The sequence below is a fragment of the Blastococcus sp. Marseille-P5729 genome (genome assembly GCF_900292035.1).
Lineage (GTDB): Bacteria > Actinomycetota > Actinomycetes > Mycobacteriales > Antricoccaceae > Cumulibacter.
On sequence record NZ_OMPO01000002.1, the window covers coordinates 57010 to 171262 of the forward strand.

General features: G+C 68.6%; 108 protein-coding genes, 4 tRNA genes, 1 pseudogene and 1 riboswitch (2 of these 114 running past the window's edge). Of the genes and pseudogenes, 47 read left to right on the forward strand and 66 right to left on the reverse strand.

What is annotated here, in order from left to right; translation table 11 throughout:
* A protein-coding gene (locus DAA40_RS08810) for a TIGR02611 family protein (RefSeq protein ID WP_234356305.1) crosses the window boundary here: on the reverse strand, positions 1-89 show its 5' portion. The gene continues 325 nt to the left of window position 1, outside the view; only the first 89 of its 414 coding nucleotides appear in the window; its start codon is at positions 87-89; its stop codon lies beyond the left edge, outside the window.
* Between the two features lie 277 nt (positions 90-366).
* On the opposite strand from DAA40_RS08810, the gene DAA40_RS08815 reads away from it, so the two are divergent.
* From DAA40_RS08815 to DAA40_RS08825, 3 genes are all read left to right on the forward strand, one after another.
* Positions 367-439: transfer RNA gene (locus tag DAA40_RS08815), tRNA-Gly, on the forward strand.
* Positions 440-471: 32 nt separating this feature from the next.
* Positions 472-545 (forward strand) — tRNA-Cys (locus tag DAA40_RS08820).
* A 28-nt stretch (positions 546-573) separates the two neighbouring features.
* Positions 574-648: transfer RNA gene (locus tag DAA40_RS08825), tRNA-Val, on the forward strand.
* Between the two features lie 64 nt (positions 649-712).
* On the opposite strand, the gene DAA40_RS08830 is transcribed toward DAA40_RS08825, so the two are convergent.
* Positions 713-1336 carry a hypothetical protein gene (locus tag DAA40_RS08830; protein ID WP_106849394.1) on the reverse strand — a complete coding sequence of 208 codons (624 nt, stop codon included), beginning with the start codon at positions 1334-1336 and terminating at the stop codon, positions 713-715.
* 115 nt (positions 1337-1451) lie between these two features.
* Entirely contained in the window at positions 1452-2300 is an 849-nt protein-coding gene (coaE, locus tag DAA40_RS08835; protein ID WP_106849395.1) for a dephospho-CoA kinase, read from the reverse strand.
* Positions 2301-2444: 144 nt separating this feature from the next.
* Here coaE and DAA40_RS08840 point away from each other — a divergent pair, with 144 nt between their 5' ends.
* Positions 2445-2672 (forward strand): hypothetical protein, encoded by a 228-nt coding sequence (locus DAA40_RS08840; RefSeq protein WP_106849396.1) that lies wholly within the window; start codon positions 2445-2447, stop codon positions 2670-2672.
* 71 nt (positions 2673-2743) lie between these two features.
* On the opposite strand, the gene rpsA is transcribed toward DAA40_RS08840, so the two are convergent.
* Complete coding sequence (gene rpsA / locus DAA40_RS08845) at positions 2744-4207, reverse strand: 30S ribosomal protein S1 (protein WP_106849397.1); 1464 nt, start codon at positions 4205-4207, stop codon at positions 2744-2746.
* A gap of 266 nt (positions 4208-4473) precedes the next feature.
* Here rpsA and DAA40_RS08850 point away from each other — a divergent pair, with 266 nt between their 5' ends.
* Together DAA40_RS08850 and DAA40_RS08855 are read left to right on the forward strand one after the other, a co-directional pair.
* The gene (locus tag DAA40_RS08850) at positions 4474-6024 is read left to right on the forward strand and encodes an ATP-dependent DNA ligase (protein WP_106849398.1); all 1551 of its coding nucleotides are present in this window, start codon (positions 4474-4476) and stop codon (positions 6022-6024) included.
* 29 nt (positions 6025-6053) lie between these two features.
* The gene (locus DAA40_RS08855; protein WP_106849399.1) at positions 6054-6887 is read left to right on the forward strand and encodes a class I SAM-dependent methyltransferase; all 834 of its coding nucleotides are present in this window, start codon (positions 6054-6056) and stop codon (positions 6885-6887) included.
* Between the two features lie 51 nt (positions 6888-6938).
* Here DAA40_RS08855 and DAA40_RS08860 read toward each other — a convergent pair whose 3' ends face one another.
* Both DAA40_RS08860 and DAA40_RS08865 read right to left on the reverse strand, forming a co-directional pair.
* Positions 6939-7895, reverse strand: a complete 957-nt coding sequence (locus DAA40_RS08860; RefSeq protein WP_106849400.1) for an electron transfer flavoprotein subunit alpha/FixB family protein — start codon at positions 7893-7895, stop codon at positions 6939-6941.
* Between the two features lie 22 nt (positions 7896-7917).
* Positions 7918-8697: an electron transfer flavoprotein subunit beta/FixA family protein gene (locus tag DAA40_RS08865; protein ID WP_106849401.1), complete on the reverse strand. Its 780-nt coding sequence runs from the start codon at positions 8695-8697 to the stop codon at positions 7918-7920.
* Between the two features lie 198 nt (positions 8698-8895).
* Here DAA40_RS08865 and DAA40_RS08870 point away from each other — a divergent pair, with 198 nt between their 5' ends.
* Together DAA40_RS08870 and DAA40_RS08875 are read left to right on the forward strand one after the other, a co-directional pair.
* Entirely contained in the window at positions 8896-10491 is a 1596-nt protein-coding gene (locus DAA40_RS08870) for a bifunctional UDP-sugar hydrolase/5'-nucleotidase (RefSeq protein ID WP_158716337.1), read from the forward strand.
* Between the two features lie 46 nt (positions 10492-10537).
* Positions 10538-10837 (forward strand): hypothetical protein, encoded by a 300-nt coding sequence (locus tag DAA40_RS08875; protein ID WP_106849403.1) that lies wholly within the window; start codon positions 10538-10540, stop codon positions 10835-10837.
* On the opposite strand, the gene DAA40_RS08880 is transcribed toward DAA40_RS08875, so the two are convergent.
* The 3 genes from DAA40_RS08880 to DAA40_RS08890 all read right to left on the reverse strand — a co-directional run bounded on the left by DAA40_RS08880 (position 10834) and on the right by DAA40_RS08890 (position 13659).
* The gene (locus DAA40_RS08880) at positions 10834-12171 is read right to left on the reverse strand and encodes a class II 3-deoxy-7-phosphoheptulonate synthase (RefSeq protein WP_106850083.1); all 1338 of its coding nucleotides are present in this window, start codon (positions 12169-12171) and stop codon (positions 10834-10836) included. The genes DAA40_RS08875 and DAA40_RS08880 overlap by 4 nt on opposite strands.
* Positions 12172-12254: 83 nt before the next feature.
* Complete coding sequence (locus tag DAA40_RS08885; protein ID WP_158716338.1) at positions 12255-12758, reverse strand: polyadenylate-specific 3'-exoribonuclease AS; 504 nt, start codon at positions 12756-12758, stop codon at positions 12255-12257.
* 133 nt (positions 12759-12891) lie between these two features.
* Positions 12892-13659 (reverse strand): 1-acyl-sn-glycerol-3-phosphate acyltransferase, encoded by a 768-nt coding sequence (locus DAA40_RS08890; RefSeq protein ID WP_106849405.1) that lies wholly within the window; start codon positions 13657-13659, stop codon positions 12892-12894.
* A 125-nt stretch (positions 13660-13784) separates the two neighbouring features.
* Between DAA40_RS08890 and DAA40_RS08895 the strand changes: the two genes are divergently transcribed.
* Both DAA40_RS08895 and DAA40_RS08900 read left to right on the forward strand, forming a co-directional pair.
* Entirely contained in the window at positions 13785-14564 is a 780-nt protein-coding gene (locus DAA40_RS08895) for a carboxylesterase (protein WP_199849671.1), read from the forward strand.
* Between the two features lie 3 nt (positions 14565-14567).
* Positions 14568-15272 carry a hypothetical protein gene (locus tag DAA40_RS08900; RefSeq protein ID WP_106849407.1) on the forward strand — a complete coding sequence of 235 codons (705 nt, stop codon included), beginning with the start codon at positions 14568-14570 and terminating at the stop codon, positions 15270-15272.
* On the opposite strand, the gene DAA40_RS08905 is transcribed toward DAA40_RS08900, so the two are convergent.
* From DAA40_RS08905 to DAA40_RS08915, 3 genes are read right to left on the reverse strand one after another with little or no spacing between them, the layout of a single operon-like run.
* Positions 15269-15442: a hypothetical protein gene (locus DAA40_RS08905; protein WP_158716339.1), complete on the reverse strand. Its 174-nt coding sequence runs from the start codon at positions 15440-15442 to the stop codon at positions 15269-15271. The genes DAA40_RS08900 and DAA40_RS08905 overlap by 4 nt on opposite strands.
* Positions 15439-16251 carry a hypothetical protein gene (locus DAA40_RS08910; protein ID WP_106849409.1) on the reverse strand — a complete coding sequence of 271 codons (813 nt, stop codon included), beginning with the start codon at positions 16249-16251 and terminating at the stop codon, positions 15439-15441. Before DAA40_RS08910 ends, DAA40_RS08905 begins: the two co-directional genes overlap by 4 nt.
* Positions 16248-16694, reverse strand: a complete 447-nt coding sequence (locus tag DAA40_RS08915) for an SRPBCC family protein (RefSeq protein ID WP_106849410.1) — start codon at positions 16692-16694, stop codon at positions 16248-16250. The genes DAA40_RS08910 and DAA40_RS08915 overlap by 4 nt, the downstream gene beginning before the upstream one ends.
* A 189-nt stretch (positions 16695-16883) precedes the next feature.
* Here DAA40_RS08915 and DAA40_RS08920 point away from each other — a divergent pair, with 189 nt between their 5' ends.
* Positions 16884-18689 (forward strand): long-chain fatty acid--CoA ligase, encoded by a 1806-nt coding sequence (locus DAA40_RS08920; RefSeq protein ID WP_106850084.1) that lies wholly within the window; start codon positions 16884-16886, stop codon positions 18687-18689.
* Between the two features lie 5 nt (positions 18690-18694).
* Here the strand turns inward: DAA40_RS08920 and DAA40_RS08925 are convergent.
* From DAA40_RS08925 to DAA40_RS08935, 3 genes and pseudogenes are all read right to left on the reverse strand, one after another.
* Positions 18695-19795: pseudogene (locus DAA40_RS08925) on the reverse strand (glycosyltransferase family 4 protein); the annotation flags it as partial.
* 19 nt (positions 19796-19814) lie between these two features.
* Positions 19815-20933, reverse strand: a complete 1119-nt coding sequence (locus tag DAA40_RS08930; RefSeq protein WP_234356308.1) for an NlpC/P60 family protein — start codon at positions 20931-20933, stop codon at positions 19815-19817.
* A 12-nt stretch (positions 20934-20945) separates the two neighbouring features.
* Positions 20946-21088: riboswitch (cyclic di-AMP (ydaO/yuaA leader) on the reverse strand.
* 91 nt (positions 21089-21179) lie between these two features.
* Positions 21180-21398 carry a hypothetical protein gene (locus DAA40_RS08935; RefSeq protein WP_106849412.1) on the reverse strand — a complete coding sequence of 73 codons (219 nt, stop codon included), beginning with the start codon at positions 21396-21398 and terminating at the stop codon, positions 21180-21182.
* 88 nt (positions 21399-21486) lie between these two features.
* Here DAA40_RS08935 and DAA40_RS08940 point away from each other — a divergent pair, with 88 nt between their 5' ends.
* Together DAA40_RS08940 and DAA40_RS08945 are read left to right on the forward strand one after the other, a co-directional pair.
* On the forward strand, positions 21487-23256 hold the full coding sequence (locus tag DAA40_RS08940; protein ID WP_234356309.1) for a DEDD exonuclease domain-containing protein: 1770 nt from the start codon (positions 21487-21489) through the stop codon (positions 23254-23256).
* Complete coding sequence (locus DAA40_RS08945) at positions 23253-23528, forward strand: Lrp/AsnC family transcriptional regulator (protein ID WP_106849414.1); 276 nt, start codon at positions 23253-23255, stop codon at positions 23526-23528. The genes DAA40_RS08940 and DAA40_RS08945 overlap by 4 nt, the downstream gene beginning before the upstream one ends.
* A 14-nt stretch (positions 23529-23542) precedes the next feature.
* On the opposite strand, the gene trpD is transcribed toward DAA40_RS08945, so the two are convergent.
* The 3 genes from trpD to DAA40_RS08960 are packed head-to-tail and all read right to left on the reverse strand — an operon-like array spanning position 23543 to position 26011.
* Complete coding sequence (trpD, locus tag DAA40_RS08950) at positions 23543-24595, reverse strand: anthranilate phosphoribosyltransferase (RefSeq protein ID WP_106849415.1); 1053 nt, start codon at positions 24593-24595, stop codon at positions 23543-23545.
* Entirely contained in the window at positions 24592-25029 is a 438-nt protein-coding gene (locus tag DAA40_RS08955; RefSeq protein WP_106849416.1) for a hypothetical protein, read from the reverse strand. The genes trpD and DAA40_RS08955 overlap by 4 nt, the downstream gene beginning before the upstream one ends.
* Before the next feature lie 37 nt (positions 25030-25066).
* Complete coding sequence (locus DAA40_RS08960) at positions 25067-26011, reverse strand: cytochrome c oxidase assembly protein (protein ID WP_106849417.1); 945 nt, start codon at positions 26009-26011, stop codon at positions 25067-25069.
* Between the two features lie 88 nt (positions 26012-26099).
* Between DAA40_RS08960 and DAA40_RS08965 the strand changes: the two genes are divergently transcribed.
* From DAA40_RS08965 to DAA40_RS08985, 5 genes are read left to right on the forward strand one after another with little or no spacing between them, the layout of a single operon-like run.
* A complete protein-coding gene (locus DAA40_RS08965; RefSeq protein WP_255413473.1) occupies positions 26100-26717 on the forward strand; it encodes a heme-copper oxidase subunit III in 618 nt (205 codons plus the stop codon).
* Between the two features lie 60 nt (positions 26718-26777).
* Positions 26778-27599 carry a c-type cytochrome gene (locus DAA40_RS08970; protein WP_106849418.1) on the forward strand — a complete coding sequence of 274 codons (822 nt, stop codon included), beginning with the start codon at positions 26778-26780 and terminating at the stop codon, positions 27597-27599.
* The gene (locus tag DAA40_RS08975) at positions 27596-28783 is read left to right on the forward strand and encodes a ubiquinol-cytochrome c reductase iron-sulfur subunit (RefSeq protein WP_106849419.1); all 1188 of its coding nucleotides are present in this window, start codon (positions 27596-27598) and stop codon (positions 28781-28783) included. Before DAA40_RS08970 ends, DAA40_RS08975 begins: the two co-directional genes overlap by 4 nt.
* Positions 28773-30392, forward strand: a complete 1620-nt coding sequence (locus DAA40_RS08980; protein WP_106849420.1) for a cytochrome bc complex cytochrome b subunit — start codon at positions 28773-28775, stop codon at positions 30390-30392. Before DAA40_RS08975 ends, DAA40_RS08980 begins: the two co-directional genes overlap by 11 nt.
* 43 nt (positions 30393-30435) lie before the next feature.
* Positions 30436-31284, forward strand: a complete 849-nt coding sequence (locus DAA40_RS08985) for a DsbA family protein (protein WP_158716340.1) — start codon at positions 30436-30438, stop codon at positions 31282-31284.
* Positions 31285-31294: 10 nt separating this feature from the next.
* Here the strand turns inward: DAA40_RS08985 and DAA40_RS08990 are convergent, their stop codons facing one another.
* Both DAA40_RS08990 and DAA40_RS08995 read right to left on the reverse strand, forming a co-directional pair.
* A complete protein-coding gene (locus tag DAA40_RS08990; RefSeq protein WP_106849422.1) occupies positions 31295-32074 on the reverse strand; it encodes an enoyl-CoA hydratase/isomerase family protein in 780 nt (259 codons plus the stop codon).
* A 75-nt stretch (positions 32075-32149) separates the two neighbouring features.
* Positions 32150-32971, reverse strand: coding sequence for an ABC transporter ATP-binding protein (locus DAA40_RS08995; RefSeq protein ID WP_234356310.1), 822 nt, complete (start codon positions 32969-32971; stop codon positions 32150-32152).
* A 45-nt stretch (positions 32972-33016) separates the two neighbouring features.
* On the opposite strand from DAA40_RS08995, the gene glgX reads away from it, so the two are divergent.
* The 7 genes from glgX to DAA40_RS09030 all read left to right on the forward strand — a co-directional run bounded on the left by glgX (position 33017) and on the right by DAA40_RS09030 (position 44305).
* On the forward strand, positions 33017-35086 hold the full coding sequence (gene glgX, locus DAA40_RS09000) for a glycogen debranching protein GlgX (RefSeq protein WP_106849423.1): 2070 nt from the start codon (positions 33017-33019) through the stop codon (positions 35084-35086).
* A gap of 25 nt (positions 35087-35111) precedes the next feature.
* Positions 35112-35951 carry a protein kinase gene (locus tag DAA40_RS09005; RefSeq protein WP_106849424.1) on the forward strand — a complete coding sequence of 280 codons (840 nt, stop codon included), beginning with the start codon at positions 35112-35114 and terminating at the stop codon, positions 35949-35951.
* A 1-nt stretch (position 35952) separates the two neighbouring features.
* Positions 35953-37272, forward strand: a complete 1320-nt coding sequence (locus tag DAA40_RS09010) for an FHA domain-containing protein (RefSeq protein ID WP_158716341.1) — start codon at positions 35953-35955, stop codon at positions 37270-37272.
* A gap of 60 nt (positions 37273-37332) precedes the next feature.
* Positions 37333-39327, forward strand: a complete 1995-nt coding sequence (locus DAA40_RS09015; protein ID WP_106849426.1) for an alpha-1,4-glucan--maltose-1-phosphate maltosyltransferase — start codon at positions 37333-37335, stop codon at positions 39325-39327.
* Complete coding sequence (locus tag DAA40_RS09020; protein WP_106849427.1) at positions 39327-40592, forward strand: phosphotransferase; 1266 nt, start codon at positions 39327-39329, stop codon at positions 40590-40592. Before DAA40_RS09015 ends, DAA40_RS09020 begins: the two co-directional genes overlap by 1 nt.
* Positions 40593-40628: 36 nt before the next feature.
* Positions 40629-42809 (forward strand): 1,4-alpha-glucan branching protein GlgB, encoded by a 2181-nt coding sequence (glgB, locus tag DAA40_RS09025; protein WP_106849428.1) that lies wholly within the window; start codon positions 40629-40631, stop codon positions 42807-42809.
* Positions 42810-42910: 101 nt separating this feature from the next.
* The gene (locus DAA40_RS09030) at positions 42911-44305 is read left to right on the forward strand and encodes a neutral zinc metallopeptidase (RefSeq protein WP_158716342.1); all 1395 of its coding nucleotides are present in this window, start codon (positions 42911-42913) and stop codon (positions 44303-44305) included.
* A gap of 70 nt (positions 44306-44375) precedes the next feature.
* Here the strand turns inward: DAA40_RS09030 and DAA40_RS09035 are convergent, their stop codons facing one another.
* From DAA40_RS09035 to DAA40_RS09050, 4 genes are all read right to left on the reverse strand, one after another.
* Positions 44376-45407 (reverse strand): co-chaperone YbbN, encoded by a 1032-nt coding sequence (locus DAA40_RS09035; RefSeq protein ID WP_106849430.1) that lies wholly within the window; start codon positions 45405-45407, stop codon positions 44376-44378.
* Between the two features lie 38 nt (positions 45408-45445).
* A complete protein-coding gene (locus tag DAA40_RS09040) occupies positions 45446-46207 on the reverse strand; it encodes a maleylpyruvate isomerase family mycothiol-dependent enzyme (protein WP_106849431.1) in 762 nt (253 codons plus the stop codon).
* Positions 46208-46358: 151 nt separating this feature from the next.
* Positions 46359-48062: a methylmalonyl-CoA mutase gene (locus DAA40_RS09045; protein ID WP_106850088.1), complete on the reverse strand. Its 1704-nt coding sequence runs from the start codon at positions 48060-48062 to the stop codon at positions 46359-46361.
* A gap of 106 nt (positions 48063-48168) precedes the next feature.
* The gene (locus tag DAA40_RS09050; RefSeq protein WP_234356311.1) at positions 48169-48678 is read right to left on the reverse strand and encodes a MarR family winged helix-turn-helix transcriptional regulator; all 510 of its coding nucleotides are present in this window, start codon (positions 48676-48678) and stop codon (positions 48169-48171) included.
* Positions 48679-48889: 211 nt separating this feature from the next.
* Between DAA40_RS09050 and DAA40_RS09055 the strand changes: the two genes are divergently transcribed.
* A complete protein-coding gene (locus DAA40_RS09055; protein ID WP_106849432.1) occupies positions 48890-49354 on the forward strand; it encodes a hypothetical protein in 465 nt (154 codons plus the stop codon).
* On the opposite strand, the gene DAA40_RS09060 is transcribed toward DAA40_RS09055, so the two are convergent.
* Genes DAA40_RS09060 through DAA40_RS09070 form a run of 3 tightly spaced genes read right to left on the reverse strand, consistent with a single transcriptional unit; the run spans position 49351 to position 52547 of the window.
* Positions 49351-50319 carry a PfkB family carbohydrate kinase gene (locus DAA40_RS09060; protein ID WP_106849433.1) on the reverse strand — a complete coding sequence of 323 codons (969 nt, stop codon included), beginning with the start codon at positions 50317-50319 and terminating at the stop codon, positions 49351-49353. The two genes, DAA40_RS09055 and DAA40_RS09060, sit on opposite strands and share 4 nt — an antisense overlap.
* A 21-nt stretch (positions 50320-50340) precedes the next feature.
* Positions 50341-51336 (reverse strand): methylmalonyl Co-A mutase-associated GTPase MeaB, encoded by a 996-nt coding sequence (meaB, locus tag DAA40_RS09065; protein WP_106849434.1) that lies wholly within the window; start codon positions 51334-51336, stop codon positions 50341-50343.
* Positions 51336-52547: an acetyl-CoA C-acetyltransferase gene (locus tag DAA40_RS09070; protein WP_106849435.1), complete on the reverse strand. Its 1212-nt coding sequence runs from the start codon at positions 52545-52547 to the stop codon at positions 51336-51338. Before DAA40_RS09070 ends, meaB begins: the two co-directional genes overlap by 1 nt.
* Before the next feature lie 209 nt (positions 52548-52756).
* Here DAA40_RS09070 and mce point away from each other — a divergent pair, with 209 nt between their 5' ends.
* From mce to DAA40_RS09085, 3 genes are all read left to right on the forward strand, one after another.
* Positions 52757-53179 (forward strand): methylmalonyl-CoA epimerase, encoded by a 423-nt coding sequence (mce, locus tag DAA40_RS09075; protein WP_199849673.1) that lies wholly within the window; start codon positions 52757-52759, stop codon positions 53177-53179.
* 121 nt (positions 53180-53300) lie between these two features.
* Positions 53301-54638: a crotonyl-CoA carboxylase/reductase gene (gene ccrA / locus DAA40_RS09080; protein WP_106849437.1), complete on the forward strand. Its 1338-nt coding sequence runs from the start codon at positions 53301-53303 to the stop codon at positions 54636-54638.
* Positions 54639-54775: 137 nt separating this feature from the next.
* Entirely contained in the window at positions 54776-56191 is a 1416-nt protein-coding gene (locus DAA40_RS09085; RefSeq protein ID WP_106849438.1) for a hypothetical protein, read from the forward strand.
* Here DAA40_RS09085 and DAA40_RS09090 read toward each other — a convergent pair.
* Genes DAA40_RS09090 through DAA40_RS09110 form a run of 5 tightly spaced genes read right to left on the reverse strand, consistent with a single transcriptional unit; the run spans position 56188 to position 62256 of the window.
* Positions 56188-56964 carry an endonuclease/exonuclease/phosphatase family protein gene (locus tag DAA40_RS09090; protein WP_106849439.1) on the reverse strand — a complete coding sequence of 259 codons (777 nt, stop codon included), beginning with the start codon at positions 56962-56964 and terminating at the stop codon, positions 56188-56190. The two genes, DAA40_RS09085 and DAA40_RS09090, sit on opposite strands and share 4 nt — an antisense overlap.
* Positions 56965-56973: 9 nt before the next feature.
* Positions 56974-57294 carry a hypothetical protein gene (locus DAA40_RS09095; RefSeq protein WP_106849440.1) on the reverse strand — a complete coding sequence of 107 codons (321 nt, stop codon included), beginning with the start codon at positions 57292-57294 and terminating at the stop codon, positions 56974-56976.
* Entirely contained in the window at positions 57281-58954 is a 1674-nt protein-coding gene (locus DAA40_RS09100; protein ID WP_106849441.1) for a long-chain-fatty-acid--CoA ligase, read from the reverse strand. The genes DAA40_RS09095 and DAA40_RS09100 overlap by 14 nt, the downstream gene beginning before the upstream one ends.
* Before the next feature lie 3 nt (positions 58955-58957).
* The gene (locus tag DAA40_RS09105) at positions 58958-60742 is read right to left on the reverse strand and encodes a 3-hydroxyacyl-CoA dehydrogenase family protein (RefSeq protein ID WP_106849442.1); all 1785 of its coding nucleotides are present in this window, start codon (positions 60740-60742) and stop codon (positions 58958-58960) included.
* A 41-nt stretch (positions 60743-60783) separates the two neighbouring features.
* On the reverse strand, positions 60784-62256 hold the full coding sequence (locus tag DAA40_RS09110) for an aldehyde dehydrogenase family protein (protein ID WP_106849443.1): 1473 nt from the start codon (positions 62254-62256) through the stop codon (positions 60784-60786).
* Between the two features lie 99 nt (positions 62257-62355).
* Here DAA40_RS09110 and nucS point away from each other — a divergent pair, with 99 nt between their 5' ends.
* Complete coding sequence (gene nucS / locus DAA40_RS09115) at positions 62356-63012, forward strand: endonuclease NucS (RefSeq protein WP_106849444.1); 657 nt, start codon at positions 62356-62358, stop codon at positions 63010-63012.
* Positions 63013-63062: 50 nt separating this feature from the next.
* On the opposite strand, the gene DAA40_RS09120 is transcribed toward nucS, so the two are convergent.
* From DAA40_RS09120 to DAA40_RS09130, 3 genes are all read right to left on the reverse strand, one after another.
* Positions 63063-63881, reverse strand: a complete 819-nt coding sequence (locus tag DAA40_RS09120; RefSeq protein WP_199849674.1) for an enoyl-CoA hydratase-related protein — start codon at positions 63879-63881, stop codon at positions 63063-63065.
* 179 nt (positions 63882-64060) lie between these two features.
* A complete protein-coding gene (locus tag DAA40_RS09125; RefSeq protein ID WP_106849445.1) occupies positions 64061-65839 on the reverse strand; it encodes an ABC-F family ATP-binding cassette domain-containing protein in 1779 nt (592 codons plus the stop codon).
* On the reverse strand, positions 65839-67845 hold the full coding sequence (locus DAA40_RS09130; protein ID WP_106849446.1) for a protein meaA: 2007 nt from the start codon (positions 67843-67845) through the stop codon (positions 65839-65841). Before DAA40_RS09130 ends, DAA40_RS09125 begins: the two co-directional genes overlap by 1 nt.
* Positions 67846-67977: 132 nt before the next feature.
* Here DAA40_RS09130 and DAA40_RS09135 point away from each other — a divergent pair, with 132 nt between their 5' ends.
* Positions 67978-68439 carry a MaoC family dehydratase gene (locus DAA40_RS09135; RefSeq protein WP_106849447.1) on the forward strand — a complete coding sequence of 154 codons (462 nt, stop codon included), beginning with the start codon at positions 67978-67980 and terminating at the stop codon, positions 68437-68439.
* Between the two features lie 333 nt (positions 68440-68772).
* Here the strand turns inward: DAA40_RS09135 and DAA40_RS09140 are convergent, their stop codons facing one another.
* Positions 68773-69765: a malate dehydrogenase gene (locus DAA40_RS09140; protein WP_106849448.1), complete on the reverse strand. Its 993-nt coding sequence runs from the start codon at positions 69763-69765 to the stop codon at positions 68773-68775.
* Between the two features lie 41 nt (positions 69766-69806).
* Positions 69807-71081: a UDP-N-acetylglucosamine 1-carboxyvinyltransferase gene (gene murA / locus DAA40_RS09145; protein ID WP_106849449.1), complete on the reverse strand. Its 1275-nt coding sequence runs from the start codon at positions 71079-71081 to the stop codon at positions 69807-69809.
* A gap of 36 nt (positions 71082-71117) precedes the next feature.
* On the opposite strand from murA, the gene DAA40_RS09150 reads away from it, so the two are divergent.
* Positions 71118-71702, forward strand: a complete 585-nt coding sequence (locus DAA40_RS09150) for a cob(I)yrinic acid a,c-diamide adenosyltransferase (protein WP_106849450.1) — start codon at positions 71118-71120, stop codon at positions 71700-71702.
* 21 nt (positions 71703-71723) lie between these two features.
* On the opposite strand, the gene DAA40_RS09155 is transcribed toward DAA40_RS09150, so the two are convergent.
* The 13 genes from DAA40_RS09155 to DAA40_RS09215 all read right to left on the reverse strand — a co-directional run bounded on the left by DAA40_RS09155 (position 71724) and on the right by DAA40_RS09215 (position 82282).
* The gene (locus DAA40_RS09155; RefSeq protein ID WP_106849451.1) at positions 71724-72149 is read right to left on the reverse strand and encodes a DUF2550 domain-containing protein; all 426 of its coding nucleotides are present in this window, start codon (positions 72147-72149) and stop codon (positions 71724-71726) included.
* A gap of 81 nt (positions 72150-72230) precedes the next feature.
* Complete coding sequence (locus DAA40_RS09160; protein ID WP_234356312.1) at positions 72231-72623, reverse strand: F0F1 ATP synthase subunit epsilon; 393 nt, start codon at positions 72621-72623, stop codon at positions 72231-72233.
* A gap of 33 nt (positions 72624-72656) precedes the next feature.
* A complete protein-coding gene (atpD, locus tag DAA40_RS09165; protein WP_106849453.1) occupies positions 72657-74105 on the reverse strand; it encodes a F0F1 ATP synthase subunit beta in 1449 nt (482 codons plus the stop codon).
* A 1-nt stretch (position 74106) separates the two neighbouring features.
* Positions 74107-75060, reverse strand: coding sequence for a F0F1 ATP synthase subunit gamma (locus DAA40_RS09170; RefSeq protein ID WP_106849454.1), 954 nt, complete (start codon positions 75058-75060; stop codon positions 74107-74109).
* Positions 75061-75071: 11 nt separating this feature from the next.
* Complete coding sequence (gene atpA, locus DAA40_RS09175; protein ID WP_106849455.1) at positions 75072-76709, reverse strand: F0F1 ATP synthase subunit alpha; 1638 nt, start codon at positions 76707-76709, stop codon at positions 75072-75074.
* A 38-nt stretch (positions 76710-76747) separates the two neighbouring features.
* Positions 76748-77581, reverse strand: coding sequence for a F0F1 ATP synthase subunit delta (locus DAA40_RS09180; RefSeq protein WP_106849456.1), 834 nt, complete (start codon positions 77579-77581; stop codon positions 76748-76750).
* Complete coding sequence (locus DAA40_RS09185; protein WP_234356313.1) at positions 77581-78183, reverse strand: F0F1 ATP synthase subunit B; 603 nt, start codon at positions 78181-78183, stop codon at positions 77581-77583. Before DAA40_RS09185 ends, DAA40_RS09180 begins: the two co-directional genes overlap by 1 nt.
* 73 nt (positions 78184-78256) lie before the next feature.
* Positions 78257-78484, reverse strand: a complete 228-nt coding sequence (gene atpE / locus DAA40_RS09190) for an ATP synthase F0 subunit C (RefSeq protein ID WP_106849458.1) — start codon at positions 78482-78484, stop codon at positions 78257-78259.
* Positions 78485-78582: 98 nt separating this feature from the next.
* Entirely contained in the window at positions 78583-79389 is an 807-nt protein-coding gene (gene atpB / locus DAA40_RS09195) for a F0F1 ATP synthase subunit A (protein WP_106849459.1), read from the reverse strand.
* Positions 79390-79514: 125 nt separating this feature from the next.
* Positions 79515-79898 (reverse strand): AtpZ/AtpI family protein, encoded by a 384-nt coding sequence (locus tag DAA40_RS09200; protein ID WP_106849460.1) that lies wholly within the window; start codon positions 79896-79898, stop codon positions 79515-79517.
* A gap of 15 nt (positions 79899-79913) precedes the next feature.
* Positions 79914-80399, reverse strand: a complete 486-nt coding sequence (locus DAA40_RS09205; RefSeq protein WP_234356314.1) for an ATP synthase subunit I — start codon at positions 80397-80399, stop codon at positions 79914-79916.
* Entirely contained in the window at positions 80396-81562 is a 1167-nt protein-coding gene (locus tag DAA40_RS09210) for a glycosyltransferase family 4 protein (protein ID WP_106849461.1), read from the reverse strand. The genes DAA40_RS09205 and DAA40_RS09210 overlap by 4 nt, the downstream gene beginning before the upstream one ends.
* A gap of 69 nt (positions 81563-81631) precedes the next feature.
* Positions 81632-82282, reverse strand: coding sequence for an L-threonylcarbamoyladenylate synthase (locus DAA40_RS09215; protein ID WP_234356315.1), 651 nt, complete (start codon positions 82280-82282; stop codon positions 81632-81634).
* Positions 82283-82318: 36 nt separating this feature from the next.
* Between DAA40_RS09215 and DAA40_RS09220 the strand changes: the two genes are divergently transcribed.
* Entirely contained in the window at positions 82319-83044 is a 726-nt protein-coding gene (locus DAA40_RS09220) for a hypothetical protein (protein WP_158716343.1), read from the forward strand.
* A gap of 75 nt (positions 83045-83119) precedes the next feature.
* Here DAA40_RS09220 and prmC read toward each other — a convergent pair whose 3' ends face one another.
* From prmC to argS, 9 genes are all read right to left on the reverse strand, one after another.
* On the reverse strand, positions 83120-83980 hold the full coding sequence (prmC, locus tag DAA40_RS09225) for a peptide chain release factor N(5)-glutamine methyltransferase (protein WP_199849675.1): 861 nt from the start codon (positions 83978-83980) through the stop codon (positions 83120-83122).
* Positions 83977-85059, reverse strand: a complete 1083-nt coding sequence (gene prfA / locus DAA40_RS09230) for a peptide chain release factor 1 (protein WP_106849463.1) — start codon at positions 85057-85059, stop codon at positions 83977-83979. The genes prmC and prfA overlap by 4 nt, the downstream gene beginning before the upstream one ends.
* Before the next feature lie 89 nt (positions 85060-85148).
* Positions 85149-85379 carry a 50S ribosomal protein L31 gene (gene rpmE, locus DAA40_RS09235; RefSeq protein WP_106849464.1) on the reverse strand — a complete coding sequence of 77 codons (231 nt, stop codon included), beginning with the start codon at positions 85377-85379 and terminating at the stop codon, positions 85149-85151.
* A gap of 143 nt (positions 85380-85522) precedes the next feature.
* The gene (rho, locus tag DAA40_RS09240; RefSeq protein WP_106849465.1) at positions 85523-87559 is read right to left on the reverse strand and encodes a transcription termination factor Rho; all 2037 of its coding nucleotides are present in this window, start codon (positions 87557-87559) and stop codon (positions 85523-85525) included.
* A gap of 246 nt (positions 87560-87805) precedes the next feature.
* Positions 87806-88720, reverse strand: coding sequence for a homoserine kinase (thrB, locus tag DAA40_RS09245; protein WP_234356365.1), 915 nt, complete (start codon positions 88718-88720; stop codon positions 87806-87808).
* On the reverse strand, positions 88720-89781 hold the full coding sequence (gene thrC / locus DAA40_RS09250) for a threonine synthase (RefSeq protein WP_106849467.1): 1062 nt from the start codon (positions 89779-89781) through the stop codon (positions 88720-88722). Before thrC ends, thrB begins: the two co-directional genes overlap by 1 nt.
* Positions 89781-91073: a homoserine dehydrogenase gene (locus DAA40_RS09255; RefSeq protein ID WP_106849468.1), complete on the reverse strand. Its 1293-nt coding sequence runs from the start codon at positions 91071-91073 to the stop codon at positions 89781-89783. Before DAA40_RS09255 ends, thrC begins: the two co-directional genes overlap by 1 nt.
* Positions 91070-92494 carry a diaminopimelate decarboxylase gene (gene lysA / locus DAA40_RS09260; protein ID WP_106849469.1) on the reverse strand — a complete coding sequence of 475 codons (1425 nt, stop codon included), beginning with the start codon at positions 92492-92494 and terminating at the stop codon, positions 91070-91072. The genes DAA40_RS09255 and lysA overlap by 4 nt, the downstream gene beginning before the upstream one ends.
* Positions 92495-92502: 8 nt before the next feature.
* Complete coding sequence (gene argS / locus DAA40_RS09265; RefSeq protein ID WP_106849470.1) at positions 92503-94158, reverse strand: arginine--tRNA ligase; 1656 nt, start codon at positions 94156-94158, stop codon at positions 92503-92505.
* Between the two features lie 49 nt (positions 94159-94207).
* Between argS and DAA40_RS09270 the strand changes: the two genes are divergently transcribed.
* The 8 genes from DAA40_RS09270 (at position 94208) to DAA40_RS09300 (ending at position 99361) form a co-directional block, all read left to right on the forward strand.
* A tRNA-Arg gene (locus tag DAA40_RS09270) sits at positions 94208-94279 on the forward strand.
* Positions 94280-94316: 37 nt separating this feature from the next.
* Complete coding sequence (locus tag DAA40_RS09275; RefSeq protein WP_106849471.1) at positions 94317-94580, forward strand: hypothetical protein; 264 nt, start codon at positions 94317-94319, stop codon at positions 94578-94580.
* Positions 94577-95800, forward strand: a complete 1224-nt coding sequence (locus DAA40_RS16185; RefSeq protein ID WP_158716344.1) for a replication initiator — start codon at positions 94577-94579, stop codon at positions 95798-95800. The genes DAA40_RS09275 and DAA40_RS16185 overlap by 4 nt, the downstream gene beginning before the upstream one ends.
* A gap of 109 nt (positions 95801-95909) precedes the next feature.
* A complete protein-coding gene (locus DAA40_RS09285; protein ID WP_158716345.1) occupies positions 95910-96560 on the forward strand; it encodes a hypothetical protein in 651 nt (216 codons plus the stop codon).
* On the forward strand, positions 96557-96898 hold the full coding sequence (locus DAA40_RS09290; RefSeq protein WP_158716346.1) for a hypothetical protein: 342 nt from the start codon (positions 96557-96559) through the stop codon (positions 96896-96898). The genes DAA40_RS09285 and DAA40_RS09290 overlap by 4 nt, the downstream gene beginning before the upstream one ends.
* The gene (locus DAA40_RS16190; RefSeq protein WP_158716347.1) at positions 96895-97161 is read left to right on the forward strand and encodes a hypothetical protein; all 267 of its coding nucleotides are present in this window, start codon (positions 96895-96897) and stop codon (positions 97159-97161) included. The genes DAA40_RS09290 and DAA40_RS16190 overlap by 4 nt, the downstream gene beginning before the upstream one ends.
* A gap of 140 nt (positions 97162-97301) precedes the next feature.
* Positions 97302-98432, forward strand: a complete 1131-nt coding sequence (locus DAA40_RS09295) for an FtsK/SpoIIIE domain-containing protein (RefSeq protein WP_158716348.1) — start codon at positions 97302-97304, stop codon at positions 98430-98432.
* Entirely contained in the window at positions 98429-99361 is a 933-nt protein-coding gene (locus tag DAA40_RS09300) for a tyrosine-type recombinase/integrase (protein WP_106849476.1), read from the forward strand. Before DAA40_RS09295 ends, DAA40_RS09300 begins: the two co-directional genes overlap by 4 nt.
* Positions 99362-99741: 380 nt before the next feature.
* Here DAA40_RS09300 and DAA40_RS09305 read toward each other — a convergent pair whose 3' ends face one another.
* From DAA40_RS09305 to DAA40_RS09330, 6 genes are all read right to left on the reverse strand, one after another.
* The gene (locus tag DAA40_RS09305; protein ID WP_158716349.1) at positions 99742-100302 is read right to left on the reverse strand and encodes an ATP-binding cassette domain-containing protein; all 561 of its coding nucleotides are present in this window, start codon (positions 100300-100302) and stop codon (positions 99742-99744) included.
* Positions 100295-100699 carry a hypothetical protein gene (locus DAA40_RS09310; protein ID WP_199849676.1) on the reverse strand — a complete coding sequence of 135 codons (405 nt, stop codon included), beginning with the start codon at positions 100697-100699 and terminating at the stop codon, positions 100295-100297. Before DAA40_RS09310 ends, DAA40_RS09305 begins: the two co-directional genes overlap by 8 nt.
* Before the next feature lie 35 nt (positions 100700-100734).
* A complete protein-coding gene (locus tag DAA40_RS09315; protein ID WP_106849479.1) occupies positions 100735-101091 on the reverse strand; it encodes a hypothetical protein in 357 nt (118 codons plus the stop codon).
* A gap of 178 nt (positions 101092-101269) precedes the next feature.
* A complete protein-coding gene (locus DAA40_RS09320; RefSeq protein ID WP_199849677.1) occupies positions 101270-102412 on the reverse strand; it encodes a zinc-binding dehydrogenase in 1143 nt (380 codons plus the stop codon).
* 92 nt (positions 102413-102504) lie between these two features.
* Entirely contained in the window at positions 102505-104280 is a 1776-nt protein-coding gene (locus tag DAA40_RS09325) for an oleate hydratase (RefSeq protein ID WP_234356316.1), read from the reverse strand.
* Positions 104281-104392: 112 nt separating this feature from the next.
* A complete protein-coding gene (locus DAA40_RS09330; RefSeq protein WP_158716350.1) occupies positions 104393-105478 on the reverse strand; it encodes a DUF3533 domain-containing protein in 1086 nt (361 codons plus the stop codon).
* Positions 105479-105668: 190 nt separating this feature from the next.
* On the opposite strand from DAA40_RS09330, the gene DAA40_RS09335 reads away from it, so the two are divergent.
* The 5 genes from DAA40_RS09335 to DAA40_RS16410 all read left to right on the forward strand — a co-directional run bounded on the left by DAA40_RS09335 (position 105669) and on the right by DAA40_RS16410 (position 112206).
* Positions 105669-106238 carry a TetR/AcrR family transcriptional regulator gene (locus DAA40_RS09335; RefSeq protein WP_158716351.1) on the forward strand — a complete coding sequence of 190 codons (570 nt, stop codon included), beginning with the start codon at positions 105669-105671 and terminating at the stop codon, positions 106236-106238.
* Between the two features lie 120 nt (positions 106239-106358).
* Positions 106359-107318, forward strand: coding sequence for an ABC transporter ATP-binding protein (locus DAA40_RS09340; protein ID WP_106849482.1), 960 nt, complete (start codon positions 106359-106361; stop codon positions 107316-107318).
* Positions 107315-108094: an ABC transporter permease gene (locus DAA40_RS09345; protein ID WP_106849483.1), complete on the forward strand. Its 780-nt coding sequence runs from the start codon at positions 107315-107317 to the stop codon at positions 108092-108094. Before DAA40_RS09340 ends, DAA40_RS09345 begins: the two co-directional genes overlap by 4 nt.
* Before the next feature lie 119 nt (positions 108095-108213).
* On the forward strand, positions 108214-112026 hold the full coding sequence (locus DAA40_RS09350; RefSeq protein ID WP_106849484.1) for a multifunctional oxoglutarate decarboxylase/oxoglutarate dehydrogenase thiamine pyrophosphate-binding subunit/dihydrolipoyllysine-residue succinyltransferase subunit: 3813 nt from the start codon (positions 108214-108216) through the stop codon (positions 112024-112026).
* 3 nt (positions 112027-112029) lie between these two features.
* Positions 112030-112206, forward strand: coding sequence for a DUF6104 family protein (locus DAA40_RS16410; protein ID WP_199849678.1), 177 nt, complete (start codon positions 112030-112032; stop codon positions 112204-112206).
* A 111-nt stretch (positions 112207-112317) separates the two neighbouring features.
* Here DAA40_RS16410 and DAA40_RS09355 read toward each other — a convergent pair whose 3' ends face one another.
* Positions 112318-113508, reverse strand: a complete 1191-nt coding sequence (locus DAA40_RS09355) for an NADP-dependent malic enzyme (RefSeq protein ID WP_106849485.1) — start codon at positions 113506-113508, stop codon at positions 112318-112320.
* A 156-nt stretch (positions 113509-113664) separates the two neighbouring features.
* Between DAA40_RS09355 and DAA40_RS09360 the strand changes: the two genes are divergently transcribed.
* A protein-coding gene (locus DAA40_RS09360) for a dTDP-4-dehydrorhamnose 3,5-epimerase family protein (RefSeq protein ID WP_106849486.1) crosses the window boundary here: on the forward strand, positions 113665-114253 show its 5' portion. Its footprint extends 29 nt past the window's final position; the window shows 589 of its 618 coding nt (coding positions 1-589); the start codon lies at positions 113665-113667; its stop codon lies beyond the right edge, outside the window.

Sequence of the window (114253 nt, forward strand, 5' to 3'; positions counted from 1 at the left end):
GTCTTCAGCGCGGGCTTGCGCTCGAGCCGGTGGCGGAACCCGAGCCGGTCGGCGACGTCGTCGAGTAGCCCCGGCTCGTTCGGGTACACCGGCGACGCGCCCCGGACGTCAGCAGCGTCCTCACGGCGGACTTCCTCATGGCCAGGGGAGTCTGAGAGCGTGCTGATGGCAGGTCTCCTCGATCCGGGATTGGGCATGGTCATTGTGCCAAAGACCCGCTGGCGCCTCGAACGGATCCGTCGTGAACGAAGAAACTCTGCATTCGCCTTGACCGGCGTGATCTGCACCCAAAAGCGCGACCCCCGCGTGCGGGCCTGCACGGAGTCGTGTAATGTTCTTTCTCGCTGCTTCGCACGATGCAGCGATGCGGACGTGGCTCAGTTGGTAGAGCATCACCTTGCCAAGGTGAGGGTCGCGGGTTCGAATCCCGTCGTCCGCTCGCAAGACGCCGACGAGCGCGGTGTCGCACGCGGTGGCGTGGCCGAGAGGCGAGGCAACGGCCTGCAAAGCCGTGTACACGGGTTCAAATCCCGTCGCCACCTCCAAGGCAGCACTGACAACTACACAAGACCCGGGCGATTGGCGCAGCGGTAGCGCACTTCGTTGACATCGAAGGGGTCACTGGTTCGAACCCAGTATCGCCCACCAGAACGCGACGAGGGGCTGACCATCATGGTCAGCCCCTCGTCGCGTTCTTGGGATGCCGCAGCGGCTAGTTGAGCGTCATCGAGAAGGTCGCGGTGTCGACCTCCACCGACGGCTGGGTCTCGAACGGGAAGGTGATGATGCAGGTCTTGCCCTGGTCTGTCTTCTTCAGGCCGATCGACATCGCGTAGTCGGCGGATTGACCGGCCGGCAGCTGCTCCGGCCCGCCCATCTCGATGCTGGGGAACACCCACGCGCTGCTTCCCTCGCAGTCGACTTCCGCGTACAGCTGGGTGCCGCTGAAGTCCAGCGTGTAGGTGGACTTGTTCTCGACGTGGAAGGGCAGCACCCGGCCGACCTCGTAGCTCAGCAGGCCCGGGATGTCGTTCTTCTCCTGTGCGGGGCCCAGCGTGACCGACGTGCCGTCGGTGTAGGAGTACGGCTGGTCAGGAGCGGCCGCTGTGCCACCGTCTCCACCCTCGGACGACGAGGCGGACGTCGACTTCCCCGAGGTCTTAGAAGTCTCAGACGGCTTCGAGGTCTCCGATGTCTCTGAAGGCTCCGTGGACTCGACCGGTGCGGCGGTCGCGGTCCCCTCGACCTCCTTGGTGCACGCCGCGCCCGCGAAGAGCACTGCGCACGCGCCGCCGACACTCACGATCTTCTTGGCCGTGCTGATCTTTCCTGCCACGAGAACTACCCTTCGACGTCGTTGCCCGGTCCCCCGCTGGCACGTGGGCGCTAAGCCTGTGTGACGCAAGAGTACCCGCCGCGGATTCAGTCACGTGGACGGCACCGCAGGAGGGTCAGCCGCCGAATGTCAGATCGAGAACCGCGCCGGGGTCGGCCGAGCGCAGGGGGCCCGCGCCGAACCACCCGGCACGCTCCACAGCGGGACGCGCGGAGTCGTCTACCGGCGTGACCACCGCGGTGCGGTCGGCCACCGCCACGCCGTGGCCGAGCGGCTCCAGGTGCCAGCGCAGCCGCGCCAGCTCCCGCTCGGGCGCGCCCGCACGCGCCGCGATCCGCTCGGTGGCGCCGATTCGTTCGGCCAGCGCCGCGGCGTACGGCACGAGACGCTGCTCCCAGAGCTGCTGCACCTGCTCCTGCAGGTCCGCCACCGTGCCACTGTTGTCGAGGACGACATCAGCGATCGCCAGCCGCTGCTCGTCGCTGGCCTGCGCTCGGATCCGGGCCTCCGCGTCGTCGCGGTCCATGCCGCGGGACTCGGTGAGCCGCTCCAGCCGGATCCGGTCGGGCGTCATGACGACGACCACGAGGTGGAACGACGGCGCCATGCTGCCCTCGGCGAGCAGCGGAATGTCGTTGACGATCACGGCGTCCGGCCCGGCCTGTTCGATGAGCTCGACGCTGCGCGCGCGCACCAGCGGGTGCACGATCTGGTTGAGCTGCTGGCGTGCCGTCTCGTCGGCGAACACCACCTGGGCCAGCGCCGGGCGGTCCAGTGCGCCGTCCTCGGCGAGGACGCCCTCACCGAAGGTCTCGACGATCCGGCGCAGCCCGTCGGTGCCCGGCTCGACCACCTCGCGAGAGATCTTGTCCGCATCGACCACGGTGGCGCCGAGCGCCGACAGCGCACTGCTCGCCGCGCTCTTGCCCGAGCCGATCCCACCCGTCAGTCCGAGGTTCAGCACGCTGAACTCCTGTCAGATTTGTCACGCGATAACAGTTCAGGAACGGCCGGCCGCGGTCGCGTGTTGCGCGCGTCCCCGGCACGGCCACGACCTACTCTAGGTGTCGATACTCGGATCTTTGCCAGCACATCGCGGAGGAATGTCATGTCGCGTCACGCCCTGCCCGCCCGGCGCGGTCGACACCGCTACGGACGCGCGGACCGGATCTACTGCCGCGAGCTTCCGGCCGCCCGGGAGTTCTATGCGATGTACGCCCGGCCGCGCCGATGGTGGCACATGTTCACCATGAGCCGGTCGCGACACTCGCTGGAGTGGATGCGCCAGACCGGGCAGCAGGCACGACCGGTGCTCGCGATCATCATGTCGCTCTAGCGCGTAGCGGACGAACGAGAAGACCCCCACCCGGGCCCGGGTGGGGGTCTTCTGGTCAATCACGGTGCGAACTACTCGCTTCCGCCGCCGGCGAGCTTCTCGCGCAGTGCGGCCAGCGCCTCGTCCGAGGCCAGCGTTCCCGACGAATCGCTGGTCGAGGAGAACGATCCACCGGTGCCCTGCTCGATCGCGGCCTCGGCGTCGGCCGCCTTGGCCTCCTCGATCTGCTTGATGTGCGCCTCGTAGCGGGCCTGGGCGGCGGCGTACTCGCGCTCCCAGTCCTCACGCTGCTTCTCGTAGCCGGGCAGCCACTCCTGGGTCTCGGCGTCGAAGCCCTCGGGGTAGATGTAGTTGCCCTGCTCGTCGTACTGGGCCTCCATGCCGTAGGCCTCGGGGTGGAACTCCGGCTTCTCGCCACCCTCGCCCTCGTTGGCCTGCTTCAGCGAGAGGCTGATCCGGCGCCGCTCCAGGTCGATGTCGATGACCTTGACCATGATCTCGTCGCCGACCTGGGCGATCTGCTCCGGGATCTCGACGTGGCGCTCGGCCAGCTCGGAGATGTGCACCAGGCCCTCGATGCCGTCCTCCACGCGCACGAACGCGCCGAAGGGGACCAGCTTGGTGACCTTGCCGGGTACGACGTGCCCGATCTGGTGGGTGCGGGCGAACTGGCGCCACGGGTCTTCCTGAGTCGCCTTCAGCGACAGCGAGACGCGCTCGCGGTCCAGGTCGACCTCCAGCACCTCGACGGTGACCTCGTTGCCGACCTCGACGACCTCGCTCGGGTGGTCGATGTGCTTCCACGACAGCTCGGAGACGTGCACCAGGCCATCGACCCCACCGAGATCGACGAAGGCGCCGAAGTTGACGATCGAGGAGACGACGCCCTTGCGGACCTGGCCCTTCTGCAGCTGGTGCAGGAACTCGCTGCGGACCTCCGACTGGGTCTGCTCGAGGAAGGCGCGACGCGACAGGACCACGTTGTTGCGGTTCTTGTCGAGCTCGATGATCTTTGCCTCGATCTCCTTGCCGACGTACGGCTGCAGGTCGCGCACGCGGCGCATCTCCACCAGCGACGCCGGGAGGAAGCCACGCAGGCCGATATCGAGGATGAGGCCGCCCTTGACGACCTCGATGACCGTTCCGGTGACCGGCTCATCGGCCTCCTTGAGCTCCTCGATCTTGCCCCACGCACGCTCGTACTGCGCGCGCTTCTTCGACAGGATCAGGCGGCCTTCCTTGTCCTCCTTCTGAAGGACCAGCGCCTCGACCTCGTCACCGACGTCGACGACCTCGTTGGGATCGACATCGTGCTTGATGGACAGCTCGCGTGAGGGGATGACGCCCTCGGTCTTGTAGCCGATGTCGAGCAGCACCTCGTCACGGTCGACCTTGACGATCGTGCCGGAGACGATGTCCCCGTCGTTGAAGTACTTGATGGTGGCATCGACGGCGGCGAGGACGTCCTCGGCCGATCCGATGTCGTTGATGGCGACCTGGGGGGTCGTGGTGGCGCTCTCGGTGGTAGCGGTCATGTAGCAGGTTGCTCCGGACAGGAATGTGGTTGCGGGTCGCGTCATAGGTCCGATGACGAACGGCGCTGTCATGAACACGAACCAACACCAACGACTGGAGGAGACTCGCGCGCCGCAACGACGTCCGACGGGCACGGCCTGCTCCATACCGAGGCAGCGCAGACCTATAGCGCACGACCCATCCTACGCACCTTGTCCATCCAAGGCCAGACGAGCCTGTTCGGCCACCCGGTGCCCTGGGTCACAGAAGTGGGCAGGATGGTGCCATGAGCACCGACTCCCCCGCGTCGCTTCGCCTCTCGCGCCTGGCGGCCGCGCTCGACGACGTCGCCGCCACCCGCGCCCGGTCGGCGAAGACCGCGAGCCTCGCCGCACTGCTGGCGGAGTGTCCTCCGGCCGATCTACCCGCGCTGATCGGGCTGCTGGTGGGCAGACCGCGCCAGGGCCGGATCGGGATCGGCTTTCGTGGGCTGCTGGCCGCTCGGGAGTCGGCGAGCGCGCAGGCGGAGTCCGCGTTGACCGTGGCGGACGTCGATGCGGCGCTGCAGCGCTACGCGGGGCTGTCCGGCCCGGGATCGGCCGGTGCCCGGCGGGTCGTGCTGAGCGAGCTGTTCTCGCGGGCGGACGCCGCCGAACAGGATCTGCTGGTGCGCAGCCTGGGCGGCGAGGTGCGCACCGGCGCGCTGGAGGGGGTCCTCACCGATGCTGCCGCTGCCGCCGCCGGCCTGCCCGCGGCAGCGGTGCGCCGCGCGGTGATGCTGAGCGGGTCGCTGGCCGGCACCGTCGTCCTGGCCATGCAGGACCCGGAGGCGATAGCCGCGGTCGGCCTACAGGTCGGCACCGCGATCCAGCCGATGCTCGCCTCACCCGGCGCGAGCGTGGACGACGCCGTGCACGCCTTGGGGCTGGCCTCCGTGGAGCACAAGCTGGACGGCGCCCGCATCCAGGTGCACCGCGACGGCGACCGCGTCTCGGTGTACACCCGGTCGCTGGCCGACGTGACCGCGCGAGTGCCGGAGATCGTCGATATCGCCCTGGGCCTGGACTGCCGCCAGGCCGTGCTGGACGGCGAGACCCTGATGCTGGACGAGGACGGCGCGCCGCGGCCGTTCCAGGAGACCATGAGCCGGTTCGGCGCCGACGCCGCCCGCGAGCAGGTGCTCGCCCCGCGGTTCTTCGACCTGCTGCACCTCGACGGGCGGGACCTGCTCGACGAGCCGCTGCGGGTGCGCCGCGAGCTGCTGCTGCGGCTGGCGTCCGACCACGTGATCGAGGGGACCGTCACCGACGACCCCGAGATCGCGCGCACCGTACTCGAGCAGGCCCTGGCGCTCGGGCACGAGGGGGTGCTGCTCAAGGCCATCGACAGCCCTTACGCAGCAGGGCGTCGCGGAAGATCGTGGCTGAAGGTCAAGCCCGTGCACACCTACGACCTCGTCGTCCTCGCCGCCGAGTGGGGCTCGGGCAGGCGGTCGGGGTGGCTGTCGAACCTGCACCTCGGAGCCCGCGACCCACGCGGTCAGTACGGTGAGCCCGGCGGGTTCGTGATGGTCGGCAAGACCTTCAAGGGGCTCACGGACGAGCTGCTGCGGTGGCAGACCGAGACCTTCCCGAAGTACGAGCAGCGCCGTACCCGCGGCGCTGTCTTCCTGCGCCCCGAGATCGTGGTCGAGATCGCGATCGACGGCGTGCAGGCATCGCCGCGCTATCCCGGCGGCGTCGCGCTGCGCTTCGCCCGCGTCAAGCGCTACCGGCCGGACAAGACGGCTGAGCAGGCCGACACGATCGATGCGCTGCAGCGCCTGCTGCGCGGTTGAGCTGTGACGCGCCGTCCTAGGCTGGTCGTATGACTCTCACTCCCCCGAGCGGTCTCGGGCCGCTCGCCGGGGTGGCCCAGCGGCTGGTCGATCAGACCGAGGCATCGCGGGCATCGCGGCACTGGTGGGACATCGACGCCGACAGCTATCTGCAGGCCCATGCCGAGGACCTGGGCGAGGTTGACCTCCTGTGGTGTCCCGAAGGCCTGCGGGAGCGCGATGCCGGATTGCTGGGCGAACGGTCGAAGCTGGCCGGCAGGCGGGTGCTGGAGGTCGGTTGCGGGTCGGCGCCCGCGGCCAGATGGCTGGCATCGGTCGGCGCCGACCCGGTGGCGTTCGACCTGTCCGGCGGCATGCTGCGCCACGCGGTCCGAGCAAACGCCCGCACCGGGATCGACGTCCCGCTGGTGCAGGCCGACGCCACCGCACTTCCGTTCGCGGACGAGTCCTTCGAGCTGGCCATCTCGGCCTTCGGTGCGATCGCGTTCGTCGCGGACCCGGCGCTCGTCATGCGCGAGGTCTTCCGGGTGCTGCGCCCCGGCGGGCGGTTCGTCTGGTCCACCAACCACCCGATTCGCTGGATCCTGCCCGATTCGCCTGATCCGGCCGACCTCACCGTCCGATCGTCGTACTTCGACCCGAGCGCCTACGTCGAGATCGACGATGCCGGCCGGGCGGCGTACGTCGAGACGCACCGCACGATGAGCCAGCGGGTGCGCGACATCCTCGGCGCGGGCTTCGTGCTGGAGGACCTGATCGAGCCGGAGTGGACGCCGGGGCGCCAGGTGGTGTGGGGCCAGTGGTCGCCTGAGCGGGGTGCGCTGGTGCCCGGGACCGTGATCTTCAACTGCCGAAAGCCGTGACGGCGGCCATCCGCATCGGGATGGCCGCCGTCAGGCGGTGGTGCTGCCGGGCTAGCGGCGCTTGTTGACTTCCTCGGTCGCCTGCGGGACGACATTGAAGAGGTCGCCCACGACGCCGAAGTCGGCGAGCTCGAAGATCGGCGCCTCGGGGTCCTTGTTCACGGCGACGATCGTCTTGGCCGTCTGCATGCCGGCGCGGTGCTGGATGGCGCCGGAGATGCCGCACGCCACGTACAACTGCGGCGAGACGGTCTTGCCGGTCTGCCCGACCTGGAACTGATGCGGGTAGAAGCCCGAGTCGACCGCTGCACGCGAGGCACCGACGGCACCCTTCATCGAGTCGGCGAAGGCCTCGATGACCTTGAAGTTCTCCTCCGAGGCGACACCACGACCGCCGGAGACGACGATGTTGGCCTCGGTGAGCTCCGGGCGCGAGCCGGTCGATTCCTCAATGCGGTCCAGGATCGCCGACTGGCGGGCGGCGTCCGACAGCTGCACCTGGACATCCTCACGAGCACCGGCGCCGGCCTGGGGCTGGGCGGAGATCGAGTTCGGGCGCACCGTGATGATCGCGACCGGGGTCTTGACCTTCGACTTCACGGTCATGGAGCCGGCGAAGATCGACTGGGTGGCGGTGCCGTCCCCGTCGATGTCGACCGCGTCGGTGAGCAGGCCGTTGCCGGTCTTCAGCGCGAGTCGGCCGGCGACCTCCTTGCCCTCCTGGCTCGAGGCCAGCAGGACCGCAGCCGGCGACTTCTCGTTCACCAGCTGGGCGAGCACCTCGGCCTTCGGTGCGACCGAGAAGCCGTCGACCTCCTCGCCCTCGGCGACGTAGATCTTCTCCGCGCCGGCCTCGCTCAGCGCGCCCGAGAGCGCGTCAGCGCTACCTGCTGCCCCGATGACGACGGCCGCGGGCTCGCCGATGGCGCGCGCCGCGGTGAGCATCTCGGCGGTGGTCTTCTTCAGCTCGCCGTCCGCTGCCTCGACAAGAACAAGTACTTCAGCCATGGTGGTCTCTTCCTTTCCTTGCCTAGACGAGCTTCTGGCTGGCGAGGTACTCGACGAGCTTCACGCCGCCGTCGCCCTCGTCGGTGATCTTCTCGCCGGCCTGGCGCGGCGGGCGCGGCGCGGCCTCGAGCACCTCGGAGGTGGCGTTCTCGAGCCCGACCTCGGATCCGTCGATGTCCAGGTCGCCCAGCGACCACTCGTCGATCGGCTTCTTCTTCGCCGCCATGATGCCCTTGAAGGACGGGTAGCGCGGCTCGTTGATCGTGTCCCACACCGAGATGATCGCGGGCATCTGCCCCTGGACGACCTCGAAGCCGCCGTCGATCTGCCGCTCGATCGTGACGACGTCGTCCTCGATGCCGATGCTGCGGGCACCGGTCAGCTGGGTGGCCCCGGTCAGCTCCGAGAGCATCGCCGGGATGACCGACACGCGGCCATCGGTGGACTCGGCGCCGGTGAGCACCAGATCCCACTCGAGCTTGCCGAGAGCGCTGGCCAGCACCTTCGCGGTGCCGACGGCACACGAGCCGGCGATCGCGTCATCGGTGACGAGCACGCCCTGGTCGGCGCCCATCTGCAGCGCCTTGCGCACCGTGTCGGTGGCGGAGGACGGCCCTACCGAGAGCACGGTGACCTCGCCGTCGAAAGCCTCCTTCATCTTGAGGGCTTCCTCGATGGCGTACTCATCCATCTCGTTGAGCACGAGGTCCGCGTTCTCACGGTCCACGGTCTTGTCACTATCAGTAAGCGTGCGGGGGTTGCCCGAGTCGGGCACCTGCTTCGCGAGTACGACGATCTTCATCGTCAGCCGAACCTCCTGTGGGCGGGAACCGCACCAGCGTACGCCGGGTGTGGGTGATGCACATGGCACTCAGGCCAGTCTTACGAAAATATCGCGACCTCTGCTTAGGCGCGATAGGCACCCCGCCCTCGGTCGTGTGACATTGGCGGGGTGCGTTCTCCACCAGGATACGTTGCCGACCCCTGGCACGATGGCGTTGTGGACGACTCCCTCACCCTTCTCGCCGTCACCGACGTCCATGGCGCGCTCACCGACTGGGACTACGTCCACGACCGGCCGACCGACGAGGGCGGTCTGGCCCGCGTCGCCACGGTGGTGCGCGAGATCCGCGCCGTCACGCCATCGACGGTGCTCCTCGACTGCGGCGACAGCATTCAGGGCAACCCGCTCACCGCTCTGTACGCGAGCGAACCGGACGGCGTGCACCCGGTCGCCGACGTGCTGAATCACCTCGGGGTCGACGCCGCCGCGCTTGGCAACCATGACCTGGACTACGGGCTGGAGCGACTCTCGGCATACGCCGCGGACTGCGACTTTCCCGTTCTCGCGGCGAACCTGTCCCCCATTCCCGGGGTCGCCTCTCGGGTCATCCTCGACCGGACGCTGCCCCGGCTAGGACCGCTGCGGCTTGGCGTCGTCGGGCTGAGCACGCCTGGTGTCATCCTCTGGAATGCCACGCACCTCGCCGGCCGGGTGAGCACGAGGGGCATCGTCGAGGTGGCTGCCGAGCAGGTCCGGCTGGTGCGCCAAGAGGGCGCCGACCTGGTCGTCGTGCTGTCGCACTCCGGAATGGGCCCAGGATCGTCGTACGGCGACTCGCTGCCGTGGCCGGAGAACGACACGCGGCGATTGATCCGCGAGGTGCCGGGGATCGACGCGGTCGTGCTGGGCCACGCGCACGAAGAGCTGTCTGGGCACGAAAGATGCGTGAGCACCGGCCAGCTCGTGCCGTACGTCGAGCCCTCGTGCATGGGGCTGCGTCTGGGCCGCATCGACCTTCGGCTGCGGCGGGCCGGCGACGGGATCACCGTCGTTGACAGCGTGGCGCGCACTCTGCCGACGCAGGGCACACCGGATTCGTCCGTGACCTCGCTCGTGTCCAAGGCGCACGGGCAGACTCGCGCCCGGCTGGCCAAGGAGATCGGTGTGGCCGCCGCCCCGGTACCTGCGAGTCCGGTGGCCGCCGGGCCGTCACCGATGGCCGACCTGCTCAACCACGTGCAGGCGGAGTGGGCCACCGACCGGCTGGCTGGTACGCCGTACGCCGAGCTTCCGGTCATCTCGGCCGCCGCCCTGCACAGCGACCGGGAAGGCCTCCGCACAGGGCCAGTCCGGGTACGCGATCTGCACCGCATCGCACCGTTCGAGAACCGGCTGCACGCCCTGGAGCTCACTGCCCGCGACGTGCTCGGCTACCTGGAGCACAACGCCCGCTACTTCGGTCCCGAGCGGATCGCGGATTTCAACCACGAGGCGCTGGGCGCAGCCACGGCGCGGGTCAGCTACTCGGTCGACCCGGGCGCGCCCGTGGGATCCCGCGTGAGCAACCTGCGCATCGACGGCCAGGCCCCCGCGCCCGAGCAACGCCTGGTCCTCGTGGTCAGCAGTTACCGGGCTTCCGGTGGCGGCGGATTTCCCGCTACCGCTGGGAACCAGCCCATCGTGAAGAGTGACGAGCAGCTGCGCGAGCTGCTCGCCGCGTGGATCGGTCGGCATACGCCGTTGTCGCCGGCGGCGATCAACCGGTCGGCATGGGAGATCCTCCCGCACCGCCGTCGGGCTCCCCGCCCGTGAGAGACTCGCCGCGATCGTCACTCGGCTCCCGCGGATGGAGAGACGCATGAGCCATACCCCCGCTCTCACGGGAAACTGGCGCGCCCTCGCGGCCGCACTTTCGCTGGCATGGCTGGGAAGCGTCATCGCGTTCCTCGTCATCACCGTCGGTGGGACTACGCATCGGCTGGCGGGGATCGGCTTCATCCTCGTGATGCTCGCCGGGCTGACCGTCCTGGCCCTGTTGCGCAACCTCGGAAAGGTCATCGCGCGGGAAGCGACTGCCCCCGGACCGTGGGAGGTTCGCCTCACGGCCGCCAGCCTCGCCCTCCTGCTCGCCGGCTGGGCGCTGTTGCTCTTCTCCTAGTCGCGCAGCATCTCGGCGACCAGGAACGCCAGCTCCAGACTCTGCGTGGTGTTCAGCCGCGGGTCGCACGCCGTCTCGTAGCGGCCGGCCAGGTCGTCGTCCGACAGCTCCTCGGCACCGCCCAGGCACTCGGTCACCGGTTCACCGGTCAGCTCGACGTGGATCCCCCCGGGATGCGTACCCAAACCCCGATGCACCTCGAAGAAGCCCATCACCTCGTCGAGGATGCGATCGAAGTGCCGCGTCTTGTAGCCGTTCGAGGCCGAATGGGTGTTCCCGTGCATCGGGTCGCACTGCCACACCACCTTGCGGCCCTCGGCAGTCACCTTCTCGACCAGCGGCGGAAGCGCGTCCCGAACCGTGCCGTTGCCCATCCGCGTGATGAACGTGAGGCGCCCCGGGACGTTGTCCGGGTTCAGCCGGTCGGCGAGCGCCAGAGCGTCGTCGGCCGTGGCCGTCGGGCCGAGCTTCACACCGATCGGGTTGGCGATCCGCGAGAAGTACTCGACGTGCGCGCCGTCGAGCTGGCGGGTGCGCTCACCGATCCAGATCATGTGGCCTGACAAGGCGTACGGCTTATCCTCCTCCAGCCGCGTCAGCGCCTGCTCGTACTCGAGGATCAGCGCCTCGTGGGATGAGTAGAGGTCGACTCGACGCAGCGCCTGGTCATCGACGCCGCAGGCGGCCATGAATCCCAGCGCCCGGTCGATCTCACGGGCGATCTGCTCGAAGCGCTCGCCGGCCGGGGACCGCCGCACGAAGTCGCGGTTCCAGTCGTGCACCTGGGCCAGATCGGCCATGCCGCCGTTGGCGAAGGCCCGGATCATGTTCATCGCCGCGGCCGCATTCGCATAGGCGCGCAGCAGGCGCGAGGCGTCGGCCTCGCGGGCTTCCTCGCTGGCCTCGATTGAGTTCACCATGTCGCCGCGGTAGCTCAGCAGGCCGAGCGAGTCACGATCTGACGATCGTGGCTTGGCGTACTGGCCGGCCATCCGACCGACCTTGACGACCGGCGTCCCGGCGCCGTAGGTCAGCACGACCGCCATCTGCAGCAGCGTGCGGGTCGTCTCGCGCAGGTGCGGTTCGGTGTTGTTGTCGAAGGTCTCGGCACAGTCGCCACCCTGCAGCAGGAACGCGCGGCCCTCGGCCACCTCGGCCAGGAGGCTGGTCAGCTCGTCCGCCTCCGCGGGCGCCACGATCGGCGGGACCGCCTCGAGAGTCTGCACCGTCGTGGCCAGCAGCGCCTCGTCCGGCCAGATCGGCTGCTGCACGATGGGCTTGGCGCGCCACGCCTCGTCGAGGTCGATGAGGGCAGCAGGCTTCTGGATGGGGATCGACACGGGATGCTCGGATCTCTCTCAGGTTCTCGGGGCCGTGACGACTGTACGGCCGCCGTCCAGAATAAGGGAAAGGCGTCTCACGAATCGGGCGACGTTGGCCACCGGCCGATCGCATGCATCAGCCTCCACCGCTCCAGGTTGACGCGGGCATCCACCAGCGCGTCGTGCGCCCCGGAAGGCGCCGCGGGCAACGTGGGCGAACCAAGATCGATCCACCGCTGCTTGAGCTCCCGAGTGAAGCGCGGGATTTCCCGCGGCAGATCGGTCATCGACCCCCAGAGCTGGCACAGCGCCACGTGGTCGTAGGCCGCCACCCACGCCCATAGCTCGATGGGCTCGCCGGGCTCCATCAGGAAGCCGAGCACCTCGTCGCGGATCTGCGACCGGCTGCGCCAGCGACGGTCGGACGGCGACGGCAGCTTGTCCAGGACATTCGCTCGCACCCACGGCCCGGCCTTCGACGGGTCGTGCTCGCTGTTGATGGCGTAGTACTCCCGACCCGTCTCGTCGACGAGACCGATGGATACCAGGTCGATGGTGATGCCGTCCTCGATGAACTCCGTGTCGTAGAAGTAGCGCACTACCCAGCCGTTCCCTTTCGTCGAGCGAGCCGGAGGTCCGGCCGGCGCCGCATCCCTGAGCGTACGGGGCGCCGACCGGCGCGGTGGCGCGAAGCGATCGACCGCGCCAGGGCGTGGGACCGACGACTGGCGGCTACGGCTTCTCGACGTCCTCCAGGCTGCGCTGCGGGGCCTTGGACGCGGCGCTGAGCTCGCGCACCACCTCATCCGCGCTCTTGCCCGTCTTGTCCATGCCGGTCTTGACCTTGGCCGCGTAGAGGTCGACGTACTCCTGCCCGGACAGTCGCTTGAGCGCGAGCATGATCTGGTCGGTGATCTGCCGCTCGACGGTGGTGTTGCCCGAGCTGCCCTCGAACCCCGAGAAGTCCAGCGGGGCGCCAAAATGCACCTCGACGCGACCCCGCCTCCACATCTTCGACCCGGGCGGGTTCACGACGTCCGTGCCGACCATCGCGACCGGGATGACCGGGACGCCGGACTCGATCGCCATTCGGGCCACACCGGTCTTGCCGCGGTACAACCGGCCGTCCGGCGAGCGAGTGCCCTCGGGATAGATGCCGACCAGGTGCCCCTCGGCCAGCAGCCGCTTGCAGGTCTCCAGCGCCGCGCGCGCCGCCGAGCCGCTGGAGCGGTCGATCGGGACCTGGCCCGCCGACGTGAAGAAGAACTTCATCGCCCGGCCCTTCAGCCCTGGGGTGGTGAAGTACTCCTGCTTCGCCGGAAAGGTGACGCGGCGCCTGATCATCAGCGGCATATAGAACGAGTCGGCGACGGCGAGGTGGTTGGAGGCGATCAGCGCGCCTCCGCGCCTGGGGATGTGCTCGGCGCCAGTCACCTTCGGCCGCCCAAACAGACGTAGCAGCGGGCCCATCACGACGAACTTCATCAGCCAGTAGAACACCGCTTGCCGCCTCCGGTTCTGCCACGCGCCACCAACGAGACGACTCTAGGGCATCATGGGCAAGACAGGCCCGCGCGACGGGCCGCGCACGTCCGCGAGATCCAATGTGGAGAACCATGCCCCTCATGCCCGGTGCCGAGCCGTTCGAGAAGCTCGTCGACTCCCCGGCCGGACGCCGCGTGGGCGTTCTGCTCTCGCACGGCTTCAGCGGCACCCCCGCCTCGATGCGTCCGTGGGCGGACGCGCTCGTCGAGGCCGGCCATTCAGTGCTCGTGCCGCGCCTCCCGGGCCACGGGACACGCTGGCAGGACATGAATCTCACCCGCTGGCAGGACTGGTACGCCGAGCTGGAGCGCGCCCTGCGACGGCTGCTCGACCACTGCGACCAGGTGGTCCTCGGCGGAATGTCCATGGGCGGCACGCTCGCCATCCGGCTCACCGAGCAGTACGGTCCGCACGGCCCCGCCCCGCTCGGCGACCGGCTGGTCGGCACGATGCTGATCAACCCGTCCCTGGCCACCGAGCGCAAGGACGCCGTTCTGCTTCCCCTCGCGCAGCGGTTCATCGGCTCGTTCCCGGGGATCGCCGGCGACATCGCCAAGCCCGGCATCGAGGAGATCGCCTACGACCGGCTGCCCCTGAAGGCCGCCTTCTCGCTCCGGGAGCTATGGGCTCTGGCGCGAAACGACCTCGGCCGGTTCACCAGCCCGCTGCTGCTGTTCCAATCGGCCACCGATCATGTCGTGGAAGCGGTGTCCTCCCGCATCCTGCTGGGCGGTGTCGGCAGTGACGACGTCAGCCATCACCTGCTGACCCGGTCCTTCCACGTCGCCACCCTGGACTACGACGCGCCCTACATATTCCAGACCTCGGTCCGCTGGATCGAGCAACGCACGCGCGGGTGAGCAATGAGCACCCCGTTCGCACCGGAGCCAGTACCTGAGCGTGACAACGGGCTCATCGCCGATGCCTATCGCCGGCTGCGCACGGTGGAGCGGCGCGAGTGCGACACCCTGCTCGAGGCGATGGCCCGGGCGGAGGTCGCCTGCTACACGGCGCTGCCGGAGAACGGCGACTACGCGAAGCGGGAGATATTCGTCGACGCCGGCAAGCAGGCGCTCGCGAGCGCGATCGCCGATGCCACCCACGCCCGTTTCGTCAGCCGACGAGTCCACCTCGATGCCGACGAGGTCGACAGCCGGTTCGCCGAGCTCGTCGGATCCCTCGACGCCACCCCGCCCGCGCCTCCGACGGACGCACCGACCCCGTCGGAGCCGCCTGCGGGTCGGCCGACCGGAGCGGGGCCCGACGAGACCGCGCACCCGTGGCGCGGCGCCGGCTCGGACTGGCTCGACGTCCACGATGCGGACGACGACGAGCACTACGAGCCCCCGCCGCCCAGCCCGCTCCCCCAGCCATCACGCAAGGTCATCGCCGGCATCCTGCTCATGATCGCCGGCGCCGTCGCGGTGTTCGCACCGTCGTCCATACCGATCCCCGGCACGGCCGCGCTCGTCGCGGGCGTGCTGCTGCTCGGAGCGGGCACCGTCGTGCTCGTGCTGCAGCTGCGCGACCAGCCCGACGACCCGTTCGACGACGGCGCGCGGGTCTAGGTGATCTCGATCTGCCGCACGAAGGGCTCGTCGTCGGCCGGGCGTTCCGTGCCCAGGTAATCCCTGATCGTCTGCAGCAAGCCGTCCGCGCCACCCGAGCGCTCGGCGAGCACGCCGGCCAACGCGTGAAGCTCCTCGGCCAGGGATCCCACCACGGGCTGCTCGCTCATCGCCACCTCTGCTCGTCGATCTGGAACCGGACCACCAGGGCCCCGGCGTCCGTGCTGGCGCCGGTCACCCTACAACGCTTCAGGGCAGCGGGAAGCTCGACGGGGATCGTCACCCCATCAGTGCTGACCAGGAGCCGGCCCTCGGCGCTGGCCAGCCGCAGCAGGTCCTTGCGCAATCCCTCGACGGGGATTCGCAGCTCGAAGCCGCCATCGATCTCGGCGAGCATCGGTGTGCGGGCGGCGGTCGGGATGCTCGTCGCTGCCGGCGGCACCAGCGTCATCCCCGCCAGCGAGAGCACCCTGGCGGCGGCCAGGCCGGCTTCTGAACGATCGGTCATCGCCAGCCACCTGCGGGGGTCGCGCAGCGCAGCCAGGAGCTCGCGCGCCAGGCTCAGGATGCTCGCCGTCTGGGTCAGGCCCGCTGCTCGCCCGGCCCCGGGCAGCAGACGCCCAAGCACGTCCAGCGGGACGCCGGCCACCCGGTCCTCGGCATAGGCGAGGCCGACCAGCAGGCTCGCCAGCCGCGCGGCGTTCCCCGGATCGGTGCTCAGGCTCAGCCGCTCACCGGCCGTCCCGAGCTCTATGACGACAGCCATCTCTGGAACCAGCGGCAGCGCGAGCGCCTCGTCGAGCCCGAGCCGGCGTACGCCGGTGGCAGCCGAGAGCGCATCGAGCATCGGGGTGAGCCGGCTCCAGTGGGCGGTGAGCAGCGCGGGTGTCTCGTGCGGCCACCGAAGCGTCCGGCCCGCGCCATGCTGATCGGCGAAGGCCTCGGGGTTGGCGCTGACCAGAAGCAGCGACGGGCTCATCGAGCCTGTGACTCGACGCGCCTCTTGAGCTCCTTCAAGGCCGTGTCCATGATGACCTTCTCGGCCTTGCGCTTCATCATTCCCATCATCGGGATGGCGAGGTCGACCGTGAGCGTGTAGGTGACCTTCGTGGTTCCGTCGCCGAGATCCTGCAGTGCGTAGGTGCCCTCCTGCGACTTCTGCATCGAGCCCTTCACCAGCTGCCAGCTCACCGCGCTCGGGTAGTCATCCCAGTCGTACTGCAGGGTGTACTCGTCCTTGATGACGCCTGCGTCGAGACGGAAATCGACCGTCTGCGCCCAGCCGTTCTCGTCTGCCGTGGCGACCTCCGCAGACTTGACGGATGCCGCCCACTGCGGGTACGCCGGAAAGTCACCGATCACCTCCATGATCTGCTCCGGTGCCGCGTCGATCACGATCGACTGGGTCGACTGCTCAGCCATGCGGTGTCTCCTCGGGAGGGTTCGGAACGGGCGCCGCAGCGCCGCTCCCTCCAGCCTACTGGGTTCGTCCGCGGCCGCCGTCGTGGCGGATTGGCCGGTCGTGACCAGCGCGTAGGGTTTACTGTGGTGCGCACCACCTTTGCCGGCCTGCGGAGGTAGCAGGCCCATGACCGTCCAGTGGAGTTCCACGTGCGTGAAGTCACCACCCCCGCCCTGTACGAGTGTCCCGAGCAGGCCAACGCGGCAGACGTCGTGTTCGAGCACGCTCAGGCGCATCCCCATGAGGCTGCCTTCGCGCGGCTGCGCGGCGTGGACACCTGGGAGGACATCTCGCACGAGCAGTTCGCCCGCGATGTCACGTCGTTGGCTCGGGGGCTGCTCGGCGCGGGCGTCCGGCCCGGCGACCGAGTCGCGCTGGTGTCGCGCACGCGGTACGAGTGGGGCGTCATCGACTTTGCCGTGCAGGCGATCCGGGCCGTTCTGGTTCCGGTGTACGAGACCTCCAGCGCCGAGCAGGTGGCGTGGATCGTCAGCGACTCCGGAGCCGGCAGGCTGTTCGTGGAGACGGCCGAGATGCGGACCGTGGTCGACGAGGTCCGCGGCGAGCTGGGCGGGCTCACCGACGTGTGGGTGATCGACCAGGGCGCCTTGCAGACCGTGGGGGATCTCGGTGCCGACATCCCGGAGGACGCCGTCCACGAGGCCCGCGCCGCGACCCGCTCCGACGAGGTCGCCACGATCGTCTACACCAGCGGCAGCACCGGCCGGCCCAAGGGCTGCCGTCTGACCCACGCCAACCTGATCTCCAACTCGCGCAACGCCCTGGCCTACGTCGGCGATTTCATCTACCCCGGGTCCGCGACCCTGCTGTTCCTGCCGCTGGCGCACGTGTTCGCCCGGATCATCCAGCTGGCCGCGTTCACCGGCCGGGCGAAGGTGGGTCATCAGGCGGACATCACCCAGCTGCTGCCCTCGCTCGCCTCCTTCCGGCCGCACTTCCTGCTGGCCGTCCCGCGGGTGTTCGAGAAGGTCTACAACTCCGCCGAGCAGAAGGCCCATCTCGGCGGCAAGGGCAAGATCTTCGACCTCGCCGCCCGCACCGCCATCTCGTGGTCCCGGGGCAAGTCAGCGGGCCGGATCCCGCTCGGAACGCGGGTCCTGCACAAGGTCACCGACAAGCTGGTGGGCTCGAAGCTGCGGGCCGCGCTCGGCGGCCGCTGCACGACCTGCATCTCCGGAGGTGCGCCCCTCGGCGAACGGCTGGGGCACTTCTTCCGGGGGGTCGGCGTCGAGGTGATCGAGGGTTACGGGCTGACCGAGACCTCACCGGTGAGCGCTCTGAACTCCGAGAAGGCGAACAAGATCGGGACCGTCGGCCGGCCGTTGCCGGGCACGACGATCAGGCTGGCCGAGGACGGCGAGATCTTCGTCAAGGGCCCGAACGTGTTCGACGGCTACTGGAACAACGACGCGGCGACCGCCGAGGCCGTCCAGGACGGGTGGCTGGCCACCGGCGACCTCGGCACGCTCGATGACGACGGCTTCCTGACGATCACCGGCCGCAAGAAGGAGCTCATCGTCACCGCGGGGGGCAAGAACGTCGCGCCGACGCTGCTGGAGGACCGGCTGCGCGCCCACCCCTTGGTCAGCCAGTGCATCGTGGTCGGCGACCAGCGACCGTTCATCGGCGCGCTGATCACCCTCGATCAGGAGATGCTCCCCGGCTGGCTGAAGGAGCACGGTCTCGATCCCGAGCTGCCGTTCTCGGACGTCCTGACCAACGACGAGGTGCGAGCGGGTCTGCAGCGCGCGGTCGACTCCGCCAATCGCGCCGTCTCCCAGGCCGAGTCGATCCGCAAGTTCACCATCCTCCCGTGCGACTTGACCGTCGAGGGCGGGCAGCTGACCCCGTCATTGAAGCTCAAGCGCCCGGTCGTGGCCAAGGAGTTCGCCTCGGAGATCGCCGCTCTCTACGACGGGCCGAAGCCGGGATAGCGCGCTCAGCCGTACAGCATCTCGACGAGGTGCTGGGCTTGACGCTGCCAGGTCCACTCGGCGCATACCCACTCCCGCCCAGCACGGCCCATCGCGGCGGCCTGGTCGGGGTCATCCAGCATTCGTGAGACGGCGCTCGCCACTGCGTCGGGTGAACCGGGGGCGCGCACCACCACGCCGGTCCGCCCATCGAGAACTGCCTCGGGGGCACCGCCGGAGGACCCCGCGATCACCGGCTTGGCGGTGGCCGCGGCCTCGAGATAGCCCATGCCCAGGCCCTCGACGTCCCAGCCGAGCCGGCGGGTCCGGGCCGGCATCGCGAACACATCGCAGGCTGCGTACGCCACCGGTAGGCCCTCGTGGCTGGTCGAGCCGGCGAGCACCACCTCCCGCTGCAGACCGAGACGGTCGATCCGTCGCGCGAGCGAGTCGGCGTACCGCCCTCCCCCGACGATCATCAGCCGGGCATCGGGATGCCGACGCAACACCTGGGGCATCGCCTCGATGAGCACGTCCTGGCCCTTGCGTGGCACCAGACGGGAGACGCAGCCGATCACCCGGGTGCCCTCCAGGCCGTGCTGCGCTCTGAACGCCGAGCCGTCAACCGCCGGATGGAAGCGATCGACGTCGACGCCCGGCGACAGCCGCCGCAGGGAGGTATGCGGCGCAAGCAGAGCGCGCAGCCGGTCGCCGGTGAACTCGGTTAGGTAGGTCATCACGTCGAGACCGCGGGAGATCCGGCGCAGCACCTGGCGGCTGCCCGGTGACATCGCCCAGCCCAGGTCGTGGCCGTGGGTGCAGCCCACCAGGCGCACCGCCCCGGCGCGCCGCAGAGCGGGGGCCATCAGGCCAAGCGGCGTCGCGGCCCCGAACCAGACGCGGTCGGCACCGAACCGGCGCATCGTGTCGATGACCGCACGGGTGACCGCCGGGGTGGGCAGCAGCATCCCGGTCGGGTGTCGCACCGTCTCGAACGGGGCGGCCGAGTCGTACTCGGCCGCCCCGTTCGAGGTCGACGCGAACACCGCGACATCCTGCGCGGGCAGCTGATCGATGAGCGCGCGCACGAACGTCTGGATTCCGCCCTCGCGTGGCGGGTAGTCGTTCGTGACGACGAGAACCTTGCTAGACGATTCGGACGCCCTTCTGCCACTTCATCGAGCCCAGCGACACGACCTTGACGACATCACCGGTGGTGGGCGCGTGCACGACCTGCCCATTGCCGATGTACATGCCGACGTGGCCGGGCATCCAGACGATGTCGCCGGGGGCCAGTGCCGACAGCGAGACCGTCGAGCCGGCGCTGGACTGCGCCGAGGACGAGTGCGGAAGCGAGACACCGACCTGCGCGTAGGCCCACATGGTCAGACCCGAGCAGTCGAAGGAGTTCGGGCCCGCGGCAGCCCAGACGTAGGGCGAGCCGAGCTTGCTCAGCGCCGCCTGGACCGCGCCCTGTGCGGTGGAGCTGCCGCCGCTGCCCGCGCTGACCTGCTGCGGCGCACTGGGCGCCGGGGCACTGGAGGAGCTGCTGGAGGACGAGCTACTCGATGCCGAGCTGTTCGATGACGAACTGGTGGACGACGACTCGCTGACGTCCTCGGCCGCGCCCTCGTCGGCGTGACCGCCGGCCTGATCCAGCACGGCCTGCCGCTCGGCCTCGGTCAGCGAGGCGAGCTGCTGCTCCAGCACAGGCAGCTTGGCCTCGATCTCGGCTTTCTTGGCCGAGAGCTGCTGCTCGGTGGCGGCAGCTGCCTCGGCAGCCTTGGCCGCCTCGGCCTCGGCTGCGGCAGCCTGGGCCTGACCGTCGGTGAGCGCCTGGATCGACTGGCCGTAGTGCTCGGAGATCACCGACAGCGTGCTGAGCTTGTCGATCGCGTCCTGCGGTCCGCCCGCGGACAGGAAGGTGGTGACGTCCACCATGGCCGGGCCCTTGTACAGGTTCGCACCGGCGTCGGCAACCTTCTGTTGCTCGTCGACGAGCGAGGCTCCGGCCTGGGTCGCGGCGGCGTGTGCCTCATCCTTGGCGGCGTTGAGCTCCTCGAGCTCGATCTTGGCATCGTTGTACTGCTCGGCGATGGTCGCGATGTCATGCTGGGCCTGCACGATCTGCGCCTGCACGCTCGCCTTGTCGGCGGCGGGATCGGCGTGCGCGGTGGTCGGGCTCAGCACTAGTCCCAGGATGCACGACGTAGCGATTCCGGCGACCCCGAGCGAGCGGCGACCGCGAGTGGTGTTGACAGCCACGAAGGCTTGGCTCCTCTTCCTCGTCTCCGCCTACCGAGTTAGCTGACGGATTCGGGCGGGGAAGGTCGCCCTACGGGACGCGTGGCCCCGATTCACCCCAGTGGAACTAACGTGGGTCCCCGGCACGCCTCGCGGCGTCTCGGCGGCGGCATTCGGTGGGGGCGATCGCTCCCTGGCTCTCCGAAGGCCACGGCTAGGCTACAGGCGTTATCTGTTCGAGACAATCAACCTGCGCAGTTGCGAGGATCACCCCACCCAGCGGGCGCGTCGCTGCTCACTTTCGGACGGATACAGGGGCACCATGCGCAGCGGCGGCACCAGCCCCTCGCCGGCGAGCGCGTCCAAGGCCAGCGCCTCGGCATCCTCCAGCTCGACCCCCATCGGGTCGGCCTCCAGCAGGACGGACATGACGCAGTCACCGCACGCCGACGGCTTGGCCTGGCACGAGTTGCAATCGATCAACATGACCTGAACGCTAACGGCGCGTTCCGACAGTTTTCGGGCCGCAGCGGTTCGGCGAGGAATGTCGGCGCTCACCTTTACGCTGCGCGTCATGCCCCACCCGTCACAGCAGCTCACGCTCGAGGACATCGGCCAGCCCCTTCACGAGACCACCTTCGTCGTCGTCGACCTGGAGACCACCGGCGGGGCCCCGGGTCGCGACGCGATCACCGAGATCGGTGCGGTCAAGGTGTGCGGCGGCGAGGTGCTGGGCGAGCTGGCGACGCTGGTCGACCCGCGGACCGCCATCGATCCGTATGTGCAGGTGCTGACCGGCATCACCGACTCGATGGTCCGTGGTGCGCCGACCATCGAGGCGGTCCTGCCGACGTTCCTGGAGTTCGCCGGCCTGGGGCCCGGCACGGTGCTCGTGGCCCACAACGCGCGCTTCGACGTCGGCTTCCTTCGCGCGGCCGCGACCTCGATGGGCCTCAGCTGGCCGCGGCACCCGGTCCTCGACACCGTTCAGCTGGCGCGCAAGACCCTCGCGCGCGGCGAGGTGCCCAACCTCAAGCTCGAGACGCTCGCGATGCACCTGGGCTCACGCACCCGGCCCGTGCACCGTGCGCTCGATGACGCTCGCGCCACCACCGACGTGATGCACCACCTCCTCGAGCGCGTGGGCTCGCTCGGCGTGCACACCACCGAGGAGCTGCTCGCGCTCACCCGCGAGAGCACGCCTGCGCAGCGCGGCAAGCGCCACCTCGCCGAGGATCTTCCCACCGGCCCGGGCGTCTACATCTTCCGCGACGCGCGCGGCGAAGCGCTGTACGTCGGGAAGAGTGGGCAGATCAGGCGCCGAGTCCGCAGCTATTTCACCAGCAGCGAGCCCCGGGCGCGGATGCGCGAGATGGTCGCGCTGACCGAACGCGTGGAGGCGGTCGAATGCGCGCACGACCTCGAGGCGCAGGTGCGTGAGCTGCGGCTGATTCATGCGCTCCGGCCCCGTTACAACCGACGCTCGAAGCACGGGCGCTCCGCGGTCTGGTTGAGAGTGACCGACGAGCGCTTCCCTCGCCTAAGCATCGTGAACCGGTGGCGCGCGGACGGCGGAGCGCACATCGGGCCGTTCAGCTCCCGTACGGCCGCAGGGCAGGCCGTCGACGCGATCCACGAGGTGCTGCCGATTCGGCGTTGCTCGGACCGGATCACCAGCCGCTCGGCGCCCAGCCCGTGCGCCCTGCTCGACCTTGGGCGGTGCGCGGCCCCGTGCACGGGCGGGATCGACGTCGACTCGTACTCGGCGCTGCTGGCGCCGATCACCGAGGCGGCGCTACGGGATCCACAGGGCCTGGTCACTCCGCTGCTGGCCCGCATCGACCAGCTCGCCGGATCGCGGCGTTACGAGGACGCCGCGGCAGCGCGCGACCGTACTCGGCACCTCGTGGCAGCGCTGATCCGTACCCAGCAGATCCACCGGCTGGCGCACATCGACCGGCTCGTGCTGGCCGCCCCGGCCGAGGGCGGATGCTGGCAGATCGCAGTGATCGCCCGCGGCCGACTGGTCGCCGCCGCGCTGGCCGATCGCGCCGCGAGCGTCCTGCCCATCGTGCGGGCGCTGCGCCCGGCCGAGCAGCACACCGACGATGATCCCGCCGAAGCCGTCGGGTTCGAGCACGAGGAAACCCAGCTGCTGTGGCGCTGGATGACCTCTGCCGGTGCCCGCATTGTGGAGCTCGATGGCGAGCTGTCGAGCCCGGCCGCCGGAGCGGCGCGGTGGCAACCGTGGCTACGGCGCGCCGCGCGGCAGGCTGGCAATACCGTGGCCCGACGCGGTTACGATCGTCCCAGTACACCGCTCGACAACGAGGAGACACCGTGATCACCGCGATCGTCATGATCACCGCCGCCACCGACCAGATCCCGGAGACCGCGGCCCGGCTGGCCGACATCGACGGTGTAAGCGAGGTCTACTCGGTGGCCGGCAGCGTCGACCTCATCGCGATCGTGCGGGTGCGCGAGTTCGATGACATCGCGCGGGTGATCTCCGGGCGGATCAACAAGGCGGACGGCGTCATCGAGACCGACACCCACATCGCCTTCCAGGCCTTTTCCCAGCACGACCTCGAGTCGACCTTCAGCCTCGGCCTCTAGACCGAGGCCCGCCGCTAGGCGTTGCTGACGGCGATCCAGCGATCGAGCGTCCCCGCGGCGGCGCCCGAATCGATCGATTCGGTGGCGCGCGCCAACGCCGACGCGATGGCCTCATCGAGCTCGGCCCCGGTTCGCGGCACGCCGTCGTGCGAGACGATCGCGCTCGCGGCGTTGAGCAGCACCGCCTGCCGGACCGGACCGGATTGCCCATTGAGCACATCGCGGACGACGGCGGCGTTGTGCGCCGGGTCGCCGCCACGCAGATCCTCCGGCCGGGCAGGGCGCAGCGCGAAGCGCGCCGGGTCGAGCCGGTACTCGCTGACCTCCGAGCCATCGGCCGGGACCAGCCACACTCTCGAGGTCGTCGTCGTGGTGAGCTCGTCGAGCCCGTCGTCCCCGCGGAACACGAGCGCCGAGACGCCCCGCATCCGCATGACATCGGCCAGGATCGGCGCCATCCGCTCGTCCGCGCAGCCGACCGCCATCGCGTCCGGTCGGGCCGGGTTCGACAGCGGCCCGAGGAAGTTGAAGACCGTCGGGATGCCGAGCTCCTTGCGGGCCGGCGCAGCGTAGCGCATGCCCGAATGGAAGTTGGGGGCGAAGAAGAACCCGATGCCGACCTCGTTGATGCACCGCGCGACCCCGTCCCCGTCGAGGTCAAGATTGATCCCCAGGGCTTCGATCACATCACCGGAGCCGCACTTCGAGCTGGCGGCTCGCGCGCCGTGCTTGGCCACCTTCACCCCGGCCGCGCTCGCGACGATGGCGGCCATGGTCGAGATGTTGACCGTGTGCGCCTGGTCGCCGCCGGTACCGACGATGTCGACACAGCCCGACGGGGCACTGGCGTGGGCGGCGTTCGCCAGCATCGTGTCCACGAGACCGGCGACCGCCTCCGCGTTCTCGCCCGCAGCGCGCAGCGCGACGGCGAAACCGGCGGTCTGGGCGTTCGTGGCTGCGCCGGACATGATCTCGCCCATCACCCACGACGCTGCCTCGCGGGACAGCGCCCGCTCGCGCAGCAGCGAGCTCAGGACCGCCGGCCAGGTGTGCTCGGCCGCGCTCATCGAAGCACGGGGACGCCGGCGTTGCGGTTGCGTAGCTGCTGGGCGACGACGTCGCCGGCGCTCAGCGGATCGACGGGATAGATCAAGGTGGCATCGGCCAGTGACCAGGTCGCGAGCCAGCGATCGGCCTCGCGCGCGACGACGACGAGCACGGCCGGGCAGTCATCGAGCTCATACTTCATCTGCCGGGACAGCCCCATGCCGCCGGTCGGCTGCGCCTCGCCGTCGAGGATCGCCAGGTCCACGCCGCCGCGGTCGACGTTCTCGATGACCTCGTCGTAGGTCGCGCACTCGATCCACTCGATGCGCCCGACGTCGGCGGCCGGACGCCGTCCGATCGCGGTGCGGACCGCCTGGCGCCACTCGACCTTGGGGCTGTACAGCACGACGGCGTGCACCTGGTCGCGGGCAGCGGAGTGGTCGGCGTGGGTCATGGCGCAGCTCTCTCCTAGATGAGGTGACCGGACCAGATTACTCGCCTGGCCCGGGCGAGGACGGGGCGGCATGCGCTGCCGCCCGGGCCCGCGCGGCCTCCTCGCGGTCCAGCCGCCGATCCTCCCGGGCGGCCTCGCGCTCGGAGGCCTTCATCCATTGGTAGAGCGCGGTGCCGAGCATCAGCAGCCCCACGAACTCGCCCGAGGCCCACAGCAGCCCCCCACCGAGGCGTTGATCGGCCACCGCATCCACCCACGACAGGTCGAGCTCGCCGTAGTAGCCGCCCGCCATCAGCGCGTTGTTCTGCATGATCGTCAGCCCGAGGAAGGCGTGAAAGGGCAGCGTGGCGGTAAGGATCAGCGCACGGAACGGGTAGCTGACCCGACCGGGTATGGGGTCCAGGCCCACCAGCGGCCAGAAGAATATGCAACCGGAGGCGAGGAAGTGGACGTGCATCAGCTGGTGGAGCCAGACATTGCGCACCGACCCCTCGTACCAGCCGGTGAAGTAGAGCAGCCACGGGCTGCCGACGAAGATGGCGAACCCTACGAGCGGATGCATGTAGAAGCGCGCGATCTTCCAGTGCAGCACTTTGTTCAGCCGTTGCCGCCCGGCGGCCGGCAACGCCCGCAGGGCCAGGGTGACCGGTGCACCGAGCGCCAGGAAGATCGGTGTGACCATCACGAGCACCATGTGCTGCACCATGTGCACCGAGAACAATGTCTCGTCGTACGCGCCGATGCCGGACATGGTCACGAAGGTCAGGGTGCCCAGCCCGCCGACGAGAAAGGACAGTGTACGGCCCAGCGGCCACCGGACACCGCCGTGACGCAGCCGCTGCACGCCCCACAGATACAGCGCAGCCGCGATCACGACACCGGTCAGCAGCAGCGGGTCCAGCGCCGTCTCGGTGAAGATCGAGGCGAACGTGAATGGTGGGACGGTGCTCGGATCGACACCGATGGCGAGGGGCTGGGGCACGCCATCGAGGGTAAGCCGAGATAACGAAGTTGCGAATCGCCGCACCCCGGTTTACATGGAGCGAACGCTAGGGGACATAATTACGCGCGTGACGACAGCAACCACTGCCTATAAGTCCGAGAAGGTCCATTCGCTCTCGCGACCGAACATGGTCAGCGTGGGCGTGATCGTGTGGCTTTCCAGCGAGCTGATGTTCTTCGCGGGTCTGTTCGCGATGTACTTCACCGCGAAGGCGATCCACGGGCAGGAGTCGTGGCCGCCGGAGGACGTGCACCTCAACCACTGGTACGCGCTGACCTTCACCCTGATCCTGGTCGCTTCCTCCGTGACCTGCCAGTTCGGGGTGTTCGCCGCAGAGCGTGGTGATGTCTTCGGGCTGCGGCGGTGGTACACCCTCACCTTCCTCATGGGCCTGATCTTCACCCTCGGGCAGGCATTCGAGTTCGTGGTCCTGGTGCAGGACGGCACGACGATCGGATCGAGCTCCTATGCCTCGGTCTTCTACATGACCACCGGCTTTCACGGGTTGCACGTCATCGGTGGCCTGATCGCGTTCGTCATCATCCTGATCAGGTCCACCCTGGGCAGGTTCACCCCCGCCCAGGCCACCTCGGCGATCGTCGTGTCCTACTACTGGCACTTCGTCGACATCGTGTGGATCGGCCTGTTCACGGTGATCTACATCATGACCTGGGGTGGGCACTAGCCTCATGCCCCGATCCAGCACCCGCCCCGTAGACCACGACCGAGACAAGGTGAACCGAACATGACTGCCACCCCGCAGCCGTCCCAGGCCGCCTCGAAGGCCGCGAAGAAGCGTTCGGAGCGCAAGGGCCTGATCCGGCGCGCCGGCGCCCTCGCCGGCGCGCTGGCCGTTGTCGGCACCATGTACTCCATGGCGACTCCCGGTGTCGCAGAGGAAAGCGCCGCCGGTGACGCCGACGCGATCGCCATGGGCCAGGACATCTACGAGAAGTCCTGCATCACCTGCCACGGCGCCAACCTCGAAGGCGTGCCCGACCGCGGCCCGTCGCTGATCGGTGTCGGAGAGGCGGCCGTCTACTTCCAGGTATCGACCGGCCGTATGCCGATGGCCCAGCAGAACGCCCAGGCCCCGACCAAGCCGCCGGAGTTCACCCACGACCAGACGATGGCGCTCTCGGCGTACATCGGGCAGTACGGCGGTCCGGAGATCCCCGAGGTCACCGATGAGGACCGCGCCGAGGCGAACCTGGCCGCGGGCGGCGAGATGTTCCGCCTCAACTGCTCCTCCTGCCACAGCTTCACCGGCCAGGGCGGCGCGCTGTCCTCGGGCAAGCACGCACCGAGCCTGATGGGCTCCACTCCCACCGAGATCTACTCGGCGATGCTCACCGGCCCGCAGAACATGCCGGTCTTCGGCCCGAACCAGCTGACCGATGAGGAGAAGAAGGACATCATCGCCTACGTCGAGATGCTCAAGGCCGGGAACAACCCCGGCGGTGCCCCGATCGGGCGCACTGGCCCGGTCCCCGAGAGCCTGGTCATCTGGCTCGGCGGGCTGAGCGTGCTTCTCATCGGAACGATCTGGATTGCGGGTAAGTCATGAGCGGGTTCAACCAGCCCCCGGCCGACGAGCCGGAGGAAGTCATCGCCGATCCGGTCGACGAGCGCCCGACCGATCGCTTGGCGCGTCAGCACGCCGCCGGTCAGCGCACCGTCAGCGTGACCGAAGAGGAGCTCTCCGAGCTCAGCGACGCGGAGCTGGTCGAGCTCGGCGGAAAGATGGACGGCGTCACGGTCCTGAGCCAGGAGTACCCCTACGCCGCCGGGTCGCGCGCCGAGAAGCGCGCCGAGCGCCGCGTGGCGCTGTGCTTCGGACTGGCCGCGCTGTTCGGGTTGCTGTTCGTGGCCGCGTTCCTGTTCTGGCCGTGGCGGGTCAACGACGCCGCTCCGACCGAGTGGAGCTGGGCTCAGCTGTACACGCCGATCCTGGGCCTGACCCTCGGGCTCGCGCTGACGTTGATGGGCGCCGGCCTGGTCATCTGGGCCAAGAAGCTGATGCCGCACGAGGTGTCGATCCAGGACCGCCACGAGGGGGCCTCGCCGGAGATCGAGCGTCGCGCGACCGCGGCCACCCTGACCTCGGGGGCCGAGGGTCTGGGCCTGAACCGCCGCAAGATGATCCGCGGCTCGCTGCTCGGTGCCGGCGGAATCCTCGGGCTGGCGACGATCATCCCGCTCGGCGGCCTGATCAACAATCCGTACCGCGACGACGCGCTGTTCCACACCGCGTGGAAGAAGGGCACTCGACTGCTGCGCGCCAACGGCACGCCGATCCGACCCGGTGACATGGCGCCCGGTTCGCTGGAGACGGTCTACCCGTACACCGAAGGCAAGGCGCACCAGGCCGACACGCCCACCATGCTGATTCGCATGCACCACGATCAGGCGCAGCAGTTCAAGGCTCGCCCGATGAACGAGCTTGAGGAATGGGGTGGCCCGGCTCGCTGGAACGAGTACGTCGCCTACTCCAAGATCTGCTCGCACCTCGGCTGCCCGGTCTCGCTGTACGAGCGGGAGACCGGCCGCATCCTGTGCCCGTGCCATCAGAGCCAGTTCCAGATCGTCGAGGACGCCAAGCCCGTCTTCGGCCCTGCAACCCGCTCGCTGCCGGCACTGCCGATCGAGGTGGATGACGAGGGCTACTTCGTCGCCAAGAGCGACTACCGTGAGCCGGTCGGACCGGCCTTCTGGGACCGTCAGAGAGGGGTGACCAAGAATGCCGAGTAGCACCACCGTGCAGGGCTCGGCCCGCCGTCCCGCCAGCAAGGCTGGCGCGGTCGCGAGCGAGGTCGACAACCGGTTCACCATGGCTGCGCCCACGCGCCGCATGCTGAACAAGGTCTTCCCCGACCACTGGTCGTTCATGCTTGGTGAGATCGCGATGTACGCGTTCATCATGCTGCTGCTGACCGGCACCTATCTCGCGCTGTTCTTTGACGCCTCCATGAAGGAGGTTGTCTACAACGGCTCCTACGTTCCGCTGCAGGGCGTGCCGATGTCGGCGGCCTATGAATCGACGCTCAACCTCAGCTTCGACGTCCGTGGCGGCCTGATCATCCGCCAGATGCACCACTGGGCGGCGCTGCTGTTCATGGCCGCGATGCTGGTGCACATGCTGCGGGTGTTCTTCACCGGTGCCTTCCGCAAGCCGCGTGAGACCAACTGGCTGATCGGCATCGTGTTGATCTTCCTGGGCATCGCCGAGGGTTTCATGGGCTACTCGCTGCCGGATGACCTGCTGTCGGGCACCGGCCTGCGCATCACCTCCGGCGTCATGCTGTCGATCCCCTTCCTGGGCACCTTCATCCACTACGCGCTGTTCGGTGGTGAGTTCCCAGGCACGCTGATCATCGGCCGGTTCTACATCCTGCACGTGCTGCTGATCCCGGGCATCATGCTCGCCCTCATCGGCGCGCACCTGCTGCTGGTGTTCAAGCAGAAGCACACGCAGTGGCCCGGCCCGCGGGCGACCGAAGACAACGTCGTCGGGCACCGCTTCTACCCGATCTTCGCGGCCAAGGGCGCGGCGCTGTCGATGCTCACCTTCGGCGTGATCACGTTGCTCGGTGGCCTGGTGCAGATCAACGCGGTCTGGCTGCTGGGTCCGTACGACCCGTCCCAGGTCTCCTCGGGCTCGCAGCCCGACTGGTACATGTTCTGGTCGGAGGGCATGGCGCGGCTGTTCCCACCCTGGGAGATACGCGTCTTCGGCATCACGATCCCCGAGATCTTCCTGGCGATCGCGGCACTTGGGCCGATCATCGTGGGATTTGCGCTCTATCCGATGATCGAGCGCAAGCTGACCGGGGACAACGCGCACCACAACCTGCTCCAGCGTCCCCGCGACGTCCCGGTGCGCACCGCGCTCGGCGCGATGGCGATCACCTTCTACCTGGTGCTGTCGGCCTCCGGCGCGAACGACATCATCGCGGAGAAGTTCGACATCTCGCTGAATGCGATGACGTGGGGCGGGCGCATTGCGCTGGTGATTCTGCCGCCGATCGCGTACTGGGTCACCTACCGCATCTGTCTGGGTCTGCAGCGGCATGACCGGGAGGTTCTTGATCACGGCATTGAGACCGGCATCCTGGTCCGCTCGCCCAACGGCGGCTACTTCGAGCGGCATCAGCCACTCGGGCCGGTCGACGAGCACGGCCACTCCCACCTCACCTACGGTGGTGCGCCGGTGCCGAAGAAGATGAACAAGGTCGGCGGCGCCGGCCGCGCGATCCGCGGGTTCTTCTTCCCGATCGAGACCCCGCCCACTCCGCCGACGCCCGAAGGCCTCGCAAAGCGCGGTATCGAGCAGCGCGATGAGGTCGGCGCCCAGCAGTAGCTGGATTGCACAGCACGACGCAGGCAGCGGTACCCTGGTCGGCGTGACGAGCACTGCCCAGAACCCCAGCACGACCAATCCGACGCGCGAGCATGCGCACGATGACACCGGCGGCTGTGGCTGCGGCGCCGGAGGCTGCGGAGGCGTCTGCGGCCCCTCCCCTGCCTCAGTCGATCAGCAGGTGGCGCCGTCGGAGCCGGTCGATGTCCACGTGTACGCCGACATCGTGTGCCCCTGGTGCTACATCGGCAAGCGCCGCCTCGATACGGCTGTGCGGGCCTTCGCGGAGCGTGGCGGGCAGGTCCGGGTCCGGTACATGCCCTTCCAACTCGATCCCGACGCCCCGCTCGAGGCGTGCGAGCTGATGCCGACGCTGGTGGAAAAGTTCGGCGGTGAGCAGCAGGCCACCCAGACCACCTCGCACATCGCCGAGATCGCCGCGACCGAGGGAATCGAGATCGACTTCGACGGCGCGCTCGCGGCGAACACCCTCGCGGCGCACCGCCTGCTGCGTCTCGCCGGCGACCATGACCTCCGTGTGCAGGCCGAGCTCATGGACCGGCTGATGGCCGCCCACTTCGTCGACGGGCTCGACGTCGGCGCTGACGAGGTGCTCCAGCGGCTGTGCGACGAGCTCGGCCTGAAGGTGGACGTCGAGGAGTATCTCTCCTCCGAAGACGGCATCGCCGCCGTCACTGAGCAGCAGGACGCCGCGCGCGCGGCCGGCATCACCTCGGTGCCTACCTACGTGTTCGCCGCCCGTTGGGGCATCTCGGGCGCCCAGGAGGTCTCCACGCTGCTCATGGTGCTGCAGCAGGTCGCCGCGCAGGCCGACGCCCAGCCCGGCGCTGGCGGCGGCGGGTGCTGCGGCGGCGGCTGCTGCGGCGGCTGATCACTCCCGGCTACTTGCCGGTGAACTGCGCCTTGCCGGGGCCGTTCTCGATGAACGACTTCATCCCGATCTTCTGGTCCTCGGTCGCGAACAGCGCGGCGAAGAGGTTGCTCTCCAGCTTCAGGCCGGTAGCCAGGTCCCCGTTGAGGCCGCCGTCCACGGCTGCCTTGACCGCACGCAGTGCGAGCGAGGCAGAGTTGCGGAACTGCCCGGCCCACTTCTGGGCGGCGGCGTACACCTCACCGGCGGGCACGACCTGGTCGACCATGCCGATCCGCAGCGCCTCGTCGGCGGCGACGAAACGACCCGTGTAGTTGATGTCCTTCGCCTTGGCCGGCCCTACCAGACGCGCGAGGCGCTGGGTGCCGCCGCCGCCGGGAATGATGCCCAGCAGGATCTCCGGCTGGCCGACGTTGGCATCGTCGGCGCAGATCCGGATGTCGCAGCACATCGCCAGCTCCATGCCGCCGCCGAGCGCGTACCCGGTGATGGCCGCGACGGTCGGCTTGGGGATCTCCGCCACCGCGGTGAAACAGGCCTGCAGCTCGTGCGCGCGGACCGCCATCTCCTGGTAGGTCATCGCCTCCATCTCCTTGATGTCGGCGCCCGCGGCGAACACCTTCTCACCGCCGTACACGATGACGGCCTTGACCTCGTCGTTGGCTGAGGCCTCGCGTGCGCAGTCGCGGATCTCCTCCTGCACCTGCTTGTTCAGCGCGTTCATCTTCGGACGGTCCAGGCGGATGGTCCCGACGCCGTCCTCGATCTCGAGCTTGACGAACTCACCCATGAGCATCTTCCTTTCGTGTACGGCGTACCTCGTATGCGATACGCCTGTTGCCGGTGGTGCGTGAGCTGACTGCGATCAGCCGATCGAGGCGAAATAGCGCCCCCGCCGCTGCGTGAGATAGACCCGGACGCCGAAGGTGTCCTCGATCGCCTGCTCGCTCATCTCCTGCTCCAACAAGCCCTGGCGGACCGCCTGGCCGTCACGCAGCATCAGCAGGTGAGTGAAGCCGCGGGGTATCTCCTCGACGTGGTGGGTGACCATGACCATCGCGGGTGCGTAGGGATCGGCAGCGAACTCGGTGAGTCGCGCGAGCAGGTCCTCGCGGCCGGCCAGGTCGAGGCCGGCGGCCGGCTCGTCCAGCAGCAGCAGCTCGGGGTCGGTCATCAGCGCGCGGCAGATCTGGGCGCGCTTGCGCTCACCCTCGCTGAGCGTGCCGAACTCGCGGTCGGCCAGACGGGCGATGCCCCACTGCTCCAGGAGCTCCATCGCGCGCTCAGTGTCCATGCCGTCGTACTGCTCGCGCCACCGGCCGATCACCGAGTAGCCGGCCGATTGCACGATGTCGACAACCTTCTCCGTCGGCGGGACCCGGCCGGTCAGCGCGGCCGAGGCGAGCCCGATCCGCGGGCGCAGCTCGAATACGTCGACGCGGCCGATCTGCTCGCCGAGGATCTGCACCCTGCCGTCAGTCGGGTGCATCTGGGCCGCAGCGAGCTGCAGGAGAGTGGTCTTGCCGGCGCCGTTCGGGCCGAGCACCACCCACCGCTCGTCGAGCTCAACCTGCCATGAGAGGTCCTCGAGCAGGGTCGTCCGACCGCGGCGCACCGTCACGTCGTGCATGTCGATGACGAGGTCGGGGTTCGGCTCGTAGTCGTCCAGGGGGCCTGGTGTATGCACGAGTCCATCAAACCCTAGAGCCGCGTACCCGGTACGGTCGGGTCCGTGTGTGCGACAACGCCCGACGCCGTCGGGGCGACCACCGACGGACGTGAGACCGTCTTCCGGGTCCACAGCCGCGCCGCCCGCCGGATCGAGCTCTGCCTGATCGAGGCGACTCCGGAGCGCACGAGTATCGACCAGCGGTGTGTCGAGATGCAGTGCGTCGGTGGCGGCATCTGGGAGGCCCGCGCGGCGGTCGGGCCGGGAACGACCTATGGGTATCGTGTGCACGGCGAGCACGATCCCGCTCGGGGCAGGTACGCCAACCCCGCCAAGCTCATGGCCGACCCGTACGCTCAAGCGCTGGTCGATGCGCCCGGGACCTCGGCTGAGGATCTCGAGCTGCTGCGGATGTGCACCCCGGACGGGGCGCCCGACCCCCGTGACTCCATCGCGGTCGCACCGTGGTCGGTGGTGTGCGCCGACCGCGCTCCGGTCCCCAGTACCCGCCCCCGGCTGCCGGCGGGCGGCCGCATCATCTATGAGGCGCACCTCGGGCAGCTGACTGCGACGCTGCCCGACGTACCCGAGCGCTACCGGGGCACCTTCGCGGCGCTGCGCTCGCGGATGCTGATCGAGCATTTGGCCAGCATGGGCGTGAGCACCCTGGAGCTGCTCCCGGTCGCGCACTGGGCCAGCGAGATCAAGGTGCGCCAGCGCGGCCAGCGCAACGTCTGGGGGTACAACCCCCTCGGCTTCTTCTCCCCCATGCCGCACTACTGCGTCGCCAGCGACATCGACGCGCGGTGGGACGAGATCGCCGGCGCCGTCGCCACCCTGCACGCCGCGGGCATCGAGGTCGTGCTCGACGTCGTCTTCAACCACACCTGCGAGGGTGCCGCGAACGACCCCGCCTACCACCTGCGCGGCATCGACAATCTGGCCTACTACCTCACCGACCCAGATGACCCAGGTCGGTATGTCGACGTCACCGGGTGCGGCAACAGCCTCAACGCGGCGAGCGAGCCGGTGCAGGACCTCGTCGTCGCGGCGCTGCGGCATTGGGTGCAACGTACCGACGTCGACGGATTCCGGTTCGACCTGGCGACCACCCTCGGCCGCGAGCCACACTTCTCGGCCCACCACCCGCTGCTGCGGCGGATCGGCGACGACGCGCTGCTGGGCGATCGCCTGCTGATCGCCGAACCGTGGGACGCCGGCCCGAATGGATACCAGCTCGGCGGTTTCACCACGCCGACCCGGGGTGAGCCGTGGGCGGAGTGGAACGACCGGTTCCGGTCCACGGTGCGCGACTTCTGGCGCCCGGGCCACGGCTCCCGCGCGGACCTGGCCACCGTGCTCGCCGGCAGTCACTCCGTGTGGGGTGCGCGGCGGGCAGGCAGCTCGATCGGTTACGTGACCGCCCACGACGGGTTCACGCTGCACGACCTGGTCAGCTACGACACCAAGCACAACCACAGCAACGGGGAGAGCAATCGGGACGGCAGCGCGGACAACCAGTCCTGGAACGGCGGCGTCGAGGGTGAGACCGACGACGCCCGGGTGCGGGAGCTGCGGCTGCGGCGGCAGGGCTCGATCCTCGGGTGCCTGATGCTGCAGATCGGGACACCGATGATCACCGCCGGCGACGAGCGGGACCGTACCCAGCGCGGCAACAACAACCCCTATTGCCTCGACCGGCCGCACCTTGCCGTCTCGTGGGAGCCCACTCCCGAGGCCGACCACCTCACCGCGCTCATGCAGGCCTTCGCGTCTACTCGCCGTGAGCACGCGCCGCTGTTCGACGGCAGGTGGCTGGTCGCTCCGGGGGAACGCGGCGGCCACGTCGTCGAGTGGTTGGACCGACAGGCCCTCGCGCTCACCGAGAAGCACTGGCACGACCACGACAAGGTCCTCCAGGTGCACTACCCTGCCTCGAGCGGACGCGGGCCGTTGCTGATCCTGCTCAACGGCAATCACGAGCGCGCCATGGTCCGGCTGCCCTCCGGCGGACAGGACGGCGGCTGGCGGATCGGCATCGACACCGCCGACCCGAGCCGGGTCGGCGTCAGCGTGCCCGACGATGAGCCGCTGCTGCTGAACTCCTTCAGCCTGATGGTGCTCGCCGACTAGAGTCGAGGCAACAGGAGGAGCCCACATGCATCCCGCCCCACTACCGGACACTGCCGGCCCGCCCGGGACGATCGCCGACTTCACGGTGCTGGGCCCGCTGGGCCGCAGCGGATCCTTCGTGCTGGCGACACCGCCTGCGCGCCTGGTGGACGCCGGCCCGCAGGTCGTGCTGAAGGTGTACCCGGCGGACGCCGCCACCGACGAGCACCACGCCTTCGACCGGGTGGCGGCCGCATTGCGGGCAATCGCCGCGGTGCGCTCCAGCTTCCTGGTCCGGCTGCTGGAGGTCGGTCGCAACGACGGGCTGATCTACTACGCCATGGAACATCTGCCCGGGGGTAGTCTGGCCGCACCCGCGAGCCAGTTGACCTTCGCCGAGGTGCTGCGCGCAGTGTCCTGCGCGGCGCGCGGTGCGCACGACCTGCACGAGCAGGGCATCGCGCACCGCAACATCCACCCGGCAGGGGTGATCCTGCACGCGGAGGGCGCCCGCCTGTCCGACCCCGGTCTGGCGACATACCTCAACCCGGGAATGACGCTGACCGGGCGGCTGGGTACGCCGCACGTTGCGTTCATGTCCCCCGAGCTGCTGCGCGGTCAGGAGCCGACCCGGGCCAGCGACCTGTACTCGCTCGGCGCGACTTTGCACTACGCGGCGTCCGGGCAGACCCTGCACCCGCACGTCGACGCCACCGATCCGAGCGCGGGGCTCTCCTCGATCATGTCGAGCGCACCTACGATAGACCCCGGCCTTCCGGCGCCGATCGCCCAGATCGTGCAGCAGTGCATCGATCCGGCGCATCAGGACCGCCCCAAGACCGCCGGCGATCTGGCTGATCGCCTCGATGCACTCTGGAAGCGATGAGATGACGCTGCGATACGAAGTGACGCCCGGCGAGGGAATGGTCGCCCGGTACGGCGACAGCATCGTGTGGGTGGGCGCCCCAGTGGCGTCCGAGGCGTGGGAGGCGCTCGGCGCGGTCCTCGAGCTCGGCCCGGGCGAGGATCCCGACGGCGCGGACACCGCGAGCCGGCTGGCGTCCCTGCAACGCGTCCTCGACGAGCATCCCCGCACCGTGTTCGCTGCACTCGTGGTGGACGGCGACCAGGCGCAGGGCATCCTCCGTGGCCCGGTCACCGTGCGGAATGCGACCGACATCGCCCCGGCGACCGGGCATGACCAGTTCGGGGTCACGGTGCCCTTCCCGATGTCCGAGGCGGTGTTCGTCGGCTTTCACCAACCCGGCAGCAACCCGCCCGCCAGCGCAGGGCTGCTCGACCTCGATGCGGGCGTCGTCCCGGGCGCGGGAGCCTGGGTGCACCCGGTCCCCTCGGGGCGCCGGCATGCCGACGGCGAGCACGCATCATCCGCAGCCCAGCCGCTGCCCCCCGCGACCGGAACCGACCAGCAGCCGCCGGAGCCACCCGAGTCGGCCGGCTCGTCCGGCTCGTCCGGCTCGCCCACCGGCTGGCCGGAGCCGGGTCTCGGCGCCGCACCGCCGCCTGGCGTCACCGTCTCGAGCCCAGGATTCGCCGACGCCGCGGTCGACGCTCCACCCACCGAGCAACGGCCGGCGCCGCCGGCTACCGGCGAGCACCAGGCGCAGCCCCAGGACCTCCCGCCGGTCGACTCCTCGGGCACCTGGGCGACACCCGCCGCCGGGGCGGCCGCGCCAACGGCGCCCGCACCCACCGCCGGCGGCGCCGCTGCGTTCACGCCGGCCGCCGACCACCAACGCACCGATCTGCGTGATGTCTCCGCTCCGGTGAAGGCCGACCCGCTTCCCCCGATCGGCGGACCGGACATCCCGGACCGGTCGTCGACGACCACGCCCAGCAGCGGAATCATCGTGTTCGACGACGGCAGCACCTTCTCCCTCGATCGTGACTACGTGATCGGTCGGCGTCCGGAGAAGGACGCCCGGGTGCAGTCCGGCGCCGCGGAGGCGCTCACCGTCGTCGATCCGGACTCGGTGCTGTCAAGCGCACACGCCCTGGTCTCACGCCGCGGGGAGCAGGTCCTGCTGCGTGATCTCGGATCGCTCAACGGAACACACGTCGCGCCTCCCGGAGCAGGCGACTGGACCAAGCTCGACCAGCATCAGGAGGTCGCGATCGTGCCCGGGACCCGTCTGCTGTTCGGCTGGACGATCGCCACCTTCGCCGGACCCGACGCCAACGACTGAACCCGTCGCCCGGTCGACCCTCGCCGGCTACCGGTGCCCCCGACTTGCAAGGATGAGCACATGGACGCTGCACGGATCGAGAAGGCGCTCTCCGCGGACCGGATCGGCATCACCGACATCTCCCCCGTCGTCGACGACGGCCGCTTCCCCGCCAGGTGCATCGACGGCCAGGTGGTGACCTTCTGGGCCACTGTCTTCCGCGAGGGACACGACGCCGTCGGCGCTACCGCGGTGCTGAGCAAGGACGGGCAGGACGTCGCCAGCGCCCGCATGCGGCCCGTCGGGATCGGCACCGACCGCTGGAGCACCGACCTGTCGATCGACGGCGAAGGTGAGTGGGAGTTCCGGATCGAGGCGTGGGGCGATCCGTGGGCCACGGTCCACCACGCGATCACCGCCAAGCGCGAGGCCGGCCAGGGTGCCGACGAGCTCGCCAACGACCTGGCGCTCTGCGCGACCATCCTCGAGCGCGCTGCTGCTGACCTCGAGGGCACGCAGGCCGCTGTGCTCCGGGACGCCGCGCTGCGGGTGGCCGATGCCTCGCTTCCGATCGACGACCGGCTGGCCGCTGTGCTCGGTGAGCGCGTCGGGACCCTGATGCACGAGAGCCCGCTGCGCGAGCTGGTCACCGCCAGCCCGCGCTACCGGATCTGGGCGGACCGCGCCCGGGCCGCGGTCGGTGCCTGGTACGAGCTGTTTCCGCGGTCCACCGGCGGCTGGGACGAGCACGGCCGGCCCGTCCACGGAACCTTCACCACCGCGGCGGCTGCCCTCGACCGCGTTGCTGCGATGGGCTTCGACGTGGTCTACCTGCCGCCGATCCATCCCGTGGGCGAGATCAACCGCAAGGGCCCGAACAACACCTTGACTCCCGGGCCGGACGACTGCGGCTCACCGTGGGCGGTGGGCTCGAAGGACGGCGGGCACGACGCCGTCCACCCCGATCTGGGCACCATCGACGACTTCGACGCCTTCGTGGACCGGGCCGGCGAGCTGGGCCTGGAGATAGCGCTCGATCTGGCGTTGCAGTGCGCCCCGGACCACCCATGGGTGGCCGAGCATCCCGAGTGGTTCACGACCCTGGCCGACGGCACGATCGCGTACGCCGAGAACCCGCCGAAGAAGTATCAGGACATCTACCCGCTGAACTTCGACAACGACCCTGTGGGGCTCTACAAGGAGGTCTACCGGGTCGTACGCTTCTGGGTCGAGCACGGCGTCCACGTCTTCCGAGTGGACAATCCGCATACCAAGCCGATCAACTTCTGGAACTGGCTGATCTGGGAGATCAAGCGCGACTACCCCGACGTCGTGTTTCTCGCCGAGGCCTTCACCCGCCCAGCGATGATGAAGGGCCTGGGAATGCGCGGGTTCTCGCAGTCCTATACCTACTTCACCTGGCGGACCGAGAAGTGGGAGCTGGAGGAGTTCGGCCGTGATCTGGTCGACTCCGCTGCCTACCTGAACCCGAACATGTTCGTAAATACTCCCGACATCCTGCACGCCACGCTGCAGTACGGCGGACCCGACATGTTCAAGATCCGGGCGGTGCTCGCCTCGATGATGTCGGGATCGTGGGGTGTCTACAGCGGATATGAGCTCTTCGAGCACGTGGCGGTGAAGGCCGGCAGCGAGGAGTACCTCGACAGCGAGAAGTACCAGCTCCGTCCTCGTGACTGGCAGCGAGCCCGCGACGAGGGGCGCAGCCTGGAGCCTTTCCTCACCCAGCTCAACGAGATCCGGCGAGCGCATCCGGCGGTGTCCTCCAGCATCGCGAACCTGCAGTTCCACCACAGCGACAACGACGCGATCATCGTCTTCTCGCGACGCGACGCACGCACCGGTGACACCGTGCTCGTCGCGTGCTCGCTCGACTCGCACCACACCCAGCAGACGACCGTCCGGCTGAACATGCCGGCGCTCGGGCTGGGCTGGAACGACCGGTTCACCGTCATCGACGAGCTGACCGGCGCCGAGTACGAGTGGGGCGAGGCGAACTTCGTCGAGCTCGGACCGGCGGGCGAGCCGGCGCACATCTTCCAGGTTCGCCAGTAGTGCGCACCCCGCCCGGCGATCACCTCGCGCGCTGGCTGCTTCGCCAGCGCTGGTACGCCGGGCGGGACAAGGCTGTCCCGCACACCGCGCTCTCGATGGTCGGCGCACCGTACGAGCACGACGGTCTCAGCGTCGCGCTGGCCGTCGTGACGGCCGGTGACGGGCCGGCCACCGAGCGCTACTTCGTGCCGATCGCCCATGCTGCTGGACACGGCCTGGCCTCGGATCCCATCTATACCGGGGATGCGGAATGGTTCGACGCTTTCGCCCATCCCGCGTCGGCACGGGTCGCGATCGAGCTCCTCGGACGCTCGACGTCCGCCGTGCAGGCGACCTGGCTCGATGAGGCGCCACTCGACCTGACCGGGTTGACGGCCGCCGCGGGTGAGCAGTCGAACTCTTCGTTGCTGACCGGGCAGCACGTCATCAAGGTGCTGCGGAGGATGCAACCCGGCCCGAATCCAGAGGTGGAGGTCGGCCAGGCGCTGCGCTCGTCGACCAGCGTGGCGACTCTCTGCGGGTTCTCACAACTGGCCGACGGGCCGACCGACGTACTCGTCGTGCACCGGCGCATCGCGGGAGCCGACGGTTTCACCCTCGCTGTCGCGGACGCCGACCGGCAGGCGGTCGGAGAGGTCGAGCAGCACTTTCCCGGGGCGGCGTACGAGCTGGGGATCACGCTGGGCGCGGTGCACTCCGACCTGGTGACCGCCTTCGGCGAGGAGAGCAGCGCATCCTACGGGCCGGAGCTCTCCAGGCGGCTGCTGCGCCGGCTCGACGCGCTCGCGGACCTCGACGTCCTCCAGCCCTACCTGTCCTCCGCAGCCGCCATCTTCGGGGATCTGGCCCGGGTACAAAGACCGCTGACGGTGCATCGAGTGCATGGGGATCTGCACCTGGGGCAGAGCCTGTTCACCGACGACGGCTGGCGGCTGATCGACTTCGAGGGCGAGCCGCGCCGTCCCCTCGAGGAGCGGCGCGCGCCCGAGAGTCCGTTGCGGGATCTCGCCGGCATGCTGCGATCGTTCGGCTACGCCGCGCGCTGGAGCCGCCGCCCAGGCGGATCGGGCGGGTGGGAGCACGCCGCGCGGAGGATGCTTCTGGAAGGCTATCGGCTGCAGCGGCCGGACGCCGTCGACGAGCAGGTCCTCGAGGCGCTTGAGCTCGACAAGGCGCTCTACGAGGTCGGGTATGAGAACGCCTACCGCCCGGACCGGGTACGCATCCCGCTCAGTGCCGTGGCGGCGCTGGCCGGCCGCGGGTGAGGCAATAGGCTCGGAGTACCGGACAAAGGAGAGAAGATGACGTACGCGACCCCGGCTCCCACCGTCGACGCCGAGGACGTGTCGCGGCTCCTCGCGCGCAGCCACCACTCGCCGCACTCCTTCCTCGGCGCGCACCCGTTCGACGACGATCACACGATCGTGCGCGTCTACCGGCCCGGCGCCGGCACGGTCGAGGCGGTGATCGGCGACGACCGGATCGGGATGACCCGGCTCGTCGACGAGGGCGTGTTCGCCGTCGTCGTCCGCGGCCCGGTGCCCGACTACCGGCTCGCGGTTCACTACGGAGAGCGCGAGCTGCTCGTGGACGATCCCTACCGGTGGTTGCCCACCCTCGGCGAGCTCGACTGTCACCTGATCAGCGAGGGTCGCCACGAGCAGCTGTGGGAGGTGCTCGGCGCACACGTGCGCCGGTACGAGACCGCCTCCGGCGAGGTCGAGGGCGTGTCGTTCGCGGTGTGGGCGCCGAACGCCCGCGGCGTCGCGGTCGAGGGCGACTTCGACTACTGGGGCGGGCGACAGTACCCCATGCGCTCTTTGGGCAGCACCGGCGTGTGGGAGCTGTTCATCCCCGGGCTCGCAGCGGGCGCGCTCTACAAGTTCGTCGTGACCGGGGCCTCGGGCGAGGTGCTGGAGAAGGCCGACCCGCTCGCGTTCGCCACGGAGGTTCCGCCGTCCTGGGCGGCAAAGGTCGTCGAGTCCACCCATGAGTGGGGTGACGAGCAGTGGCTGAAGCGCCGCGCCGAGACCGCCTGGCACGCCGCACCGGTGAGCGTCTACGAGATGCACCTGGGCTCCTGGCGCAAGGGGCTGGGCTACCGCGAGCTGGCCGACGAGCTGATCGAGTACCTTGACGGTACCGGCTTCACACACGTGGAGATGATGCCGGTCGCCGAGCACCCCTTCGGCGGCAGCTGGGGCTACCAGGTGAGCTCCTACTACGCGCCGTCCGCCCGCTTCGGCTCCCCCGACGACCTGAAGTACCTGATCGACCGGCTGCACCAGGCCGGCTACGGCGTGCTGATCGACTGGGTGCCGGCGCACTTCCCGAAGGATGGCTGGGCGCTGGCCCGCTTCGACGGCACTCCCCTCTATGAGCACGCCGACCCGACCCGCGGTGAGCACCCGGACTGGGGCACCTTTGTCTTCGACTTCGGTCGCCGCGAGGTGCGCAACTTCCTGGTCGCGAACGCGCTGTTCTGGGCCGAGGAGTACCACGTCGACGGGCTGCGCGTGGACGCCGTGGCCTCCATGCTGTACCTCGACTACTCGCGCCCCGACGGCCAGTGGCGGCCCAACCAGTACGGCGGCCGGGAGAACCTCGACGCCGTCGCCTTCCTGCAGGAGTTCAACGCCACCATCTACAAGCGCGCCCCCGGCATCATCACGGTTGCCGAGGAGTCGACCGCGTGGCCGGGGGTCACCCGCCCCGTGCACCTCGGCGGGCTCGGGTTCGGGTTCAAGTGGAACATGGGCTGGATGAACGACACGCTGCGGTACATCGAGAAGGATCCGGTGCATCGCGAGTACCACCACAACGAGCTGACCTTCTCGTTGGTGTACGCCTACAGCGAGAATTACATCCTGCCGATCAGTCATGACGAGGTCGTGCACGGCAAGGGCTCGCTGCTGGCCAAGATGCCCGGTGACCGCTGGCAGCAACTGGCAAACCTGCGCGCCTATCTCGCGTACATGTGGGCCCACCCGGGTAAGAACCTGCTGTTCATGGGCTGCGAGTTCGGCCAGGACGCCGAGTGGGCGGAGGGCCGGAGCCTGGACTGGTGGCTGCTGGAGGACCCGCGGCACGCCGGCGTCCTGCTGCTGGTGAGCGATCTGAACCGCGTCTACCGCCAGAGCCCCGCTCTCTGGGAGCGAGACAACGACCCGGCGGGATTCGGCTGGATCGATGCCAACGACTCCGGGAACAACGTGCTGTCGTTCCTGCGCTTCGACGGCTCAGAGCGACCGCTGGCCTGCGTGGTGAACTTCGCGGGCACGCCGCACCACGACTACCGGATCGGTCTGCCGCACGCCGGTTTGTGGCGCGAGGTGCTCAACACCGACGCGGAGCGGTACGGCGGGTCGGGCGTGGGCAACCTCGGCGCGATCGACGCGGTGGAGGAACCGTGGCACGGGCGACCCGCGTCAGCCTCGATAGCCATCCCGCCCCTGGGCGCGGTGTGGTTCGAGCCTGCGTGATCGCTCACGGTCCGGTGTCCACGCCGCCGGCTTGGCGCCGCTGGCCAGGCCCGCCGCATACAGTTGGGGGCACCGTCTCTCGAGCACATGAGGTTTTCGACGTGAAGCCACGACTTCGACACCGCGCTGGTGGACTGTTGGCCTTGCTGCTGGCCGTCCTCGTCATCGCGGGCTGCACTCGAACCGTTTCCGGCGTCGCGACGCTCGCGGAGGGCGGCGTGAAGAAGGACGCTCCGCCGTCCGACCTGAAGATTGAGAACGGCGACGGCAGCGAGATCGACCAGCTCGTCGCCAACTCGATGGACGACGTCATGACCTATTGGGAAGACGTCTTCGAGGAGTCCTTCGACAAGGAGATGGAGCCGCTGCAGGGCGGGTTGTGGGCGTACGAGCCCGGGCACGACGGGGCCCTCCCGTGCGTGCCTGCCAACCAGGTGGAGATCGTCGAGAACAACGCCTTTTACTGCCCCACTGAGGACGCGATCGCCTATGACCGCGCGTTCATCGGTCAACTGGCCGACGAGTTCGGCGAGTTCATCGTGCCGCTGGTGTTCGCGCACGAGTTCGGTCACGCCATCCAGGACCGCGTGGGCGATCCCGGCTCGAAGACGATCTCGTGGGAGGGGCAGGCCGACTGCTACGCGGGGGTGTTCACCAAGGAGGCCACTGAGGGCACCGCGCACTTCCAGGCCACCCGCGAGGACCTCGACAGCGTGCTCACCGGCTACCTGATGCTGCGTTCCCAGCCGGGCGGCTCCCCCGACGACCCCAACGCGCACGGCTCGGCGTTCGATCGCGTGGCCGCCTTCCAGGAAGGCTTCAACGACGGCCCCGGCCACTGCTACACGGCCTTCGACGACGACCGCGTCTACACGCAGATTCCGTACCTGACCGCCAACGACAAGGCGAACGAGGGCAACCTGCCCTACGACCAGACCCTGCAGACGATCCCGACCGAGATGAACACGGTCGCCGAGACGGTCGTCGACGGCTCGTGGGAGCAGGTCGACGCCTCGGGCTTCGAGGGCAGCTCAGCCAAGTGCGACGGCGATCCGCAGGACGAGCTGGTGTTCTACTGCGCCGACGACCAGACGGTGTACTACGCCGAGAAGGACCTGATCTCAAAGGCTTACGACAAGTTCGGCGACTTCGCCGCGATGACGCTGATCGCCATGGGATACGCCGATGCGATGCTGGACGCCGAGGGCGCCAAGACCGACGGCAAGGAGGCCTTCGAGGCCCAGTTATGCCTGGTTGGGGCTTATGCCGGTGGAGCCTTCGAGGCGAGCGCCACCGGGGAGCAGTCTCCCCTCGGCGGACTGCAGCTGTCGGCCGGCGACCTCGACGAAGCCGTCATGGTGCTCATCGCGCTCGGCGAGGACGACGAGATCCTGGCGACCCACGGACTGGACGCCTTCGACCGCATCGACCTGTTTCGGGAGGCCTTCGAGGCCGGCCGCGACGATCCCCTGGGCGCCGCCCAGAGCTGCCTCTAGCCGGCGACGAGCCCGCCGAGACCTGTCCGCCAGCCGGTCCCCGGCAAGGACGGTTGCGGCGCGCGAGAGCCTAGAACAGCGCAGACGCGAGGTTGCGGCGTGCGGTGGCCACCGCGGGCTCGGCGTTGCCGACGATCGCGAACAGCTCGATGAGCCGCTGGCGAGCGGTCTCCTTCGCCTCCTTGTCCCCGTCCCGCACGATGCTCAGCAGCCGGCCGAAGGCATCCTCGTACTGCCCGGCGGCCACTTGCAGGTCGGCGGCCTTGCAGGCCAGCTCGACATCGCCGGGAGCGGCGTCGGCCTGCGCGACGACCTCGGAGGCGTCGTCCCCGCCCTCGGCGTTCAGGCGTTTCATGAGCTGGATCTGGGTGATGGCGTCCTTGGCCAGTGGGTGTGCGGGCTGATCGGCCAGCAGCGACCGGTACAGCTCCTCTGCACGGTCCAGCTCGCCTGCCGCCAGTGCTTCCTCGGCCTGCTCGACCCGCGGGTCCTCTGCCGGCCCAGCACCCTCGGGCAGCGTTCCGCCGGTCCCTTCGACGACGGCCTTGAGGAACTCACGCAGCCGGCCCTCGGGCTGCAGCCCGTCGAACTCGGCGATCATCTGGCCCTGAAAGACCGCGCGTACAGCAGGCACGCCCTGGATCCGCATCGCCTGCGCCACGCGCATCTGCGACTCGGCCTCGACCCGGCCGAGCAGCCAGCTACCCTCTCCCTCACCGGCCAGGCGGATGAAGGTCTCGCCGTACTGCTGGGACTGATCGGCGTTCGCCAGCCAGAACTCCAGGATCACCGGCACCTGCATCGACTGCTCGAGCACCTGCTGCAGGTTGGCCTCGGTGACGTCGACCACGTACTGGCCCTGAGCGGACGGCGCGGGCGGCTGCTGCGTGCCAGGGGTCTCAGGCTGTCCCGGCGCGGGTGGCGTCTGCCCGGCATCGGGCACGGCTTGGTGCCCGGCGCCCCCGAGGGACGACTGCTGCCCGGCCTGGGCACGAGCGGCGTCCGCGCGGGCCTTCAGGCCGCTGAGATCGACGGCGCCGGACAACGCGGCCGACAACGCGGCCTGCTGTGCTTGCTGGGGGTTGGGGCGGGGCCTGGTCACGTGAGAGTGCTTCCCTTCTTCGTTGCTTGGAGGGCGCTTTACGGCGTGATCGTGGAGCGCATCAGTGTATCGAGCACGTCCCGGTCACCGTCGATGCTCCAGAGCACGTACGGCGTGCGTCCCCAGAGGCCGGTGGCGAGGTCGCTCGCCGGCGCGGTGACGGTGACCTCGACCGGCGCGGCGGCGTCGGTCTGTCCGGCATCATCGGTCGTGGAGTGCGTGTAGTCGACGACACCCGGTTCGGACGCCGGACGCACCACCCACTCGTCGCCGGTGTCCCCCGAGACGAACCGGATCGGCGCGGTGACTGCGACCGGATCCTTGCCCTGCATGCGCGGCAGCATCACCTCCAGCACCTCGGTGACCGCGTCGGCCGCCAGCGCCTCGTCGTACGCCGGGGCGCCGCCCGCGGTAAGCAGCAGGTCGATGCGGTGCATCTCGGTCTCGTGGGCCTTCCTGCGGAACCAGAACCCGGCCGTGCGCTCGCTCGAGAAGGTCCACGTCTCGGTGTCCGGCTCGGTCGCCCGCAGCGCATCGAGGAGCTGCCGCGCCTGGTCGGCGTACCACTCGGCCAGCTCGCCCTCCGGCTCCGGACGCGGGCCCTTCGGGCTGCCCCCGGCGACGATGCCGCGCGCCCAGCCGTGGACGCCGCCCAGGTGGGCGATCAGGTCGCGGACGCTCCAGCCGGGGCACGTGGGGACATCGGCCGTGGGATCGAGGCGAGCGGTCAGCTCTGCGATCTGGGAAGCGGAGCGGTCGAGCGCGGCCAGATAGTCGTCGTGCGACAGGCGGGTCGTCATGCGCTCCAGCCTAGTTGGAGCCGGCCCACCGGGTACGGCCCCGGGCTACATGCGAGCGGTCGCCGATCGGCGAGGGCGCGCGCATCGCCGCTACCAACGGGATCGGGGCAAGGACCGTGTGGTCCTCGCCCCGATACCGTTCGTTCGGCCGCTAGAAGCGGGCGGGCTCCCGGTAGATGCCCCACTCGTCGCGCAGCGCGTTGCAGATCTCGCCGAGCGTCGCCTCCACGCGGCAGGCCTCGAGCATCGACGGGATCATGTTCTGCGAGCCGCGTGCGGCAGCCAGCATGTCGTCCAGGGCGGACCGGACCTTGGCCTCGTCCCGGCCGGACTTGCGGGTGTCGAGCACCCGGCGCTGCTCCAGCTCGACCTCGTGGCTGATCCGCAGGATCTCGAGCTCTTCCTCGTCGTCCACCCGCAGGCAGTTGACGCCGACGACCTTCTTGTCGCCCTTCTCCAGCGCTGCCTGGTAGATGAACGCGGCGTCGGCGATCTCGGACATGAAGTAGCCCTCTTCGATGCCGCGCAGCAGGCCCGAGGTGACCGGGCCGATCTCGTGCTGAGCGTCCTCGCCACCGCCGATGCGGATGATCTCGGCGAAGATCTTCTCGGCCTCGGCCTCGATCTTGTCAGTCAGCGCCTCGACGTACCACGATCCGCCGAGCGGATCGGCGACGTTGAGGACGCCGGTCTCCTCCATGATCACCTGCTGGGTGCGCAGCGCGATCGCAGCGGCCCGCTCCGACGGGAGCGCGAGAACCTCGTCCAGGGCGTTGGTGTGCAGCGAGTTGGTCCCGCCGAGCACCGCCGACAGCGCCTCGATCGCGGTACGGACGATGTTGTTGTCCGGCTGCTGGGCGGTCAGCGACACACCTGCGGTCTGGGTGTGGAAGCGCAGCTGCTGGGCCTTCTCGGTCTTCGCGCCATAGGTGTCGCGCAGCCAACGTGCCCAGATGCGGCGGGCGGCGCGGAACTTGGCGATCTCCTCGAAGAAGTCCACGTGCGCGTCGAAGAAGAACGACAGGCCTGGGGCGAAGACGTCGACGTCCAGCCCGCGCGACTGCCCCAGCTCGACGTACGCGAAGCCGTCGGCGAGCGTGTAGGCGAGCTCCTGCGCGGCGGTCGACCCGGCCTCCCGGATGTGGTAGCCGGAGACCGACAAGGGCTTGTACGCCGGGATGTCCGAGGAGGTGTACTCCATCAGGTCGCCGATCAGGCGCAGGTGCGGCTCCGGGGCGAACAGCCACTCCTTCTGGGCGATGTATTCCTTGAAGATGTCGGTCTGCAGCGTGCCGTTGAGCTTGTGGATGTCGGCGCCCTGGCGCTCCGCGGCGACGATGTACATGCAGAAGATCGGGACGGCCGGGCCGGAGATCGTCATCGAGGTGGTGACGTCCTGCAGGTTGATGCCATCGAAGAGGATGTCCATGTCGGCGGCTGAGTCGATCGCCACGCCGCAGTGGCCGACCTCGCCGAGCGACAGCGGGTCGTCGGAGTCGCGGCCCATCAGGGTCGGCATGTCGAAGGCGACGGAGAGCCCGCCACCGCCGGCGCCGAGGATCATCTTGTAGCGCTCGTTGGTCTGCTGCGCGTTGCCGAAGCCGGCGAACTGGCGGATCGTCCACGGCCGCCCCCGGTAGCCGGTCGAGTGCAGGCCACGCGTGAACGGGAACTGCCCCGGGTAGCCGATCCGCTCGAAGTCCGGGACGGCGCTCTCGTCGGCCGGCCCATATACCGGGTCGACCTCGACGCCGGACAGCGTCGTGTAGTCGCGGTCGACGAAGCGGCCCTTGGCGATCGCGTCGTCGTATGCCTGCTGCCAGCGCTCGCGCGCCGGAGTCTTCTCGTTGGTCATCTCGCCCACCCATCCGCGGCATACGCCGCAGCCAAAGCCATTGCCGTGCCCTAAATAGTAGGACGTCCTAGCAATTTTCGGAAGGGTGCTCGCGACGCGATGCGCGTCACTGCTCCACTTCGAAGTCGCCGGCGCTCCTGCGCAGGGTGCTCAACGCGGTGACCACCGACGTGATCTGCCCATCCTCCAGCGCCGCGAGCCCGAAGTCCATAGCCATCAGGTCGGCCGCCGCGGCCTCGACCACCTCACGGCCCCGATCGGTCAGCACCGCGAGCACACCCCGTCCGTCCTTCGGGTTGCGCTGCCGCTGCACCAGATCGGCGGCCGAGAGCCGCTCCACGATGTTGGTCACCGAGGTCGGATGCACCTGCAGCCGGTCGCCGATCACCTTCATCGGCAACGCACCGTTGCGCGAGAACCGCAGCAGCGCCAGTGCCTCGAAGCGCGCGAAGGTCAGCCCGTGCGGACGCAGCGCCTCGTCATAGGCGTTGATCAGCAGCTGCTGCACCCGCATGATCGAGGTCGCCAGCCGCATGTGCGTGGCATCGCCCCACGTGCGCTGCCAGTTCTCGGCAGCACGCTCGATCGGGTCGAAGGGCAACGGAGACTTGGTCACCCCCAGACCCTAGCGACTACCACGCCGCTCGTGCCCGGCCGAGCCTCGGCATGACGCGAAGGTGCTGTTGGCTCCGCCTGAGGCGAGGTCACCGACCGGCTGCGGACAACCCGTAATTCCCACGTGTGTGCGCGGTGCGGGAACCCCGACCTGGACCGCTCTCTCCTAGTGCCATTCCGGCGTGTCCGGCCCCCTTGAACAGGAGATTCTCATGACCACTTCGACGAACCGCCGTGCGCGACTCGCACGTCCGAGAGCGGTGCCGATGGCGGTGATCGCGCTCGCTGTCGCCGGTCTCGCCTGCGCTGTCGCCGCATTCGTCATCGTCGGCTTCGTGACCGACTACCTGGCCGAGTACCCGAGCAGCTACTCGGATTTCTCCAAAGACGCGATCCTGGTGCAGGCATTGATCAGCGCTGCGTTGATCTTCGGGACTGCCTACGTATTGTGGAACGTGCCAGGATGGGCGCGACGCACCATGGGCGTGCTCGCGGCGCTCACGGGTCTGTCGCTCGGGAAGATGTTCCTCGACGGTGCGCTCGTTCTGTTGTTCCAGCCGAATCCGATCATTCCGAGGTGGCCTCTCTGGTTGTCCGTGTCGTCACATGTGCTCGTCTTCGTCGCACTGTTCCTCGTGACCCGTGACGACTCGAAGGACTACTACGACCAGTTCTAGACGGCCGCCGGCTGCGGGCCGTTCGCGGATCCGCTGAGCCACACATCGATCTCAGTCGATGTCGGCGCGGTCGCCGGGCCCTCCCGCGTCACCTTGATCGCCGCGCCGGCGTTCGCTCGGCGTGCGGCGGCGACCCAGGAGGCCCCGGCCAGTCGGGTCGCGACGAGCACTCCGGTGTGCGCATCACCGGCACCGTTGGTGTCGACCGGTTCCTGTGGATACCCCGGCAGCGACACCGCAGGGGAACCGTCGCGGACGGCGCACCCATTCGGTCCGTCGCGAACGATGACCACTGCGGAACGCGGCAGCACCCGCGCGACGGCATCCGCGGCGGCGACCATGTCGTCGGCGTCGAACGAGGCAGCCCCCTGTGCCGCCACGATGTCGACCGCCTCGGCGAGGTTGGAGGTCCAGACCGTCGTGGCCGCGAGCGCGCGCTCCCTGACCTCGCGCGGCTGAGCGGCGAAATCGGACGCCGGATCGAGCACCACCTCGACGTCAGGCGGCAGCTGCTCGAGCCACTGCAGCATGGGCTCGACCGTCGCGCCGGCGACCAGCGTGTAGCCGTCGACGCAGACGATGTCACCGGCGGCCGGGCGCGATCGGTCCAGGCTGTCGACGGTGATCGCGCGCTCCGCGCCACGAGTGGTGATGAAGGTTCGCTCGTCGGGTTCGATCAGGCAGATGCAGATCCCTGAGTCGACGTCCGGCTCGGGCGGGCTGCACAGGCCCACCCCGTCGGCCGCGAGCGCGGCCCGGATCAGGTCACCGTTCTCACCCGTGCCGTGCGATCCGGCGAGAACCGCCTCGGCGCCGTTGCGGGCAGCCGCGACCAGGGTGTTCGTGGCGCCGCCGGCGGAGCGCCGTCCTGTCGAGGCGTAGACGTTGCCGCCGCGCGGCGGCAGCGCCGGGACGTCGAGCACGTAGTCGACCAGTGCCTGGCCGGTGTGGATCACCCTGGGCATGGAGAATGCGTCGATCCGGGACTAGTCGCCTAGCTGGTCGCCCAGCTCGGCGACGAGCGTGTCCGCGGCGACATAGGGGTCGGACTCGCCGGAGACCACCGACTCCGAGAGCGCCAGCACCGAGGCATGGCCCTCGACGTCGCCCATCCGCTCGCGCAGAGTCGCCATCGACAGCGCCACGATCTCGCCCGCGGCGCGGGCCAGCCGCCGTTCGTGCAGCACGCCCTTCTCGTCCATCCACGCCCGGTGCGCATCGACCGCCTCGATGACATCCTCGACGCCCTGCTCCTTCTCCGCGATCGTCTTCACGATCGAGGGCCGCCAGGCACCGGCGTCCGAGTGACGCCCGCCCAGCCCGAGCATGTTGCGCAGGTCGCGGACGACGGAGTCCGCGCCGTCGCGGTCGGCCTTGTTGACCACGAAGACGTCAGCGATCTCGAGGATCCCTGCCTTCGCCGCCTGAATGCCGTCGCCCATGCCGGGCGCCAGCAGCACCAGGGTCGTGTCGGCGGTGGAGGCGATCTCGACCTCGGCCTGACCCACGCCTACGGTCTCGATCAGGATGACATCGAAGCCGGTGCCGTCGAGCACCCGCAGCGCCTGCGGCGTCGCCCACGACAGGCCGCCGAGGTGTCCGCGCGTCGACATCGACCGGATGAACACCCCCGGGTCGGTGGCGTGATCCTGCATCCGGATGCGGTCGCCGAGCAGCGCGCCGCCGGAGAACGGCGAGCTCGGATCGATCGCGAGCACGCCGACCCGCTTGCCCCGCGCGCGGTAGGCGCGCACCAGCGCCGAGGTGGACGTGGATTTGCCGACGCCGGGTGATCCGGTCAAGCCGATGATCGTGGCCTGGCCGGTGTGCGGCGCAAGCACCTTGGCCACCTCGCGCAGTTTCGGCGAGGCGTCCTCGACCAGCGAGATCAGCCGAGCGACCGCGCGAGCCTGGCCGTCGCGAGCGCGTTCGACGAGTTCCTCGACACCCGCGCTCCGGCTCAGGCCACCACCGGCCGCCATTACTTGGAGGCCGGAGCGGGCACGTCGATGATCAGCGCGTCGCCCTGACCGCCGCCGCCGCACAACGCCGCGACGCCGGTGCCGCCGCCGCGGCCGCGCAGCGCATAGATCAGATGCAGCACGAGACGGGCGCCGGACATGCCGATCGGGTGGCCGAGCGCGATCGCGCCCCCGTCGACGTTCACCTTCTCGGCATCCAGACCCAGATCGCGCATCGACTGGATACCGACGGCCGCGAAGGCCTCGTTGATCTCGACCAGGTCGATCTCCTCCAGCGAGCGGCCGGCCTTCTTCAGGGCGTGGTTGATCGCGTTCGACGGCTGCGACTGCAGCGAGTTGTCCGGGCCGGAGACATTGCCGTGCGCGCCGATCTCGGCGAGCACCTCGAGCTCGAGCTCGTCGGCCTTGGCCTTGCTCATCACGACGACGGCGCAGGCGCCGTCCGAGATCTGCGAGGCGGTGCCGGCGGTGATGGTGCCGTCCTTGGCGAAGGCCGGGCGCAGCTTGCCCAGCGACTCAGCGGTCGTATCGCCGCGGATGCCCTCGTCGGCGGAGAACACCACCGGGTCACCCTTGCGCTGCGGGATCTCGACCGGGACGATCTCGTCGGCGAAGCGGCCCTCGGCGGCCGCGGCCGCGGCGCGCTGGTGCGACCGCGCAGCGAACTCGTCCTGCTCCTCGCGGCTGATGTTGAGCTTGGCGTTGTGCGATTCGGTCGACTCACCCATCGAGACCTTGTCGAAGGCGTCGGTGAGGCCGTCGTAGGCCATCGCGTCCAGCACCTCGAAAGAGCCGTACTTGTAACCGGCACGCGACTTGGGCAGCAGGTGCGGCGCATTGGTCATCGACTCCATGCCGCCGGCGACGACGATGTCGAACTCACCGGCGCGGATCAGCTGGTCGGCCAGCGCGATCGCGTCCAGGCCCGACAGGCACACCTTGTTGATGGTCAGCGACGGCACATCCATCGGGATTCCGGCTGCGACCGCCGCCTGACGCGAGGGGATCTGGCCGGCGCCGGCCTGCAGCACCTGCCCCATGATGACGTACTCGACCTGGTCACCCGACAGCCCGGCGCGCTCCAGCGCTGCCTTGATGGCGAAGCCACCCAGGTCTGCTCCGGAGAAGTCCTTCAGCGAGCCTTGCAACCGGCCCATCGGCGTCCGAGCGCCGGAGACGATGACGGTGGTGTTGTCGGACGATGCAGCCATGATGACTCCCTTGTGGCGACGGTTATGGGCACCCTATAACCGCTCGCGGGTGGATCGGCAACTGGCCTCGTCGCCGATCGGGCCCCGCGGGCAGCGGGCCGGCAGGCCTGTGCCGGGTGCAGTGAACGGCGTCACCCCGGCCGCCATCCCGAACCCGATTCGGTCTTGCTACTTTCATGGTAGGAGCACCACGCCCACAAGGAGCCTGCATGTTCACCGAGATCAACCACGTCGGAATCGCCGTCGCCGACCTCGACAAGGCCATCGAGTTCTATCGCGATGTCTACGGCATGCAGCTGGTGCACGAGGAGACCAACGAGGAGCAGGGAGTACGCGAGGCCATGATGGCCGTCGGCGACTCCGGATCGTGCATCCAGCTTCTGGCGCCCCTCGACGAGTCCAGCACGATCGCCAAGTTCCTCGACAAGAACGGACCTGGCATGCAGCAGATGGCCTACACCGTCGACGACATCGACGCGACCAGCGCCACCCTGCGCGAGCGCGGCGTCCGGCTGCTCTACCCCGAGCCCAAGCGCGGTACCGCGAACTCCCGCATCAACTTCATCCACCCCAAGGACGCCGGAGGGGTGCTCGTCGAGCTCGTCGAGCCCGCCGCCGCCACCCACCACTGACTGGTCGTGCCCGGAATCACAGCAACGTCCTGAGGTGAGTTACTGATCGGTAACTTATCCTCGGCAGCAGTTCTCACTCACGGCAGCATCGACCGTCGTGCCCAACCAGGAGTCACAACCCATGACCATGAACCAGATCCTCGACGCGATCATGAGCGGCAAGAACGAGGACGTCGCGAAGATCGAGGTCCCCACGTCGTACGAGGCGATTGTCGTCCGCGAGGAGGACCAGAACATGTTTCAGGGCCTGGCGTCCTGGGACAAGGACCCCCGCAAGAGCCTGCATCTGCAGGACGTCGACACTCCTGAGCTCGGGCCCGGCGAGGCGCAGATCGCCGTCATGGCCTCCTCGGTCAACTACAACACCGTGTGGACCTCGATCTTCGAACCGGTGTCGACCTTCGGCTTCCTCAAGCGCTACGGACGTACCAGCGAGCTGGCCAAGCGGCACGATCTGCCCTACCACATCGTGGGTTCGGACCTCGCCGGCGTCGTGCTGCGCGTCGGCCCCGGGGTCACCAAGTGGAAGCCGGGCGACGAGGTCGTGGCGCACTGCCTGTCCGTCGAGCTCGAGGACCCGCAGGGGCACGATGACACCATGATGGATCCGCAGCAGCGGATCTGGGGCTTTGAGACCAACTTCGGCGGTCTGGCGCAGCTGGCGCTGGTGAAGTCCAACCAGCTGATGCCCAAGCCCGCGCACCTCAGCTGGGAGGAAGCCGCCTGCCCCGGCCTGGTCAACTCGACCGCCTACCGTCAGCTGGTCTCCAAGAACGGCGCGGCGATGAAGCAGGGCGACATCGTCCTCATCTGGGGAGCCTCGGGCGGCCTGGGCTCCTACGCCACCCAGATGGCCCTCAACGGCGGCGCCATCCCGGTGTGCGTGGTCTCCTCCCCCGACAAGGCGGACATCTGCCGGTCGATGGGCGCCGAGCTGGTCATCGACCGCAAGGCCGAGGGCTACAAGTTCTGGAAGGACGAGCACACCCAGGACACCGGCGAGTGGAAGCGCTTCGGCTCGCGGATCCGCGAGCTCACCGGCGGTGAGGACGTCGACATCGTCTTCGAGCACCCGGGCCGGGAGACCTTCGGCGCGTCGGTCTATGTCACCAAGCGCGGCGGCACCATCACCACCTGCGCCTCGACGTCGGGCTACATGCACGAGTACGACAACCGCTACCTGTGGATGAACCTCAAGCGCATCGTGAGCTCGCACTTCGCCAACTACCGCGAGGCGTGGGAGGCCAACCGGCTGATCGACAAGGGCCTCATCCACCCGACGCTGTCCAAGGTGTACTCGCTCGCCGAGACCGGGCAGGCGGCTCTGGACGTGCACAAGAACCTGCACCAGGGCAAGGTCGGCGTGCTGTGCCTGGCCCCCGAGCCCGGCCTGGGCGTGAGCGACCCGGAGAAGCGCGCCAAGCACGAGGACAAGATCAACCGCTTCCGCGACCTGTAGCAACCCCCTTCGAGAAGGGCGCGACGAACGATGAGGCGAGGCCGGTCCACCCGGCCTCGCCTCATCGTTGGTTGACGTCTGAGGCCATAGAGTGGGGGCTGCGATCTCGTCCACCCCAGCATGCGATTGAGGCACTGATGAACGCAGCGAACAACAACGATCTCATCCCCATGGGCGCCCCTTCGATGGACTTTCCGATCGTCATGCGCGGCTATGAGCGCCACCAGGTCAACGAGGCCATCCGCAGCCTCGAGGACGACCTGCGCACGATCATGGCCGAGCGCGATCAAGCGCTGACCCAGGCCGCCGAGGAGCACGCGCGCGCCGAGAACCTCGGAGCCGAGATCGGGGAGCTCAAGACCCAGCTGCGCAACAGCGAGGCGCCCACCTTCGAGACCATGGGCGGGCGGATCGCCTCCATGCTGCGGCTGGCCGAGGAGGAGGCGGCGGAGATCCGCCGCGCGGCCGAGGAGGACGCCCAGCAGACGCGCGAGCGCTCGGCTCAGGAGAAGGAGGACTCCGACCGCCAGATCGCCAGCGATCGAGCCGAGGCCGACCAGTACGTGGCCGACCGCCGCGGCGAGGCCGACGAGGTCCTCGCCACCGCGAAGGCCGAGGCGGCAGAGTACGTCGAGCAGCACCGCAAGCAGGCCGAGGAGCACCTCGCCGGTGCCCGCGCCGAGGCCGACGAGCTGACCGCGCAGTCCGCGGCCAGGCGCGCCGAGGCGGAGGAGGACTTCAAGATCACCCTCGACGCCCGTCGCACCGCCGCCGCACAGGAAGAGGCCGAGCGGGACCGTACCTCGCGCGAGGACGCCGCCAACCGCATCCAGGCCTCACGAGACGAGGCGGACGCGCTGCTGACGAAGGCCCACGCCGAGGCGTCCGCCGCGGTCGAGGAGGCCAACACCCGCTCGCGGACCATGATCGAGCGAGCCGAGGACGAGGTGAACCGCCTCGAGCACGTGCGGGCTGCGCTCGCCCAGCAGATCGCCCAGGTCGGCCAGATCGTCTCGCAGGTGCCGGCCTTTCTCGCCAAAGCGCCTGAGGAGCTCGCGCGCGATCGAGATGTCGACGCGCCTCGCGCAGCCGAGCCGCGGCGCCCCGATCTCTTCGCCGAGGGCCGCGAGGCGACGACGGATGAGGCTGCGACCGTGCGCGATGACGATGCGGCCCTGCCGGACGACGTGCAGCCGGAGGCGGTGGCGGCATCCGAGCCGCCGGCGCCAGAACAGAGCGCCGAGCCGATCGCGGACGCGGGCGCGTCCCAGGACGAGCCCGCCGAGCCCGCCGAGCCAGCCGAGGCCGCTGAACTCGCTGAGGTGGGCGAGCAGCCCACGGAGGACGCCACCCCGGGCGCCGACGTCCCGGAAGGTGACGCCCCGGACGGCGAGCTGCAGCAGGAGGTCGACGGTCACAGCGGGCCGCCGACCAGCGCGCGCAGCCCCCGTGTGCGGCTGGCGCGGCGCACGGGCGGCCGCTCGGATGACGAGTCGCCCTCCGATCGCACCGTCGAGGTCAGTGCGATCCGCCAACGCCGTCCGCGCCGTTAGACGACGTTCTGCCCCTCGCGGGTCAGTCGTAGATCGGCGACTACGGGCCAGTGGTCGCTGGGGATGACTCCGCCGGGCCGAGTGGTGTCGATCCAGGCACGCTCGATGTCCCAGCGCTCGTTGACCAGCAGGTGGTCGATCCGCGCTCCGGCGCTGTCACCGCGGAAGGCGTGAAAGGTGCCGGACGCGTCGTCGCCTAGGACGCTGCGCAGCCCGCGCTCTAGCAGCACCCTCATCGGAAGCTCGTCGAGGGCGACGTTGAAGTCGCCACAGACGATCCAGGCCCGCGGATCGCTCTCGACCAGCTCAGCGATCTGGCCTGCGGCGAGCTCGCGCGACCGGCTGCCGCGATGGTCGAAGTGGGTGTTCACGACCCCGATCGGATTCCCGCCGACCGATCCGAGCAGCACCGTGGCGACGCGCGGGATCCGAGCATCGACGCCAGTCGATCCAGGGACGTCGGGAGTCGGCGACAGCCACATCGTCCGCCATGCCTGGACCCGTACTCGGTCGCTGATCACGAGCGGGCTCTGCTCTCCCCCGCGCTTGCCGTCCGCGCGTCCGACCCCGTACCACCCGGCCCACGGTGTCCGCGCCTCGAGGTACCGGCGCTGCACCGGAAGCACCTCCTGCAGACCGAGCACGTCGAATCGAAGCGAATCAATACACTCGAGCACGGCAGCTCGTCGATGACGCCAGGAATGCACCCCGTCGGCCGGGTTGTCGTACCGGATGTTGAAGGTGCCCGTGCGCAGGGCCGGTGACGCGTCCATCGCCAGATCTCAGCGGCCGTAACGCGGCGCGTTCCGGGACCGCAGGACGCCGGGCCGCCGCCGATCGCGCGCCGACCAGCACGCAGCGTGCCAGTGGCGGCGATCCGCACCCTCGACGTCGTACTCGGACCAGACGACCACGTGCCCCTGGCCGCGGCGCACGATCTGGTCGCAGCCCGGGCATCGGTAGTCCTTGACCGCCGAGGCGCCGGTGATCGATATGACTCGCCAGGTCTCGCCGCGCCACTGCACCTGGCTCGCACCGCCGAGCAGCCCGCCCCGGCTCGTCGTGCGCTCGGCCGGCCGCTCTCGCCGGTTACGGCGCGGCATGCTCGCCGCCGATCCGGCGCTGGATGCTCTCGCGCACCTTGACCCGCTGGATCTTCCCCGACGGCGTCTTCGGCAGGGCGCCCGGGGCGATGAGGACGACGTAGGTGGGCCGAACCTCGAGATCGGCGTACGTCGCCACCCGGATCTCCTGCTCGATCCGGCCACGGTGCTGCTCGTCGTCGTAGTAGGTCGACTCCGCGACGACCGCCAGGACCTCACGTCCACCCACGAGCACCGGTACCGCCGCGCAGTTGCCTCGTCGTACTCCCTCAACCCGCTCCGCGGCCCGCTCGACGTCCGTTGGATAGATGTTGCGCCCACCGATGATGATCAGATCCTTGATCCGGCCGCAGACCACTACCTCTCCGTCGACCAGATAGCCCTCGTCGCCGGTGTCCAGCCATCCCTCGGCATCCTGCGAGCCGCGAAGGCCCTCGGCAGTGACATAGCCGGGGCTGACCGCGTCGCCCCGGATCATCAAGGTGCCGACGTGCCGCTCGGGCAGCACCTCGCCCTTCTCCCCACGCACCTCGACCTCGATGCCGCCCAGCGGCGCACCGAGAAGCGCGAACGCCGATCCCGCGCCCTCGACCGGCTTGGCAACCCGCTGGGCGCCGAGGACCCGCTCATCGACGGTGGCGATCACCAACCCACGGCCGACCGGCGCGACGGAGCCCGCGAGCGCCGCCTCGGCCATGCCGTAGGCGCACAGCACCGCCGACGGGTCCAGGCCGTGCCGCTCCCCCGCCTCGCAGAACAGCTCGACGGTGCGCGGGTCGATCGGCTCGGCACCGTTGAGGGCGATCCGCAGGGTCGAGAGATCGAGCGGAGCCGCCTTGGACAGCGCCCGCGCCGCGATCCCGTACGCGAAGTTGGGCGCGGCGGTGATGCTCGCCCCGCGATCGCTGATCAGTCGCATCCAGGAAGCGGGACTGGCGACGAAGTCCGCAGGGGTCACCTTCACCAGCTTCAGACCGAAGACCATCGGGACGCAAAGGAACCCGACCATCCCCATGTCGTGGAAGACCGGGAGCCAGGAGAGCATGATGTCGTCGGCACGGATGTCGCTGACCTCGACCATCGCCCGCATGTTGCTGATCAGGTTGCCGTGGGTGATCACGACGGCTTTGGGTGCCGCAGTCGAGCCGCTGGTCAGCTGCAGCAGCGCCGGGCTGCTCTCGTCGGCCACTGCCGGATCGGGATCGATCAGTCGCTCGCCGGCCAGCAGCTCGTCGCTGGTCAGGATCGCTGCGGACGCGTCGCTGGCGGCGGGAGCGAAGTGCTCGACGACGTCGGCGTACGGCGGCCCGAGGACGAGCGCGTCCGCGTCGATCGTCTGCAGGATGCCGAAGGTGTCCGCGGCGTACGTCGTGAGGTTGGTGCGGGCCGTGGGCTGGTGCAGCATCGTGACGCTCGCACCGCGCAGCCAGCAGGCCTGTGTCGCGACCGCGACATGCCGTGGCGAGCCCATGAACAGCGCGACCGCATCACCCGCGCCGATTCCGCGGGCGGCCAGCGATGCAGCGGCGCGCCGCGCGTCGAGGTGGATCCGCGCCCAGTCCTCACGGAGGAACTCGCCGTCCGAGCCTCTCGTCTCGAGCCACCCGCGCGCGGGGTGCGCGCGGGCGGTCTCGCGGAGGACGCCCAGCAGCTCGCTCATCGGCTACTTGCGGTAGTCCCGGAAGCCTTTGCCGGTCTTGCGGCCGAGGAAGCCCGCGGTGACGAGGTGCTCCAGCAGCGGCGCCGGGGCCATGCCCTGCTCGCGGAACTCGCGGAAGAGCGTCTGCTCGATCGCCAGCGAGACGTCGAGACCGACGGTGTCGAGCAGTTCGAACGGGCCCATGGGGTAGCCACAGCCGACCTTCATGGCCGCGTCGATGTCGTCGGCGGTGGCGTAGTTCGCCTCGTACATCTTGATCGCGTCGTTCAGGTACGGGAACAGCAGCGCGTTGACGATGAACCCGGCGCGGTCGCCGCACAGCACCGGGTGCTTGCCGATGGCCTTGGTGAGTGCGACGGAGGTGTTGACCGTCTGCTCATCGGTCGCGACCGTGTGCACGATCTCGACCAGCTTCATGATCGGCGCCGGGTTGAAGAAGTGGATGCCGACGACATTCTCCGGCCGCTCGGTCTGGGTGGCCAGCTCGATGACCGGCAGGGACGACGTCGTCGTGGCCAGGATGGCGCCGTCCTTCACGATCTCGTCGAGGTTGGAGAACAGCACCTGCTTGATGTGCAGGTCCTCGGCGATCGCCTCCACGACGATGTCGCAGTCGGCGAGGTCATCCAGGCTGGTGGTGCCGGTGACCAGTGACTGTGCCTGGTCGGCGTCCTCTTGGGCCAGCTTGCCGCGTCCGACGGCCTTCTCCAGCGACTTCTTGATCGCGGCCTTGACGCCATCGACCTTCGCGTCGCTGCGTGCGACGTAGGTCGTGGCGAACCCGGCCTTGACGAACACCTCGATGATGCCGGTGGCCATGGTGCCGGAGCCGACCACACCGATCTTCTTGCCGCTCAGGTCGATCGCCGGGGCGCCCGTGTCCTCGCCCTTCGGGGTGAGGCGGTCGGCCACGACGTTCGGCGAGCCGGGCTGTTCGTAGGTGTAGAAGCCCCGGCCGGACTTGCGGCCCAGCAGGCCCGCGGACATCATCTGCTTGATGATGGGTCGCGGGGCGTGCATGCGGTTGCGACCCTGGCGGTACATCGTGTCGAGGATCTCGTAGGCGGTGTCGAGACCGATCAGGTCCATCAGCGCCAGAGGGCCCATCGGCAGGCCGCAGCCGAAACGCATGGCGGCGTCGATGTCCTCGCGGGTGGCGTATCGGTCCTCGTACATGCCCACGGCGTGGTTGAGATAGCCGAACAGCAGCGCGTTGGCGATGAAGCCGGCCTTGTCGGCGACCGACACGGGCGTCTTGCCGATCTGCTCGCACAGCGCGCGGATGTCGGCGACCACGCTGTCGTCGGTGACAACAGTGTGGATGATCTCGACCAGCCGCATGATCGGCGCCGGGTTGAAGAAGTGCATGCCGACGACCATGTGCGGGCGCTTGGTCGACACGCTGATCTCGGTGACCGACAGCGACGACGTGTTGGTGGCGAGGATGGTCTCCGGAGGACAGATCTCATCGAGCTTGTTGAAGATCCCGAGCTTGATGTCCATCTGCTCGGGAACGGCCTCGATGACCAGTTCGCAGCGCTCGAAGGCCTGCCAGTCGGTGGTGAACTCGATGCGCCCGATCAGCGCGTCGGCGTCCGACTGGCCGAGCTTGCCGCGCGCGACGCCGCGCTCGACGGACTGGGTGATGAAGCCCCGCCCGCGCTCGAGTCCCTCGTCGTCACGCTCGAAGGCGACGACCTCGATGCCCGAGCGGGCGAAAACCTCTGCGATGCCGGCACCCATGGTGCCGAGGCCGACGACGCCGACGACGGAAAAATCGCGTGACACTGCTACTCCAGTTGTGTTGTTGTCAGGTGGACGGGACAGGCTCAGGACGCTCCACCGCGGAATCTGCGGCGCATCATGTCGGCGATGAGACGTACGGCGTACGGTTTGCGCGCGAAGCTCGTGACGACGAGGGGAATCGGTACACGCAACTTAGCAACTGACTGCGACCTGGCGAACTCACGGAGACCATCCTCACCGTGGATTCGCCCGAACCCGGATTCACCTACCCCACCGAAGGGCAGTGACGGGATGCCGGCGAACGAGATCACCGAGTTGATCGCGACCATGCCGGTGCGCAGCCGAGCCGCGATCCGCTCCCCCGCGGAGCGCGAGAAGACGGCCGCGGCAAGACCGTACGGCGTCGCGTTGGCCTTGGTCACTGCCTCGTCCATCGAGGCGACCTTGTTGATGATCACGACCGGTCCGAAGGTCTCCTCCTGGATCGCGACACTGGTCTCGGGCACCTCCGCCAGCACCACCGGCCGCACGTACGGCGGGGCGATCGACTCGGGCCCGCCGAGCACCGCTCGGCCGCCATCTGCGATCGCCGCGTCGACATGCCGGCGGACGACGTCGAGCTGGCTGGGCATGGTCATCGGGCCGTACGCCGCGCCCCCGTCGTTGCCGGGCTGCAGATCGCGCATGATCTCAGCGGTGCGGTGCAGCACCTTGTCGTAGACCTTCTCGTGCGCGTAGACGCGCTCGGTGCCAACGCAGGTCTGGCCGGCATTCGAGCACGCGCCCCACGCGGCAGCCTGGGCGGCCGCCTCGATGTCGGCGTCCTCATCGATGATCAGGACGTCCTTGCCGCCGCATTCGACGAGTACGGGCGTCAAGGTCGCCGAGCACGCCTGCATCACCTTCTTGCCGGTCGCGCTCGAACCGGTGAACGCGATCTTGTCGACACCCGCCTCGCACAGCGCCGCTCCGGTCTCCCCGAGCCCGGTGACCACCTGTAGCACGGGCTGCTCGGGGACCACCTCGGCGAAGGTTCGCACCAGCCACTCACCGACGGCGGGCGTGAACTCGCTGGGCTTGAAGACCACCGCATTGCTGGCGGCCAGCGCGTAGGTGATCGAGCCCATCGGCGTGAACACCGGATAGTTCCACGGCCCGATGACCCCCACGACGCCGTACGGCAGGTACTGGATGGTCGCGGCGTGGTTCGCGCTCAGCAGACCGGGACTCACCGAACGCCGACCGAGCACCTTGGCGGCGTGCTTGGCCGCCCAGTCGATGTGATCGATCGCCAGGATCGTCTCGAGCATCGCGTCGTCGCGCGTCTTGCCGCCCTCCCGGTGGACCAGGTCGGCGAGCTCGTCGATCCGCCCGGCGATCAGCGAACGCCAGGCCAGCAACCGCTTCTTGCGTTCGGAGAAGCCGATCATCGCCCACCAGCGGCTGGCCTCGCGTGCCTCGGCAACCACTGCGCGTACGTCGGCGGCGCCGGCGATCGGGAAGGTCGCGACCACCTCGCCGGTCGCGGGATCGAGGCTGTCGAAGGTGTCGGCCATGCGCTCTCCTGGGCTACTGGACGGTAACGAGGTGCTCGGTTCATTATGGCGCACCGTGTAGCCTCAGCGCCGTCCCAATCGTCGAGCCGGGAAGAGCCCATGCGCCTTGTGATCGCCACCTGCGAGGTCGACTACGCGGGCCGGCTGTCGGCCCACCTGCCCAAGGCCAAGCGCCTGCTGCTGGTGAAGAACGACGGCTCGGTGCTGGTGCACTCGGACGCCGGCTCGTACAAGCCGCTGAACTGGATGTCGCCGCCGTGCAAGCTCATCGAGCGGGACGGCGAGTGGGTGGTGAAGGCCAAGTCCGGCGACAGCCTGCACATCACCATCCACGAGGTGCACTCGGATAGCACCCATGACCTGGGGATCGATCCCGGGCTGACCAAGGACGGCGTCGAGGCGCACCTGCAGGAGCTGCTCGCGCTGCACCTGGATGCACTCGGCCCCGGGCTGCGTCTGGTACGCCGCGAGTACCCCACGCCCATCGGGCCGGTCGACATCATGTGCAAGGAGGCCGCCGGGTCGGTGGCGATCGAGGTCAAGCGGGTCGTCGAGATCGCCGCGGTCGAGCAGCTCACCCGCTATCTGGAGCTGCTCAACCGCGACACCAAGATCGCGCCCGTGCGCGGCGTCCTCGCCGGCAATGTCATCAAGCCGCAGGCGCGGACGCTGGCCACCGATCGCGGCATCGAGTGCGTGGTGACCGACTACGACGAGCTCCGCGGCCTGGCCGACCCCACGCAGCGACTGTTCTGACCGGTTCGCCGGCGCCCGGCGCCGGCGCCGGAGAACAGCCGCGGTGGGCCCTAGCGCGGCCAGACCGGCTTGCGCTTCTCGACAAAGGCGTTCATGCCCTCGCGCGCGTGGTCGGTCTGGGAGGCGGAGGCCATGACCTCGATGGCATACATGTACGCCTCCCTCTCCGGCCGGTCGATCTGGTTGTAGAGCGCCTGCTTGCCCAGGGCCTTCGCCATCCGGCTGCCATCGGAGAGCTTGGTGATCAGCTCGTCGAGCTTGGCGTCCAGCTGGTCATCGGGGACGGCGTAGTTGATCAGGCCCCATGCCTCAGCGGTCTTGGCATCGATCGGCTCGCCCGACAGCGCCAGCTCCATCAGGTGCTTGCGGCCGATGTTGCGGGCGACCGCCACGCTCGGGGTGTGGCAGAACCAGCCGCCCTTGCCGCCCGGCACCGCGAACGCCGCCGACTCGGCCGCCACTGCGAGATCGGCATTCGCGACCATCTGGCACCCGGCGGCGGTGGCCAGCGCGTGCACCTTGGCGATGACGATCTGCGGGATGGTGTGCATCCGCTGCATCATGTCGGTGCACAGCTGGAGCAGCGCGCGCATCGAGTGCAGGTCCCGTCCGATCATGTCGGCGAAGTCGTGGCCGGAGCTGAACACCGGTCCGTCGCCGGCGATCACGAGGATGCGTGCATCGGTGGTCGCGACGTGGTTGAGGGCGTCGAGGATCTCAGCCATGTGGTCCTCGGACAGTGAGTTGCGGCGCTTGGCGCGCATCATCGTCAGGGTGATGACCTGGTCCTTGCGATCGAGCTTGATGTGCTCGTAGGTAGGCAGGTCCGCGGGGGCGGGGGTCTCGGTACGGTCGGCGATCTCAGTCATACTCCCCAATGTAGGCACCCTACTGATACCGGTGTCAGCTGGGCGCCGCGCCGGTCATCACTCGGCGAGAGAGCGTCGCTGCGCAGCCAGCCGCCGCGCCAGACCGGTCACCGCCCCAGCTCGATGAAATAACGCCGCCCGTGCCGGACAGGTATCGCCGCCGTGTCGTGGCCGGGCTCTCAGTCGGCCAGCTCTGCCGACTCAAGCCATTGCTCCTCGAGACCGGTCTTCTCCTCGTCGATCTCACGCAGCTGCGCGTTGAGCTCGCGCACCTTCTCGAAGTCGCTGGCGTGCTCGGCGAGCTGCTCGTGCAGCCGCTGCTGCCTGCCCGTCAGCTGCTCGATCTGCCGCTCGATCCGGGCCAGCGCCTTCCGGGCCTCACGCTGCTCGGCGGCCGACGGCCCGGACGCCAGAGCCGGCCGCTGGCTTGGCGTGGACGCGGGGGCTTCGGGCAGTGACGATGCCAAGCGGCGCAGATCCAGATACTGCGCCACTCCCCCCGGCAGGTGGCGCAGTACGCCGTCGCCGAGGACGGCGTATTGCTCGTCGCAGACCCGTTCGAGCAGGTACCGGTCGTGCGAGACGACCACGAGGGTGCCGGGCCAGCCGTCGAGCAGGTCCTCCAGCGCCGCGAGGGTGTCGACGTCCAGGTCGTTGGTCGGCTCGTCCAGGATCAGCAGGTTCGGCTCGTGCATCAGGGTGCGGACCATCTGCAGCCGCCTGCGCTGCCCGCCGGACAGGTCGCGTACGAAGCGCTTGTGCATGGATGCCGGGAAGCCGAAGCGTTCCAACAGCTGACCGCCAGTGAGCTCCTTCTTGCCGACCCGGATCACGGTGGCGTGCTCGGACACCGCCTCGATCATCCGGTGGGCGGGGTCGAGCTCGGCGAGGTTTTGCGACAGGTGCCCGACCCGAACGGTGGTACCGATCTCGCGGTGCCCGGAGTCGATGTCCTGCTCGCCGATCAGCGCCCGCAGCAGCGTCGACTTGCCCGCTCCGTTCGGACCGAGGATCCCGTATCGGCCACCGGGCGTGAGCCGCCAGGTGACCTGGTCCAGGATCGTGCGCTTGCCGAAGCGCACGCTGGCCTCCACCAGGTCGACCACGGTCTTGCCCATCCGCGAGGTCGCGGTCGCGACCAGCTCGATCTTGTCGCGCGGCGGCGGGACGTCAGCGATGAGGGCGTTGGCGGCCTCGATCCGGAAGCGCGGCTTCGAGGTGCGAGCCGGGGCGCCGCGGCGCAGCCAGGCCAGCTCCTTGCGCGCCAGATTGCGACGCCGTTCCTCGGTGGCATCGGCGATCCGCTGCCGCTCGGCGCGCGCGTAGACCCAGTCGGCGTACCCGCCGTCATACATCCGGATCTGGGCGTCCGCGACCTCCCAGGTGCGGGTACACACCGTGTCGAGGAACCACCTGTCGTGCGTGACGACCAGCACGGAGCCCGAGAAGCCGGCGAGGTAGTCCGCGAGCCACTGCACCCCCTCGATGTCGAGGTGGTTGGTCGGCTCGTCGAGGATCAGCAGGTCGACGTCCGCGACGAGCGCGGCCGCGAGCCCGACTCGGCGGCGCTCGCCACCGGACAGGTCGCCGACCGAGCGGTCCAGTCCGAGCCGCAGCAGCCCCAACCCCTCGACGACGCGACGCGCCCGCGGATCGGCAGCCCACTCGTGCTCGGCGCCGGCGGTGCCGGGGACCACGAACTCACGGATCGTCGTGCTGTCGGCGAAGTCGTCACTCTGGCCGACATCGGCGACCTGCAGCCCAGAGCGGTACGAGACGCGCCCGGAATCCGGCGTACGTCGCCGGGAGACGACCTCCAGCAGTGTCGACTTGCCGGCCCCGTTCAGACCGACGACGCCGATGCGGTCGCCGTCCTCGATGCCCGCGGAGACCTCCCGCAGCACCGGGGTGACGTCGAACTGGACGGTGACCTGGTCGAGATTGACCTGACCGGCCACTACTTGCTCTCGGCGAGCAGCCCCGAGCCCTGCTCGACGACGTCGATGATGCTCGACATGATGTCGTTGAGCTCGTAGTCCTTCGGTGTGAAGACCTTGGCCACGCCCTGCTGAGTGAGTGCGCGGGCATCCTCATCGGGAATGATCCCGCCGACGATCACCGGCACGTCGTCCATGCCGTTCTCGCGCAGCCCGCGGACCACGGCCGGCACGACCTCCAGGTGCGAGCCGGACAACACCGACAGGCCCACGACGTGCACATCCTCCTCGACGGCGGCCGCGACGATCTGCTCGGGAGTGAGGCGGATCCCCTGGTAGATCACCTCGAAACCGGCGTCTCGGGCCCGGACGGCGATCTGCTCGGCACCGTTGGAGTGACCGTCCAGGCCGGGCTTTCCGACGAGCATCTTCAGTCGCCGGCCCATGCGGTCGCTGAGCTCGGAGACGCGGGCGCGGACCCGCTGCAGGGCCTCCCCCGCTTCGCCGGACGCCGACGCGGCCGAGACGCCCGTGGGCGCGCGGAACTCGCCGAACTCCTCGCGGAGGGTCTGTGCCCACTCCCCCGTCGTCACGCCGGCGCGGGCGCACTCGAGGGTCGCCTCCATCAGGTTGGCCGTGGAGCGCGCGGCCTCGCGTAACCCGGCTAGCGCCTTCTCGACGCGCGGGTTGTCCCGCTCGGCGCGCCACCTGCGGACGGCGTCCACGGCCGCCTGCTCCACGCCCGGGTCGACGGTCATGATCGACTCCTGCGACTCGTCAGTGAGCGGGCTGGGCTCGGTCGAGTCGAACTTGTTCATGCCGACGATGATGTCGTCGCCGGACTCGATGCGCGCCCGGCGGCTGGCCAGCGAGTCCACCAGGGCGCCCTTCATGAAGCCGGACTCGATCCCGGCGACCGCCCCGCCCATCTCCTCGATCTGCTGCATGAGCGCCTTGGCGCCCTCGATGATCGAGTCGACCTTGGCCTCGATGACCTTCGAGCCCTCGAAGATGTCCTCGTACTCGAGCAGGTCGGACTCGTAGGCCAGCACCTGCTGCATGCGCAGCGCCCACTGCTGGTCCCAGGGCCGCGGCAGGCCGAGAGCCTCGTTCCACGCCGGCAGCTGGATGGCGCGAGCCCGGGCGTCCTTGGACAGCGTCACGCCGAGCATCTCGAGCACGATGCGCTGGACGTTGTTCTCCGGCTGCGCCTCGGTCAGGCCCAGCGAGTTCACCTGGACGCCGTACCGGAAGCGGCGCATCTTGGGATCCTCGACGCCGTACCGCTCGCGGGTGATCTCGTCCCACAGCTTGCCGAAGGCGCGCATCTTGCTCATCTCCTCGATGAACCGCACGCCGGCGTTGACGAAGAACGAGATGCGCCCGACGACCTTCCCGAAGTCCTCCTCGGACACCTGACCGGAGTCACGGACGGCGTCCAGCACGGCGATCGCGGTGCTCATTGCGAAGGCGACCTCCTGCACCGGCGTCGCACCGGCCTCCTGCAGGTGGTAGGAGCAGACGTTGATCGGGTTGAACTTGGGCATCGCGTGGACCGTATAGGCGACCATGTCGGTGATCAGCCGCATCGACGGAGCCGGCGGGAACACGTACGTGCCGCGGGAGAGGTACTCCTTGACGATGTCGTTCTGGGTGGTGCCGGCGAGCTTGCTGGTATCAGCGCCCTGCTCCTCGGCGACCACCTGGTAGAGCGCCAGCAGCCACATCGCGGTGGCGTTGATGGTCATGGAGGTGTTCATCTGCTCGAGCGGGATCTCGTTGAACAGCGCCCGCATGTCACCCAGGTGGGAGATCGGCACGCCGACGCGGCCGACCTCGCCGCGGGCGAGCTGATCGTCCGGGTCGTAGCCGGTCTGGGTCGGGAGGTCGAAGGCGACCGACAGGCCGGTCTGGCCCTTGGCCAGGTTGCGGCGGTACAGCTCGTTGGACGCGCTGGCGGACGAGTGTCCGGCATAGGTGCGCATCACCCAGGGGCGATCGCGCTCGTCGTTCGAGGGGTAGGGCATGGGGACCTCCAGAAGGGCGTTCTGATCAACTCTATAAAGGGCGACTTCCGAACCTCATTCGGCTATGGATAACCTCACAAGGGAAGCGCCCCGAACGGGGGCGCCGCCAGCCATCCAGGACAAGGAGTCACTATGGCAGAGCTCAAGGTATTCAACGGCATCGACGACCTGAAGGCCAACGTCGGCAACACCTTCGGCCCGACCGACTGGTTCGAGGTCACCCAGGAGGCTGTCAACCTCTTCGCCGACGCGACCGGTGACCACCAGTGGATCCACGTCGACGTGGAGCGCGCCAAGGAAGGCCCGTTCAAGACGACGATCGCGCACGGCTTCATGACCCTGTCGTTGATCCCGATGTTCGGCTCGCAGCTCACCCAGGTGCAGGGCGTCAAGATGGGCGTCAACTACGGCTGCGACAAGGTGCGCTTCCCGCACCCGGTGCCGGTCGGCTCGAAGCTGCGCGCGTCGGCGACGCTCGCGGAGGTCACCGACATCGCGATGGGCAGCCGCGCGTCGTGGGACTGGACCATCGAGGCCGAGGGCGTCGACAAGCCCGTGTGCATCGCTCGGATGCTGTCGGTCGTCGTTCCGTAGCGAGCGACCCCCACGGTCGTCGAGCCAGGAGGTCGCCCAGCGACCGACGACGTCGAGACGCCGCAAGCCGCGCGTTTCCGCAACGAAGAACCGCCCCGCCCGGATTCGGGCGGGGCGGTTCTTCGTTGTGGGCGCGGATACCGTGGGCGCGCGGCGTCTCGACGTCGGCTGCGCAAGCGCATCCGCCTCGCTCGACGACCGTGGGTTCGGTCTCGCTCGACGACCGTGGGTTCGGTCTCGCTCGACGACCGTGGGTTCGGTCTCGCTCGACGACCTTGGGGTTCCGCCCTCCGTGGGGGCGCGACGAGCGTGCCGGCCCGCCGGTCCTCGCCGTTACGGGATGAGGCCGAGTTTTGCCACGGCGTCGCGCTCCTCTTCGAGCTCCTTGACGGAGGCGTCGATCCTCTCGCGGGAGAAGCCGTCGATCTCCAGGCCCTGCACGATCTCGTACTCACCGTTCTTGCAGGTGACCGGGAAGGACGAGATCAGGCCCTCGGGGACGCCGTACGAGCCGTCGGAGGCGATCGCCATCGAGACCCAGTCGCCCTCGTCCGAGCCCAGCGCCCAGTCCCGCGCGTGATCGATCGTCGCCGAGGCCGCCGAAGCGGCGGACGACGCACCGCGCGCGTCGATGATCGCTGCGCCACGCTTGGCGACGGTCGGGATGAAGGTGTTTGCCAGCCACTCCTGGTCGCCGACGGTCTCGGCGGCGTTCTTGCCGGAGACCTCGGCATGGAACAGGTCGGGGTACTGGGTGGCGGAATGGTTGCCCCAGATCGTCATCTTCTTGATCTCAGTGACCGGCACGTTCAGCTTGGCAGCCAGCTGGGAGATGGCGCGGTTGTGATCCAGCCGAGTCAGCGCCGAGAAGCGGGTGTCGGGGATGTCGGGGGCGTTGTTCATCGCGATCAGCGCGTTGGTGTTCGCCGGGTTGCCCGTGACGGTGACGTGGATGTCGTCCGCGGCGACCTCGTTCAGCGCCTGGCCCTGCGGGGCGAAGATGCCACCGTTGGCCTCGAGCAGGTCGCCGCGCTCCATGCCGGGACCGCGCGGGCGGGCGCCGACCAGCAGCGCGTGGTTGACGCCGTCGAAGACCTTCTTCGCGTCGTCGCCGATCTGGACGCCGGCCAGCGTCGGGAAGGCGCAGTCGTCGAGCTCCATGACGACCCCCTCGAGGGCCTTCAGTGCCGGGGTGATCTCGAGCAGCCGCAGCTCCACGGGGGTGTTGGCGCCGAACAGCGCGCCCGATGCGATGCGGAAGAGGAGGCTGTAGCCGATCTGACCGGCGGCGCCGGTCACGGCAACCTTGACGGGTGTGGTCGTCACGATCTGCCTTTCGAAGAGGTTTTCACTGGATGGCTCCGAGGTTACTCGGGCAGGTCGATGTCCGGGACGCTGACCCGTTCGATCGTCGCGCCGAGCGCGCGCAGGTGCTGCTCGAAGCCCGGGTAGCCCCGGTCGATATGCATGACGTGACCGACGTCGGTGACGCCCTCGGCCACCAGTCCGGCCAGGACCAGACCCGCACCGGCCCGGATGTCGGTGGCCTCGACGGGCGCGCCGGACAACCGTTCGATCCCGTCGATCGAACAGTGGTGGCCGTCGACCTGGATGCTGGCGCCGAGCCGGATCAGCTCGTTGACGAACATGAACCGGCCCTCGAAGACGTTCTCGGTGAGCATCGAGTGCCCTTCGGCGATGGAGCCGAGCGCGATTGCCATCGGCTGCAGGTCCGTGGGAAAACCGGGATAGGGCAGCGTGACGATGTCCCGTGCGGACGGCCGCCGATCGATCGAGACCGCGAAGCCGTCGTCATGCTCGGTGATCGTGGCGCCCATGTCGCCGAGCTTCTCCAGCACCCTTTCAAGGTGGTCGGCGCGAGCACCGCGCACCCGCACGTCGCCGCAGGTCATGACGGCGCCGATGGCCCAGGTCCCTGCGACGATCCGGTCCGGCACCGTGCGGTGGCTGACCGGCCGCAGCCGATCGACACCTCGGATCCGCAGCGTGGAGGTGCCGGCCCCGTCGATGTGCGCTCCCATGGCCTGCAGCATGCGGATGAGGTCGACGATCTCCGGCTCACGGGCGGCGTTGTCGATGATGGTCTCGCCGTCCGCCAGCACCGAGGCCATCAGCACGTTCTCGGTCGCGCCGACGCTGGGGAACTCGAAGGCGACCTGGGCGCCGCGCAACCGATCGGCCGTGGCGATCAGGTAGCCGTGCTCGCTGCGGACGTCGGCGCCAAGCTGGATCAGGCCGTTCACGTGCATGTCCAGCCCGCGCGTGCCGATCGCGTCTCCCCCCGGCATGGCGACCTTCGCGCGTCCGAAGCGCGCCACCAGCGGGCCGAGAACGGCGACCGCCGCCCGCATCCGTCGGACCAGCCGGTAGTCGGTCTCGGTGGACGTCGACCCCGGGACGTCGATCACGACCCGTCCGTCGGCCGTGCCGACAGCACATCCGAGCTGGCGCAGCACCTCGCTCATGATCGTCACGTCGAGAATGTCGGGGACGTTGTCGATCCGCGTGGTGCCCTCGGCCAGCAGCGCCGCGGCCATCAGCTTCAACGCGCTGTTCTTCGCGCCGCTCACCGGCACCTCCCCGGCCAGCCGCGCCCCGCCCGTCACCCGGTAGACGTCCATCCGCTCATCGTAGTGAGGCAGCAGTAGGGTGAGCCCATGGCTGTTCACCTCACGAGGATCTACACGCGCACCGGCGATGCGGGCACGACCGGTCTCGGCGACTTCTCCCGGATCAGCAAGACCGACGCCCGGCTGCAGGCATACGCGGACTGCGATGAGGCCAACAGCGTGCTCGGTCTGGTGCTCGCCCCGATGTGCGCGGCCGACGTCGACGACCGGCTCCGGGCGATCCTCACGCGCATCCAGAACGACCTGTTCGATGTCGGCGCCGATCTCTGCACGCCCTTCGACCCGAATCCGAAGTACCCGCCGCTGCGGGTGGAACCGGACTACGTCGAGCGGCTCGAGGCCTGGTGCGACGAACTGCAGGAGGGCCTGAGCAAGCTGGACAGCTTCATCCTGCCCGGCGGGACGAACGCCGCGGCGTACCTGCACCTGGCGCGTACGGTCACGCGTCGCGCCGAGCGATCGACGTGGGCGGCGATGGAGCAGTACGACGACATCAACCCGTTGACGGCGAAGTACCTCAACCGGCTCTCGGACCTGCTGTTCATCGCTGGCCGCCATGCCAACCCGAACGGCGACGTGAAGTGGGTGCCGGGGGGCGAGCGCAGCGGCTAGATCCGCCAGTTCTGCGGTGGGTCAGCGGGTCGCCATCCAGCTCGGCGGTGCGGACTCCCACCACGACAGCAGCCCGGGCAGGGCCGACTTCGGGACCGCGACCAGCTGCGGTCCCGCGGACGTGCTCAGGTGCAGCACGATGGCATCCGGCGGCATCCACAGAGAATCGCCTTCCGACGGCTCCTCGCGTTCTCTGATCTGAGTGTCGCGGCGGGCGATCCGCAGCGATGGCCCGGCACGGAAGGACGTCAGCCGGAACCATTCCAGGTGCTCGTCGGCGTACCGCGCCACCCCGAGCGCCCACCCGCCGCGCAGCCCCCGGCCGCGGTGCACCGACATCCCAATGGCGCCACGCAGGACCAAGATCCGGCGACGGCGGTACAGGAAGACGCCGACGGCCAGCACGAGGACGGCGGCCACGATGATGACCCACGCGGCGATCTGCATGACGCTGCCCCCTTCACCGGTCCTGACGACGACGTCGCACCCAGGATGCTCCTGGGTGCGACGTCGTGGTGCTCATTCTGGTTAACTGCTGGCTTGCTCCGCGGCCATCAGGCGGGACTGCGCCCGGGCCTTCGCCGCGGCGTGATCGTACTCGCCCTCGTCGGATTCGGCGCGCTGCAGCGCGGCCCTCGCGCGATCCACGTCGATCTCGTCGGAGAGCTCTGCGAACTCCGCCAGGATCGACACGCCCTTGTTGCTGACCGAGAGGAACCCGCCGTGTACCGCGGCGATCAGGGTCGACTCTCCGCCGGTGCGCTGGATCTTGACCAGGCCGGGCTCGGCGAGCTGACCCAGCACGGGGGCGTGCCCGGGCAGGATGCCGATCTCTCCCTCGGTGGTGCGGGCGACGACCATGTCGGCCTCACCGGACCACAGCAGCCGCTCGACGGCAACCAGCTCCACGTTCAGTGGCATCAGCCGGTCCTCCTTCCTACGCGATCGACGGTGCTACTTGGCGAGCTTCTTGGCGTTGGCCTCGAGGTCCTCGATGCCGCCGCACATGAAGAACGCCTGCTCGGGCAGGTGGTCGAACTCGCCCTTCGACAGCCGATCGAAGGCGTCGATGGTCTCCGCGAGCGGGACGACCGAACCGGGCTGGCCGGTGAACTGCTCGGCGACCAGCAGGTTCTGCGACAGGAAGCGCTCGATGCGGCGAGCGCGGCTCACCAGCACCTTGTCCTCCTCGCCGAGCTCGTCGATGCCGAGGATGGCGATGATGTCCTGCAGCTCCTGGTAGCGCTGCAGGATCCGCTTGATCTCCTGGGCGACGCGGTAGTGCTCCTCGCCCACGATCGCGGGGTCCAGGATGCGCGAGGTCGAGGTGAGCGGGTCCACCGCGGGGTAGATGCCCTTCTCGGTGATCGGACGCGAGAGCTCGGTCGTGGCATCGAGGTGCGCGAACGTAGTCGCCGGCGCCGGGTCGGTGTAGTCGTCTGCAGGAACGTAGATCGCCTGCATCGAGGTGATCGAACGGCCCTTGGTCGAGGTGATCCGCTCCTGCAGCTCGCCCATCTCATCAGCGAGCGTCGGCTGGTAACCGACCGCGGAGGGCATGCGGCCCAGCAGCGTGGACACCTCAGATCCGGCCTGGGTGAAGCGGAAGATGTTGTCGATGAACAGCAGCACGTCCTGGTTCTGCTCATCGCGGAAGTACTCCGCCATGGTCAGTGCGGACAGCGCGACCCGCATGCGGGTGCCCGGCGGCTCGTCCATCTGACCGAACACGAGCGCGGTGTCGTTGATGACGCCCGACTCGGTCATCTCCAGGAAGAGGTCGTTGCCCTCGCGAGTACGTTCCCCGACGCCCGCGAACACCGAGGTGCCACCGAAGTTCTTCGCAACGCGGGTGATCATCTCCTGGATCAGAACGGTCTTGCCCACGCCGGCGCCGCCGAACAGGCCGATCTTTCCGCCCTGCACGTACGGGGTCAGCAAGTCGATGACCTTGATGCCGGTCTCCAGCATCTCCGTCTTGCCCTCGAGCTGGTCGAAGGCCGGGGCCTTGCGGTGGATGCCCCAGCGCTCGCCGCTGAACTCGATCTCCGGGGCGTCGAGGCACTGGCCGAGCGCGTTGAACACGTGGCCCTTGACCTGGTCGCCGACCGGCACGGAGATGGCCGCGCCGGTGTCGGAGACCGACGCGCCGCGGATCAGACCGTCGGTGGGCTGCATCGAGATGGTGCGGACCATGTTGTCACCGAGGTGCTGGGCGACCTCGAGCGTCAGGGTCTTGCGCATCGCCTCGAGCTCGACCTCGCAGTGCAGCGCGTTGAACAGCGCCGGCACCGCACCGCGCGGGAACTCCACGTCGACGACCGGGCCGATGACGCGGACAACGCGACCGTTGGCGCTGCCGCTGGTGACGCCTGCCGCGGGCGCTTCGGTAGTTGCAGTCATATCAATCATCACTTCCTGCGGAGGCAAGGGCGTCGGCGCCACCGACGATCTCGCTGATTTCCTGGGTAATCTGAGCCTGGCGGGCCTGGTTGGCCTCGCGGGTGAGGTTGCGGATCAGCTCGCTGGCGTTGTCGGTCGCCGACTTCATCGCGGCGCGCCGTGCGGCCGACTCCGAGGCCGACGACTCGAGCATCGCCGAGAAGATTCGCGTCGTGACGTACTTCGGCAGCATCGCGTCCATGAGGTCGGTCGCATTGGGCTCGAACTCGTAGGCCGGCGGGATCTTGTCCTTGACCTGCTCCCGCTCCTGCTCGGAGACCTCGGCGTACTCGACCTCGAGCGGAGCGATCCGCGTCGCGGCCGGGACCTGCGAGAGCATCGAGCGGAACTCGGTGTAGACGAGGTGGATCTCGTCGAAGCCGAGCACGCCGTCCTCGCCGGGCCCCTCTGCATCGTCGTCGGCGCCCGCGAGGAAGCCGGCGATCAGCGCCTCGGCGACCTCCTTGGCGTCGTCGTACGACGGCCGCTCGGAGAAGCCGGTCCACGAGCCGGCGAGCTCGCGATCGCGGAAGGTGTAGTAGGTCACGCCGCGCCGGCCGGTGACGAACAGCACCGGGTCCTTGCCCTGCTCGCGCAGCAGCGACATCAGCTCCTCGGCGGTCTTGATCGCGTTGGAGTTGTAGCCGCCGCACAGGCCGCGGTCCGCGGTGACGATGAGCACCGCGGCGCGCCTGGGGTTCTCCCGTTCCTTCAGCAGCGGGTGATCCAGCGCCGCGGACCCGGCCAGCGCCGACATGACTCGCGTCATCTCGTTGCTGTACGGGAGTGCCGCCTGGGCCTTCGCCTGTGCCTTCCCGATGCGCGTGGTCGCGATCAGCTCCTGGGCACGGGTGATCTTCTTCGTCGAGTTCACCGAGGAGATCCGGCGACGAAGATCGCGAATGGAAGCTGGCATGGTCTACTCGCCTACTTCTTGGCCTTGTAGACGGTGACCTTCTCCTGGCCGACCTTCTCGGCTTCCATCGACTGCGCCGGGGCCTCGTTGATCAGCCGCTCGCCGCTGCTGGTCGTGAAGCGCTGCTGGAACTCCTTCACTGCCGACTCGATCTCGTTCGAGGCGTCGTCCGAGAGCGTCTTGGTCTCCACGATCGAGTCCATGATCGCCGGGTGCTGGTGACGCACGAACTCCAGGAACTCCGACTCGAAGCGGCGGACGTCCTCGACCGGGACGACGTCCAGGTGGCCCTTGGTGCCGAGGTAGATCGACACGACCTGCTCCTGCACCGCGAACGGCGAGTACTGCGGCTGCTTGAGCAGCTCGACCAGGCGGGCGCCGCGGTCCAGGGTCGCCTTCGAGGCCGCGTCGAGGTCCGAGGCGAAGGCCGAGAAGGCCTCCAGCTCGCGGAACTGCGAGAGGTCCAGGCGCAGCGAGCCGGCGACGGACTTCATCGCCTTGATCTGCGCCGAGCCGCCGACGCGGGAGACCGAGATGCCGACGTTGATCGCCGGGCGGACGCCGTTGTTGAACAGGTCGGACTGCAGGAAGCACTGGCCGTCGGTGATCGAGATGACGTTGGTCGGGATGTACGCCGAGACGTCGTTGGCCTTGGTCTCGATGATCGGCAGGCCGGTCATCGAGCCGCCACCGAGCTCGTCGGAGAGCTTCGCGCAGCGCTCCAGCAGGCGTGAGTGCAGGTAGAACACGTCGCCCGGGTAGGCCTCGCGGCCCGGCGGGCGGCGCAGCAGCAGCGAGATGGCGCGGTAGGCCTCGGCCTGCTTGGTCAGGTCGTCGAAGATGATCAGGACGTGCTTGCCCTGGTACATCCAGTGCTGACCGAGGGCCGATCCGGTGTACGGCGCCAGCCACTTGAAGCCGGCCGAGTCGGAGGCGGGAGCAGCGACGATCGTCGTGTACTCCATCGCGCCGGCCTCTTCCAGAGCCGCGCGGACGCCGGAGATGGTCGAGCCCTTCTGGCCGATCGCGACGTAGATGCAGCGGACCTGCTGGGTCGGATCGCCGGTGGCCCAGGCGGCCTTCTGGTTGATGATCGTGTCGATGCAGACGGCGGTCTTACCGGTCTTGCGGTCGCCGATGATCAGCTGGCGCTGGCCGCGGCCGATCGGGGTCATCGCGTCGATGGCCTTGATGCCGGTCTGCATCGGCTCCTTGACGGGCTGGCGCTCGACGACGGTGGCGGCCTGCAGCTCCAGAGCGCGCTCCTCGTCGCTGGCGATGTCGCCAAGGCCGTCGATCGGCTTGCCGAGCGGGTCGATGACCCGGCCGAGGAAGTCGTCGCCGACCGGGACCGACAGGACGCGGCCGGTGCGCTTGACCTGCTGGCCCTGCTCGATCTGGTCGTAGTCGCCGAGGATGACCGCACCGATGTGGCGGGTCTCGAGGTTCAGTGCGACGCCGAGGATGCCGCCAGGGAACTCCAGCAGCTCGTTGGTCATCGCCGAGGGCAGACCCTCGACCTGGGCGATGCCGTCCATCGTCTCGACGACGGTGCCGACTTCTTCGCGTGAGACGTCGGTCGTGTACGACGAGACGTAGCTGTCAAGGGCGCTACGGATCTCATCCGACGAGATCGTCAACTCCGTCATGGTTCTTGTCCCTGCTCTCGTGTGTGTTTCGAAGATTTCTAGCCAGCGAACCGGCGCTGGATGTCGTCAAGGCGGCCGGCGACCGATCCGTCGATGACGTCGTCGCCGACCTGCACCCGCAGGCCCCCCAGGACGCTCTCGTCGACGTCGACCGATACGGAGATCTCGCGCCCGTAGATGCGCGAGAGCGCCGCGGTGAGCCGCTGCTCCTGCTGGTCGGTCAGCGCTACCGGGGACTTCACGATCGCGACCGATCGCCGGCGGCGTCCGGCGGCGTCCTCGACCAGTCCCTGGACCGAGTTGTGCATCGACTGGGCGCGCGGGTTCGCCAGGATTCCGTGCAGCAGGTCGCCCGCGAGCGGGTTGACCTTTCCATCGATGAGCGAGCCGAGCAACTGCTGGCGCTTCTCAAGCGGCGCGCTGGCATCCGACAGCGTCTGCTCGAGCTCGCCGTTGGCGTCCAGTACGCGTCCGAAGCGGAAGAGATCCTCTTCGACCGAGCTGAACGAGCCATCCTTCTCGGCACCGATGAAGGCGGCCTGGTGCGACAGGTCGCTCAGCGCATCGGCGACGTCGCCGCCGGTCGACCACTGCGACTTCGCCGCGGTGACCGTCAGCCCCAATGCCGGCTCGCCGACCTGGCCCGCGAACAGCCGTCCGACGAGCTCTGCGCGGCTGGTCTCGCTCGCAGAGGGATCGGCCAGCGCCCGCCGCAGCGCCGGCTCACCGGCGAGCACCCGCACGATCGCGCGCAGATCGCTCGACAGGGCGTGCGCCTCGGCCGCCTGCAGCCCGCCAGCCGTCTGCTCGAGCTGCTCACGCAGCCCGGCCAGCGACTCGCGGCTGGTTGCCTGCATCAGTGCCGGAAGCATCAGGCTCGCTCCCCCTGCTCCTCACCGAACAGCGATTGCTGCGCGCCGGTGCTGGCCGGCGCCGCCGCCTGCGCGGGCGCGACCTTGTCGAGCTCGTCGAGGAAGCGGTCGACCGTCGCCGCGGTGCGGGCGTCGTCCTGCAGGGACTCGCCGACGATGCGGCTGGCCAACCCGACCGACATCGAGCCCACCTGGTGCCGCAGCTCGGAGACGACCTGCTGGCGCTGGGCCTGCAGCTGCTCCTCGCCACGGAGGATGATGCGCTCGGACTCGCTCTGGGCCTGCGCCCGCATCTCCTCGATGATGCGCTGACCCTCGGCCCGCGCGTCGTCGCGGATCTTCGCTGCCTCGGCGCGGGCGCCGGCCAGCTGCGAGTTGTACTTGTCGAGGGCGGCCTTGGCCTCGCGCTGGGCCGCCTCGGCCTTCGCGATGCCACCTTCGATCGCCTCGGCACGAGCCGCGTACGACTTCTCGAACGCCGGCCAGACGAACTTCATCAGCACGAACGCCACGATGGCGAACGTGATCGTGCCGACGATGAGCTCGGCAGCCGGCGGGAGCAGCGGGTTGAACTGCTCTGCAGCCTGGATCGTCATGTCCATTCGTCCGATCTACTTAGGTTGCCTGGACCTCTGCCCGGAGGCGAGGTGCTGGGTCGGGTGCGCCCAGCGAAGGCTAGCTGTGGATGAACGGGACGACGAACGCGATGAGGGTGAGGGCCTCGACGACAGCCATGCCCATGAACAGGTAGGTACGGGTCAGACCAGCCGACTCGGGCTGACGAGCGGTCGAGTTGATGTACGCCGCGAAGATCAGGCCTACACCGATGCCCGGGCCGATCGCTGCCAGGCCGTAACCAATGGCGCCCAGGTTGCCGTTGATTTCGGCGAGGACGTCTACCATGTGTCTCTCCTTCTACAGGGCTCGAGTGACTGTCACTCGAAGTTCGTGGTTGTGCATTGTGGTGCGGGCGGGCCCGCGGGGTGGTTCGTGGTGGTGGCCTAGTGGCCGCCGCTCGCCGACTCCTCGATGTAGGTGGCGGCGAGAAGAGTGAAGACGTAAGCCTGCAGGGTCTGGATCATCAACTCGAAGAAGGTCATCGCCAGCGCCATCAGGAAGGCTGCCGGCGAGAGGATCTTCAGCAGCATGGCTGGCTGCGAGAGCATGTACACGCCGCCGAGGATGAACACCGTCAGCAGCAGGTGCCCGGCGAACATGTTGGCCAGGAGACGGACCGAGAGAGTGAACGGCCGGATGATGAGCTTCTGCAGGATCTCAAGCGGAATCAAGATCACGTGCATCGCCGGCGGGACGCCGGGGACGATCGCGAGGTTCTTCAGGTAGGTGCCCAGCCCCTGGTTCTTGATGCCGACGCCGATGTAGAACAGCAGCACGATCAGCGCCAGGATCAGCGGCAGGCCGTACGAGCCGGTCGGCGGGATCATCGCCAGCGGGAAGATGCCCATCAGGTTGTGGAACAGGATGAACACGAAGAAGGTCGCCAGGAACGGGGCGTACTTGATGCCGTTCGGGCCGATGACGTCGCGGGCGATGCCATTGCGGATGAAGCCGTAGAAGCCCTCGCCGGCGAACTGCAGCTTGCCCGGGACGATCTTCGGCTTGCGTGAGGCGGCGACGAGGAAGACCAGCAGCAGCAGGGAGGCAAACCAGCTGAGGACGGTCAGGCGGTTGATCGCGAAGTCAAGGCCGAAGAGATTGAAGCTCCAGATCGGCTCGGGAGAGAACTCGTGTGCCGGATCAGGAGCCTCGAAGCCCGGGTAAGGAGCAGCCAGGATGGCGGCGATCAATGCCGTCCCCTTTCACGTCTTGATGTCGCGGGCACCGTACTCGCACCCCGCTCGTGCACATTTGCACAATCGACTCCGTGAAGTCTAGTTGAAACGTTTCCGGCGGCGCGAGATGGGGTGCATAGTTACCGACCAGTAGGGTTGTGACCTTCGTCGTGGCCACCGATCTCGGCGTCCCCCGCGGCCTCGCGCGCCTCCTGCTCCTCGAGTCGGCGCGCGTGCCGCGCCGCCAGACCGCCGTCCTGCGCCTTGCTGATGTCCAGCAGCGGCGGCGGGCTCGCGGCCTGCTTGTAGACCAGGTACACGCCGGCGGCAGCACCGAGCAGGACGCCCATCGGGAACCACCCGACCCAGCCGGTCCATCTGGAGACCAGCCACCCGACGAACCCCCAGAACGCAATCCCGGAGACCAGCGTGCCGGTCACCGTCCAGCCGTCGTCCATGCCACGGTTGGCCTCACGTTTGGCTGCCGCCCGCTTCGGGTCGTGCCCGTCCCATGAGGTGCTCATGCGGTTTCTCTCTCGCTAGTCATCGGTGCTCTCTGGTGGTCGGTACTCGACGTAGAAGGTCTGCTGCCGGAGCACGAAGCGGACCTGGCTGGCGAGCCAGACGATGACCCCCGCGAAGATCGCCCAGCCCATCGCCTGCACGTCGACCGGGCCGTCACGCGGCAGCAGTACGAGGACCACCCCGAGCAGCACGACCTTGATGGTGAAGGCGACCAAAGCCGCCGGCAGGGTCAGCCGGTCGTCGCGGCGTCCGGCCGCGACCACGACCCAGGTGCTGATCGCGAAGAACAGCGTGACGATGACCAGCCCGAGCAGCACGCCGAGCACCGCCGGCCATCCCGCGACGAGAAAGCCGACCACGGAGCCGACGGCGGCGAGCATCGCGGTCGTGACATAGCCCGCCCGCAGGTGGCGCATGGTCCAGGCGATCCCGGGTTGCACCGGCTCATCGGGGATGGACAGGTCGGGGACCAACTTCATCAGCCCGTCGAATGGCTTCATCGTGCCCCTTCGTCATTGCTGGCGTACGCCGTCCGCGGCACGTGCGGCGCGCCGCCGTCGATGCGGCGGCGGATCCGCGGCGTGAACATCAGGACCGTCGCCACGACCACCATGATCAGCGCGACGACCAGGACGACCGTCCACGAGACGATCGACGAGCCGACTCCCACGAAGGTCAGCAACGCCGTCCAGATGTACATGATGATCACGGCGCGGCGCTGCGTGTGCCCGATCTCCAGCAGCCGGTGGTGCAGATGCATCTTGTCCGGCGTCGAGAAGGGGTTGAGGCCCTTGCGGGTCCGACGGATCACCGCCAGCAGCATGTCCAGCAGCGGGATCGCCAGGACCGCGAACGGCATCAGCAGCGGCATGATGAGCGGGATGGCGGTGCCGAGGGTCGAGAAGCTCTGGGTGTCCGTGCGTGAGGTCGTGGAGATGGCCGCTGCGGCGAGCACCAGCCCGATCAGCATGGAACCGGAGTCGCCGAGGAAGATGCGCGCCGGGTTGAAGTTGTGCGGCAGGAAGCCCAGGCAGGCGCCGGCGAGCACCGCGGTGAGCAGTGCCGGCGAGCTGAACACGTCGTTGTAGCCCTGCCGTCCGAGCCAGTAGCTGTAGACGAAGAAGCCAAGCGCGGTGATGATCGCGACCCCGGTCAGCAGGCCGTCCAGACCGTCGATGAAGTTCATCGCGTTCACCGCCGCCACCACGACGAGGGTGGTCAGCAGGAACGAGGTGTTCGGGTCGAGCGACACCGTGCCCAGGCTGGTGCCTGGGATGAAGATGAACGCGAGCTGGACCCCCAGCAGCACGAGTACGCCGGCGCAGGCGATCTGGCCCACGAGCTTGGTGAGCGGGTCGAGGTCGAATCTGTCGTCCAGTGCTCCGAGCGCGCCGATCAGGCCGCCGGCAATCAACACTGCGGTGGTCTCCGATGAGTCGGCGAAGGTGCCCTGCAGCCGTGGCAGTGAGTGGGCAACGAACACCCCGGCGCACATCCCGACGTACACCCCAAGACCACCCAACCGCGGGATCGGGATGGCGTGGACGTCGCGGTCGCGAACGTCGGGCATCGCACCCCAGCGCACGGCAATCCAGCGCGCGATCGGCGTGGTCAGGAAGGTCACCACGGCCGCCACGCTCAGGACGAGGAGGTACTCGCGCACAGTTGCCGCTGCCCTCTCTGCCTGGCGTTCACTGGGGACTCCACTCTACGGGTGCCGTCGACGCGGCGATCAGACGATCTCCGGCACGACCTCGCGTAGCGCCTCGATGCTCAATGCCCCGGCGCGGACGACGCGCGGCGGGGTGATCGTGCAGTCGACGATGGTCGATGGCTGCCCGCCGCGGACCGGGCCGGCGTCGAGGTAGAGCTCGACCGTCCGCCCGAGCTGCGCCGGTGCCGTGCGGCCGGTCTCGGCGGGTTGTTGACCGTGGCGGTTGGCGCTGGAGACCGCCAGTGGACCGGTGCGTTCCAAGACATCGAGCGCGACGCGTGAGTCGGGCATGCGGACCGCGACCGTGCCGCCGGCGTCCCCGAGGTCCCACGCGAGGGATGGCGCCGACTCGACGATCACCGTTAGCGCGCCGGGCCAGAATCGTTCCGTGAGGCGCACCGCCGGCTCGGGCGCGATCGTCACCAGACCGTGCAGCACGCCCGGGTTGGCGACGAGCACCGGGACCGGGTGGTCCCGGCCGCGACCCTTGGCGATGAGTAGCGCGCTCACCGCAGCCGGAGCGAAGGCGTCGGCCGCGATTCCGTAGACGGTGTCGGTCGGCAGCACGACGAGGCGTCCGTCGCGCAGGGCCGTCACGGCGTCCTCGATCGCGGCAGCGTACTCGGGCGCCTCGGGGTCGCGCACATCTCGGATGTCGAAGTCGGTCACGACAGATCATCGTGCCATGATCGGGAGATGGTCGATGTGACTGCCCTCCTCCGCTCCGCCGGCTTCGGCGGCGAGGGAATCGACCTACAGGTCTGCCCGGATCGGGGTTCCCTGGGCGGCGTCACCCTGGCCGGGTTGATCGCGGACGAGCGCCGTCTGGCCGGTGCGGTCGACGAGTACGCCGATCTGCACCAGCAGCAGTTCGGGCCCACGGCCCAGCGTCACGTGGCCGCGCTTTGGTTGCTGCAGGACGTCGCCTATGTGCACGCCGTCCTGGCGGCGGGTCTGGTCGAGGCCCACGGCGTGAGCCTGCTGGCGCCTGCCGACGCGCTGTCGATGGAGCTACCTCGCGACATGTTCTTCGCCGTCCAGCTCGCCACCGATGTCGTCACGACGAGGGTGGCGACGAACGACGCCGAGCGCGCGGGGCTCTACCGCGCGGCCCGAGCCCATCTCGGCGACCTGCTCGGCGGGCTGCAGCAACCGATGCGTACACATCTGAAGGCTGGATCGCGCTCGTTCTGGGCCTGTGTGACCGACATGGCCACCGGCGCGATCTGCACCGGGGCCGGACGGCGTCCGGCTCGCCTTCAGCCCGCGCTGACCGAGTTCGACGACGGCACGGGTCCGCTGCTGAGCGGCGAGCGGCTGGTCCCCTCCCCCGCCGGCCCGATCCGGCGGCGGCACGGCTGCTGTCTGCTGTACACCATCGAGGGCATGAGCCTGTGCTTCTCCTGCCCCCGGATCCCCGAGACCTCGTAGCACACCGCCACGTGCCGGCGGCCCATGACCCAAGCCGGCCAACCTGCACCACCGAATCCCGGGGCACGCGAACGATCAGTCGCGGTCGGGAGAGCGGACGGCGCGGACGTGGCGCGGGCGCCCCGTCAGATCGGTGATCGCCGTCGGCGGCTGGAACATGCCGCTGCCGGCCACGATCGCGAGGACGTCGTCCTGGTGCGACTCGTCGTGCTCGAGCACGATGGTGCCGCCCGGACGCAGCAGGCGACCGATCCGCGGCACCAGCGGCCGGATCAGCGCCAGCCCGTCCTCCCCCGCGAACACCGCCGCCCGCGGATCGTGCAGAGCAGTCTCACGATCGACGGCCGTCCCCTCCGGGACGTACGGCGGGTTGCAGGTCACGAGGTCGGCCGGTGTCGGCAACGCCAGCGACTCGTCGAGCGCGTCCCCGATGAGCACCTCGACCTGGGGCGTCAGCCGCCGCACGTTGCGGCGCAACCAGCCGCTAGCCCGCTCGGAGAGCTCGACCGCGGTGACCACGGCGTCCGGGCGGCGGGTGGCGATCGCAACCGCGATCGCGCCGCTGCCGGTACAGAGGTCGATCACGACCGGATCGGTCACCGTCTCGATCGAGCGCAGGGCCGATTCGACCAGTACCTCGGTCTCAGGTCGGGGGATGAACACGCCTGGGCCGACCGCGATCTCGAGTCCGAAGAATCCGGTGCTGCCGAGGATGTGCTGTAGCGGCTCGCGCGCTGCGCGCCGAGCGAGCAGCGCGGCGTACGAGTCGGCCTGGTCTTGATCGAGCTCGCGGGCCATCGGCAGCATGGCCCGAGGGATGTCGAGGACGGCGCCGAGCAGCTCAGCGGCGTCGTGCTCGGGCGCAGCGATCCCGGCGTCGCGAAGGGCGCGAACGCCCTGCAAGCGCGCCTGATGAGCCGGGCCAGGGTTGATCAATCGTCCCGACTGCTCTTCAGCAGCTCGGCGGTCTCCATGTCGATGAGCGACTCGATCACGGGGTCGAGCTCTCCGTCGAGGACGACGTCGAGGTTATAGGCCTTGAAGCCACTGCGATGGTCGGAGATGCGGTTCTCAGGGAAGTTGTAGGTGCGTACCCGTTCGGACCGGTCGACAGTCCGCACCTGGGTCTTGCGCATGTCCGATGCCTCGGCGTTCGCCTTCTCCTGGGCATCCGCCAGCAACCGAGCCCGCAGGATGCGCATCGCGGACTCCTTGTTCTGCAGCTGGCTCTTCTCGTTCTGGCACGAGACGACGATGCCGGTCGGCTCGTGGGTGATGCGGACGGCGGAGTCGGTGGTGTTCACCGACTGCCCACCGGGACCTGAGGAGCGGTAGACGTCGATGCGTAGGTCGTTGGCGTTGATCTCGACGTCGACCTCCTCGGCCTCGGGGTAGACCAGGACGCCGGCGGCGGAGGTATGGATGCGCCCCTGCGACTCGGTGACCGGCACGCGCTGCACCCGGTGGACGCCGCCCTCGTGCTTGAGCCGCTTCCAGATGCCCTCTTCGGCGCTGGCCTTCGTCTTGATCGCGATCGAGACGTCCTTGTAGCCGCCGAGGTCGGACAGGGTGGCGTCGATCAGCTCGAACTTCCACTTGTTGCGCTCGGCATACCGCTGGTACATGCGGAACAGGTCGCCGGCGAACAGCGCGGACTCCTCGCCGCCCTCGCCGGCCTTGATCTCCATGATGATGTCCTTCTCATCGTTGGGATCGCGCGGTAGCAGCATGGTGCGTAGCTTCTGTTCCTGGTCTGCGATGCACTCCTCGAGCGCGGTGGCCTCCTCGGCGAAGGCGGCGTCCTCGGCGGCCAGCTCGCGGGCGGTCTCGAGATCTTCCCGCGCGGTCTCCAGCTCACGCGCAGCGGCGACGATCGGGCCCAGCTGGGAGAACCGCTTGCCGAGCTCACGAGCCTTGGCCTGGTCGGCATGCACCGACGGATCGGCGAGCTGCTTCTCGATGTCGGCGTACTCGGCGAGCATGTCACCGAGGGTGTCGAGGCCTTCTGCGCTCATGGTTCTTCCTTCGTGGCGGGGGCGGCGGGCTCAATGCGAAACGACGCCCTCCGGGACTGCGAGTCCCGGGGGGCGTCGTCGTGGCAGAGCTAGGCGTCGGCCGAAGCCGGCTTCTGACGCTTTCCGAACCGCTTCTCGAACCGCGCGACGCGGCCGCCGGAGTCGAGGATCTTCTGCTTGCCCGTGTAGAACGGGTGGCAGTTCGAGCAGACCTCGGCGGTGATGACGCCGCGGGAGACGGTGCTGCGGGTGGTGAACGAGTGGCCGCAGGAGCAGGTGACCTGCGTCTCGACGTACTCCGGGTGGATGTCCTTGCGCACGATTCGCTTCTTTCGTCAGTGGCCGCCGGGTCGCCGTGCCGAGGCAGGCGTGAACCGGAACCTGAATGTCAACTGATCTAGTGTGCCAGACCAGCGTGGCTGGTGAAACCGCCGCGGGCTGTGATCTATTCCCGCGGCCGGCCTCACCCCTCGTCTGCTCCTGGGGTGCTCTTGGCGATCTGCATGAGGAACTCGGCGTTGTTGGTGGTCTTCTTCATGCGCGAGATCAGCAGGTCGATCGCCTCGATCGGATCCAGGGCATGCAGAACGCGGCGCAGCTTGATGATGATCGCCAGCTCCTCGCGCGAGAGGAGGATCTCCTCCTTGCGGGTGCCGGAGGCGTCCACGTCGATCGCCGGGAAGACGCGCTTGTCGGCGATCCGGCGGTCGAGTTTCAGCTCGGCGTTGCCGGTGCCCTTGAACTCCTCGAAGATGACCGTGTCCATCATCGAGCCGGTCTCGACCAGCGCCGTGGCGATGATCGTCAGCGACCCGCCGTTCTCGATGTTGCGCGCCGCGCCCAGGAACCGCTTGGGCGGGTAGAGCGCCGTCGAGTCGACGCCGCCGGACAGGATGCGTCCGCTGGTCGGCGCGGCCAGGTTGTAGGCGCGGCCGAGTCGGGTGATCGAGTCGAGCAGGACGACGACGTCGTGGCCGAGCTCCACCAGGCGCTTGGCGCGCTCGATCGACAGCTCCGCGACCGTGGTGTGGTCTGTCGGCGGACGGTCGAAGGTCGAGGCGATGACCTCGCCCTTGACCGAGCGCTGCATGTCGGTGACCTCTTCGGGCCGCTCGTCGACCAGCACGACCATGAGGTGACACTCGGGGTTGTTGGTGGTGATGGCGTTGGCGATCTGCTGCAGCACCGTGGTCTTGCCGGCCTTGGGCGGCGAGACGACGAGCGCGCGCTGGCCCTTTCCGATCGGCATGACCAGATCGATGATGCGGGTGGTCAGGATATTCGGCTCGGTCTCCAGCCGCAGTCGCTTCTGCGGGTACAGCGGGGTGAGCTTGGTGAACTCCGGCCGACTCTTCGACTGCTCGGGCTCCAGGCCGTTGACCGAGTCGAGGCGCACGAGCGCGTTGAACTTCTCACGCCGTTCCCCCTCGCGCGGGGCCTTGACGGCTCCGGTGATCGCATCGCCGCGACGCAGGCCGTGCTTGCGGACCTGCGATAGCGAGACGTACACGTCGTTGGCGCCGGTGAGATAGCCGGACGTGCGGACGAAGGCGTAGTTGTCGAGGATGTCGAGGATGCCGGCGATCGGGATCAGGACGTCGTCCTCGGTAACCTGCGGCTCCTCGTATCGGTCGTTGCCACGCCCGCCGCGGCCACCGCGGTTGTCACGGTCACGGTAGCGGTCACGACCGCGGCGCCGGCGGCGACCGCGGCCGCCGCCGCTGTCGTCATCATCGTCGTAGCGATCGCGGTTCCCGCGGTTGTCGTCCCGGTTCCCGCGGTTGTCGTCCCGGTTCCCGCGGTTGTCGTCCCGGTTCCCGCGGTTGTCGTCCCGGTTCCCGCGGTTGTCGTTGCCGCGGTTGTCGTTGCCGCGGTTGTTGCGATTGTCCCGGTTGTCGTCGCGGTCGCCCGGCTTGTCGTCGCGCTTGTCCTGACGCTCACCGCGGTTGTCGTCCCGCTTGTCCTGGCGATCGGCGCGCTCTTCGCGCCCGTCGTCCGAGCGGTCCGAAGCGCGGCTCTCGCCGCCACGCCCGGAGTCGTCGGCACGCCCTGCGTTCCGCTCGCGGCGGTTGTCGTCTCGGCGTCCGCCGCCCTGGCGCTGTCCACCCCGCTGGTCGCTCTGAGGCTCCTCGGCGGTCGGCTCCGCAGCGCGCTGCGGAGCCCCCTGCTCGGACTGCGCGGCAGGCGAGTCGACGGTGGCCGCATCGGGGCTGGCCGCCGGCGCACCCTGACGCGGGGCGCGGGCGGCGCGCGCCGGGGCGGGCGCGTCGGCCTGCGGAGCAGCGGCACCGGCGCTCTGTCCGCCGCCCTGGCGTTCCTTGATTGCGGCGATCAGGTCGCCCTTGCGCATCTTGCTGATGCCGGAGATGCCCAGGCCGGCTGCCATCTGCTGCAGCTCCGGCAGGACCATGCCCGACAGGCCGGTGCCGCGACGGGCGCGCTTGGCCGGTGCCGCCGTCTCAGATGCGGCAGCGTCCACCTGCTGAGTGGTGTCTGTCAATGGGGATCCTTCCCAGGGGTGGTCGCCGAGGCCAGCTGCCTGGACGACCCGATTGGCTCACGTGAGCACGGTGTGCGTATGCGGTGCCAGACGTTCTGCGAGGGGGAGAAAGCGTGTGGCGGCCGATAGCCTGAGCCACGGTCTCATGCGGAAAGACGCACTGCGCGCCGGTAGCGAGCACCGAACGGCTGACAGTTCTAGGGTAGACCCCCCGGAATTCCCGATCAAGACGGGGTCCCGCGAGGACTACGACGAGGACAACCGCGCGCCGTCGAGGTCTATTCCGACCCGCAGCATCTCAAAACCGCCGTCCGCGGCCGATATCTCGCTGCGGATCGCAGGATCCTGGTGGTCGCCGGTGACGAACATGATCACGGCGGGCCCGGCTCCGGAGATCGCCGCAGCGATGCCGCGCGCGCGCAGCCGCTCCATGAGTGCATAGCTCGTCGAGTAGGCCTCGGCGCGGTAACGCTGGTGGAGATAGTCCTCGGTGGCCGGCAGCAGCAGAGACGGATCACGGGTGAAGGCGTGGATGGCCAACGCGGCACGCGAGCTGTTGCGGACGGCGTCGCGATGCGGGACCGTCTCGGGGATCAGCCCGCGCGCCACCTTCGTAGACAGCACAGTCTGCGGAATCGCCAATATAGCTCGGATCTCGCTGTGCGGATCGAGGTGCGCGACTCCCCAGCGCCCGGCGTCATCCCAGGAGACGTTGAGGCCTCCGTTGATGCACGGGGCCACGTTGTCGGGGTGTCCGTCCATGTCGCTTCCGATCTGGACGAGGTCGGCAGTGCTCGTGTCGTGCCCCAGGGTGGCCGCGAACGCCTTGCCGGTCACGAGCCCGGCGACGATCGCCGAGGCCGACGATCCCAGACCCCGCCCGTGCGGTATCCGGTTCAGGCAGCTCAGCCGGATCGGCGGCACCTCCCAGCCCTGCTGGGCGAACAGCTCACGCATCGTGGCCAGCACCATGTGCGATCCGTCCCGCGGCAGCGTGTCGGCGCCGACCCCCTCGATCAGAATCTCGTCCGTGTCGCCCGCCGCCGGCTCGACCGAGACTGTGTCGAAGATCGCCAGCGAGAGCCCCATGCAGTCGAATCCGGGACCGAGATTGGCGGTCGTCGCCGGGATCTGCGCCGTGACCTTGCGGCCGGGGCGCATCACGCCAGCCCGAGCTTCGCGGCCGCGTCCGCCGCGTCCACAGGGATCCGGGTCGGGGTCGGTGCGCCCGACAGCGCGGTGTCGGGGTCCTTCAGTCCGTTGCCGGTGACGGTGCACACGATCCGCTGACCGGGATCGATCTTGCCCTCCCCGTGAGCCTTCAGAAGGCCGGCGACGCTTGCCGCCGAGGCCGGTTCGACGAACACTGCGTCGGTGGCGGCCAGCAGCCGGTAGGCCTCGAGGATCTCCTCATCGGTCACCGAGTCGATCTGCCCGCCGCTCTCGTCACGGGCGTCGATGGCCTTGGCCCATGAGGCCGGATTCCCGATCCGAATCGCGGTCGCGATCGTCTCGGGCTGCTCGACGACCTTGCCGGATACCAGCGGTGCAGCGCCCGCGGCCTGGACGCCGAACATCCGGGGCGTGTGGGCTGCCCGGCCCGCCTGCGCGTACTCCCGGTAGCCCTTCCAGTAGGCCGTGATGTTGCCGGCATTGCCCACGGGCAGGAAGTGGATGTCGGGCGCGTCGCCGAGGCGATCGATGATCTCGAACGATGCCGTCTTCTGGCCCTCGATCCGGTCGGGGTTGATCGAGTTCACGAGAGCGACCGGGTAGTCCTGCGTCAGCTTTTCGGCCAGCGCGAGACAGTCGTCGAAGTTGCCGTCCACCTCGAGCAGCTTGGCGCCATGCATGATCGCCTGGGCCATCTTGCCCATCGCGATCTTGCCGTGCGGAACGAGCACCGCGCAGGTCAGCCCGCCGCGCGCGGCGTACGCCGCAGCCGACGCGCTGGTGTTGCCGGTCGAGGCGCAGATGACGGCCTGGGCGCCCTCCTCCTTCGCCTTGCTCATGGCCATGGTCATTCCACGGTCCTTGAACGAGCCGGTCGGATTGGCGCCCTCGACCTTCAGGTGCACCTCGCACCCGGTGCGCTCGGAGAGCCCTGGTGCGGGCACCAGCGGCGTCCCGCCCTCGAGGAGGGTGACGACCGGCGTCGAGTCCGTGACCGGGAGCCACTGCCGGTACTCCTCGATCAAGCCTCGCCAGGTGGGGGTTGCCATCAGAATTCCTTTCCCTCGACGCGCATCACGCTCAGCACGTCGCTCACGATGTCGGAGGCCCGCAGCTTCTCCACGGTCGCGGCGAGCGCCTCGTCCGGCGCGGTGTGGGTCACGATGACCAGCTGCGCATCCTCGCCGCGCCCCTCCTGACGGACAGTCGAGATGGAGACGTCGTTGGCCGCGAACTCGGCCGCCACAGCGGCGAGGACGCCGGCGCGGTCGGCGACGTCCAGGCTCACGTGATACCGGGTCGGGGTCTTGCCCATGGGGCGTACCGAGAGCCCGGCATACCGCGCGAGCACCGCTCCGGTCGAACGCGCCACCCGGTTGCGGGCGACGGCGACGAGATCGCCGAGCACTGCCGACGCGGTGGGCGCGCCGCCGGCACCCTTGCCGTAGAACATCAGCGGCCCGGCCGCCTCGGCCTCGACGAACACCGCGTTGAACGCATCGCCGACGCTGGCCAGCGGATGGGTACGCGGCAGCATGACCGGGTGCACGCGGACCGCGATCGCCTCGTCGGCGTCGCCGGTCACCCGCTCGCAGATCGCCAGCAACTTGATCGTGCAGCCCATCTCGCGGGCGCTGGCGACGTCGGCGGCGGTGACCTGGGAGATGCCCTCCCGGTAGACGTCGTCGGCCACGACGGGCGAGTGGAACGCCAGCCCCGCGAGGATCGCGGCCTTCGACGCGGCGTCGAAGCCGTCGACGTCCGCGGTCGGATCGGCCTCGGCGTACCCCAGGGCGGTGGCCTCGGCGAGCGCCTCGGAGAAGCTCGAGCCGGTCTCGTCCATACGCGACAGGATGTAGTTGGTGGTGCCGTTCACGATGCCCATCACCCGCTTGATGCGGTCACCGGTCAACGACTCGCTCAACGGCCGCAGGATCGGGATGGCGCCGGCGACCGCGGCCTCGTAGTAGAGGTCTGCCCCGCCCTCGGCCGCCGCCGCGTGGAGCTCGTCACCGGCCTCGGCCAGCAGCGCCTTGTTGGCGCTGACCACCGACTTGCCCGCGCGCAGTGCCGTCAGCAGCCAGGACTTCACCGGCTCGATGCCGCCGATAACCTCGATGACGACGTCGATGTCGTCGGCCAGCAGGGCCTGGACGTCGGTGGTCAGCAGGCTGGCATCGACGTCCGTGTGCCGCTCGGGGCGGCGGACGGCGATGCCCACGACTTCCAGCGGCGCGCCCACCCGGGCGGCCAGGTCGTCGGACTGCTCGTTGATCAGTCTCACGACCTCGCTGCCGACGGTGCCACAGCCCAGCAGGGCGATCCTGATCGGCTTGCTCATCCGGTCTCCTCCCCATCACCCGCGCCGGTCAGTCCAGTGTCGAGCGCGAACATGTCATCGAGCGTCTCACGTCGCAGCAGCACGCTGCCGACGCCGCCCTTGACCGCCACGACAGGCGGCTTTGGTAGCAGGTTGTAGTTGCTGGCCATGGCCCGGCAGTAGGCGCCGGTGGCCGCGACCGCGAGCAGGTCACCGGGCTGGACGTCGCCGGGCAGCCACAGGTCGCGCACGACGATGTCGCCGCTCTCGCAGTGCTTGCCCACGATGCGTGCCGCCACCGGCTCCACGGTGGAGGCGCGGTTGGCGATCACGCAGGTGTACTCGGCGTCGTACAGCGCGGTCCGGATGTTGTCGCTCATGCCGCCGTCGACGCTGACGTACAGCCGCGTGCCGCGGTCGAGCTGAACGGGCTTGACGGTGCCGACCTCGTAGACGGTGATCGTGGGCGGGCCGGAGATTGCGCGGCCCGGTTCCACGCTGATCCGCGGCGTCCGCAGGCCGGCTGCGGCACATTCGCGCTTGACGATGTCGCGCAACGAGCGCGCGAGCTGCTTGGGGCGCAGCGGGTCGTCGTCGCTGGTGTACGCGATGCCCATGCCGCCCCCGAGGTCGATCTCCGGGAGCTGGACGTCGTGCTGGTCGCGCAGCTCGCGCAGCAGGTCGACGACGCGGCGTGCCGCCACCTCGAAGCCCGACAGGTCGAAGATCTGCGAGCCGATGTGGCTGTGCAGGCCCAGCAGGCGCAGTGACGATGCGCCGAGCACCCGCGCCGCCGCCTCCTTGGCGTCGCCCGAGGAGACCGACATCCCGAACTTCTGGTCCTCGTGCGCCGTCGCGATGAACTCGTGGGTGTGGGCCTCCACGCCGACCGTGACCCGGATCTGCACCGGCTGGACGACGTCCCGTCGCTGCGCGATCTCGTCGAGGCGGTCGATCTCCTCGAACGAGTCGACGACGATCCGGCCGACCCCTGCAGCGACGGCGGTCTCGAGCTCGGCGTACGACTTGTTGTTGCCGTGGAAGGCGATGCGTCCGGCGGGGAAGCCGCTGCGCAGGGCGAGGGCGAGCTCCCCGCCGGAGGCGACATCGAGCCCCAGCCCATCCTCGTCTAGCCACCGTAGGATCTGCGAGCTCAGGAAAGATTTCCCGGCGTAGAAGACATCCATGCCTTCGAAGGCGGTCTGGAAGTCTCGGCTTCGGGCTCGAAATGCTGCCTCGTCGAGGAAGAAGGCCGGGGTGCCGTAGGTCTCGGCGAGCTCGGTGACCTTCGCGCCACCGATCGTGAGGACGCCGCCGACGCGGACGGCGCCCTCGGGCCACACGAGCGGGTCGATCGCGTTGACGTCGTGGGGTTTGGCACCGATGCCGTCTGGGATCTGCAGGCCGCCGTGCAGGGGTCCTGCGGGATGTGCGCGTGTCATCGAGCCCCCTACATGTGCTCGGGCGCGGATACGCCCAGCAGACCGAGCGCGTTGGCGAGGACGACGCGGGTGGCCTCACACAGCCACAGTCGAGCGACGGTCGTCTCGTCGGGTTCCGCGCCGCTCATGGGCAACACGCGGCACGCGTCGTAGAACCGGTGATAGTCGGCCGCGAGTGCCTCGGCATACCGAGCGATCCGGTGCACCTCGCGCAGCTCGCCCGCGCTCGCGACCACCCGGGGGTAGCCCGCGAGCGCGGTCAGCAGAGCGACCTCTTTCTCGTGGGTGAGCAGCGAAGCGTCGTAGCGCTCGCCGCGCTCGATCCCCAGATCACGGGCGTTGCGTTGCAGGGAGGAGAGACGAGCGTGCGCGTACTGCACGTAGAAGACCGGGTTGTCGGCCGTCCTGCGCTCCCACAGCCCGAGGTCGATGTCCATCGATGAGTCGATCGACGAGCGGGCCATGGCATAGCGCCCGGCGTCGTTGCCGACCGCCGCAACGAGGTCGTCGAGGGTGACGACGTTCCCCGCACGCTTGCTCATCTTCACCGTCTCGCCGTCGCGGCTGAGGGTGACCATCTGGCCGATGAGGATCTCGAGAGTCTGGTCGGGGTCATCGCCGGTCGCCGCCGCCATCGCGCGCATGCGGCCGATGTAGCCGTGATGGTCGGCACCGAGGATCAGGATCACCCGGTCGAAGCCGCGGGCACGCTTGTTCGCGTAGTAGGCGACGTCGGCGGCGAAGTAGGTCGGCGCCCCGCCCCCTCGGATCAGGACGCGATCCTTGTCGTCGCCGAAGGTGGTGGTCCGCAGCCAGAGGGCGTCGTCCTGCTCGTAGATGTGGCCTTTCTCGCGCAGCATCTCGATCGAGCGCTGCACGTCGCCGCCGTCGTGCAGCTCCCGCTCGTTGAAGAAGCGGTCGAAGTGGACGCCGAACTCGCCGAGTGTGGTCTTGATGTCGGCGAACATCTTGGCGATGCCGACGGCGCGAAAGGTCTCCAGCGCCTCGTCCCTCGGCTGGTCCATCACGGAGGGCGTGTCGGCGACGACGTGCCGGGCGACGTCCGCGACGTACGCGCCGCGGTAACCGTCCTCGGGCACCGGCTCGCCGTGCGCAGCGGCATACAGCGACGCGGCGAAGCGGTCGATCTGCGAACCGGCGTCGTTGAAGTAGTACTCCGATGCCACGTCGGCGCCGCAGGCGCGCATGATGCGGACGAGCGCGTCCCCGACCGCTGCCCAGCGCGCGGAGGCCAGGGTGACCGGGCCCGTGGGGTTCGCGGAGACGAACTCGAGGTTGATCCGCTGCCCCGCCATCGCCTGCCCGGCGCCGTACGACTCCCCCGCCGCGACGATCGAGCCCGCGAGCGCGCCCAGGCTCGCAGCGTTGAGGGTGATGTTCAGGAATCCGGGGCCGGCGACCTCGACACTCTCGATCGCATCGTCCTTCTCCAGCTCCGCCGCGATCTTCGCGGCGAGGTCGCGCGGCGGCATCCCGGCCGGCTTGGCCAGGCGCATCGCGATGTTGGTCGCGAAGTCGCCGTGGCCGGACTGGCGAGGACGCTCGACCACGATCTGATCGGGGACGTCGACGGCCAGCGCACCGCGCGAGGTGAGCGCGGTCAGGGCGGCGTGGATCACACGAGAGAGGGCTTCGGGGGTCACCTGGCAATTCTAGGAGAGTCGGTGCTTGCTAGCATGGTGGGGTTGTGTCGCCCCCGTAGCTCAGGGGATAGAGCACCGCCCTCCGGAGGCGGGAGCGCAGGTTCGAATCCTGCCGGGGGCACCGCAGACGGGCGTGATCGGTTCCGAAAGGAACCGATGTGAGCAACATCGCTGAACCCGAGCTGGATCTCGGTTTCGCGACCGAGCCCGACGAGCTGATCCCGTGCGAGATCCGCGACCACTCCCTGGACGATCCCCCGCCGTGCCCGAGGCCGGCGATCGTGCTGTTGACCGCGCTCCGTTGCGGCTGCGGCGAGCCCACGCGGTACACGGCGTTCGCCTGCGGACCCCACGCCGATGAGATCGTGGGCGACATCGGCGTCGAGTTCGTCGTCATTCGCCCGATCGGGGGCCGGCGATGACTGCGGCGCGGCACGCAGCCGCGACCGCGACGCAGGAGCGGGGAGCGGCGGAGGGCCGCGCGGGCGGCGCAGCCGCCCTTGACCAGGTATCGAAGAGTTATGCACGGCGAACCGACGAGACCGTCGAATTGCTGGAACGGGTGGGGATCGCCGTTGGCTGTTCGCGTCCGTTGCGGATGGTGAACGAGGTCGGGGAGACGATCGAGGTCAGGTGCGGCACGCGCCGCGCAGCTGACTGCCCATCATGCTCGGCGCTGTACCGGGGTGACGTGTCGGCGTTGCTGCGATCCGGTGTCCTCGATCATGGTGGGATCGTCGTCATGCTGACGCTCACGGCCCCATCATTTGGGCGCGTGCATCGGGTCCCGAAGCCGGCATCGCCGAGGCTGGCGGATCGGCACCGCGCCGCGTGGGTGAAGCGTGCTCGCCGTCGTTGCCCATGCGGAATGATCCACCGGCCGGGCGACGATCTCGCCGGCGTCCCCTTGGACGCCGATCGGTACGACGTCGCTGCCCAGGTTCGCTGGAATCGACGTACGGGTGTCCTGTGGAACAGGACCGCGACGCGGCTTACCCGCGCCCTTGGACTGGACGGGCGGCTGCCGTACGCGCTCGTCGCCGAACCGCAAGCGCGGGGTGCGATGCATTTCCACGGCTTGTTGCGAGTTCCTGACGAGGCTACTTTAGGGATATATAGAGACTCTGCGGGTCGCAGACGTTCAAGAAGAATCGAACTGGCCGTGGCGGCTGCCGAGACGGTCGTCGACGGCGAGGTTATGCGTTGGGGCTCTCAGGTCATCGCCGAGGTCATCACCACCAGCGACGGCCGCCACGCGCGCCGGTCCATCGGCTACTTGTCCAAGTCGCTGACGTACATGGTCAAGGATCTCGCCGGAGCCGAGACGCCGCGCCGAGCCAGGCACCTGCGGCGAGTTGAAGCGATCGCCCGACGCACGCGGTGCGTGAGCTGCCCCGCCACCGGCTCATGCAGGACCAGGTGCCATCGGGAACTGGGCTACCCGGGCTGGGCCACGCGCCGATCACGGACCTTCACGCCGCTCTCGCTCACGCTGCTGCGGCAGCGTCGGATTGTCTGGCACGTAAGCGATCGCGATGCCGACGTGTGCTCGTGGCGCATGATCGGCTTCGGCGACACGTCGGTGCACGACGAGCTCGCGGCCTACGAACGTCTGGCGAACCCACCGGGGAGCCGAGCGTGACGGGCGACGGGTGTCGCTTCTCGAACGAAATTGTTTCTGTCACTTACCTTGACACCTGCTCGCCGTCTCGCTACAGTTAGTGACACATACACGACGAGGAGGCACGAAGATGGCGCGACCATCTATGGACGCCGAGACCGCGATGCTGGCCGACCGGATCGGCGAGCATCTCGGCCTCGACGCGGAGGATCTGACGGCACTGGCCGTAGAACAGCTCGCGGCCCACCTACCAGAGGACGGCGAGCAGGTGTCGGCGGCCGCCCTAGCCGAACTGCGGGCACTCGCACTCCGGCAGTGGGTGGACCTGCAGGATCTTGAGCCGGCCGGCTCACTGCCCACCCTCATCTACCGGCTCGGCGGATGGGTCGCCGAGCCGTCGGGCCCCACCGACCCGATCCAGCGCAAGGGCTTCGGCGCGCAGCCCGGACAGACGGACATGGCTCTCGCGCCGTCCGTGAGGGGCTATCACAAGGTGCGAGATGCTGGCGAATGCCGCGTGATCGCACTCCGGCGCGGTATCCCGGTCCTCCACGGCTGGGCAGACAACTGGCAAAGCTTCGGCGCGTCGGGCAGACGCTTCGCTAAGACCTTCCGGGTCGCTGTCGGCGACGAGTGGGTCGACGCCGACAGCGGCAAGACCACGCCGTTCGACGCCGAGGATCAGCGGATCCAGCAAATGATCAACGGGCTGTACGTTGTGACTCGCGGGGCGTCGCGAAATCCGATCTCGTGGCGGTCGCCGTCGGGGGAGGCGTCGTGAGGCGGCCGCCGATCGACACGAGCGGGCTCGAGATCGTGGGGCTGGCGTGTAGCCCCAAGATAAAGGATCGACAGACCGGCGAGATCGCCACCGACGCGAGCGGCGTTCCGAAACACGCGGTCGACGCGTATATCCGCGACCCCCGCACGGACGATGCCGGTATGGTCCGCATCACGGTGGCGACCTCCGATCCGCCGGCAATCGCTCCAGGTCAGCCACTACGTGTGAGCGGCCTCAGAGTGATGCACTGGGAGACGGGCGGACGCGCCGGGATGGCGTGGAGCGCGGATGAGGTCGCAGTCGTGTCGGTCCCTTCCCGTCAGAGGGAGGCGTCGTGACCGAGGACATGGTCAACATCAGCGTCCGCCGCGACCAGGTGATGATCCACGTGCTGGCCGCGCTGGTAGCGGGTGACATTCTGGCGCTAGCGGCACATCCTGGGCATCTGGAGCATCCGTCGCGATGGCAGCGGCTTGGGGATATCGGGCGGAAGGCGCAGGAGGCGATCGCGCCGGCGAACCGTCAGGTGGTCGCGGACTACCTGCACGAGTACGCGCAGGCGCTGATGCCGCTGGTGCCAGACGATCAACGGCTCGGGTGATGTGGCGGCTGTGGCTCGCGGTGGGGCTCGCATTGCTGACCGCCGCGAGCCTGTGGCCTGCATTTGTCGGGACCGTGCTGGTCGGGGTTGGCGCGGTTTACGCCCTCCGGCTGTTTGTTCGGTGGCACCGTGACCAAGCGGTGACGGCGGCGCTTGGCGGCCCGGAAGGCCGGCTCATCGTGGAAGCCTGGGCAGCGGTCTGCGCCGAAAGGCTCGGAGCAGTCGTCCCGGTCGTGGCAGCAGACCCGGCTCGCCAGCGGTTCACGGCCGAGCTCCCGACGGGACTCGACGCCGAGCAGGTGCGGCGCCTGGTTCCGGCCTTCACTGCGGCGATGGATGCTCGCGATGTACGCGTGATCGACAAAGGCCGTTTCGTCACGGTGACGGTGCGTCGGGGGTCGGACCCCCTCGAAGCCTCGATGACCATCGATTGTCTCGCGACCGTGCCGACGTGTGCGTCGCTGAAGGCGGTGCCGGTAGGCGTGACCGAAGACGGCGACGTGTGGCCGGTGCCGGTCGAGGGTGGTTCGACCGTCCTTGGTGGCGTCCCCGGGTCCGGAAAGTCGGTGGGGATCTCGGCGGTGCTCGCTGCTCTCGCACCCCGCGCCGATGTTCAGATCGTGGGTATTGACATGAAGGGCGGTCTCGAGATGGCGGCCTGGCGGCCGCGGCTGAGTACAGTCGCGGGCGATCAGACGACCGCGATCGACGTCCTCGAACAGCTCGACCGACTCCGTCTCGCGCGGCAAGACCAGCTCCTCGCGGCGGGTGCGACGAATGCTGCCACGCTCGGCTGGTCTACCGATTTTCCACTGGTGGTCGCGGTCCTGGACGAGTGCGCGGAGGCTTTCGCGCCCGAGGACACCTCGAAGGAGGCGAAGGAACGCACAGCCCGGCTCACCGCGCTTACCTCGCGCCTGGTGCGACTGGGCCGAGCTGTCGGCGTTGTGGCGGTTCTGGCGACGCAGAAGCCGACTGCCGAGAGTTTGCCGACGCCAATCCGGGACAACGCCGGGACCCGGGTAGCCATGCGGTGCACGACTCCGGAGCAGGCTCGGGCGATCCTTGGCGATACTCCGGATGGGGCGCCATCTCCTACCGCGATCAGCCGGGAGACTCCGGGCGTGGCTGTGGCGGAAGTTGGCGGCGAGCTGCGTCGTGTGCGGGTCGCGTTCGTTCCTGACGAGGTACGCCGCCAAATAGCTCAGGCGACGGCTCACCTAGCGCGTCCGCTCGCCGAGCTCGTGCCGCAGCAGGAGCAGATGGCATGACCACAGCAGCCCTTCCTCCTGATAACTGCCCATCCCAAGCCGAGATGGGCCGGGTCAAGGCTGCGCCGCAGGCGCATCCCGTAGGGACGCGAAGCGGCCTGGACGCGGCCCAGCTCGGCGGGACAATCGAGGATCAGGAGAAGGCTCCTCAGATTACCTTCGGCGATGTAGCCGGACGAATGCTGGCGATCAAGAGCCTGAGCTGGTCGCCGGGCTCAGCCGATCGCGCAGCCGGAATCGTGCGTAACCATCTGGCGCACTGGTCCGAGGTCCCGGTCGCGAGTATCAACCGCGACGACGTGCTGGCGTGGGTGCAGGAACGCCGGGAAGCCGGTGTCGGCACCGCGACGATCAGTAAGGCGCTGAGCCTGTTTCGATCGACGTGGGCAGAGGCCGCGACGCGTGGCCTCGTGACGAAGTCCGATCCAGCCATGGGTGTGAGCGTCCGGAAGCCGCGACACACCGTCGGCCGGCACCTGAGCGAGAAAGAGTTTGGACGACTTGTCCGTGCGGCCAGTACTGCCGACTTCCGGCTGCAGCTTCTGCTTACCGGCGTGTTAGGCCTGCGATGGGGTGAGCTCGCAGGGCTGAACGTCGGCGATATCGACCTGAATCAGGGCGTGGTGATGGTGCGACGCAGCCTTGCGCGTGGTGGCGGCCGGTACGTCGAGAAGTCTCCCAAGACGAAGGCCTCGGCCAGAACCGTGCCCCTACCTGCGTCAATGAGTGATCTCGTTCGGCGCGTTCTTGCGGAGCGACAGTCCGGTCACTCCGGACCGTTGTTCGTAGGTCCGGAGACCCCGCGCCTGACGTACCACACAAGCAGGCGCCAGCTGGTCCGCGTTGCGGATGTCGCCGAGGTCCCGGACTGCACCGGCTGGCACGTCCTTCGCCGCACGGCCGCGACCCTCGCGTTGCGGGCGGCCTGAACCTCAAAGACGTCCAAGCCCTTCTTGGGCACGAGAACCCGACTCTGACGGCCATGAGCTACATCGCTGCGCGCGACAACCTCGCGCTTGCTGAGCCGCTGGACGCCCTGGTGCGTGCTACTTCCCGGCCTGTGGCCTGATCCCGCATCGCGCGGTTGATCGCTACATAACCCACCTTGACTGACCAGAACCGGTCTCGTCGTCTGTATGTGCCATGCAACGTCTCTCCGGAGGCGGGAGCGCAGGTTCGAATCCTGCCGGGGGCACTTCGACTTCTGAGTCCGCAGCGAGCGGGCGTGTTGTCAGCAAGCGGGGAAAAATCCCCTCTTGCTGAGGGTTTGCCCGCTTGCCGGCGACTTCCCCGCGCGGAATCCCGCTCCTCAGAGCTCGTCGACGACGACGTCCGCAACCTCATCTGCGAGCCGCTCGTTGTAGGTGGCGAGCACGATCGTCGCGCCGGCATCGCGCACCTCGCGAATGCGGCCGGCCAGCCAGCCCAGTGATGCCTGGTCCAGACCCCGCTCCGGCTCATCGAGCACGATGAGCGCTCGCCCGCTGGAGAGCGCGAGCTCCGCCGCGATCCGCCGGCGCTCCCCCATCGACATCGCCCACGGTTCGTGACCGGCGCGGTGTGACAGGCCGAGCCGATCGAGTAGTTCCCGTGCGGCATCCGCGTCGCCGATCCGGTCGGCGACGGAGTCGATTACCGCGGTCTGCTCGGCGAGCCCGTCTTCGTGCCACATTGCCGCTGTCGCAGGCGCGCGCACCGAACCGGCGTCCGGACGCCGGACGCCGGCGATGCACTCCAGCAGCGCAGTACGGCGCACGTCGTCCTCCTCGAGGATCGCAACGCACTGGGCGGCCAGCAGGTCGAAGCTGACGCCGTCGAGCAGCCCGGTCACCGCGAGATCCCGCACCCGTACGGCGAGTGGGTCATCCATCGCTTCGCCCAGTCGCTCTGGCGGCTCGGCCACCCGGCTCCTTCTCGACGGCTGCTCGGGTGCGCCCGAGCCAGGCAAGCCCCAGGACCGGGAGCACCAGCGGCACGAACGCATACCCGATGCCAAACCGAGACCACACGGTCGCGTCCGGGAGCTCCTGCGGGACGACCAGGCTGGCGATGCCCACTGTCACGACGCCGGCCAGCTCGACCAGGCACAGCGCGCGAGCGATCCGCCAGGAGGACGCCGACTCGCGCCCGAGGAAGATCGCGTTCAGCAGATAGATGCACGCCGCGACGGCCGAGAGGATGTAGGCCACCGGCGCGTGCTCGAACTTCGTCGCGATCTGCACAGCTGCCCGGGCGCCCGCCGACAGCGCGAAGATCGCGTACACCATGACAAGGATTCGGCCCGGGCCTGCCGATCGACGTGCTACCTCGTCCACAGCTGTTGCAACCTCACCTCGAGCACCGCGACCACGAACCCGGCCACCGCCATCGCCACCGAGCTCCATCGCGACCGCTCGACGTAGGCCACATACGCGGCGGCTGGGAGCATGATGACGTTAGTGGCGAGATAACCGATGAAGGTCGCCGTCTCGCTCATCTCGTGTCCTCGCCCCATCTGCACCGCGGCCACGACGGCCTGCGCCACCACGAGCGCCGCGGAGAGCGCGAGCATCAGCAGTGCCGGCCTCCTGGGCGCGTGGCGACCGCGGAAGTCTACGTAGGCGAGCAGGGTCAGCAGGAGCGCGCAGGCGATCACGGCGTATCGAAGCCAGTCGATCATCTGGTCTCCTTACCAACTCCAATGAGGCATCCACATCGGTCGACCGACGCGTGACAATCGGCGTCGTCACACTACCTGCAGCCGGTAGGCTCGCCCCGCGACCACGCCCTCGAGCGCATCAAGTCGGAGGTGGCGGCCTACGTTGGACCGACACCTCCGACTCTTGAGGCCTGCCGGCTCAGGCGCCGTCAGGAACCAGCACGAAACGGATCGGGTTGCCGTCCTTGCGGTCGAGCGCCTTGATGGCCTCGGCCGCCTGAGACAGCGGGAAGGTACGAGTCACACTGGAGGCGAAGTCGAGGCGGCCGAGCTCCAGCAGACGTACCAGCTGCGGGACGAATTCTGGTCCCGAGCCGTAGTGGCCGCGAATCTGAAGCTTGCGGAACGTGTAATCGAAGTCCGGCTGAGTCTCGATCGGCTTACCGCTGATCCCGGTGACGATGAGTCGACCTCCACGGCGAAGCGCAGCAAGCGCCTGGCTTCGTACTGGGGCCACACCGGCGAAGTCGAAGGCGACGTCCAGACCATGAGGTGCCTGCTCGGCGAGCAGGCCCTCCAACTCTTCGGGTCCCACGGCGAAATCGGCACCCAACGCGAGGGCACGGGTGCGGGCGGCCTCAAGCGGGTCGATGGCGATGATGGGGGCGGCGCCGGCGAAACGGAGCAACTGCACGCCGTGGGCGCCGAGGCCGCCGAGACCCCAGATGCCGACCGACTCGCCCGCCGCAATCTCGCCCGTGGCCGAGATTGCGGCCCAAGGAGTCGAAACCGCGTCCGGGATGATGCACGCCTGCTCGAAGCTGAGGCTTTCCGGAAGCGGGATCACGGCACTCTCGACGCTGATGGCGTAGTCGGCGTACCCGCCGTCATAGTCCACGCCGCGCGTGAGCACCTGGCCCTCGGCAGTCTGGTGACCTGCCTGAAGAACGACTCGCTGTCCCACGCTGAACCGGGTGACGCCAGGGCCGGTTGCATCGATGACACCGGCGACCTCGTGACCGAGCGTGACGACGTCGCCGTCGAGGAAAAGGGGGGTGATCGTGCCGTCGGCCAGGTGGACGTCGGAGAGGCAGACGCCGGCAGCCTTCACCGCGATCCGCACCTCCCCTGCTTTCGGCTCGGGAACAGGGACGTTCTCGACGGAAAGTTCGTGCGTGGCGATGTTGAGTCGCACCGCAGTCATGTTGTCTGACACGTGCATTCCTTTCTTGATCTTTTCGCCGGGCGGACGCTCGGGCGAAACACACTTCCCCGCTGGCGGCTTCACCTGTTCTGGCGTGGCCGCGTCAGGGCTCGATGAGATCACCGGCACTGGCTTCACTACGGTTGCCCTGTCCTACGCCGTCGTCGGGCTACGTCCACCGATGCACGGCGGGGAGCACCCGATTTTCCGGGGGACCTGGCGCCCCACGCTCAGTCGGGAAGCAGCCCGGACTCTGAGAGCAGTTGTCCGACTTCGGTGTGGTCGAGCTTGTCCAGGACCCGGCTGCGCAAGAACTTCGGGCCGGGCACATGGACCTCCTCGCCGTCTCGAAGCCGGCTCGTGGCGTTCAACAGGCTGCGGACGTCATAGGTCGAGTTGAAGACCTCGGGCACGCCGCGCTCGATGTCGAGGAGGGTGTAGACGGCCTCCATCGGCGTACGCACCGAGTACTCGGTGGTGAAGATGCAATCGCGCTGTGCGGACTCGGCGAACTGGCCGATGAACGCGAAGTTGACCGAGCCCTCGGGCACGACGTCGGGCCGATCGCCGGCCTGACGAGGCATGAAGAACGAGGTCACGTAGGGCATCATCACGGGCACGGTCTTGGCGCCGGTGGCAGCGAGCTCGGGGATGTCCTCGACCGGGACGCCGAGGTGATAGAGCCACTCAGCGGTGATCTCCTCCCCGGTGCACTCCTGCATCGGCTTCTTGATGTAGTCGCCGGGAACATCGACGAACAGCGAGTACACCCATACCACGATCTCCTCCGACGACTGCTGCTTGAAGTGCGGCTGCCGGTTGACCGTCCAACTCATCAGCCAGCTGGAGTCCCGCGCGGTGACGATGCCGCCGGTCACGACCTTGCCGCTGAAGGGGTCCCGCTTGCAGACCCGCTGAATGTATTCGGGGATCCGGCGATCCAGGGTGGTGACGGTGGCGGACTCCCACTTGGTCTCGGGGATGTGAGCGCCGAAGACGTCGGGCCGCCCGAAGGCCGGGTCGTTGGCGGCGATGCGACGCCACAGGTCCCACGCCGGCGCGGGACCCTCGTCGAGCTTGGCGGGGGTGTGGTGGTCGCCGTTGTCGGAGTTCTCGGTGAGCGAGCCGATGGTCATGAACAGCAGGTCGTCGGCGCCGAGGTCGACGCCGCCGGGTTCACCGTCGCGGACCCAGTGCAGCCGCGTGGCCTGCTTGGCCTGCTCGGTGATGTCGAAGTCGACGTCGGTGACCTCGGTGCTGAAGTGGAAGGTGACGCCCTGGTCGAGCAGCCAGCGGTAGAGCGGTAGCACGAGAGACTCGTACTGGTTGTACTTGGTGAATTTCAACGCCGAGAAGTCCGGGAGCCCACCGATGTGGTGGATGAAGCGGTGCAGGTAGAGCTTCATCTCCAGTGCGGAGTGCCACTCCTCGAAGGCGAACATGGTGCGCCAGTACAGCCAGAAGTTGCTGGCTAGGAAGTCGGGACCGAACACCTCGTTGATCCGCTTGTTCTCCATCTCCTCCCGCGTGGCGAGGAAGACTCTCACGATGTCCTTCTGAGCCTTCTCATTGAGGGTGAACAGTCCGTCGGTGCGCGCGTCGCGGCCTTGCTTCTCGGTGACCCGCTGGAGCGAGTAGTTGGGGTCATCGCGGTTGAGCCAGTAGAACTCATCCAGGACGCTGGCGCCCTCGACCTCGATCGAGGGGATCGACCGGAACAGGTCCCACAGGCACTCGAAGTGATCCTCCATCTCGCGGCCGCCTCGGATCACGAAGCCCTTCTTGGGCTCCTTGATCCCGTCCAGAGCGCCGCCGGGAAGGTCGAGGCGCTCCAAGATCGTGATCTTCGAGCCGTCCATCTGACCGTCGCGGATCAGGAAAGCCGCACCCGCGAGGGATGCCAGACCCGCGCCGACGAACCAAGCCGTCTTGTCCTCCACGCCGGCCGGCTTGCGGGGCCGGACGAACGCCTCGTAGTTGCCACTGGTGTAGCGCATGTTGCTCATTCCTTTCATTCGGGGCTCTGCTGGTCGGGGCTCTGTTGGTCGGTCCCGTCGGGGCGGGAATGAATAATGAATGTTGTACGGAGTCGACGTCAGTTTTTCCGGCCGCAGGCCGTCACACCTTCGTGTCGGGCACCGCGTCGACGGGCTCGCCGGCAGCGACCCGGTCCCCGGCCGGCTCACCCAAGGTATGGGTGATCGTGACCGCGAGAAGCGAGCCGACCACCAGGTAGGCAACCAGGACCCAGAGCTCCCACCCCACTCCCCCGGCCCCGAAGTAGACGGTGTCACGCACCAGCCGTGTGGTGGCACCGGTGGGGATGAAGGGGCCGATCGCGCTCCAGAAGCCCGGGAGCAGACTTGCCTGATACGGGCCACCTGCGCTGGGATTGCCGAGTACTACGAACAGCAGTACCGCCGCACCGATGCCGAACGTACCGAGCAGGGCCTCCAGCCCCACCGTCGTGGCTGCGACAGCGAACACCGTCAGGGACCCAACGAGTCCAAGCGGCAGCACATGTCCGGTCCAGACGTCCAGGCCGGTCCCGACGATCAGCGCGCCACCGAAGCCTAGGAGCAGGGCGTAGGGCACAAGGAACCCGAGACGCACGACCGCGTGGCGTCGCGTGGTCGCCCTGGCCCCCTCGGCGATCGCGAGAAGGCTGGCGACGAGGTAGCCGCCGACGACCCAGCCCACGGCCAGATAGAAACCGGTCAGACCACGAGCGTCGCCCTTGGCCACCGGAACCAGATCGGTCACCGTGTAGGAGCGCCCCTGCGCGTTCTCGACACCCGCAATGACCTGTTCTACTGCAGTGACAACCGATGCGCCGCCACCCGAGGCGACATAGAGCACGTCGGAATCGCCGGCCGGGTTGATCACGATTCCAGCACTCGTGCTGCCGTCCCGAACCGCCTCTCGCACCGTGTCGGCCGAGTCCGCGGCGCTCGCTTCCAGGGGCGTTCCGTCGAGGCCGTTGAGCTGCTCCACCACGGGATCGACGGCTGCCTCGCCGTTCGCCGAGTCTGCGGCGACCAGGACGGGGACGCTGTGTGGCGTGGGGTCGTGGAACGCGGCCACGTAGCTGTAGATGAAACCCAGTGCCAGCAGCAGTGTGCCGAACAGCAGCGCGATCGTTCGAGGTGAGGCCGATGCCCGCACCTCGCCGCGCCATGAGTCAGAAAGTCGTGAACCACCCATGACTCCGACATTACGATGCAAAACGTCTTCGATGCAATATGTATTAAGGTGGTGGTCGTCATACATCGGATGCGCAGTGGGGTCGTGGCATGGCGGCCGTCTCGCAGCGTGAAAGGGAGGCGTCGCGATGCCCGCGGCCGAAACACGGAAATCTCTACTGTCCAGGCGGCGGGCCGAGACGCGTGCTCGCTTGGTCCAGGCCGCGGGAGAACTCTTCGACGAGACCGGCACAACCGGCGCCGGGGTGAACGACGTCTGCTCCCGCGCCGGCTACACCCGCGGCGCCTTCTACTCCAACTTCGAGTCCATGGATGAGCTCTACCTCGCCGTCTGCGACGACCGTGCCCGGGCCTTGCTGGACCGCGTCGAAGCGGCCATCGATGAGCGGATCACCGCGCGCCCCGGTCCGCTCGACCTGGACCATGCAGTCAGCGAAGTCGTCGCGGTGCTACCCCTGGACCCTTCCTGGTTCGCAGCACGCAGCGTGTTCATCGCCCAAGCCGCCGCCCGGCCGATGGCTGCAGATATGTTGCGGCGACACCACGAAGATCTCGTGGACCGTCTCGGCCCGCTCGGCACCGCGAGCCTGCGCGCGGCCCAACGAACGGCAACCGTCACGGAGTCGGCACTGGCAGAGGCAATGCTTGGCGCCTACGACGGCGCCATGCTGCACGCTGTCATCTACCCCGACCGCGCCCATGCTTTTCTCCAAAGTGCTGTCAAGGCGGTCCTCCTCGGCTCCTCGGCGACCAGTCCCTGAGGGCGAGGCCATCGCACTACCGCTGGACATCTCGAACGGGCATTCGGGGGATATGCCGGGCCAAGAACCGCGCGTAGCGGCCGGCGCCGTCACACTACCTGCAGCCGGTAGGCTCGCCCCGTGACCACGACACCCAGTGCGCAACCAGGTGGCCAGATCGTCGCCTCACACCTCACGAAGGTCTACGGCGGTCAGAGGGCGGTCGACGACCTCAGCTTCACCGTCGAGCCCGGCTCGATCACCGGCTTCCTCGGCCCGAACGGCGCAGGCAAGTCGACGACCCTTCGCATGCTGCTCGGCTTGAGCACACCCACCTCCGGCACCTCGACGGTCGCTGGACGCGCCTATGCCGATCTGCCCGATCCACTGGCCGTCGTCGGATCAGTGCTCGATCCGGCGTTCCATCCCGGTCGTACCGGCCGGGACCATCTGCGCGTGTACTGCGCTGCGGCGGGGCTGCCGGACAAGCGTGCAGACGAGGTCCTGCACCTGGTCGGGCTCGACAAGGCGGCCCGCCGCAAGGCGGGCGGCTACTCGCTGGGGATGCGTCAGCGCCCCGGCCCCGCGACCGCGCTGCTCGGCAACCCGCGGATCTTGATGCTCGACGAGCCGGCCAACGGGCTCGACCCCGAGGGCATCCAGTGGCTAAGGCGGTTCCTGCGGCACCTCGCCGACGAAGGTCGCACCATCCTGATCTCCAGTCACCTGCTGCAGGAGGTCGAGCAGACCGTCGACAGGGTGGTCATCATCGCCAAGGGCAGGCTGGTCCGCGAGGGCACCGTCGCGGAGCTGTCCGGCTCCCTGGAACAGGCCACGGTCGTGCGCGGGCCCGATCTCTCGCGGCTGGCTGCCGAGCTCGAACGGGTGGCGCCGGGCTCGGTCAGCACCGCGGCAGACGGTCTGCGGGTGCGCGGGGTGCCCACCCGCCGCGTCGGCGAGCTGGCGTTCGCCACTCAGACGCTGCTGCACGAGCTCGCCGATGACAAGAAGGACCTCGAGTACCTCTACTTCCAGCTCACCGCCGGGCAGGGCGAGTACGAGACTTCGGCAGACCCGAGCGCGGGAGGGCACCGGCCGTGAAGCTGATCAAATCGGAGCTGCGCAAGTTCTTCAGCACCAAGACCTGGATCTGGCTGCTCATCGGCTGTGTCCTCCTCGCGCTCATCCAGGTCGTGCTCACCCTGTCGTTCGCGGGATCCGGGGGCGCCGAGGGTGGGCCGCCGGCGTTTCCGCCCATCGAGTCGCCGGAGATCCAGAAGATCGTGCTCACCGGCCCGGCCAATGCAACGATCTTCATCGCGATCCTCGGCGTCATCGGCATCACTGCGGAGTACCGGCACAAGACGATCGCACCGACCTTCCTCGCCACCCCAAAGCGGTGGAAGGTCGTGGCAGCCAAGCTGCTGACCTATCTGATGCTCGGAGTCGGATATGCGGTCGTCGCTGCGGTCTTCGTCGTCCTCGTCTCCATGATCTGGATCAATGCCCGCGGCGGCGAGTTCAGCCTCGGCGGCGACAACTGGAAGATCCTGCTGGGCGCCGCGATCGCCGCCGCACTCTACGGAATCATCGGTGTCGCCGTCGGCTCGCTGGTGCCGAACCAGATCGCCGCCATCAGCGGCCTGCTCGCCTACATGTTCGTCATCGAGCCGATCCTCTCGGCCATCCCCGCGACCCAGGGGGTCTACCGGTACCTACCCGGCGGGGCTGCGTCCGCGCTGTATACCTATGCGGACGTCGGCGGGCCCACCGGAGACCTCCTCAGCCCCATCGCCGGAGGGCTGCTGCTCGCCGGCTACGCGGCCCTACTCGCGGGTATTGCATACCTGGTGTCGACGCGGCGCGAGGTTTCCTGAATCGTCCGGTGGGGCCTGTCACACAGGACGCGGATGAAGGCGTAGCGTAGGAGGCATCTATTGCGCCTTTCGCGCGGCAGCACACCCCACCGAAACACAGAAAAAGGCGATTTCGCACCGTGTCGACACAGCAGGAATCAGTCCCCCCGCAAGTCTCTCCCACGTCCGACTTCGGCACGAACGACTGGGTCATCGAGGACATGTACCAGCGGTACCTCGAGTCACCGGACAAGGTAGACCCGGCCTGGCACGAGTTCTTCGCGGACTACAAGCCCTCCAGCGGATCCGACAAGCCCTCCAGCGGATCCGACAAGGGCTCCGGTGGATCCGATGCGACGTCGACCGCGTCGTCCAACGGTGCCCCGCCCAAGGCCGCCAAGAAGTCCGACAAGCCGCGCCCTGCGGCCGGGACCGCCCCGAAGCCGCAGGAGAAGCCGAGCGAGGTCGACGACGCCCGCCCGGCCGGCACGCAAGCGGTCGACGGACAGTCCGAGTCGGTCAAGAACGTCGGCCAGGCGAAGGCCGCCCAGGCCTCCCGCGGGGACGCCAAGACATCCGGGCCGAAGAAGCCCGCCGCCAAGCCGGCCAGTGGAGACGCCGAGTACCAGCAGCTGCGGGGTGCGGCCGGCAAGATCGTCTCCAACATGGAGCAGTCGTTGGAGATCCCGACTGCGACCTCGGTACGCGCGGTGCCGGCCAAGCTGCTCGCAGACAACCGCATCGTCATCAACAACCATCTCAAGCGCGCCCGCGGCGGGAAGGTCTCCTTCACCCACCTGATCGGCTTCGCGCTCGTGGAGGCCCTGAAGGACTTCCCGGAGATGAACTACTCCTACGCCGAGGTCGACGGCAAGCCGAACCTCGTCAAGCCGGCTCACGTGAACCTCGGGCTCGCGATCGATCTGGAGAAGCCGGACGGTTCACGCACCCTTGTCGTGGCCAGCATCAAGGGCTGCGAGCAGATGGACTTCGCGCAGTTCCTGGCCGCCTACGAGGACATCGTGCGGCGGGCGCGCAACAACAAGCTCACCCTCGACGACTACGCGGGAACCACGATCTCCCTGACCAACCCGGGCACCGTGGGCACCAACCACTCCATAGCCCGGCTGATGAGCGGGCAGGGCGCCATCATCGGCGTCGGCGCGATGGACTACCCCGCCGAGTTCCAGGGCATGAGCGAGGCGACCCTTAACGAGCTCGCGGTCAGCAAGATCATGACCCTGACCTCGACGTACGATCACCGCATCATCCAGGGTGCCTACTCCGGTGACTACCTGCGCCGCCTGCACGCGCTGCTGCTGGGCGAGGACGGCTTCTACGACCGGATCTTCCAGGCGCTGAAGATCCCCTACGAGCCGGTCCGCTGGCTGCCGGACATCAGCCGCACCCACGAGGGCCAGATCGACAAGGGCGCCCGGATCGTCGAGCTCATCGACGCCTACCGCACCAAGGGCCACCTGATGGCTGACACCGACCCGCTGAACTACCAGCAACGTAGCCATCCTGACCTGGATATCCGCACTCACGGACTCACGCTGTGGGATCTTGACCGCGAGTTCCCGGTCGGCGGGTTCGCCGGTAAGCCGACGATGGCCCTTCGCGAGATCCTCGGCGTGCTGCGTGATGCCTACTGCCGCACTGTCGGTGTCGAGTACATGCACATCACCGACCCCGAGGAGCGCCGCTGGATCCAGGAGCGGATCGAGGGCGTCGAGGAGCGGATGCCGGTCGAGTGGCAGAAGCACATCCTGGGCCGGCTCAACGCCGCCGAGGCGTTCGAGACCTTCCTGCAGACCAAGTTCGTCGGCCAGAAGCGCTTCTCGCTCGAGGGCGGCGAGACCGTCATCGCGCTGCTGGACGCCGTCCTGCAGCGCGCCGCAGAGCACGAGCTCGACGAGGTCGCGATCGGCATGCCGCACCGCGGGCGGCTGAACGTGCTGGCGAACACCGTTGGCAAGTCGTACGGGCAGATCTTCCGCGAGTTCGAGGGCAACATCGATCCTGCGACCGCGCACGGCTCGGGTGACGTGAAGTACCACCTGGGGGCAGAGGGCGAGTTCACCCATCCGGTGACCGGTCACTCCACCACGGTGTCGCTGACCTCGAATCCCTCGCACCTGGAGACCGTCAACCCGGTTCTCGAGGGCATCGTCCGCGCCAAGCAGGACAAGATCAACAAGGGCGAGCAGGGCTTCACGGTGCTCCCGGTGCTGCTGCACGGAGACTCGGCCTTCGCCGGCCAGGGCGTCGTGGCCGAGACGCTGAACCTCTCGCAGCTGCGCGGCTATCGCACCGGCGGTACCGTGCACATCGTCGTGAACAACCAAGTCGGCTTCACCACCTCGCCGGCCGCGGCCCGTTCCTCGCTGTACTGCACCGACGTCGCCCGCATGGTCTCCGCGCCGATCTTCCACGTCAACGGGGACGACCCCGAGGCCTGCGTGCGCGTTGCGCGGCTCGCGGTCGAGTACCGCCAGGCGTTCAAGAAGGACGTGGTCATCGACATGGTGTGCTACCGGCGCCGCGGCCACAACGAGGGCGACGATCCGTCGATGACCCAGCCGCTGATGTACGACGTGATCGATGCGAAGCGTTCGGTGCGCAAGCTCTACACCGAGGCGCTGATCGGCCGTGGCGACATCACGATGGATGAGGCAACCGAGGCACTGCAGGACTTTCAGAGAAAGCTCGAGCAGGTCTTCGTCGAGACCCGCGAGGCCGAGCCGCCGTCCGGCAAGAAGCCCGAGATGGAGGTCCGCGACGACTCAGAGGTCAAGACCTCGGTCAGCCCCGAGATCCTCAAGCGAATCGGCGACGTGCACGTCTCCTATCCCGAGGGCTTCACGGTCCACCCGAAGCTGCAGAAGCTCGTCGAGCGTCGCGCGGCCATGGTCACCCAGGGCGACATCGACTGGGGCATGGGCGAGATCCTCGCCTTCGGCTCACTGCTGGCCGAGGGCGTGCCAGTGCGGCTCGCGGGTCAGGACTCGCGTCGCGGCACCTTCGTGCAGCGTCACGCGGTGCTGATCGACCGCAAGGACGGCGAGGAGTACACCCCGCTGCTGTACCTAGGCAAGGGTCAGGCCCGCTTCTGGGTCTTCGACTCACTGCTGTCGGAGTACGCCGCGATGGGCTTCGAGTATGGATACTCGGTCGAGAACACCGAAGCCCTGGTGGTCTGGGAGGCGCAGTTCGGCGACTTCGCCAACGGCGCCCAGTCCATCATCGACGAGTACATCACCTCGGGCGAGGCAAAGTGGGGCCAGCGCTCGGGCGTCGTCCTGATGCTGCCGCACGGCCACGAGGGCCAGGGCCCGGATCATTCGTCGGCGCGGATCGAGCGCTACCTGGCGATGTGCGCTGAGGACAACATGACCGTGGCGAACTGCACCACGCCGGCCAACCACTTCCACATCCTGCGCCGCCACGCGCTTGATGACATCCACCGGCCGATGGTGCTGTTCACGCCGAAGTCGCTGCTGCGCGCAAAGGCCGCGACCTCCCAGGTCGAGGACTTCACCGAGGGACACTTCAAGCACGTGATCGGCGATCCGGACGCCGACCCGCAGAAGGTGACCCGGGTGCTGCTGGCCTCGGGCAAGATCAACTACGATCTCCTGGCGGCGCGCAAGAAGGCCGGCAAGGACAACGTAGCGGTCCTGCGCGTCGAGCAGCTCTATCCGATCCCGTCGTCCTACATCGCCGAGGAGCTGGCGAAGTACCCGAACATGCAGGAGCTGTGCTGGGTTCAGGAGGAGCCGGCGAACATGGGTGCGTGGTCGTTCATGGCCATGAACCTGCCCGCCGACCTGCCCGCCGGGACACCTCCGCTACAGGGAATCTCCCGCCCCGCGTCCGCATCCCCCGCGGTCGGCTTCAAGACGGTCCACGACCAGACCCAGACCGAGCTGATCCAGCGCGCCCTCGGCTAGATCGTGTACTACACCGATCGCGGGATCGAGGAGCTGGAGTCTCGCCGCGCCGAGGAGGACCTCGGCGTGGAGTGGCTGTGTGACCGCATGCGCACCTTCATCGACCTGCACCCGCAGTTCGAGAGCGCGGTCGATCAGCTCGCCACCTTCCTCGCCCGCGACGACGAGGACGACGAGTAACCACCGACGCAGCAACGCCGAGAGGGGTTGTCGTGAGCAGGAGGGGAAATTTCCCCGCTTGCTGACGACAACCCTTCTCGCGTCGGTACGTGTCGGCCTAGCGCGTGTCGGCTAGCGGATGACCCACTCCGCCTTGCCGTCGATCCACGCCTTCTTGACCGCCTCGGTGACGGCCGGGACGACGCGCGGGTCGAACGGGTCGGGGATGATCCGGTCTCGGCTCATCTCGTCCAGGACGACGTCCGCGATCGCCACTGCGGCGGCGATCTTCATGTCCTCGGTGATCGCGGTCGCGCCGACCTCCATCGCGCCGCGGAAGATGCCCGGGAAGGCCAGCACGTTGTTGATCTGGTTCGGGAAGTCCGAGCGGCCGGTGGCGACCACGGTCGCATACTTGGCCGCGACGTCCGGGTGGATCTCCGGCGTCGGGTTCGACAGTGCGAAGATGATCGGATCGTCGTTCATCGACGCGATCGCCTCCTCGCTGATCGTCGAGCCGGACAGGCCGATGAAGCAGTCCTTGCCGGCGAGAATCTCCTCGGTCGTCCCCCGGATGCCCTCGTGGTTGGTCCAGGACAGCAGCTGTTGCTTGACCGGGGTGAGGTCGTGCCGCCACGGGTGGATCGCGCCCTTGGAGTCGGTCAGGATGATGTCGCGGACGCCGGTGGAGTAGAGCATCTTCGCGCATGCGATGCCCGAAGCGCCCGCCCCGGCGATGACGATCCGCATCTCGCCGTCCTTGCGACCGGACAGCATCCGCGCGTTGCGTAGCGCGGCCGTCACGACGATCGCCGTGCCGTGCTGGTCGTCATGCATCACGGGGATGTCGAGCTCCTGCTTGAGCCGGTCCTCGATCTCGAAGCAGCGTGGAGCGGAGATGTCCTCGAGGTTGATGCCGCCGAAGGACGGCGCGATCGCCTTGACGGCGGCGATGATCTCGTCGACGTCCGTGGTGTTCAGCACGATCGGGAACGAATCGAGCCCGGCGAACTGCTTGAACAGCCCGGACTTGCCCTCCATGACGGGGAGGGACGCCTCGGCGCCAATGTCGCCGAGCCCCAGGACTGCCGTGCCGTCCGACACCACCGCCACGATCCCGGGGGCGGCCGTGTACTTGGCCTTCTCCGTGGGGTAGTCGGCGATGCGCGTGCATACCTCGGCGACCCCCGGAGAGTAGACCTTCGACAGTACGTCCACGCTGTCGATCGGGGCCTTGAGCTCGACCGAGATCTTCCCGCGGTCGTGCGCATCGAAGATCGGCTGCAGGGCAGGGTCCAACGGCGGCGGTTCGGGGTACTTCACTTCTCTCCTCTACGGCAGGACAAGTCAGAACTAGACAGTGGTAATCGGGTTGCGCCACGACGTGGGTGAGCCGCGCTGAGCGCTCCCGGAGGTTGTCCGAGCCAAGTGCGCTGCCCTATATCATCCCACAGCCCGCCGGCCGGTAGTTTTGAGGGCATGGACGTACGCGATCTGAAGTTCCCCGGAATCCTCGAGTTCGCCCCCAAGGTCTTCCCCGACGATCGAGGCATCTTCCTCGAGTGCTTTCGCGCCGAACCGCTCGAGGAGAAGCTCGGCCACCGCCTCAACCTGGTCCAGGCCAACCACTCCGTCTCGAAGAAGGGCACCGTCCGCGGCGTCCACTACGCACTGGTTCCGCCCGGGCAGGCCAAGTACGTCTACTGCCCGCAGGGCTCCTTCCTCGACATCGTGGTCGACATCCGCGAGGGCTCGCCCACCTTCGGTGTCGTGGACGTCGTCAAGCTCGATCAGCAGGACCATCGTGCGATCTACGTCTCCGAGGGAGTCGGGCACACCGTGGTGGCCCTCGAGGACGACTCGTCACTGATCTACCTGTGCTCGGCCGGCTACAACCCGCAGCTGGAGAAGGGCCTCAACCCGCTCGATCCCGAGCTGGGGCTGCCGGTCCCGAAAGACATCGATCTGCTGCTGTCCCCGAAGGACACCGCCGCGCCGACGCTCAGCGAGGCCCGGGAGCAGGGCCTGCTGCCTTCGTACGACGAGTGCGAGAAGTGGTACGAGAAAC

Coding starts and splice junctions, on each gene's coding strand:
- DAA40_RS08875 (WP_106849403.1), top strand. CDS start 10,538: ATGAGCCATACCCCCGCTCTCACGGGAAACTGGCGCGCCCTCGCGGCC.
- DAA40_RS09205 (WP_234356314.1), bottom strand. CDS start 80,399: ATGAAGCCATTCGACGGGCTGATGAAGTTGGTCCCCGACCTGTCCATC.
- DAA40_RS09085 (WP_106849438.1), top strand. CDS start 54,776: ATGAACGCAGCGAACAACAACGATCTCATCCCCATGGGCGCCCCTTCG.
- DAA40_RS09200 (WP_106849460.1), bottom strand. CDS start 79,898: ATGAGCACCTCATGGGACGGGCACGACCCGAAGCGGGCGGCAGCCAAA.
- DAA40_RS08900 (WP_106849407.1), top strand. CDS start 14,568: ATGAGCACCCCGTTCGCACCGGAGCCAGTACCTGAGCGTGACAACGGG.
- DAA40_RS08990 (WP_106849422.1), bottom strand. CDS start 32,074: ATGGGTGAGTTCGTCAAGCTCGAGATCGAGGACGGCGTCGGGACCATC.
- DAA40_RS09170 (WP_106849454.1), bottom strand. CDS start 75,060: ATGCCAGCTTCCATTCGCGATCTTCGTCGCCGGATCTCCTCGGTGAAC.
- DAA40_RS09180 (WP_106849456.1), bottom strand. CDS start 77,581: ATGCTTCCGGCACTGATGCAGGCAACCAGCCGCGAGTCGCTGGCCGGG.
- DAA40_RS09005 (WP_106849424.1), top strand. CDS start 35,112: ATGCATCCCGCCCCACTACCGGACACTGCCGGCCCGCCCGGGACGATC.
- DAA40_RS09045 (WP_106850088.1), bottom strand. CDS start 48,062: ATGACCAACGAGAAGACTCCGGCGCGCGAGCGCTGGCAGCAGGCATAC.
- thrC (WP_106849467.1), bottom strand. CDS start 89,781: ATGGCAACCCCCACCTGGCGAGGCTTGATCGAGGAGTACCGGCAGTGG.
- DAA40_RS08915 (WP_106849410.1), bottom strand. CDS start 16,694: ATGGCTGAGCAGTCGACCCAGTCGATCGTGATCGACGCGGCACCGGAG.
- DAA40_RS08980 (WP_106849420.1), top strand. CDS start 28,773: ATGCCGAGTAGCACCACCGTGCAGGGCTCGGCCCGCCGTCCCGCCAGC.
- atpE (WP_106849458.1), bottom strand. CDS start 78,484: ATGGTAGACGTCCTCGCCGAAATCAACGGCAACCTGGGCGCCATTGGT.
- DAA40_RS09300 (WP_106849476.1), top strand. CDS start 98,429: ATGACCACAGCAGCCCTTCCTCCTGATAACTGCCCATCCCAAGCCGAG.
- DAA40_RS08955 (WP_106849416.1), bottom strand. CDS start 25,029: ATGACCCACGCCGACCACTCCGCTGCCCGCGACCAGGTGCACGCCGTC.
- DAA40_RS09120 (WP_199849674.1), bottom strand. CDS start 63,881: ATGACTGAGATCGCCGACCGTACCGAGACCCCCGCCCCCGCGGACCTG.
- murA (WP_106849449.1), bottom strand. CDS start 71,081: ATGGACGTCTACCGGGTGACGGGCGGGGCGCGGCTGGCCGGGGAGGTG.
- DAA40_RS09255 (WP_106849468.1), bottom strand. CDS start 91,073: ATGAGCAAGCCGATCAGGATCGCCCTGCTGGGCTGTGGCACCGTCGGC.
- nucS (WP_106849444.1), top strand. CDS start 62,356: ATGCGCCTTGTGATCGCCACCTGCGAGGTCGACTACGCGGGCCGGCTG.
- DAA40_RS09060 (WP_106849433.1), bottom strand. CDS start 50,319: ATGCCCAGGGTGATCCACACCGGCCAGGCACTGGTCGACTACGTGCTC.
- DAA40_RS09315 (WP_106849479.1), bottom strand. CDS start 101,091: ATGATCGACTGGCTTCGATACGCCGTGATCGCCTGCGCGCTCCTGCTG.
- DAA40_RS09325 (WP_234356316.1), bottom strand. CDS start 104,280: ATGAGCAACATGCGCTACACCAGTGGCAACTACGAGGCGTTCGTCCGG.
- prfA (WP_106849463.1), bottom strand. CDS start 85,059: ATGAGCGCAGAAGGCCTCGACACCCTCGGTGACATGCTCGCCGAGTAC.
- DAA40_RS09135 (WP_106849447.1), top strand. CDS start 67,978: ATGGCAGAGCTCAAGGTATTCAACGGCATCGACGACCTGAAGGCCAAC.
- DAA40_RS08975 (WP_106849419.1), top strand. CDS start 27,596: ATGAGCGGGTTCAACCAGCCCCCGGCCGACGAGCCGGAGGAAGTCATC.
- DAA40_RS08840 (WP_106849396.1), top strand. CDS start 2,445: ATGTCGCGTCACGCCCTGCCCGCCCGGCGCGGTCGACACCGCTACGGA.
- DAA40_RS08970 (WP_106849418.1), top strand. CDS start 26,778: ATGACTGCCACCCCGCAGCCGTCCCAGGCCGCCTCGAAGGCCGCGAAG.
- atpA (WP_106849455.1), bottom strand. CDS start 76,709: ATGACGGAGTTGACGATCTCGTCGGATGAGATCCGTAGCGCCCTTGAC.
- mce (WP_199849673.1), top strand. CDS start 52,757: ATGTTCACCGAGATCAACCACGTCGGAATCGCCGTCGCCGACCTCGAC.
- glgB (WP_106849428.1), top strand. CDS start 40,629: ATGACGTACGCGACCCCGGCTCCCACCGTCGACGCCGAGGACGTGTCG.
- DAA40_RS09070 (WP_106849435.1), bottom strand. CDS start 52,547: ATGGCTGCATCGTCCGACAACACCACCGTCATCGTCTCCGGCGCTCGG.
- DAA40_RS09130 (WP_106849446.1), bottom strand. CDS start 67,845: ATGCCCTACCCCTCGAACGACGAGCGCGATCGCCCCTGGGTGATGCGC.
- DAA40_RS09305 (WP_158716349.1), bottom strand. CDS start 100,302: ATGGATGACCCACTCGCCGTACGGGTGCGGGATCTCGCGGTGACCGGG.
- DAA40_RS09040 (WP_106849431.1), bottom strand. CDS start 46,207: ATGACGACCCGCCTGTCGCACGACGACTATCTGGCCGCGCTCGACCGC.
- atpD (WP_106849453.1), bottom strand. CDS start 74,105: ATGACTGCAACTACCGAAGCGCCCGCGGCAGGCGTCACCAGCGGCAGC.
- DAA40_RS09185 (WP_234356313.1), bottom strand. CDS start 78,183: ATGGACATGACGATCCAGGCTGCAGAGCAGTTCAACCCGCTGCTCCCG.
- DAA40_RS09110 (WP_106849443.1), bottom strand. CDS start 62,256: ATGGCCGACACCTTCGACAGCCTCGATCCCGCGACCGGCGAGGTGGTC.
- DAA40_RS09150 (WP_106849450.1), top strand. CDS start 71,118: ATGGCTGTTCACCTCACGAGGATCTACACGCGCACCGGCGATGCGGGC.
- DAA40_RS08905 (WP_158716339.1), bottom strand. CDS start 15,442: ATGAGCGAGCAGCCCGTGGTGGGATCCCTGGCCGAGGAGCTTCACGCG.
- DAA40_RS08940 (WP_234356309.1), top strand. CDS start 21,487: ATGCCCCACCCGTCACAGCAGCTCACGCTCGAGGACATCGGCCAGCCC.
- lysA (WP_106849469.1), bottom strand. CDS start 92,494: ATGACACGCGCACATCCCGCAGGACCCCTGCACGGCGGCCTGCAGATC.
- DAA40_RS09160 (WP_234356312.1), bottom strand. CDS start 72,623: ATGCCACTGAACGTGGAGCTGGTTGCCGTCGAGCGGCTGCTGTGGTCC.
- DAA40_RS08910 (WP_106849409.1), bottom strand. CDS start 16,251: ATGAGCCCGTCGCTGCTTCTGGTCAGCGCCAACCCCGAGGCCTTCGCC.
- rpsA (WP_106849397.1), bottom strand. CDS start 4,207: ATGACCGCTACCACCGAGAGCGCCACCACGACCCCCCAGGTCGCCATC.
- trpD (WP_106849415.1), bottom strand. CDS start 24,595: ATGAGCGCGGCCGAGCACACCTGGCCGGCGGTCCTGAGCTCGCTGCTG.
- DAA40_RS09100 (WP_106849441.1), bottom strand. CDS start 58,954: ATGAGCGAGCTGCTGGGCGTCCTCCGCGAGACCGCCCGCGCGCACCCC.
- DAA40_RS08935 (WP_106849412.1), bottom strand. CDS start 21,398: ATGTTGATCGATTGCAACTCGTGCCAGGCCAAGCCGTCGGCGTGCGGT.
- DAA40_RS09055 (WP_106849432.1), top strand. CDS start 48,890: ATGACCACTTCGACGAACCGCCGTGCGCGACTCGCACGTCCGAGAGCG.
- DAA40_RS08865 (WP_106849401.1), bottom strand. CDS start 8,697: ATGAAGATCGTCGTACTCGCGAAGCAGGTGCCCGACTCGGGCAACCCC.
- DAA40_RS08860 (WP_106849400.1), bottom strand. CDS start 7,895: ATGGCTGAAGTACTTGTTCTTGTCGAGGCAGCGGACGGCGAGCTGAAG.
- DAA40_RS09330 (WP_158716350.1), bottom strand. CDS start 105,478: ATGGGTGGTTCACGACTTTCTGACTCATGGCGCGGCGAGGTGCGGGCA.
- DAA40_RS09095 (WP_106849440.1), bottom strand. CDS start 57,294: ATGCCGCGCCGTAACCGGCGAGAGCGGCCGGCCGAGCGCACGACGAGC.
- DAA40_RS08895 (WP_199849671.1), top strand. CDS start 13,785: ATGCCCGGTGCCGAGCCGTTCGAGAAGCTCGTCGACTCCCCGGCCGGA.
- DAA40_RS08855 (WP_106849399.1), top strand. CDS start 6,054: ATGACTCTCACTCCCCCGAGCGGTCTCGGGCCGCTCGCCGGGGTGGCC.
- DAA40_RS09285 (WP_158716345.1), top strand. CDS start 95,910: ATGGCGCGACCATCTATGGACGCCGAGACCGCGATGCTGGCCGACCGG.
- DAA40_RS16185 (WP_158716344.1), top strand. CDS start 94,577: ATGACTGCGGCGCGGCACGCAGCCGCGACCGCGACGCAGGAGCGGGGA.
- DAA40_RS09090 (WP_106849439.1), bottom strand. CDS start 56,964: ATGGACGCGTCACCGGCCCTGCGCACGGGCACCTTCAACATCCGGTAC.
- thrB (WP_234356365.1), bottom strand. CDS start 88,720: ATGCGCCCCGGCCGCAAGGTCACGGCGCAGATCCCGGCGACGACCGCC.
- DAA40_RS09010 (WP_158716341.1), top strand. CDS start 35,953: ATGACGCTGCGATACGAAGTGACGCCCGGCGAGGGAATGGTCGCCCGG.
- DAA40_RS08850 (WP_106849398.1), top strand. CDS start 4,474: ATGAGCACCGACTCCCCCGCGTCGCTTCGCCTCTCGCGCCTGGCGGCC.
- DAA40_RS09310 (WP_199849676.1), bottom strand. CDS start 100,699: ATGGTGTACGCGATCTTCGCGCTGTCGGCGGGCGCCCGGGCAGCTGTG.
- ccrA (WP_106849437.1), top strand. CDS start 53,301: ATGACCATGAACCAGATCCTCGACGCGATCATGAGCGGCAAGAACGAG.
- DAA40_RS09015 (WP_106849426.1), top strand. CDS start 37,333: ATGGACGCTGCACGGATCGAGAAGGCGCTCTCCGCGGACCGGATCGGC.
- meaB (WP_106849434.1), bottom strand. CDS start 51,336: ATGGCGGCCGGTGGTGGCCTGAGCCGGAGCGCGGGTGTCGAGGAACTC.
- DAA40_RS09155 (WP_106849451.1), bottom strand. CDS start 72,149: ATGCAGATCGCCGCGTGGGTCATCATCGTGGCCGCCGTCCTCGTGCTG.